Source organism: Variovorax sp. GW821-FHT06D12 (genome assembly GCF_059419205.1).
In genome coordinates this window covers 393,176-507,122 of the sequence record NZ_JBWKRI010000004.1, presented here as the reverse complement: position 1 = coordinate 507,122, position 113,947 = coordinate 393,176, and the positions used below count along the sequence as shown (strand labels likewise).

The 113,947-nt window shown below is 69.5% G+C and carries 93 protein-coding genes (2 of these 93 cut by a window edge); 36 read left to right on the top strand and 57 right to left on the bottom strand.

Going from position 1 to position 113,947, the window contains the following annotated elements; translation table 11 throughout:
* The 7 genes from AC07SQ_RS15955 to trpE all read right to left on the bottom strand — a co-directional run.
* Positions 1-101: the 5' portion of a uracil-DNA glycosylase gene (locus AC07SQ_RS15955; protein WP_495273446.1), read on the bottom strand. It extends 622 nt beyond the left edge of the window; the window shows 101 of its 723 coding nt (coding positions 1-101); it begins with the start codon at positions 99-101; its stop codon lies beyond the left edge, outside the window.
* The gene (gene trpC, locus AC07SQ_RS15950) at positions 98-898 is read right to left on the bottom strand and encodes an indole-3-glycerol phosphate synthase TrpC (RefSeq protein WP_495273445.1); all 801 of its coding nucleotides are present in this window, start codon (positions 896-898) and stop codon (positions 98-100) included. The genes AC07SQ_RS15955 and trpC overlap by 4 nt, the downstream gene beginning before the upstream one ends.
* Positions 899-935: 37 nt before the next feature.
* Complete coding sequence (gene trpD / locus AC07SQ_RS15945; protein ID WP_487848675.1) at positions 936-1,958, bottom strand: anthranilate phosphoribosyltransferase; 1,023 nt, start codon at positions 1,956-1,958, stop codon at positions 936-938.
* A gap of 197 nt (positions 1,959-2,155) precedes the next feature.
* On the bottom strand, positions 2,156-3,214 hold the full coding sequence (gene ltaE, locus AC07SQ_RS15940; protein WP_495273444.1) for a low-specificity L-threonine aldolase: 1,059 nt from the start codon (positions 3,212-3,214) through the stop codon (positions 2,156-2,158).
* A gap of 6 nt (positions 3,215-3,220) precedes the next feature.
* Positions 3,221-3,805, bottom strand: a complete 585-nt coding sequence (locus tag AC07SQ_RS15935) for an aminodeoxychorismate/anthranilate synthase component II (RefSeq protein WP_489062753.1) — start codon at positions 3,803-3,805, stop codon at positions 3,221-3,223.
* A complete protein-coding gene (locus AC07SQ_RS15930) occupies positions 3,802-4,194 on the bottom strand; it encodes a GxxExxY protein (RefSeq protein ID WP_070063895.1) in 393 nt (130 codons plus the stop codon). Before AC07SQ_RS15930 ends, AC07SQ_RS15935 begins: the two co-directional genes overlap by 4 nt.
* On the bottom strand, positions 4,191-5,693 hold the full coding sequence (gene trpE, locus AC07SQ_RS15925) for an anthranilate synthase component I (protein WP_070063894.1): 1,503 nt from the start codon (positions 5,691-5,693) through the stop codon (positions 4,191-4,193). The genes AC07SQ_RS15930 and trpE overlap by 4 nt, the downstream gene beginning before the upstream one ends.
* 334 nt (positions 5,694-6,027) lie before the next feature.
* On the opposite strand from trpE, the gene AC07SQ_RS15920 reads away from it, so the two are divergent.
* Positions 6,028-6,633 carry a chalcone isomerase family protein gene (locus tag AC07SQ_RS15920; protein ID WP_495273443.1) on the top strand — a complete coding sequence of 202 codons (606 nt, stop codon included), beginning with the start codon at positions 6,028-6,030 and terminating at the stop codon, positions 6,631-6,633.
* Between the two features lie 16 nt (positions 6,634-6,649).
* Here the strand turns inward: AC07SQ_RS15920 and AC07SQ_RS15915 are convergent, their stop codons facing one another.
* A complete protein-coding gene (locus AC07SQ_RS15915) occupies positions 6,650-7,327 on the bottom strand; it encodes a phosphoglycolate phosphatase (RefSeq protein WP_495262772.1) in 678 nt (225 codons plus the stop codon).
* A 79-nt stretch (positions 7,328-7,406) separates the two neighbouring features.
* Between AC07SQ_RS15915 and AC07SQ_RS15910 the strand changes: the two genes are divergently transcribed.
* The gene (locus tag AC07SQ_RS15910) at positions 7,407-8,639 is read left to right on the top strand and encodes an NUDIX hydrolase (RefSeq protein WP_495273442.1); all 1,233 of its coding nucleotides are present in this window, start codon (positions 7,407-7,409) and stop codon (positions 8,637-8,639) included.
* Positions 8,640-8,645: 6 nt separating this feature from the next.
* Here AC07SQ_RS15910 and AC07SQ_RS15905 read toward each other — a convergent pair whose 3' ends face one another.
* Positions 8,646-9,350 (bottom strand): response regulator transcription factor, encoded by a 705-nt coding sequence (locus AC07SQ_RS15905; protein ID WP_070063891.1) that lies wholly within the window; start codon positions 9,348-9,350, stop codon positions 8,646-8,648.
* Between the two features lie 253 nt (positions 9,351-9,603).
* On the opposite strand from AC07SQ_RS15905, the gene AC07SQ_RS15900 reads away from it, so the two are divergent.
* On the top strand, positions 9,604-10,929 hold the full coding sequence (locus AC07SQ_RS15900) for a DotU family type IV/VI secretion system protein (RefSeq protein WP_070063890.1): 1,326 nt from the start codon (positions 9,604-9,606) through the stop codon (positions 10,927-10,929).
* A 17-nt stretch (positions 10,930-10,946) separates the two neighbouring features.
* The gene (locus AC07SQ_RS15895) at positions 10,947-12,062 is read left to right on the top strand and encodes a type VI secretion system protein (protein ID WP_447740721.1); all 1,116 of its coding nucleotides are present in this window, start codon (positions 10,947-10,949) and stop codon (positions 12,060-12,062) included.
* Between the two features lie 19 nt (positions 12,063-12,081).
* Here AC07SQ_RS15895 and tssJ read toward each other — a convergent pair whose 3' ends face one another.
* Complete coding sequence (tssJ, locus tag AC07SQ_RS15890) at positions 12,082-12,597, bottom strand: type VI secretion system lipoprotein TssJ (RefSeq protein WP_495273441.1); 516 nt, start codon at positions 12,595-12,597, stop codon at positions 12,082-12,084.
* Between the two features lie 71 nt (positions 12,598-12,668).
* Between tssJ and tssA the strand changes: the two genes are divergently transcribed.
* From tssA to AC07SQ_RS15865, 5 genes are all read left to right on the top strand, one after another.
* Positions 12,669-13,700 carry a type VI secretion system protein TssA gene (tssA, locus tag AC07SQ_RS15885; RefSeq protein WP_495273440.1) on the top strand — a complete coding sequence of 344 codons (1,032 nt, stop codon included), beginning with the start codon at positions 12,669-12,671 and terminating at the stop codon, positions 13,698-13,700.
* Between the two features lie 49 nt (positions 13,701-13,749).
* Positions 13,750-14,262: a type VI secretion system contractile sheath small subunit gene (gene tssB, locus AC07SQ_RS15880; RefSeq protein ID WP_062482197.1), complete on the top strand. Its 513-nt coding sequence runs from the start codon at positions 13,750-13,752 to the stop codon at positions 14,260-14,262.
* 57 nt (positions 14,263-14,319) lie between these two features.
* Positions 14,320-15,813: a type VI secretion system contractile sheath large subunit gene (tssC, locus tag AC07SQ_RS15875; protein WP_062482199.1), complete on the top strand. Its 1,494-nt coding sequence runs from the start codon at positions 14,320-14,322 to the stop codon at positions 15,811-15,813.
* 152 nt (positions 15,814-15,965) lie between these two features.
* Positions 15,966-16,445, top strand: coding sequence for an Hcp family type VI secretion system effector (locus AC07SQ_RS15870; RefSeq protein WP_095743412.1), 480 nt, complete (start codon positions 15,966-15,968; stop codon positions 16,443-16,445).
* Positions 16,446-16,533: 88 nt separating this feature from the next.
* Positions 16,534-17,034: a peptidoglycan-binding domain-containing protein gene (locus tag AC07SQ_RS15865; RefSeq protein ID WP_495273439.1), complete on the top strand. Its 501-nt coding sequence runs from the start codon at positions 16,534-16,536 to the stop codon at positions 17,032-17,034.
* A gap of 72 nt (positions 17,035-17,106) precedes the next feature.
* Here the strand turns inward: AC07SQ_RS15865 and AC07SQ_RS15860 are convergent, their stop codons facing one another.
* From AC07SQ_RS15860 to phnD (AC07SQ_RS15735), 26 genes are all read right to left on the bottom strand, one after another.
* Positions 17,107-17,901: a PP2C family protein-serine/threonine phosphatase gene (locus AC07SQ_RS15860; protein ID WP_070063885.1), complete on the bottom strand. Its 795-nt coding sequence runs from the start codon at positions 17,899-17,901 to the stop codon at positions 17,107-17,109.
* 43 nt (positions 17,902-17,944) lie between these two features.
* On the bottom strand, positions 17,945-19,627 hold the full coding sequence (gene tagH, locus AC07SQ_RS15855; protein ID WP_495273438.1) for a type VI secretion system-associated FHA domain protein TagH: 1,683 nt from the start codon (positions 19,625-19,627) through the stop codon (positions 17,945-17,947).
* Positions 19,628-19,781: 154 nt separating this feature from the next.
* Complete coding sequence (locus AC07SQ_RS15850; RefSeq protein ID WP_056584565.1) at positions 19,782-20,177, bottom strand: DUF4150 domain-containing protein; 396 nt, start codon at positions 20,175-20,177, stop codon at positions 19,782-19,784.
* Positions 20,178-20,186: 9 nt separating this feature from the next.
* Positions 20,187-20,876 (bottom strand): DUF3540 domain-containing protein, encoded by a 690-nt coding sequence (locus AC07SQ_RS15845; RefSeq protein WP_180838813.1) that lies wholly within the window; start codon positions 20,874-20,876, stop codon positions 20,187-20,189.
* A gap of 44 nt (positions 20,877-20,920) precedes the next feature.
* Complete coding sequence (locus AC07SQ_RS15840) at positions 20,921-21,976, bottom strand: pentapeptide repeat-containing protein (protein ID WP_495273437.1); 1,056 nt, start codon at positions 21,974-21,976, stop codon at positions 20,921-20,923.
* A gap of 13 nt (positions 21,977-21,989) precedes the next feature.
* On the bottom strand, positions 21,990-24,587 hold the full coding sequence (locus AC07SQ_RS15835; RefSeq protein ID WP_495273436.1) for a DUF2169 family type VI secretion system accessory protein: 2,598 nt from the start codon (positions 24,585-24,587) through the stop codon (positions 21,990-21,992).
* A gap of 29 nt (positions 24,588-24,616) precedes the next feature.
* Positions 24,617-27,439 carry a type VI secretion system Vgr family protein gene (locus AC07SQ_RS15830; RefSeq protein WP_492700353.1) on the bottom strand — a complete coding sequence of 941 codons (2,823 nt, stop codon included), beginning with the start codon at positions 27,437-27,439 and terminating at the stop codon, positions 24,617-24,619.
* A gap of 40 nt (positions 27,440-27,479) precedes the next feature.
* A complete protein-coding gene (gene tssH, locus AC07SQ_RS15825) occupies positions 27,480-30,173 on the bottom strand; it encodes a type VI secretion system ATPase TssH (protein ID WP_495273435.1) in 2,694 nt (897 codons plus the stop codon).
* A 39-nt stretch (positions 30,174-30,212) separates the two neighbouring features.
* Positions 30,213-31,256, bottom strand: coding sequence for a type VI secretion system baseplate subunit TssG (gene tssG / locus AC07SQ_RS15820; protein ID WP_495273434.1), 1,044 nt, complete (start codon positions 31,254-31,256; stop codon positions 30,213-30,215).
* An 8-nt stretch (positions 31,257-31,264) separates the two neighbouring features.
* Entirely contained in the window at positions 31,265-33,157 is a 1,893-nt protein-coding gene (tssF, locus tag AC07SQ_RS15815) for a type VI secretion system baseplate subunit TssF (protein WP_495273433.1), read from the bottom strand.
* A 6-nt stretch (positions 33,158-33,163) separates the two neighbouring features.
* Positions 33,164-33,679: a type VI secretion system baseplate subunit TssE gene (gene tssE / locus AC07SQ_RS15810; RefSeq protein WP_062481207.1), complete on the bottom strand. Its 516-nt coding sequence runs from the start codon at positions 33,677-33,679 to the stop codon at positions 33,164-33,166.
* A complete protein-coding gene (locus AC07SQ_RS15805) occupies positions 33,672-34,511 on the bottom strand; it encodes a type VI secretion system accessory protein TagJ (protein WP_495273432.1) in 840 nt (279 codons plus the stop codon). The genes tssE and AC07SQ_RS15805 overlap by 8 nt, the downstream gene beginning before the upstream one ends.
* 28 nt (positions 34,512-34,539) lie before the next feature.
* On the bottom strand, positions 34,540-35,097 hold the full coding sequence (locus tag AC07SQ_RS15800) for a type VI secretion system tube protein Hcp (protein ID WP_056584544.1): 558 nt from the start codon (positions 35,095-35,097) through the stop codon (positions 34,540-34,542).
* Positions 35,098-35,151: 54 nt separating this feature from the next.
* Positions 35,152-37,170 (bottom strand): caspase family protein, encoded by a 2,019-nt coding sequence (locus AC07SQ_RS15795; RefSeq protein WP_495273431.1) that lies wholly within the window; start codon positions 37,168-37,170, stop codon positions 35,152-35,154.
* Positions 37,167-38,303: a hypothetical protein gene (locus AC07SQ_RS15790; RefSeq protein WP_495273430.1), complete on the bottom strand. Its 1,137-nt coding sequence runs from the start codon at positions 38,301-38,303 to the stop codon at positions 37,167-37,169. Before AC07SQ_RS15790 ends, AC07SQ_RS15795 begins: the two co-directional genes overlap by 4 nt.
* A 27-nt stretch (positions 38,304-38,330) precedes the next feature.
* Positions 38,331-39,080, bottom strand: coding sequence for a hypothetical protein (locus AC07SQ_RS15785; protein ID WP_495273429.1), 750 nt, complete (start codon positions 39,078-39,080; stop codon positions 38,331-38,333).
* A 29-nt stretch (positions 39,081-39,109) separates the two neighbouring features.
* Complete coding sequence (mltA, locus tag AC07SQ_RS15780; protein ID WP_495262758.1) at positions 39,110-40,693, bottom strand: murein transglycosylase A; 1,584 nt, start codon at positions 40,691-40,693, stop codon at positions 39,110-39,112.
* 61 nt (positions 40,694-40,754) lie between these two features.
* A complete protein-coding gene (locus AC07SQ_RS15775) occupies positions 40,755-42,677 on the bottom strand; it encodes a protein kinase domain-containing protein (protein ID WP_495273428.1) in 1,923 nt (640 codons plus the stop codon).
* A gap of 715 nt (positions 42,678-43,392) precedes the next feature.
* On the bottom strand, positions 43,393-44,028 hold the full coding sequence (gene tagF / locus AC07SQ_RS15770) for a type VI secretion system-associated protein TagF (protein ID WP_495273159.1): 636 nt from the start codon (positions 44,026-44,028) through the stop codon (positions 43,393-43,395).
* A complete protein-coding gene (gene tssM / locus AC07SQ_RS15765) occupies positions 44,025-47,630 on the bottom strand; it encodes a type VI secretion system membrane subunit TssM (RefSeq protein ID WP_495273158.1) in 3,606 nt (1,201 codons plus the stop codon). The genes tagF and tssM overlap by 4 nt, the downstream gene beginning before the upstream one ends.
* Positions 47,627-48,976 (bottom strand): DotU family type VI secretion system protein, encoded by a 1,350-nt coding sequence (locus AC07SQ_RS15760; protein ID WP_495273157.1) that lies wholly within the window; start codon positions 48,974-48,976, stop codon positions 47,627-47,629. Before AC07SQ_RS15760 ends, tssM begins: the two co-directional genes overlap by 4 nt.
* Positions 48,977-49,100: 124 nt before the next feature.
* Entirely contained in the window at positions 49,101-50,432 is a 1,332-nt protein-coding gene (tssK, locus tag AC07SQ_RS15755; RefSeq protein ID WP_495273156.1) for a type VI secretion system baseplate subunit TssK, read from the bottom strand.
* A 184-nt stretch (positions 50,433-50,616) separates the two neighbouring features.
* The gene (locus AC07SQ_RS15750) at positions 50,617-51,009 is read right to left on the bottom strand and encodes a DUF2628 domain-containing protein (RefSeq protein ID WP_495266041.1); all 393 of its coding nucleotides are present in this window, start codon (positions 51,007-51,009) and stop codon (positions 50,617-50,619) included.
* Between the two features lie 71 nt (positions 51,010-51,080).
* Positions 51,081-51,458 carry a DUF2628 domain-containing protein gene (locus tag AC07SQ_RS15745; protein ID WP_495273155.1) on the bottom strand — a complete coding sequence of 126 codons (378 nt, stop codon included), beginning with the start codon at positions 51,456-51,458 and terminating at the stop codon, positions 51,081-51,083.
* Between the two features lie 263 nt (positions 51,459-51,721).
* A complete protein-coding gene (phnD, locus tag AC07SQ_RS15740; RefSeq protein WP_495273154.1) occupies positions 51,722-52,759 on the bottom strand; it encodes a phosphate/phosphite/phosphonate ABC transporter substrate-binding protein in 1,038 nt (345 codons plus the stop codon).
* Positions 52,756-53,805 (bottom strand): phosphate/phosphite/phosphonate ABC transporter substrate-binding protein, encoded by a 1,050-nt coding sequence (gene phnD / locus AC07SQ_RS15735; RefSeq protein ID WP_495273153.1) that lies wholly within the window; start codon positions 53,803-53,805, stop codon positions 52,756-52,758. The genes phnD (AC07SQ_RS15740) and phnD (AC07SQ_RS15735) overlap by 4 nt, the downstream gene beginning before the upstream one ends.
* 164 nt (positions 53,806-53,969) lie before the next feature.
* On the opposite strand from phnD (AC07SQ_RS15735), the gene AC07SQ_RS15730 reads away from it, so the two are divergent.
* The 4 genes from AC07SQ_RS15730 to AC07SQ_RS15715 all read left to right on the top strand — a co-directional run bounded on the left by AC07SQ_RS15730 (position 53,970) and on the right by AC07SQ_RS15715 (position 59,885).
* Positions 53,970-55,877: an ATP-binding response regulator gene (locus AC07SQ_RS15730; protein WP_495273152.1), complete on the top strand. Its 1,908-nt coding sequence runs from the start codon at positions 53,970-53,972 to the stop codon at positions 55,875-55,877.
* A 226-nt stretch (positions 55,878-56,103) separates the two neighbouring features.
* Positions 56,104-57,114, top strand: coding sequence for an ABC transporter substrate binding protein (locus AC07SQ_RS15725; RefSeq protein WP_495273151.1), 1,011 nt, complete (start codon positions 56,104-56,106; stop codon positions 57,112-57,114).
* The gene (locus AC07SQ_RS15720; protein ID WP_495273150.1) at positions 57,111-59,099 is read left to right on the top strand and encodes a hybrid sensor histidine kinase/response regulator; all 1,989 of its coding nucleotides are present in this window, start codon (positions 57,111-57,113) and stop codon (positions 59,097-59,099) included. The genes AC07SQ_RS15725 and AC07SQ_RS15720 overlap by 4 nt, the downstream gene beginning before the upstream one ends.
* 6 nt (positions 59,100-59,105) lie before the next feature.
* Complete coding sequence (locus AC07SQ_RS15715; protein WP_495273149.1) at positions 59,106-59,885, top strand: hypothetical protein; 780 nt, start codon at positions 59,106-59,108, stop codon at positions 59,883-59,885.
* On the opposite strand, the gene AC07SQ_RS15710 is transcribed toward AC07SQ_RS15715, so the two are convergent.
* Positions 59,843-61,585 carry a glycosyltransferase family 2 protein gene (locus AC07SQ_RS15710; RefSeq protein ID WP_495273162.1) on the bottom strand — a complete coding sequence of 581 codons (1,743 nt, stop codon included), beginning with the start codon at positions 61,583-61,585 and terminating at the stop codon, positions 59,843-59,845. The genes AC07SQ_RS15715 and AC07SQ_RS15710 overlap by 43 nt on opposite strands.
* A 47-nt stretch (positions 61,586-61,632) precedes the next feature.
* On the opposite strand from AC07SQ_RS15710, the gene AC07SQ_RS15705 reads away from it, so the two are divergent.
* Positions 61,633-62,499 carry a glycosyltransferase family 25 protein gene (locus AC07SQ_RS15705; protein WP_495273148.1) on the top strand — a complete coding sequence of 289 codons (867 nt, stop codon included), beginning with the start codon at positions 61,633-61,635 and terminating at the stop codon, positions 62,497-62,499.
* 13 nt (positions 62,500-62,512) lie between these two features.
* On the opposite strand, the gene AC07SQ_RS15700 is transcribed toward AC07SQ_RS15705, so the two are convergent.
* Genes AC07SQ_RS15700 through AC07SQ_RS15690 form a run of 3 tightly spaced genes read right to left on the bottom strand, consistent with a single transcriptional unit; the run spans position 62,513 to position 71,867 of the window.
* Positions 62,513-67,993, bottom strand: a complete 5,481-nt coding sequence (locus tag AC07SQ_RS15700) for a two-partner secretion domain-containing protein (protein ID WP_495273147.1) — start codon at positions 67,991-67,993, stop codon at positions 62,513-62,515.
* A 2-nt stretch (positions 67,994-67,995) separates the two neighbouring features.
* The gene (locus AC07SQ_RS15695) at positions 67,996-69,714 is read right to left on the bottom strand and encodes a ShlB/FhaC/HecB family hemolysin secretion/activation protein (protein ID WP_307697125.1); all 1,719 of its coding nucleotides are present in this window, start codon (positions 69,712-69,714) and stop codon (positions 67,996-67,998) included.
* Positions 69,715-69,755: 41 nt separating this feature from the next.
* Entirely contained in the window at positions 69,756-71,867 is a 2,112-nt protein-coding gene (locus AC07SQ_RS15690) for a CHAT domain-containing protein (RefSeq protein WP_235926900.1), read from the bottom strand.
* Positions 71,868-72,248: 381 nt separating this feature from the next.
* Here AC07SQ_RS15690 and AC07SQ_RS15685 point away from each other — a divergent pair, with 381 nt between their 5' ends.
* From AC07SQ_RS15685 to AC07SQ_RS15670, 4 genes are read left to right on the top strand one after another with little or no spacing between them, the layout of a single operon-like run.
* Entirely contained in the window at positions 72,249-74,807 is a 2,559-nt protein-coding gene (locus AC07SQ_RS15685; protein WP_495273146.1) for a type VI secretion system Vgr family protein, read from the top strand.
* Between the two features lie 11 nt (positions 74,808-74,818).
* On the top strand, positions 74,819-75,760 hold the full coding sequence (locus tag AC07SQ_RS15680) for a DUF4123 domain-containing protein (protein WP_495273145.1): 942 nt from the start codon (positions 74,819-74,821) through the stop codon (positions 75,758-75,760).
* A 58-nt stretch (positions 75,761-75,818) separates the two neighbouring features.
* The gene (locus AC07SQ_RS15675; protein ID WP_495273144.1) at positions 75,819-78,593 is read left to right on the top strand and encodes a T6SS effector BTH_I2691 family protein; all 2,775 of its coding nucleotides are present in this window, start codon (positions 75,819-75,821) and stop codon (positions 78,591-78,593) included.
* A complete protein-coding gene (locus tag AC07SQ_RS15670) occupies positions 78,590-79,315 on the top strand; it encodes a putative type VI secretion system effector (protein WP_495273143.1) in 726 nt (241 codons plus the stop codon). Before AC07SQ_RS15675 ends, AC07SQ_RS15670 begins: the two co-directional genes overlap by 4 nt.
* A 572-nt stretch (positions 79,316-79,887) precedes the next feature.
* On the opposite strand, the gene AC07SQ_RS15665 is transcribed toward AC07SQ_RS15670, so the two are convergent.
* The 3 genes from AC07SQ_RS15665 to AC07SQ_RS15655 all read right to left on the bottom strand — a co-directional run bounded on the left by AC07SQ_RS15665 (position 79,888) and on the right by AC07SQ_RS15655 (position 83,415).
* Positions 79,888-82,077: a catalase gene (locus AC07SQ_RS15665; RefSeq protein ID WP_495273142.1), complete on the bottom strand. Its 2,190-nt coding sequence runs from the start codon at positions 82,075-82,077 to the stop codon at positions 79,888-79,890.
* Between the two features lie 29 nt (positions 82,078-82,106).
* Complete coding sequence (locus AC07SQ_RS15660; RefSeq protein WP_167394958.1) at positions 82,107-82,265, bottom strand: hypothetical protein; 159 nt, start codon at positions 82,263-82,265, stop codon at positions 82,107-82,109.
* 157 nt (positions 82,266-82,422) lie between these two features.
* A complete protein-coding gene (locus tag AC07SQ_RS15655; protein ID WP_495273141.1) occupies positions 82,423-83,415 on the bottom strand; it encodes a succinylglutamate desuccinylase/aspartoacylase family protein in 993 nt (330 codons plus the stop codon).
* A gap of 163 nt (positions 83,416-83,578) precedes the next feature.
* Here AC07SQ_RS15655 and AC07SQ_RS15650 point away from each other — a divergent pair, with 163 nt between their 5' ends.
* Entirely contained in the window at positions 83,579-83,812 is a 234-nt protein-coding gene (locus tag AC07SQ_RS15650) for a hypothetical protein (RefSeq protein WP_159273654.1), read from the top strand.
* Here AC07SQ_RS15650 and rpe read toward each other — a convergent pair.
* Complete coding sequence (rpe, locus tag AC07SQ_RS15645) at positions 83,802-84,497, bottom strand: ribulose-phosphate 3-epimerase (RefSeq protein WP_062480999.1); 696 nt, start codon at positions 84,495-84,497, stop codon at positions 83,802-83,804. The genes AC07SQ_RS15650 and rpe overlap by 11 nt on opposite strands.
* 60 nt (positions 84,498-84,557) lie before the next feature.
* Between rpe and apaG the strand changes: the two genes are divergently transcribed.
* From apaG to AC07SQ_RS15625, 4 genes are all read left to right on the top strand, one after another.
* The gene (gene apaG / locus AC07SQ_RS15640; protein ID WP_062481013.1) at positions 84,558-84,953 is read left to right on the top strand and encodes a Co2+/Mg2+ efflux facilitator ApaG/CorD; all 396 of its coding nucleotides are present in this window, start codon (positions 84,558-84,560) and stop codon (positions 84,951-84,953) included.
* A gap of 122 nt (positions 84,954-85,075) precedes the next feature.
* Positions 85,076-87,049 (top strand): transporter-like protein TlpB, encoded by a 1,974-nt coding sequence (gene tlpB, locus AC07SQ_RS15635; RefSeq protein ID WP_062481011.1) that lies wholly within the window; start codon positions 85,076-85,078, stop codon positions 87,047-87,049.
* Positions 87,046-88,317 carry a cation:proton antiporter gene (locus tag AC07SQ_RS15630; RefSeq protein WP_062480997.1) on the top strand — a complete coding sequence of 424 codons (1,272 nt, stop codon included), beginning with the start codon at positions 87,046-87,048 and terminating at the stop codon, positions 88,315-88,317. Before tlpB ends, AC07SQ_RS15630 begins: the two co-directional genes overlap by 4 nt.
* Positions 88,314-89,534, top strand: coding sequence for a YbdK family carboxylate-amine ligase (locus AC07SQ_RS15625; RefSeq protein WP_062480995.1), 1,221 nt, complete (start codon positions 88,314-88,316; stop codon positions 89,532-89,534). Before AC07SQ_RS15630 ends, AC07SQ_RS15625 begins: the two co-directional genes overlap by 4 nt.
* Positions 89,535-89,540: 6 nt before the next feature.
* Here AC07SQ_RS15625 and AC07SQ_RS15620 read toward each other — a convergent pair whose 3' ends face one another.
* Positions 89,541-90,518 carry a GlxA family transcriptional regulator gene (locus AC07SQ_RS15620; protein ID WP_447740616.1) on the bottom strand — a complete coding sequence of 326 codons (978 nt, stop codon included), beginning with the start codon at positions 90,516-90,518 and terminating at the stop codon, positions 89,541-89,543.
* Positions 90,519-90,621: 103 nt separating this feature from the next.
* Here AC07SQ_RS15620 and AC07SQ_RS15615 point away from each other — a divergent pair, with 103 nt between their 5' ends.
* Positions 90,622-91,251: an isochorismatase family protein gene (locus AC07SQ_RS15615; protein WP_495273140.1), complete on the top strand. Its 630-nt coding sequence runs from the start codon at positions 90,622-90,624 to the stop codon at positions 91,249-91,251.
* 13 nt (positions 91,252-91,264) lie between these two features.
* On the opposite strand, the gene AC07SQ_RS15610 is transcribed toward AC07SQ_RS15615, so the two are convergent.
* Both AC07SQ_RS15610 and AC07SQ_RS15605 read right to left on the bottom strand, forming a co-directional pair.
* Positions 91,265-92,050 (bottom strand): SGNH/GDSL hydrolase family protein, encoded by a 786-nt coding sequence (locus AC07SQ_RS15610; RefSeq protein ID WP_159278728.1) that lies wholly within the window; start codon positions 92,048-92,050, stop codon positions 91,265-91,267.
* A gap of 82 nt (positions 92,051-92,132) precedes the next feature.
* The gene (locus AC07SQ_RS15605; protein WP_495273139.1) at positions 92,133-93,272 is read right to left on the bottom strand and encodes a helix-turn-helix transcriptional regulator; all 1,140 of its coding nucleotides are present in this window, start codon (positions 93,270-93,272) and stop codon (positions 92,133-92,135) included.
* A 136-nt stretch (positions 93,273-93,408) separates the two neighbouring features.
* On the opposite strand from AC07SQ_RS15605, the gene thiL reads away from it, so the two are divergent.
* Positions 93,409-94,365: a thiamine-phosphate kinase gene (gene thiL, locus AC07SQ_RS15600; protein WP_495273138.1), complete on the top strand. Its 957-nt coding sequence runs from the start codon at positions 93,409-93,411 to the stop codon at positions 94,363-94,365.
* 7 nt (positions 94,366-94,372) lie between these two features.
* Here thiL and AC07SQ_RS15595 read toward each other — a convergent pair whose 3' ends face one another.
* Positions 94,373-95,098 (bottom strand): DUF3053 domain-containing protein, encoded by a 726-nt coding sequence (locus AC07SQ_RS15595; RefSeq protein WP_495273137.1) that lies wholly within the window; start codon positions 95,096-95,098, stop codon positions 94,373-94,375.
* A 62-nt stretch (positions 95,099-95,160) separates the two neighbouring features.
* Entirely contained in the window at positions 95,161-96,060 is a 900-nt protein-coding gene (locus AC07SQ_RS15590; protein WP_095743373.1) for a LysR family transcriptional regulator, read from the bottom strand.
* Positions 96,061-96,159: 99 nt separating this feature from the next.
* On the opposite strand from AC07SQ_RS15590, the gene AC07SQ_RS15585 reads away from it, so the two are divergent.
* Both AC07SQ_RS15585 and AC07SQ_RS15580 read left to right on the top strand, forming a co-directional pair.
* Positions 96,160-97,176, top strand: a complete 1,017-nt coding sequence (locus tag AC07SQ_RS15585; RefSeq protein ID WP_495273136.1) for a Bug family tripartite tricarboxylate transporter substrate binding protein — start codon at positions 96,160-96,162, stop codon at positions 97,174-97,176.
* A gap of 19 nt (positions 97,177-97,195) precedes the next feature.
* Positions 97,196-98,908 (top strand): FAD-dependent oxidoreductase, encoded by a 1,713-nt coding sequence (locus tag AC07SQ_RS15580; protein WP_495273135.1) that lies wholly within the window; start codon positions 97,196-97,198, stop codon positions 98,906-98,908.
* On the opposite strand, the gene AC07SQ_RS15575 is transcribed toward AC07SQ_RS15580, so the two are convergent.
* Positions 98,905-100,371, bottom strand: a complete 1,467-nt coding sequence (locus AC07SQ_RS15575; protein WP_495273134.1) for an MFS transporter — start codon at positions 100,369-100,371, stop codon at positions 98,905-98,907. The two genes, AC07SQ_RS15580 and AC07SQ_RS15575, sit on opposite strands and share 4 nt — an antisense overlap.
* A 162-nt stretch (positions 100,372-100,533) precedes the next feature.
* On the opposite strand from AC07SQ_RS15575, the gene AC07SQ_RS15570 reads away from it, so the two are divergent.
* Both AC07SQ_RS15570 and AC07SQ_RS15565 read left to right on the top strand, forming a co-directional pair.
* Positions 100,534-101,091, top strand: a complete 558-nt coding sequence (locus AC07SQ_RS15570) for a phosphatidylglycerophosphatase A family protein (RefSeq protein ID WP_235926901.1) — start codon at positions 100,534-100,536, stop codon at positions 101,089-101,091.
* A complete protein-coding gene (locus tag AC07SQ_RS15565; RefSeq protein WP_495273133.1) occupies positions 101,085-101,612 on the top strand; it encodes a CinA family protein in 528 nt (175 codons plus the stop codon). Before AC07SQ_RS15570 ends, AC07SQ_RS15565 begins: the two co-directional genes overlap by 7 nt.
* Positions 101,613-101,627: 15 nt before the next feature.
* On the opposite strand, the gene AC07SQ_RS15560 is transcribed toward AC07SQ_RS15565, so the two are convergent.
* Positions 101,628-102,821, bottom strand: a complete 1,194-nt coding sequence (locus AC07SQ_RS15560; RefSeq protein WP_495273132.1) for an Acg family FMN-binding oxidoreductase — start codon at positions 102,819-102,821, stop codon at positions 101,628-101,630.
* Between the two features lie 122 nt (positions 102,822-102,943).
* Positions 102,944-103,708 carry a helix-turn-helix transcriptional regulator gene (locus tag AC07SQ_RS15555; RefSeq protein WP_354347972.1) on the bottom strand — a complete coding sequence of 255 codons (765 nt, stop codon included), beginning with the start codon at positions 103,706-103,708 and terminating at the stop codon, positions 102,944-102,946.
* 194 nt (positions 103,709-103,902) lie between these two features.
* Between AC07SQ_RS15555 and AC07SQ_RS15550 the strand changes: the two genes are divergently transcribed.
* On the top strand, positions 103,903-104,400 hold the full coding sequence (locus AC07SQ_RS15550) for a nuclear transport factor 2 family protein (protein ID WP_139702163.1): 498 nt from the start codon (positions 103,903-103,905) through the stop codon (positions 104,398-104,400).
* Complete coding sequence (locus AC07SQ_RS15545) at positions 104,397-104,720, top strand: GNAT family N-acetyltransferase (RefSeq protein ID WP_070063748.1); 324 nt, start codon at positions 104,397-104,399, stop codon at positions 104,718-104,720. The genes AC07SQ_RS15550 and AC07SQ_RS15545 overlap by 4 nt, the downstream gene beginning before the upstream one ends.
* Here AC07SQ_RS15545 and AC07SQ_RS15540 read toward each other — a convergent pair.
* A complete protein-coding gene (locus tag AC07SQ_RS15540; RefSeq protein ID WP_495273131.1) occupies positions 104,710-105,897 on the bottom strand; it encodes an MFS transporter in 1,188 nt (395 codons plus the stop codon). The two genes, AC07SQ_RS15545 and AC07SQ_RS15540, sit on opposite strands and share 11 nt — an antisense overlap.
* Before the next feature lie 369 nt (positions 105,898-106,266).
* Entirely contained in the window at positions 106,267-107,061 is a 795-nt protein-coding gene (locus tag AC07SQ_RS15535) for a UPF0149 family protein (RefSeq protein WP_062480299.1), read from the bottom strand.
* Positions 107,062-107,130: 69 nt separating this feature from the next.
* Here AC07SQ_RS15535 and AC07SQ_RS15530 point away from each other — a divergent pair, with 69 nt between their 5' ends.
* Both AC07SQ_RS15530 and AC07SQ_RS15525 read left to right on the top strand, forming a co-directional pair.
* On the top strand, positions 107,131-108,831 hold the full coding sequence (locus AC07SQ_RS15530) for an FMN-binding glutamate synthase family protein (RefSeq protein ID WP_492686728.1): 1,701 nt from the start codon (positions 107,131-107,133) through the stop codon (positions 108,829-108,831).
* Positions 108,828-109,733, top strand: coding sequence for a BUD32 family EKC/KEOPS complex subunit (locus AC07SQ_RS15525; RefSeq protein ID WP_070063745.1), 906 nt, complete (start codon positions 108,828-108,830; stop codon positions 109,731-109,733). The genes AC07SQ_RS15530 and AC07SQ_RS15525 overlap by 4 nt, the downstream gene beginning before the upstream one ends.
* Before the next feature lie 16 nt (positions 109,734-109,749).
* Here the strand turns inward: AC07SQ_RS15525 and AC07SQ_RS15520 are convergent, their stop codons facing one another.
* Positions 109,750-110,175, bottom strand: coding sequence for a PIN domain-containing protein (locus AC07SQ_RS15520; RefSeq protein ID WP_139702167.1), 426 nt, complete (start codon positions 110,173-110,175; stop codon positions 109,750-109,752).
* Positions 110,176-110,234: 59 nt separating this feature from the next.
* Positions 110,235-111,146, bottom strand: coding sequence for a LysR family transcriptional regulator (locus tag AC07SQ_RS15515; protein ID WP_159273639.1), 912 nt, complete (start codon positions 111,144-111,146; stop codon positions 110,235-110,237).
* Positions 111,147-111,267: 121 nt separating this feature from the next.
* On the opposite strand from AC07SQ_RS15515, the gene AC07SQ_RS15510 reads away from it, so the two are divergent.
* Together AC07SQ_RS15510 and AC07SQ_RS15505 are read left to right on the top strand one after the other, a co-directional pair.
* Entirely contained in the window at positions 111,268-112,200 is a 933-nt protein-coding gene (locus tag AC07SQ_RS15510) for a DMT family transporter (RefSeq protein ID WP_495273130.1), read from the top strand.
* A 14-nt stretch (positions 112,201-112,214) separates the two neighbouring features.
* Entirely contained in the window at positions 112,215-112,529 is a 315-nt protein-coding gene (locus AC07SQ_RS15505; RefSeq protein WP_492683442.1) for a DMT family transporter, read from the top strand.
* 1 nt (position 112,530) lies between these two features.
* Here the strand turns inward: AC07SQ_RS15505 and AC07SQ_RS15500 are convergent, their stop codons facing one another.
* A complete protein-coding gene (locus AC07SQ_RS15500; protein WP_307697028.1) occupies positions 112,531-113,784 on the bottom strand; it encodes a THUMP domain-containing class I SAM-dependent RNA methyltransferase in 1,254 nt (417 codons plus the stop codon).
* Positions 113,785-113,865: 81 nt separating this feature from the next.
* Here AC07SQ_RS15500 and AC07SQ_RS15495 point away from each other — a divergent pair, with 81 nt between their 5' ends.
* A protein-coding gene (locus AC07SQ_RS15495; protein WP_495273129.1) for a sensor histidine kinase crosses the window boundary here: on the top strand, positions 113,866-113,947 show its beginning. Its footprint extends 1,745 nt past the window's final position; 82 of the gene's 1,827 nt are visible here — the first part of the coding sequence; it begins with the start codon at positions 113,866-113,868; its stop codon lies off the right edge, out of view.

Below are 113,947 nucleotides of genomic sequence, written 5' to 3'. Positions count from 1 at the left end.
CCGACCGCGCCGGCAAAGAAATCGTCGACCAGCGGCTGCCAGCCCGGCGCCACCGGCCAGTCGGCAGGATCGCTGCTCGACAGCTGGTCCGGCCGCGTCATTTGAACAATGCGGCGAGCGCCTCGCCGGGTTCCTTGGCGCGCATGAAGGCTTCGCCGACGAGGAAGGCGTTGACGCCCGCGCCGCGCAGCGTGGCGACGTCCTCGCGCGTGGCGATGCCCGACTCGGTCACCGGCAGGCGATCCGCCGGCAGCCTGGGCAGCAGATCGATGGTGGCCTGGATCGACACCTCGAAGTTGCGCAGGTTGCGGTTGTTGACGCCGATGAGCGGCGTCTTGAGCTTCAGTGCGCGATCGAGTTCGCCCGCGTCGTGCACCTCGACCAGCACCGCCATGCCCAGCCCGCGCGCGATGGCTTCGTAGTCCTTCATCTGCGCGTCGTCGAGGCAGGCGGCGATCAGCAGGATGGCGTCGGCGCCCATCGCGCGCGACTCGTACACCTGGTAGGCGTCGACGATGAAGTCCTTGCGCAGCACCGGCAGGTCGCACGAGGCGCGCGCCTGCTTCAGGTAGTCGACGCCGCCCTGGAAGAACTGCTTGTCGGTCAGCACCGAGAGGCAGGCCGCGCTCACCACGCCGTCGCCCTCGGCATAGCTTTGCGCGATGTCGGCCGGAATGAAGTCTTCGCGCAGCACGCCCTTGCTCGGACTGGCCTTCTTGACTTCGGCGATCACCGCCGCCTGGCCGGCCGCGATCTTGGCGCGCAAGGCGGCCTCGAAGTCGCGCGTGAGCACACGGCTTTCGGCGTCGAAGCGCACGACCTCGAGCGGGGCGCGCTTCAGCGCGGCGGCGACTTCCTGGCGTTTGACGGCGACGATCTTGTCGAGAATGTCTGACATGGCTTGCTCTGCTTTCGGTGGCACGACGGCCTGATTCTCAGAAGGAGGTGGAGGCCTTGACCAGCTCAGTGAGCTTGGCCTTCGCCGCACCGGATGCGATGGCCTGGCGCGAACGCTCCACGCCCGCCGGCACCGAGTCGACCACGTTGGCCGCATACAGCGCCGCGCCCGCGTTGAGCAGCACGATGTCCAGCGCCGGGCCGGCCTGGTTGTCCAGCACGCCGATCAGCATGGCCTTCGACTGCTCGGGCGTCTCGACGCGCAGCGAACGGTTGCTCGCCATCTGGAAGCCGAAGTCTTCCGGGTGCAGTTCGTACTCGCGGATCTCGCCGTCCTTGAGCTCGCCGATCATGGTGGCCGCGCCCAGCGAGATCTCGTCCATGCCGTCGCGGCCGTAGACCACCACCGCATGCTCGGCACCGAGGCGCTGCAGCGCGCGCACCTGGATGCCCACGAGGTCGGGGTGGAACACGCCCATCAGGATGTTCGGCGCACCGGCCGGGTTGGTCAGCGGGCCGAGGATGTTGAAGATCGTCTTGATGCCGAGCTCCTTGCGCACCGGCGCCACGTTCTTCATCGCCGGATGGTGGTTCGGCGCGAACATGAAGCCGATGCCGACCTGCGCGATGCACTGCGCGATCTGCTCGGGCTTGAGGTTGATGTTGACGCCCAGCGACTCCAGCACGTCGGCACTGCCCGACTTGCTCGACACGCTGCGCCCGCCATGCTTGCTCACCTTGGCGCCGGCCGCGGCCGCGACGAACATCGAGCAGGTCGAGATGTTGAAGGTGTGCGAGCCGTCGCCGCCGGTGCCGACGATGTCCACGAGGTTCGTGGTGTCGGCCACGGGCACCTTGGTCGACACCTCGCGCATCACCTGCGCGGCGGCGGTGATTTCGCCGATGGTTTCCTTCTTCACGCGCAGGCCGGTGATCAGCGCGGCCATCATCACGGGCGAACACTCGCCGCTCATGATGAGCCGCACGATGTGCAGCATCTCGTCGTGGAAGACTTCGCGGTGTTCGATGGTGCGCTGCAGCGCTTCCTGGGGGGTGATCATGAAGGGTCTCCTCGGTGTGTGCGTGTAGCCAGGCTTCAGAAGGTGTGAATGAATCCGGCGTGGCCGAGCAGCCCGCCCAGGCGCGCCCCCTCAAGGCGCAAAGCGCAGCCATAGCTCGGGCTATGGCGAGCATTTGCAACGCCGAGGGGGCGTGTCTGGGCGGGATGAGCGGACATGGCGGGTTCGTTCACACCTTCTCAAGCCTTGAAGAAGCCGCGGATCGCCGCGACGGCGCGGTCGACGCCCGCGGCATCGACATCCAGGTGCGTCACGAAGCGCAGGCGGTACAGCCCGGTCGCGAGGATGCCCTGCTGGTTGAGGCTGGCGAGCAGTTCCGCGGAACGCGCCTGCGCCGCCCCCGTGAGATCAACGAACACGATGTTCGTTTCCGGCGCCTCGACCTTCAGGCCTTCGATGCCCTCGAGCCCCTGTGCCAGGCGCTGCGCCAGCGCATGATCGTCGGCCAGGCGGTCGATGTGGTGGTCGAGCGCATGTGAGGCCGCGGCCGCCAGCAGGCCGGCCTGCCGCATGCCGCCGCCCGCCATCTTGCGGATGCGGTGGGCGCGCGCGATGAACTCGCGCGAACCGACCAGCGTCGAACCGATGGGTGCGCCCAGGCCCTTGCTGAAGCACACCGACACGCTGTCGAAGCACTGCGCGATACGGCGGGCTTCGGCGCGGATGTCGGTTCGCTTGTTCAGCGCAGCCTGTGCGGTGGCGGCATTGAAAAGCCGCGCGCCATCGAGGTGCCGCTGCAGCCCCTTGCTTTTCGCCAGGTCGGTCGCGGCCTGCACGTACTCGAAGGGCAGCAGCTTGCCGCCCAGCGTGTTTTCCAGCGCCAGCAGCTTCGTGCGCGCAAAGTGCGCGTCATCGGGCTTGATGGCCGCCTCGATCTGCGCGAGCGGCAGCGTGCCGTCGGGCGCGTGGTCCAGCGGCTGCGGCTGCACGCTGCCGAACACCGCGGCGCCGCCGCCTTCCCAGCGGTAGGCGTGCGCCTGCTGGCCGACGATGTACTCGTCGCCGCGGCCGCAGTGCGACAGGATCGCGCACAGGTTGCTCTGCGTGCCGGTGGGCACGAACAGCGCCGCCTCGAAGCCCAGCAGCGCGGCGATCTTCTCCTGCAGCGCATTGACGCTCGGGTCGGTGCCGAAGACGTCGTCGCCCAGCGGCGCAGCCGCCATGGCCTCGCGCATCGCGGGCGTGGGCTGCGTGACGGTGTCGCTGCGCAGGTCGACGATGGGAGTGCGTTCGGTCATGGTGGGTCAGTCCAGAAAGTTCTTGAGCATGGCGTGACCGTGCTCGGTGAGGATCGATTCAGGATGGAACTGCACGCCTTCGATGCGCACGTCGTGCGCAAAGCCGGTGTGCCGCACACCCATGATCTCGCCGTCGTCGGTCCAGGCGGTGACAGCCAGCTCTTTCGGGCAGCTCTCGCGCTCGATCGAGAGCGAGTGGTAGCGGTTGACGATGAACTTCTGCGGCAGCCCCGCGAACACGCCCTCTTGCGTGGTCGTGATCTCGCTGGTCTTGCCGTGCATGAGCTGCTGCGCGCGCACGATCTTGCCGCCGAAGGCCGCGCCGATGGCCTGGTGGCCCAGGCACACGCCCAGGATGGGCAGCTTGCCCGCGAAGGCCTCGATGGCCGCCACCGACACGCCTGCCTCGGCCGGCGAACACGGACCCGGCGACACCACCAGCCGCGTCACGCCCGAAGCGATCAGCGCGCCAATCTGCTCGAGGGTGATCTCGTCGTTGCGGTGCACCTGCACGTCCGCCCCTAGCTCGCCGAAGTACTGGACGATGTTGTAGGTGAACGAATCGTAGTTGTCGATCATCAGCAGTTTCATGGCTTGCTCACAATCCGGTGCACGCCCTTGACAACGGGGAACACGTTGAAGTTGATCAGGAGGCCCAGCTTGAGGCCCGACAGGCGCAGTGCGGCGAGCACCTGCGCGCGGTGCAGGTCGGTCAGCACGTCGACGGCGCGCAGCTCGACGATGACCGACTGCTCGATCACGAAGCCCGCGCGGTACACCTCGCCCAGCGACCGGCCCTTGTAGCTGGCCGACAGCGCCACGTCGCGCGCGAAGCCGATCTCGCGTTCGGCGAGTTCGATGGCCAGTGCCGCGGCGTAGGCGCCCTCGTCGAGCCCCGTGCCGAGCACGCGCTGCACTTCGACGGCGGCGCCGATGATCTCGTGCGAGAAGTCGTTCTGGATGTCCGGTGCGTTGCTCATTCCAGGCCTTCCTCGACCAGTTCGGCGGCACGCAGGAGTGCGCGCGCCTTGGCTTCTGTTTCCTTCCACTCCAGCTCGGGCACCGAGTCGGCCACCACGCCGGCCGCGGCCTGCACGTGCAGCATCTGGTCCTTCACGATGCCGGTGCGGATCGCGATGGCCACGTCCATGTCTCCGGCGTAGCTGATATAGCCGCAGGCGCCGCCGTACAGGCCGCGCTTGGTGGGCTCCAGCTGGTCGATGAGCTCCATCGCATGCACCTTGGGCGCGCCGGTCAGCGTGCCGGCGGGGAACGTGGCCTTGAGCACGTCGATGGCGGTCATGCCGTCCTTCAGCGTGCCTTCGACGTTGCTCACGATGTGCATCACGTGGCTGTAGCGCTCCACCGCGAAGGCTTCGGTCACCTTCACGGTGCCGGTCTTGGCGATGCGGCCGATGTCGTTGCGCGCCAGGTCGATCAGCATCACGTGCTCGGCGCGCTCCTTCGGGTCGTTGATGAGCTCCACCTCGGCCGCCTTGTCGAGCTCGAGCGACGCGCCGCGCGGGCGCGTGCCGGCCAGCGGGCGGATGGTGATCTTCTGCTCGCCGTCGCCCGTGTTCTCCTGGCGCACCAGGATCTCGGGCGAGGCGCCCACCACGTGGAAGTCGCCCAGGTTGTAGTAGTACATGTAGGGCGACGGGTTCAACGAACGCAGCGCGCGGTACAGCGACAGCGGCGATTCGGTGTAGCGCTTGCTGATGCGCTGGCCCACCTGCACCTGCATGAAGTCGCCGGCGGCGATCATCTCCTTGGCGCGCTCCACGGCCGCGAGGTAGTCGGCCTTGGCGAAGCTGCGCTCGGGCGGATGCGCCTGCGTGGGCTTCACGACGGGCGCGCTCACCGAGTACTTGAGCTTGTCCTTCAGCTCGCGCAGGCGGCGCTTGCCCACGGCGTAGGCCTCGGGCTGCTTCGGGTCGGCGTAGACGATGAGGTAGAGCTTGCCCGACAGGTTGTCGATGACCGCGAGTTCTTCGCACTGCAGCAGCAGGATGTCGGGGCAGCCCAGCGCATCGGGCGGGCAGCTCTTTTCGAGCTTGCGCTCGATGTGGCGCACGGTGTCGTAGCCAAAGTAGCCGGCCAGGCCGCCACAGAAACGCGGCAGGCCGGGCCGCAGCGCGACCTTGAAGCGCTTCTGGTAGTCGGCCACGAAGTCCAGCGGATTGCCCTTGGCGGTCTCGACGACCTGGCCGTCGGTCACGACTTCGGTGACGGCCTCGTCGCCGAAGCCCGAGGCGCGCAGCAAGGTGCGCGCCGGCAGGCCGATGAAGCTGTAGCGCCCGAAGCGCTCGCCGCCCACCACCGATTCGAGCAGGAAGCTGTGCTTGCCGCCGCCCTGCGAATGGGCGAGCTTGAGGTACAGGGAAAGCGGGGTTTCGAGGTCGGCAAAGGCCTCGGCCATCAGCGGGATGCGGTTGTAGCCCTGGGCGCTGAGGCTCTTGAATTCAAGTTCGGTGATCACGGATCGTTCTCCAGTTGCCTGCCGACGCTCCTTTGGCCGGTGGCAAGGTCATTCACGAGAGTGGCCCGGTGCCGGCATGCGTGCCGGCTCGGAACCGCGGGCGCACGGCGTGCGCCGCGCAATCAAACAGTCAGCGATGTATGGCGACGCCAGGGCCAGGCTCCCCGGCTGCCTTCACCTGTTTGAATGATGTGATGAACGAACATGGAGCGCCGAGTTTAGCCCACGAAAACCAGGCCTTGTGCAACCGCAGGCTTCAGGGTTCCCCCGGAGCCTCTCGGATAAAACGAAAAGATACATTCGCACGACCGTTCGCAAATTCAAGGAGACTCACTTGCTCGCACCCCTGCTCCCGGCCGTGTTCTCCCGCCTCGCGGCGCTCGCTGTCCTCTCGGCCGCGCTCTGCGGCAGTGCCTTCGCGGCGCAGGTCGAGGTGGCGGGCGTCAGGCTCGACGACCAGATGGACCTGCGCGGCGCCCCGCTGGTGCTCAATGGCGCGGGCATCCGCTACAAGACCATCATCAAGGTCTACACAGCCGGGCTGTACCTGGGCAAGAAGGCCTCGACCACCGAAGAGGCACTGGCCGTGCCGGGGCCCAAGCGCGTGGCGATCACGATGCTGCGCGACATCGACGCCAACGAGCTCGGCAAGCTCTTCGTGAAGGGCGTGGAAGACAACTCGCCCAAGAGCGAAATGGTCAATCTGATCCCCGGCCTGCTGCGCATGGGCCAGATGTTCGCGGACCAGAAGCAGCTCAAGGCCGGCGACACCTTCACCATCGACTGGGTGCCCGGCACGGGCACGCTGATCACGGTGCGCGGCGTGCCCCAGCCCGACCCGGTGAAGGAAGTGGCGTTCTTCAATGCGCTGATGCGCATCTGGCTCGGCCCGAACCCGGCCGACTGGAAGCTGAAGGACGCGCTGCTCGGAAAGCAGTAAGTAGCCGGGCGGCCCGTCAGGCCGCCGCGAGGTCGGCCAGCGATTCCACGAACCCGTCCGCATCCACGCCGCGCACCGGCTCGCCGTGGTTGTAGCCGTAGGTCACGAGCACCACGGGGCAGCCGGCGGCGCGCGCGGCACGCGCGTCGTTGCTTGAGTCGCCCACCATCAGCGTGCGCGCGGGCACCGTGCCCAGCGCCTCGCAGGTCTTCAACAGCGGCAGCGGGTCGGGCTTCTTGCGCTCGAAGGCGTCGCCGCCGAACACCTGTTCGAAGAAGCCGTCGAGCCCCTTCGCGGCCAGCAGCGGCTTGGCGAAGGAGGTCGGCTTGTTCGTCAGGCAGGCCAGCCGCAGTCCGCGCGCGCGCAGCGCCTTCAGGCCCTCGACCACGCCAGGGTAGGTAGCCGAATACCGGCCGTTGATCTCGAGGTAGTGGTGCTGGTAGCGCTCCCACGCACGATCGAACAGCGCCGCCGGGGCCGGCGCGCCCACGTGCGCCAGCGCCGACAGGATCAGGTGCTCCGACCCCTTGCCCACCATGCGCTCGATGGCGGCGGGCGCCACCGGCGGCAGGTCGAGGTCGCGCAGCATGCGGTTCAGGGCCTCGGCAAAGTCGCCGAGCGTGTCGACCATGGTGCCGTCGAGGTCGACGATGGCGGCGTCGAAGCGGGAGAGATCGGTGCGAAGAGTGTCCAAGACAGGCGGCTCCCGGGGAGCGAAGTGGGTGGTGGATGCGCGAGGCACGCATTGTCCCCCGGCCGCAAAATAGGCGCCCATGACCCCCACGACGCCCCCGCCCTCCGCCCCTCGCCCCATCCGCACCGCCGCCACGCTCGTCGTCCTGCGCGACGGCCCCGAAGGCCTCGAGGTGCTGATGCTGCGGCGGGCCGAGAAGGCCAACGACCAGAACAGCGGCGCCAGCGTCTTTCCAGGCGGCATGGTCGATGCGCACGACCGCCTGCTGCACCCGCTGTGCGCGGGCCTGGACGACGCCGCCGCGAGCGCGCGGCTGGGCCTGCCCGAAGGCGGGCTCGACTTCCACGCGGCGGCGATCCGCGAATGCTTCGAAGAGGCCGGGCTGCTGCTCGCGAACGATGCGCAGGGCCGGCCGGTCGAGCTGCTCGCGCTCACGTCGGGCGAGCTCGACGCGATGCGCGCCGCCGCCGAACGCAGCACCGACGCCCTGCTCGCCCTGTGCGCCGAGCGCGGCTGGTGCCTTGCCGTCGACCGCATCGCGTACTTCAGCCACTGGCTGACCCCGCCCGGCATGCCGCGCCGCTTCGACACGCGCTTCTTCGCGGCCGCGATGCCCGCCGGCCAGGACGTGCGCCCCGACGGCCGCGAGACCGTCGAGCACCTGTGGCTGAAGCCCGCCGACGCGGTCAGCCCCGAACGCGGCCTCAAGCTGCTGAACGTGACGCGGCGCGTGCTCGAGCACCTGACCACCTTCGCCCGCGTCGACGACTTCATGGCCCATGCGCGCGCGCTGCGCCGCATCCCGCTGACCATGCCGCGCCTGGCCGACGGCCCCAAGGGCCGACGCCCGGTGAACATGGAAGAGCCCGCCTACGACGAGATCGGGCACCTCGATCCCGACGGCCAGGGCGGCGGTCGCTATGCGCTCGAAGCGGGCCTGGTCACGCCGCTGTCCGCGCGCGTGGTGCGCGTCGTGCACGACAGCGGCCTCAACAGCTTTCTCATCGGCGGCACCGAAGGCTGGGCGCTGATCAACCGTGCGCCCGGCGACGCGGCGCACGAGGCCGCGCTGCGGGCAGCGGCGCCCGGGCCGGTGCGGTGGGTGCTGTTGGCTGACGCTGCGCCGCAATCCCTGGACCTCGGCGGCGCCACGCTCCAGGTGCTGGGCGCACAGCGCTTCCTGCTGGCCGAGGAGCGCATGCTGTTCACGGACGACACGACGACCACCGCCGTCGAGACGGATCACCGCGTCGAATGGATCGTGCCCGCGCGCGGCTTCATGCGCCGCCCGGCCTCGGCCGTCTCCGACTGAGCCGCGTCAGGCCTGCTGCGCTTCCGTCAGCGCCTGCGCCGCCACCACCGCCTCGGTGCGGTTGCGCACGTTGAGCGCCCGGAAGATGGCGGCCAGGTGGATCTTCACCGTGCCCTCGCTGATGCCCAGGCTGCGCCCGATCAGCTTATTCGGCTTGCCTTGCGACAGCAGCTGCAGCACCTCGACCTGCCGCTCGGTGAGCACGCTGCGCAGGTGTTCGAGGGTCTGGGTGCCGCCACCGCCGTTGCCGCCACCGCGCGCAAAAGGTTCGCCCGCCGCGGCAGACGATGGCGACACGCCGGCCACGATGCCCGGCGGCAGCGCCGTGAGCATCATCGGCGGCACGTACACGCCGCCCGCCAGCACCAGGCGCACCGCCGACAGCATGACGTCGGGCGAGTAGGCCTTGGGAATGAAGCCGAGCACGCCGCGTTCGAGCGCGCTGCGCATGATGGACGGGTCTTCGTAGCCCGACAGCACGATCACGGGCACGGCCGGGTGTCGTCGCCGGATCTCGTCGATGTGGGCCTGCCCGTCCGCACCGGGCATGTTGAGGTCGATCAGGGCCAGGTCGAGATCGTCGGTCGCGCCGGCAAGCAGTTCGTCGACGCTCAGCGCCAGGACGAACTCGATGCCAGCTCCCAGCTCCGACAACTTGGCTTTGACCGCCTCGATGACGAGCCGGTGGTCGTCGGCGATCAGAATTTTCATGGCATACCCCAGTGTCCCAACGTCAATGTGCATTGGATTCTTCTGCGACTGCGAAGATAACGGCGATTGCCCCGTCCAGCAAGGCCGCCGCGCCCCACCAACGGCATAGACCCCAAGCGGTATGGCGGCCCCGTGGGCCCGTTGAAAAAATGAACGCCCACTCCAACGACCGGGGACATGGGCATGTGCGATCGCTGCAGACGCCGGTGCAAGGCATGCTTCGCAATGCACGCTTGAGAAGCGGGCATCCCTCATGGCCCGCCTGCTCGACTGCTTCTCGCCCTTCATTGCCTTCGGTCTCGGCCTGGACGCATCGATCGCGGCCGGCCACCCCACCCTCACCCACGGCGACGCCCAGCGCGAGGCCCTGCGCCTGCTGGACATCGCACGCGCCGACGCCGACGTGGCCGGCGCCACCGCCACGCAGATCGAGTCGGCCGCCTTTGCCATGGTCGCGTGGCTCGACGAGATCCTGGCGCGCCACCCCGACGCCGTGGACGGCGCGGCGCCGCTGCAGGTGCAGCTGTTCAACTCCAACAACGCGCACAGCGAGTTCTTCCACCACCTCTCGGCCCTCGGCGCGCAGGACCACGCGGTGCGCGAGGTCTACTGGCACGCGCTGGCGCACGGCTTCAAGGGCCAGTACTACTTCGAGTCGGGCGACGAGGGCGAGCTCGGCAAGCTGAAGGACCTGCACGGCCGGCAGCTGCAACCGCCGCCGCTCGAGCTCGGCAGCCTCGCGCAGGACCACATCACGCCCCAGCCCTACGGCGTGCCCGATCCGCGCGGCCCGGCCGACATGCGCCGGCGCGACCGCACCGTGCTGCGCACCGGCACCGCGCTCGCCGTGCTCGTGCCCGCGCTTTTCCTGCTGTGGCACTGGCTGGCGGGGCCGCCGGCCGCCGGCACGGCGCTCACGCAGCGCATCGACCGGCAGCTCGCCAGCTACGCCTGCGCCGACCTCGAAGCCTCGATCGACCCCGACGGCCGCCCGCGCGTGACCGGCTTCGTCTCGCAGCGCGACGACCTGCTGAAAGTGGCGGAAGACGTCGCCGCCATTCCCGGCGTGCGCGCGCCGCAGTTCGACATCGGGCTGCGCGTGTGGCCGCACTGCGAGGTGTTCGCCATCCTCAAGCCCTCGCAGGCGCGCAACCGCCAGAAGAACCACGGGCTGAGCGTGAGCGCGCCGTCCGCGCGCGACGGCCGGCTGCGCGAAGGCGACGCGGTGCGCGTGCAGGTGGTGGCGCCGCGCCACGAGAGCTACATCTGGGTCGACTACTACACCGCCGATGGCTCCGTGATGCACCTGAACACCGGGCCGGCCCCGACACGGCTGCGCGCGGGCGAGTCGCTGGAACTCGGGTCCGACATCCCCTCGAGCTGGCTCGTGAGTCCGCCCTTCGGCAACGTGCTGATCACCGTGCTGTCGGCGCCGATGCCGTTCAGCGAAACCTCCGACCGCCCGCCGTACGAGATGGCCTCGGCCTACCTGCTTCGCCTGCGCGAGGCGCTGGCGGCCAGCAGGAACAGCGAGCGGCTGATCGCCGACTTCATCTCCCTCGAAACCGTGGCGCGCTGACCTCGCCCTTCCCCACCATGTTCGACACGCTGTCACCCGTGCACCTCTTCTGGCCGCTGCTCGCGGTCTGCCTCGCCGGCCTGGCGCTGCTGTACGCCGCCGTGCGCGACGCCGGCCGGGGCGCGCGGCGACGAGGACTGCTGCGGCGCGTCGACGCCCTCGGCGCGCCCGCCGACCACGCCGCCGTCGACGCGCTGAAGGAGGCCATGGCGCAGGCGCGCACCTCGCTGCGGCAGGCGCCGCGCACGCGCGCGACGGCGCCGTGGTTCCTCTTCATCGGCGGTCCGGCCACCGGGCTGCCGGGGCTGCTCTCGGCCGCCCGTGCCGAGTGCGTGGCGCCGCCGCCGCACGAGGCACCCGGCACGCCCTGGTGGCGCTGGTGGACCACCGGCGCGCTGACGGCCATCGAGCTGCATCCCGACGCCATCGGCGACCAGGCCGGCACGGCGCCCGCGCGCGGGCTCTGGCTGCAGTCGCTGCTGGCGCTTGCCGAGCGGCGCGAACGCCTGCCGCTGCACGGCGTGGTGGTGTGCGTGGCGGCCGGCGACCTGCTGCACGGCGACCCCGCCCTGCGCAAGCGCGCCACCGCGAACATGCGCCGCCTGCTCGACGAGGCCAGCGACACGCTGCGCCTGCAGCTGCCGGTCTACCTCGTCGTGACGGGCCTCGAACGCCTGAAGGGCTATGCCACGCTGCGCGCCGCACTGCCGCCCGAGGTGCTCGCGCAAGCGCTCGGCCACCGTGTGGAGCACCCGTTCGCGGCGCACGCAGCGCGCGCCGCCGACCGGCTCGATGCGCTGTTCGATCCGCTCGTGGCGCAGCTGCACGGCCTGCGCATGGCCCTGCTGCGCGAGCAGCCGGGCCCCGCGGGGCGGCTCGCGCTGCATGGCTTCGTGGAGAGCGTGCGCACCTTGCAGCCGGCCTTGCGGCAGGTGGCGCAGGGGCTGTTCGAGGGGCACGGCAAAGGGGTGCGCGCGCCGCGCTGGCGCGGGCTGTACCTCACGGCGACGGCGTCGGAGAACGGCACGGGCGCCGCGTTCGTGAGCGACCTGTTCGGCCGCTTCCTGCCGGCGGACCAGCCGCTGGTGCGGCCGGGGCGCTTTGCGCCCACGGTGCCGGCGGAACTGCGCTGAAGCCGCAGTGCAGCTGGCGTTACTTGGCGGCGTCCACCCGGATCTGCCGCGCGCCAAAGGTCACGTTGAGCACCTGCGCCTGGCCCGGCACGACCGCACGCACCTCGCGCCAGCGCGCGCGGTCGAGGTCGCGGAACGCGGCCATCACGCCGATGGCCTTGGCATCGGCCGGCAGGGTGAGGTCGAGCTTTTTGCTCTCGCCAGGGCGCAGCAGCATTTCTTCGCGCTGCACCAGTTCGGCGCCGAGCGTGGCCTGGTCTTTCTCGAACAGCGAGAAGAAGTCGGCGCCTTCGAAGGGCCCCGGTGTCTTGAGCGCGTAGACGCGCACCGTGAGCGGCGAGGCGCGCCCGCGCGCATCGGGGTTGGCATCGGCGCCGGCCGTGAGCGTGATCGACACCGGCGTGACCACCGGTTTGCTCGCGCAGCCCGCCATCAGAAGACCCGCTGCAGCAAGGCCAAGGGCTGCGATACGGCGTCGCGATGCGACAGCAAGGAGGCCCTCATAGGACGAATGGTGTGTACCCAGCGTGCGCATGCTATTCCCTTCGTTGCATTGACCGGTCCTGACGCATCTTTGATTATCACCAGCGAACTCGAACAGGCAACATGCTGACTCCCCAACTCGTCGACGCACTGCTCACGCCCATCGGCGAGGCCTCGCCTTGCGGGGACGACCTGGAGTACGACGCGGACTTCATGGCCCTCACGACTGCGGCGCAAGGCAAGGCCGAGCAGCAGTTCGGCGACACCGTGATCCCCGCCGTCGAACCCGACTGGCGCGACGTGGCCGAACGCGCCGATGCGCAGCTGCGCCGCAGCAAGGACGTGCGCGCCGCCGTGCTGCTGCTGCGCGCCGCGACGCGCCTGCAGGGCGTGGCCGGCTTCACGGCGGGCCTGCAATTGCTCACCTCGCTGCTCGACACCTTCTGGGACGGCATACATCCAAAGCTGGATGCGGACGACGACAACGACCCCACCATGCGCCTGAACGCGCTCGCGCCATTGAGCGACGACAGCATGGTGCCGCGCGACCTGTACGACGCCGCGGTGGGCAACGCGCCCGGCGTGGGCCCGATCCGCGTGCGCGACATCGCCATCGCGCACGGCGTGCTCAATGCCGTCGGCGGCGAGGCCTCGTATTCGCCCGCGCAGGTGCATGGCGGGCTCGAGGCCCTGCACGCCGCGCACCCCGAACAACTGCAGGCGGCCATCGGCCTTCCCGCGCTGCTCGATCGCCTGCAGAAGCTGCTGGGCGAGCGCACCGGCCGCACCGATGCGGTGGACCTGGGCACGCTGCGCACCGTGTCGCGCGCGGTCGCCAAGGCCTGCACGGCGGCAGCCGGCGCACCGGAAGCATCTACCGACGAGGGTGCAACCGCCGACAGCGACGCCCCCTCCGGCAATGCAGCCCGCCCGGCCGCGCCGCGCGGCGAGATCCAGAACCGCCAGGACGCGGTGCAGATGCTCGACCGCGTCATCCGCTACCTCGAACAGGCCGAGCCCGGCAACCCCGCGCCGCTCCTGATCGAACGCGCCAAGAAGCTCATCGGCGTGAGCTTCCTGGACATCATGGCCAACCTCGCGCCCAACGCGATGGACACCATCGAGACCGTGACGGGCAAACGCCAGTCCGAATGACCGCCGCCGTTTCCACCCGTCCCCTTTCATTCCCGCAAGGAGCATCGCCATGGCCAAGAGCAGTCAGAAATTCATCGCACGCAACCGCGCGCCCCGGGTCCAGATCGAATACGACGTGGAGCTCTACGGCGCCGAGAAAAAGATCCAGCTGCCCTTCGTGATGGGCGTGCTGGCCGACCTGTCGGGCAAGCCCGCCGACCCGCTCGCGCCCGTGGTCGACCGCAAGTTCCTCGAGTTCGACGTCGACAACTTCGACGCCCGCATGAAGGCCATGAAGCCGCGCGCCGCCTTCGCGGTGGAGAACTCGCTCACCGGCGAGGGCGACCTGAAGGTCGAGCTCACCTTCGACAGCATGGACGACTTCTCGCCCGCCGCCGTGGCCCGCAAGGTGGGCGCGCTGAACAAGCTGCTCGAAGCGCGCACGCAGCTGTCGAACCTCGTGACCTACATGGACGGCAAGGGCGGTGCCGAAGACCTGCTGGCCAAGGTGCTCGAAGACCCGGCCCTGCTGCAGACGCTGGCCGCCAGCAAGAAGCCCGGGGACGGCGAAGCCGCCGCCTGAGCCTCACCCAGCCCCGATTCCTGACAGACACACACCGGTACACGAGGAGAAACCATCATGGCCGACGCACTCGAGCAGAGCGCACTGAAAGACGTTGCGTACGCGGGAAGCGACTTTTCGTCGCTGCTGCAGAAAGAATTCAAACCGCGCAGCGACGAAGCCAAGAGCGCCGTCGAAGCCGCCGTGCTCACGCTGGCGCAGCAGGCGCTGAGCAACAGCACCGTCATCGGCAAGGACGTGACCAAGTCGATCCAGGCCATGATCGCCGCGATCGACGCCAAGCTCACCGACCAGGTGAACAAGATCATCCACCACCCCGACTACCAGAAGCTCGAGAGTGCGTGGCGCGGCCTGCACTACATGGTGAACAACACCGAGACCGACGAGAACCTGAAGATCCGGGTGATGGACATCTCCAAGCAGGAGCTGGCCAAGAACCTCAAGAAGTTCAAGGGCGCGGCCTGGGACCAGAGCCCGATGTTCAAGAAGATCTACGAGGAGGAGTACGGCCAGTTCGGCGGCGAGCCCTTTGGCGCGCTGGTGGGCGACTACCACTTCGACCAGAGCCCGCCCGACGTCGAGATGCTCGGCGAGATGGCCAAGATCGCCGCCTCGGCCCACGCGCCCTTCATCACGGGCGCGAGCCCCAACCTCATGCAGATGGAGTCGTGGCAGGAGCTGGCCAACCCGCGCGACCTGACCAAGATCTTCTCCACGCCCGAGTACGCCGGCTGGCGCTCGCTGCGCGAGTCGGACGACTCCAAGTACCTGGGCATGTGCATGCCGCGCTTCCTGGCGCGCACGCCCTACGGCGCCAACACCAACCCGGTGGAAGAGTTCGACTTCGAGGAGGACACCGCCGGCGCCGACCACAGCAAGTACGCCTGGGCCAACGCCGCCTATGCGATGGCGACCAACATCAACCGCTCGTACAAGCTGTACGGCTGGGGTTCGCGCATCCGCGGCATCGAGTCGGGCGGCGCGGTGGAAAACCTGCCGCTGCACACCTTCCCCAGCGACGACGGCGGCGTGGACCAGAAGTGCCCCACCGAGATCGCCATCAGCGATCGGCGCGAAGCCGAGCTCTCGAAGGCCGGCCTGCTGTCGATGATCCACCGCAAGAACTCCGACTTCGCCGCCTTCATCGGCGCCCAGTCGCTGAACAAGCCGGCCGAGTACGACGACCCCGACGCCACGGCCAACGCCAACCTGGCGGCGCGCCTGCCCTACCTCTTTGCCTGCAACCGCTTTGCGCACTACCTGAAGTGCATCGTGCGCGACAAGGTCGGCAGCTTCAAGGAGCGCGAGGACATGCAGCGCTGGCTCAACAAATGGATCATGAACTACGTGGACGGCGACCCCGCCAACTCGTCGGAAACCACCAAGGCCCAGAAGCCGCTGGCCGCCGCCGAGGTGATCGTGGAGGAAGTCGAGGGCAACCCGGGCTACTACACGTCCAAGTTCTTCCTGCGCCCGCACTACCAGCTCGAAGGCCTCACGGTCTCGCTGCGGCTGGTGTCGAAGCTGCCGACGGCCAAGGGCGCCGGTTGAAAAAAATCTGCGGATTTTTCTTGAATTCCCGGTTCCGTTTCGTTCTATGAGTAGCTGCCGGGCATCGGAACTTTTCTCCCACCGCCGGCAGCCATTTTTTTCGTTTCGATCATCAACCGCCCGAATGCAATCGGGTTCCAAGGAGTAGGAACATGTCATCTGACTTTCACATCAAGCTCGACGGCGTCAAGGGCGAGTCTTCTCACAAGGACCACAAGGACGAGATCGAGATTTCGTCGTGGTCCTGGAACGTGAGCAACGCATCGGGCGCGGGATCGGGCGGCGGTTCGGGCAAGGGCAAGGCCTCACCGGGTGAATTCAACTTCACGCACGTCTACGACAAGGCATCGCCCGTGCTCGCCAAGAACTGCGTGAGCGGCAAGCACTTCAAGGACATGGTCATGACCTGCCGCAAGTCGGGCGAAGGCCAGCAGGAGTACCTGAAGGTCACGCTCAAGGAAGTCTTCATCTCCAGCGTGGGCCCCGGCGGCGCACAGGGCGGCGACGTGCACGAGCAGGTGTCCTGCAGCTTCAAGGACATCGAGTTCGCCTACAAGGGCCAGGACGACAAGGGCGCCGGCGGCGGCGAGGTGAAGTTCGGCTGGAACGTGGCCACCACCGAAACCCGCTGACGGGCGACGGACTCGTCAGCCCAGTCCGCCCCTGGCACCCCACGGTGCCGGGGCCGGTCCCTGCCCGTGTCCTCACCGGAGCAATGCCATGGCATTCAGCACCACACTCATCGGTACCAGCGGCAAGCTGCACACGACCTACAACTCCGATTGGTCGGTCGGACGGATCGGCTCCAACACGCGTGAAGACGTGATGCTGGTGCAGGCCCTGTTCAAGATCTTCTACTACGAGCTGCTCGGCTTCAACCACGACTTCGACCCGCCCCCCGGCGCGACCGAGGTGATCGTGGTGGACGGCTACTACGGGCCGGTCACGCAGAAGCACATCACGCACTTCCAGGAACAGGCGATCGCACGCGGGCGCAAGGTCCTGCCGGACGGCATCTTCGATCCGTTCCGCGAGCCCGGTGCGCCCAGCACGATCAGCAAGACGCGCTACGCGCTCGACCTGCTGAACAACGGCTGTGCCAACAGCTGCGAAGAGCAGAACATCGACAACTACAGCAACCTGCCGAACCGGGAAGACATGCCCGCGTTGCTGCGCAGCGCGCTGAAGAAAGTCAAGAAGAAGGCCAGCAAGTACAGCTGAACCATCTCAGCGGCCCCAGGGCAAAACGCCCATCCATCGGATGGGCGTTTTGCTTGAAAGATGGCGCCACGCTCAGGGGTCTGTCGACGCGACGTTCTCGGGCAGCAGCCGCGTCAGATCGTCGTCGGCGTCCTCGATCACCCACAGCGTGAGCGCCGTGTAGTTGTCGTGGCCCGGCTTGGCGTTGGCCTTGATCTGCGCGTCGAGCAGTTCGGTCCACTGGCTGGGCGTGCGCGACGCGTGCAGCGTGTCGACCAGGCACTCGTCGCCCAGCGGCTCCCACACGCCGTCGCTGCACAGCAGCAGCACGTCGCCGGGCAAGAGGCGCATGCGGTCGGACACCGCGATGTCCGGCGCCTCCTCGATCGAGCCCAGCGCCGACAGCAGCATGTTGCGCTGCGGATGCAGGCGCGCGCCCTCCTCGTCGAGCATGCCGCCCGCGACCATCTGCTGCACCAGGCTGTGGTCGGTGGTGCGCGCCACGATGGCGCCGCCGCGAAACAGGTAGGCGCGGCTGTCGCCGCTGTGCACCCACGCCAGCACCTCGCGCTCCAGGTCGATCACCGCGAACACCACCGTGGAGCGCATGCCGGCGAGCTTGCCGCCTTCGGCCTGACGCGCCACCACGTCCAGGTTGGCGCGCTCGATCAGCGCGCGCAGCGCGGCCTCGTCCAGCGAGGGCGCCCCCGAGAAGCCGCCGAGCACGCTGGCGCGCACCGTGGCCGCCGCCACGTCGCCGCCGCCGTGGCCACCCGCGCCGTCGGCCACCAGGCAGGCGACGTAGCGCTCGTCGTGCCAGTGGCCGTGCACGTCCTCGTTGTAGGTGCGCCCGCCCTGCCGGGAGAGCGTGACGATTTCGATTTCCAAGCGGGGTGCCTCGCGAGTGCTGGGGGTTGTTCTGGTTGTCTTCTCAGGTGTCGGACTTCAGGCGCGCCATCTGCTCTTCGTAGGCCGCGAGGAAGGCCTTGCCGAAGAGGCTGTGGAAGTCGTCCTCGGCCTCGCTCGCGATGCCGCCGTACAGCGCCACGAACTGGTCCCAGAGCTTGGCCTTGCGGTTGGCGGCAAAGAGCGCGTCGAGCGCGGTCTTTGCGCTGATCTTCTTCTCGAGCTCGGCCGGCTCGAAGCGCCCGATGACATGGGCCAGCGCCGCGCGCATGCCCACCATCACGCCGAACTGGTGCGCGCGCAGGTCGTCGAAGGCGTCGCGCATCGCGGCCTCGGGCGGCATGAAGCCGCGCACGCCGGGCCCCAGCAGGTGCGCCAGCGCGACCTCGACCGTGGGCGAGAACTTCAGCGGGTTGTTGGCTTGCGACGCGATCATCGTGACCTCGGCGCGCACCTCGCGCTTGAACTCCTGGCGCGTGAGCAGCAGCTGCAGCGTGCCTTCGGTGGACGTACGCAGCATCGCGCCGATGCGCTCCATGAGGCCGGGCGTGAGCATCTCGGGCGGCTGGTGCGTGCTGGCCAGGCCGCGCAGGAAGGCGACGAGCAGCTCGTCGTCGGAGGCGGCGCGCGGGGGCGAGGCTGCTGCGGTGGCTGCCGGCGGCGCGACGTACACGGGCGGCGGCGGTGGCGGAGGGGGCGGCGGCTCGGCCACGCGGCCGGCGTTCTCGGGCCCGCTGATGCGGATCGGCTGGCCGGTCACGTCGTCGAACTTCGCGAGCGGGGCCACGGGTGCTGGCGCGGGCGCAGGGGGCGGCGGCGGCAGTGGCGGCGTGATGGCCTTCGGCGGCTCGAAGCCGAACTGGTCGATCGGCAGATGATCGGAGCGCGGCACCGGCGTGGCGGGCGCCGCGCGCTGCAGTGCGGCCAGCGGGTCGGCGTCCGACGCGGTGTTGGGCTGCAGCAGCGGATCGGCCAGCGGCGACAGCGCAAGCGGATCGCCGCCGATGCCGCCGGCGCCCGGCGAACCGCCGAACAGGTCGTCGATGCTCGCGGCCTTGCCGTGCGCGGGCGGCGCGCCCAGGTCGGAAAAATCGTCGAGCGCGCCAAGCCCTGCAGAAGGTGCGGCCGACGGCGTGGGGCCCAGCAGGTTCGCGAACGGGTCGACCTGGTCGGCCTGCGCATTGCGCGAGCCACTGGCCATGGGGTCGGGAAAGAGCAGCGACTCGGCGGGCGCGGCGGCGGCGCGGGCCGCAGCAGGCGCCGGCGCGGGAGCGGCCGGCGACCCCAGTCCCGCAAGCAGGTCGGCGAACGGATCGTCGCTGCTGGCGGCAGGCGCGGCGGCCGGCGCCGACATCACGGTGTTGGGGATGACCGGCGCGCGTGGCGCCGCCGCAGCCGCCATCACGCGCACCGAGAGTTCGAAGCTGCCGATGACGAGCCGCGCGCCGTCCGTCAGCGCCGCTTCCTTGCCCGCGCCCAGCGACACGCCATTGCATTGCATCGCGTTGCTGCCGCGATCGACGATGAAGTACTGCCCGTCGCGGCACAGCACCTGTGCGTGCACGCGCGAGACGGTGCGGTCGGGGTCGTCGAGCACCAGCGTGTTGGTGTCGGCACGCCCGATCGTGCCCCCGCTGGGACCGAAATCGGCGGCAATGGCCGGCCCTGCCGGGGCGCCTTGCCGTGTGATGACAGCGATATGGATCATGAGTCGGCCCCCGGGGCGGTTACGCCCGAACACGGCCCGCGCGTGCGCGGGCGAAGTCCAAAGGAGTATTCATTCCGGGGGGCGGGTTGGCAATCTCGCCGGAAGAGGTATGCCGTAGCGGCGCGGTGATGCCAAGGTGCGCACGGCATGCACCTCAGGGCGCCAGCAGGAGCACCAGCGTCTGGCTCGGCACCGTGCGCACGCCGGGGCAGTTGGTGCTGTTCTGCAGCGAGGTGCTGGTCAGGCGCGTGGCGGGCATGCTGTTCAGCAGCACCGTGAAGGCGCCTGTCAGATGGCGGCTGGGCCCCATGACCGTGCCGGACGCCACCCCCAGCAACACGCCCGGGTTGTCGCCGTTGGTCATGGGAATGACCGTGCCGAGGTTGTGGGCCGGCGTGCACATGAACAGGATCGTTGGGCAGTTCGGAATGGCCATCGGCCCCATCGCGATGTTCGGATAGGGCACCGGGATCGGCGAGGGCGCGGCGGGCGTGATGCAGACATCGGGAAACCCCATGTCCGTTCCCATCATCTGGCAGTTGGCGAACATGGTGCTGCCTCAGCCAAAGTGGATTTGCGCGCCGCGCGTCTTCACCAGCTTGGCGCCGTTGATCAGCGCATGCTCGCCGCGCAGGTGCAGCAGCTCGGTTGCATCGCATTCGATGTGGGCCGCATTCACGCGGTCCAGCCCCTTGGTCGTGCGCAGGTAGTGCTGGCTGAAGTGGTTGACGCGGTCCACCACCGTGCTCAGCAGGCTGCCCACGAGCTTGACCGTGCCGGCGATCATGCGCACCCGTTCGCCGATGAACTCGGTCGAATCGAGCGACACGGTGGCGGTGGCGGCGCGCACGCCCAGGCGGTGCGACGCCAGGTGCAGTTGATCGGCCTCGAGCGCGAGCTGTCCGCCCTCCACCACGAGCCGCGTGTCGCCGCTGCACCGGAGCACGCGCTCCTGCGTGCCGGCGCAGCGCTCCAGCACCGAGAGCACCCAGATGTCGCCCGGTGCCGTGCCGAAGCACAGCACGGTGTCGCCGGCCGCCGGCACCAGCAGGCAGCCCGCGGCCGTTCGCACGGCCGCGACCTGCGCGCCCTGCCGGACACACAGCGTGCCGTTGCGTCCCGCCTCCAGCAGCGCGGTCCAGCAACGCTCGGGGGGTCCCGCGGGCGGCGCCGGGTCGGCGTCGATCGGCCTGGCGCTGCGCGGCGCGGCGGTGGCGCGGCGGACGGGGTGGTGGGCGGTGGTTTTCATGGCAGGGCTTCCAATGGAAAGAAGGGGCATCGGCCGGTGGCGCCTCAGGCCGACAGGGGGCGCCAGTCTTCGGCCTGGGCCAACTCGGGATCGGTTTCGATCGCACGGGTGCGATCCTCGATCTGCGCCTCGTCGGTCAGGGCCCGGTGCAGGCAGGTGCGCGCGAGGGTCGCACCGCGCAGGTCGGCCTGGTGCAAGTGCGCGTGGCGCAGGTCGGCGTACGTGAGGTCCGCCCCGTTGAAGCGCGCCCGGTCCAGCACGGCGCCGGCGAAATGGGCCTGGTGCAGGCGTGCGCCACTGAAGTTCGCCTGCGGCAGCCTGGCGCCGGTGAACAGTGCCTGCGTCAGCACGGCACTGGAGAAATCGACACCGGCCCCTTCGGCCTCGCAGAACAGGGCCAGGGGCGCGTCGATGCGGTCGAAGCGCGCCTCATCGAGCGTGGCGCCCTGAAAGTTGCACTGGCGCAGCGGCGCCCCGCTGAACTGGGCACCGCGCAGGTCGGCGTTCGCGAACTGGCAGCTCTCGAGCGCGACGCCGTCGAACGACACGCCGGCCAGCTGCGTGGTGGAGAACGCCACGCGCAGCAGGTGGGCGCCGCGCCACGCCACATGGCGCAGATCGCAGCCGGCCACGGTCACGTGTGTCCAGCGCGTCGATTCGGCCCCCAGGTCGATCAGGCTGCTCTCGGTCAGCACGCAGGCGTCCAGCAGCGCACCGCACAACATCGCGTGATCGAGGCGGGTCTTGGTGCAGGCGAGCATGCTCAGGTCGGCATCCGACAGGTTCGCATGCGGCGCCTGGCATTCGCTGAACACGGCCGCGTGCAGGCCGGCTCCGTGCAGGTCGACGTGGTCCATCAGGCACTGGTTGAAAACGGCGCGCTGCAGCCGCGCCCCGCCCAGCAGCGCGCCGCGCAGGTCGCACTGGTTGAACACGACCTCGCGCAGGTCGGCCCCGCGCAGATCGGCCTTGGCGAAGTTCACCCGGTCGAACAGCCCCCCCGCCAGCTGTGCATTCGAGAAATGACCGCCCGACAGGTCGAGCCCGGCAATCGACTCGCCGAGCAGCACGGCCAGGGTCAGCGTGGTGGTGTTCATCATGGCGCCGTCCTCCTCATGCGCCTGCGGCCTGCTGCTCGGGCGTGAGCCGCGGCCATGTGCGCGCGCGCTGCAGCAGGGCCCCATCGAAGCGTACGTCGCCGTCGAGCCGGGCGCGCGACAGGTCGGCAGCGAACAGGTTGCTGTTGCGCAAGTCGCAGCCGCGCAGGTCGGCGTGCTGCAGGATCGCCTCGCTGAAGTTCACGCCCGCCAGCCTGGCGCCCCGCAGCACGGTCCGGCGCAGCAACGCGCCCTTGGCCGAAGCCAGCCGCCAGTCGCTGTCGGGCAGCCGGGCCTCGCACAGGTTGGCGCCGTCGAGCACGCTGCCGAGCAGCCGCGCGCGCGACATGTCCGCAGCGCCGAAGTTGGCACCCTGCATCCGCGCCCCGGAAAAATCCGCGTCGGCCAGGTCGCAGTGCTGGGCGAACACCATGCCCATGCCGCGTGCACCGCCGAAGCGGGCCCCCGTCAGCTTGCAGGTGATCAGGTTGGCCTGGGCCAGGTGGGCTTCGCGGAAGTCGGCCTCCGTGAGGTCGCATTCGACGAACTGGCAGCCCGCGAGATCGGCCTCGGCGAGCGAGAGACCCGGCAGCGACAGCCGGTAGAAAAGCTGCTCGGGCGCCTGCAGCCCGTGCGCATCGGTGCCGTCCCAGCGCGTGCCGATCAGCATGGCGCCCTTCATCTTGGCGCGTCGCAGCGAGAGGCCCCCCAGGTCGGCATGCGACAGCTGCGTCGCGCTGAAATCGGCCTCGTCGAACACTGCGCCTTGCCAGCGCGTGCAACCCAGGTTGGCGCCCTGAAGGATGGCCCGGATGCCGATCGCGCCGTCGAGGTTCGCATGCGCCAGCACCGCCGCCGTGAAGTTCGCGCCCGACACGTTGGCTTTTCCGAAGTCCACGCTCTCGAGCCACGCGCCGGCGAAGTTGACATCGCGCAGGTCCAGCCCCGAGAAGTCGGCGCCGGTGAAGTCCATGCCGCCGAAGAACCGCAGTCCGCCGGCCAGTGCCTGCTTCATGCCGTCCTTCAGTGTCTGGGCCTGCGCCGCCTGCATCGCGGGTGCGGGCTGCTGCGCGTGTGCGCCCTGCAGATAGCCAAGCCGCTCCATCGCTTCCTGCTGCAGCAACTGGCCATGCACGGCCGCGAGGTCGAACGCACCGGTCGCGCCGGCGTTCGCGCCCTGGAGCTGCGCCAGCGCCACGTCTGCATTGAAGAGCGGCGGCCCCCGATGCTCGATGGGCTTCATGGCCGGGTTCGCCTTGCGCGCCGCCACCGCCTGCTCGAGGGCATCGAGCGCATCGTCGACGGCCGCCAGCTTCTGCGCTTCGGCCTCCTGCAGCTTCTGCTTCAGGTGGGCCACGCGCTGCGCCGGCGCTGGGGGCGCTTCGCGCGACGGCATGACGATGCCCATGGCATCCGGGTCGCGGCCGCTGGCGCGCACCTCTTCCCGCGCGAGGGCCACGTCGATCTCGGCGCGGCGGTACTGCGCCTGCGCCTGCAGGCCCTGGCTCGCGAAGGCCTCTGCGGCTCGCTCGGCCTCGGGGTCCACCGCGTCCAGCCCCTCGGGCAGCAGGTCGCTGTCGTCCAGGCATTCGACCCCGCCCCATCGCGGGTCGGCGCGTCGCGCCAGCGCATCGAGGTAGTGGGTGTCGGGCCGCGACGCATCGACGCGCTCGACGGCGCCGAGCAGCCCGTGCACGTCGGAGCCGTCGTCGGTGGCCACCTCGGCCAGCCCCTGGAACAGCAGCAGCGCCCGCTCGGCATGCGGAAAGAACCAGACCGTCGTCAGGCGCAGCGGCACTTCGCGCAGGCGCGGCTCGGCGGCGCCGACGGCTCGGTAGTCGGCGAACACGCGCGCACGCAGGCCGGGCAGCCGGCCTTCGAGCCGCGGCTTCTGCGGATGCATGTGATCGAACTGGAAAGGCTCGTCGCCGCGCAACGGGGCGTCGAACCACTGGTCCTCGGGGGCGAGATTGAAATAGCGCCAGTCCAGGTCGGGCGCGAAGCCCGGCGCATGCGCCTTGAGGTAGTCCGCGTCGTAGGTGCCGCGAAAACGCGCGCGCTCCGGATGCATCGGCCCCCGCAGGCCGAAGCCGGCGGGCGCCACGGGCTGTGCCGGATCGCGCAGGGGCTGATCGGGCCGCTCGATGTTGGGCAGCCGATGGAACCCGCCTTCGGGCACCGCGCCGATGCCCTCGGGGTTGGCCGGCACCGCGGCGCCCCCGTAGGCATGCGTGGCGTGGATGGGCATCGCGTCGAACGGCAGCGGCGCACTGGCCTTCGTGCCCTCCCAGTGGCGATCGCCGAAGACGAGCAGGGTCTTGCTGCGGCTGCCCAGCCGCGCGCGCACCGCGCAGGCGCTCGGGCTTTCAGCGGGAGGAAAGGCTTGGCCGTGCACGAGGAACTCGGGCGTGAGCTTGGCCACGCCCTCGTCGACCAGCGGCACCGCCATCTCGCGTCCGATGAAGTTCCAGGCCGACTGCTCGCCCCACAGCGTGCCGCCCTCGGCCTGCTCGAACGGCACGTGCAGCATGGCCGTCACGCACAGGCCGAAGCGCTTGCGGTACTCGATCGGCCGGGTGCTCAGGCAGACAGCCTGGGGTTTGACGACTTGCATGATGATTCGCGCGCTGGCCTTCTTCCCGATCAGCCGTTGGGATGGGTGGGGTTGCCGGCGTCATCGCGGCCGAGCAGCTCGCCGGCGCCGCGTTCGCTGCCCACGGCGTCGACGCCGGGGATCATGCCCAGCAGTGCCAGCACCGCGCCGCCGGTGCCCACCGTCGCGACCGTGAGGGCGCCGTCGTTGAGATTGGTGCTCACCAGATTGCGCATGCGCTCCAGCCGTCCGCGCATGCCGGGGATGCGGTCGATGTCGCTGCTCGAGAGAATTTCGTTCATCAACTTCCTCGCGTCGGCGTACTGGGAACCCAGGGACGCCGCGCCGCTGATCATGGAAACGGCACCGTACGCAAGGCTCGCGACTGCCCCCACCGTCCCGGCGGTGGCCATGGCGCCCGTCGCGGCGGTGCCCGCCCCGGCCCCGGCGCCCGGCATGATCGAATGCAGCGGGGCCTGCCGCACCGAGGTGCCGTCCCGCTCGATCTTGAGGCCGGCCACCGATTCCATGCTGATGGCCAAGGTGTTGTCGACCTTCAACCCGAGGAAGTTCGACATCGCGATGCCCAGCGCGTTGTCCATGCTCAGCCCCATGAAGGTCGAGCGGGCGACGCCGAGATTGAAGTCGGTGTTGTTGCCGATGTAGCCGCTGGTGTTGGGGCCGAGCACCGTGGTGTTCGAGCCCACCGACACGGTGTTAATGTTGCCGATGGCCACCATGTTGAGCTCGGTGTTGCTCACCAGCGTGTACTTCTGGAACGCCGCGGCATACGGTGCGGCATTGGCATCGATCTTCATCGAGTTGCCGCCGGTCACCTTGAACTCCATGTGCCCGGCCTCGAAAAGCATGGTCGGGGCCTTGTACTTCACCCCGCCCTTCACCGTGACGGTCTGCGTGCCCGTGACCGTGCGCGTCTCGTTGCCGCCCGTGATGTCGGTGCGGTTGCCGTCGGACTGGATCTTGTGATGGCCCTTCACCAGCAACGCATGGTCGATGTCGACATTCGTGGTCTGGTAGCCCACCACATGGTTGTCCTGGTTCTTGCCGACCGTGAGCTTCTGGAACTTCTGGATGATCGTGGTGTCGTTGTTCTCCACGGTCGTCTTGCGGTCCCGCACGACCGTGGAGGTCTGGTCGCGCTTCACGGTCACGGTCTGGTCGCGGTCCACCGTGGTGGAGTCGTCCAGCTCCACGCTGCGGCTCATGTTCTTCTCGGCGTGGATGTTGATGTTCTCCTCGCCCTTCTTGTCCTCGAACATGATCTCGTTGTAGTTGTTCACGCCGCCGCCCGGCGTGGACCGGGTCCGGAAGCCGCTCTGCGTGGGCGACTTGTACGGAATGGGCTGGTCGTCGTTGTAGACGCGGCCCACGATCACCGGGCGGTCGGGGTCGCCGTTGAGGAAGTCGACGATCACCTCCTGGCCGATGCGCGGCGCGAAGTAGCCGCCCCAGCCCTTGCCGCCCCAGGGCTGCGACACGCGCACCCAGCAGGTCGACTTCTCGTTGCTCTCGTCGTAGCGGTCCCAGTGAAAGTGCACCTTCACGCGGCCGTGGTCGTCCACGTGCAACTCGTCGCCCTTGGGGCCGACCACGATCGCGGTCTGCGGGCCGGGCATGGTCACGCGCGGCGTGAGGCGCGGCGCGCGGAAGGGCCGGTCGACCGGCATCACGGTGAGCAGGAACAGGCTGCTGCCGGTCTGCGCGGCGGCCAGCGCGGGCGTGGCGGCGATCAGCTCTTCCAGCACCGGCAGGGTGTCGGCGTTCACGGCATCGTCGCGCAGCACCTCGGCCAGCGCGCGCTGCACGGGCTGGGCCGGCGCGCTGGCGCTCACGCCCTCGTAGCCGCGGTGGCTGGCGATGAAGGTGCAGGCGGCGATCACGTAGTCGCCGTTGCGCGTGCCGTCGGGGTCGTCCTCGAACTTGAAGCTGCGCCCGGCCGCCACGTCGGGCCACGGCGTGAGCGCCCAGTGGCGGTCGCGGCGCGCATTGAGTTCGTCGCCGCGCAGCTTGGCGCGCGTCTCGGCGTCGTCGCCGCTGAAGTAGCCGCCGGGGAACTCGAACATCTCGAACTCGGCGAGCTCGTGCTGGTCGGAGCTGTCGATGTCGGCACCCAGCTTCTTCTTGATGGCCTTGAAGTCGCTGTCGCGCGACGAATGCTTGCCGGTGTCGAACTGCCGCGCGCTGACCCAGCGCGAGATCTCGTTGAAGCGCGGCTCGGCCGCGTGGACGGCCATGTGGCGCAGCGTGTCGGTCGCGGGCAGCTTGTCGTGCGCCAGGTCGCTGGCGTCCGACAGGTGCATGGTGCCGGGCGCGTCGTGCGCGTCGAACCAGTAGTAGATGCCCTCGTCCTCCAGCAGGCGCGAGAGGAACTGGTAGTCGCTCTCCTGGTGCTGCACGCAGTAGCGGCGCGGGTTGTGCGTGCCGATGACGTTGGTGGCCTTGGTCTTCTTGAAGCGCTTGATCGGGCTGTCCTCGAACACCGCGTCGAGCACCTCGAGCACCTTCTTTTCCTGGTGGATGCGCGAGTTGGCGCGCTTGGTGAGCAGCCAGAACCACGAGCGCAGCGCGATGCGGTACTCGTAGTGCCGTCCGATGTGGCCCGCGCGCACGAAGCGCACCGCGTGGCCCTGGCAATGCCGCTCGTGCGCGCCGCCGTCGGCGTCCTTGAACTCGATGACCACGTCGAAGGCGTGGCCCAGGATGTCCTTGGCGGCGAGGTCCTTGTTCTTGGACAGCACGGTGAGCTCGTAGGCCGCGGGGCGCGCCAGCGCCTCGTGCCCGACGATGCGCCAGAACATCAGGTCGTCCTTGGCGGGCGAATCGCTCTCGATGCGGAACTCGTGGTCGGCCATCTTGGGTCTCTCGGAAGTGGGGCGTCGCGCAGCGGGGGGCTCAGTCGAACGCGTAGGTGAAGTCGGCGTCCTTCACGTCGAGCGCCACGCGGCGGATCTCGCCACCCGAGGCCAGGCGTTGCAGGTACTCGACCGAAATGGTGGGCAGCACGGTGTTGGTGAGGATCGCGTCGATCACGCGCCCGCCCGACTCCGGGTCCTGGCAGCGCGCGACCACCTGCTCGATCACCGCCTCGGTGTATTCGAAGGGCACGCCGTGGTTGGTTTCCACGCGCTTCTTGATGCGGCCCAGCTGCAGCCGCACGATCTTCTTCATCATCTCGGGCGACAGCGGGTAGTAGGGAATGGTGACGATGCGGCCCAAGAGCGCGGGCGGGAACACCTTCATGAGCGGCGCCTTGAGCGCATCGGCCAGCGCGTTCGAATCGGGCAGCAACTCGGGGTCGCGGCACATGCTCATCACGAGCTCGCTGCCGGCGTTGGTGGTCAGCAGGATGATCGTGTTCTTGAAATCGATCATGCGGCCCTCGCCGTCTTCCATCCAGCCCTTGTCGAAGACCTGGAAGAAGATCTCGTGCACGTCGGGGTGGGCCTTCTCCACTTCGTCGAGCAGCACCACGCTGTAGGGACGGCGGCGCACGGCCTCGGTCAGGATGCCGCCCTCGCCGTAGCCCACGTAGCCGGGCGGCGCGCCCTTGAGCGTGGAGACGGTGTGCGCCTCCTGGAACTCGCTCATGTTGATGGTGATGATGTTCTGCTCACCGCCGTACAGCGCCTCGGCCAGCGCCAGCGCGGTCTCGGTCTTGCCCACGCCCGAGGTGCCGCAGAGCATGAAGACACCGATGGGTTTCTGCGGGTTGTCCAGCCGCGCGCGCGAGGTCTGGATGCGGCGCGCGATCATCTCCAGGCCGTGCTTCTGGCCGATGACGCGCTGGTTGAGCGTGTCGGCGAGCTTGAGCACCGCCTCCACTTCGTTCTTCACCATGCGGCCGACGGGAATGCCGGTCCAGTCGGCGACGACGGAGGCCACGGCCTGCTCGTCGACCGACGGCAGGATGAGCGGCGACTCGCCCTGCACCGCGTGGATCTTCGCCTGCAGTTCGTGCAGCTCGGCCAGCAGCGTGGCGCGGTCGGGGGCGGCCTCGGCGGCGGCTTCACCGGCCGCCGGTTCATCGACCGGCTTGTTGCCCGCGCGCAGCTTGCTGCGCAACTCGAGCAGGCGATCGACCAGCCCCTTCTCTTCCTGCCAGCGCGCATTCAACGCTTCGAGCTGCACCTTCGATTCGGCCAACAGCGTGGCCACCAACGCGGCGCGCTTGGTCACGTCGATGCCGATGGCTTCTTCGCGGCCGATGATCTCCTGCTCGACCGTGAGGCCTTCGATGCGGCGCATGCAGTCTTCCACCTCGGGCGGCGTCGCGTGCTGCGACACGGCCACGCGTGCGCAGGCGGTGTCGAGCAGGCTCACGGCCTTGTCGGGCAGCTGGCGCGCGGGAATGTAGCGGTGCGAGAGCTTCACGGCCGCTTCGATGGCCTCGTCGAGCAGCTGCACGCGGTGGTGCTTCTCGAGCACGCTGGCCACGCCGCGCAGCATGAGGATCGCCTTGGTCTCGTCGGGCTCGGGCACCTGCACGACCTGGAAGCGCCGCGTGAGCGCCGGGTCTTTCTCGATGTACTTCTTGTACTCGGCCCAGGTGGTGGCGCCGATGGTGCGCAGGTTGCCGCGCGCCAGCGCCGGCTTGAGCAGGTTGGCCGCATCGCCGGTACCGGCCGCACCGCCCGCACCGACCAGGGTGTGGATCTCGTCGATGAACAGGATGATCGGCGTGGGCGAACTCTGCACCTCGTCGATCACCTGGCGCAGGCGCTGCTCGAACTCGCCCTTCATGCTCGCACCGGCCTGCAAGAGGCCGATGTCGAGCGTGAGCAGCTTCACGTCCTTCAGCTGCGGCGGCACATCGCCGCGCGCCAGGCGCTGCGCGAAGCCTTCCACCACCGCGGTCTTGCCCACACCCGCCTCACCCGTCAGCAGCGGGTTGTTCTGGCGGCGGCGCATGAGGATGTCGACGATCTGGCGGATTTCCTCGTCCCGCCCGGTCACCGGATCCATCTCTCCCTTCTTGGCTTTCTCCGTGAGGTCGACAGCAAATTTCTTGAGGGCATCGCCCTTGCCCATGGCGGCCGGCGCCATGGCGCCCGAGTCTTCGCCGGGTGCACCGCTGCCCATGCCGGTGCCGTCCTGGGCGCGCATCTGCGCTTCGGGCGAGGCGTCGCAAATCTTGGGGAAGTTGTCGGCCAGGTCTTCGACCTTGATCTTCTCGAACTGCTTCGACAAGCCGAACAGCGGGTTGCGCAGGCTCTGCGTCTTCAGCATGCCCACCAGGATGTAGCCGGTGCGCACCTGCGCTTCGCCGAACTGCAGGGTGGCGTAGGTCCAGGCGCGTTCGATGGCGTTCTCGATGTGCGGCGAGAAGTCGCTGATGGCGGTGGCGCCGCGCGGCAGGCGGTCGAGCGCGGCCGTCATGTCTTTGGCGATCACCGACACGTCGAGGCTGTAGTGCTGGATCACGCGGTGCAGGTCGGAGTCCTGCGCCTGCAGCAGCTGGGCGAACCAGTGCTCCAGCTCCACATACGGATTGCCGCGCATCTTGCAGAAGACGGTGGCGCCCTCGATGGCCTTGTAGGCCAGCGAGTTGAGTTTGCCGAAGAGGGCGGTGCGGCTGATTTCACTCATGGAGGACTCCGTATCTCTTCTGAACGAATGAAGATGGGTTTATTGAAAAGAGGCGGACTGCTTCGGCAGGCGCGCCCTCGACGGCTGGCTGGCAATGCGCACGTCGGCCGCATCGCGCGTGCGCGGGCGTTCGCCGAGCCACGAGACCCAGCCCAGGCGCGGGCCGTTGCCCCGGGCCTGGCCCAGGCGCGTGGGCGGCACCTGTACTTTCTCGAGCACCAGCTGGGCGTCCCATTCGAGGGTGTCGCCGAGCAGCTGCTGCATCCAGCGCTGCAGCACGGGCTGCGCGTCGCCGGTGGGAAGGAACATGCGGTACTGGTCGATCGTGAGCGGCCCCAGGTGCAGCCGCACGCGGTGCTGGCGGTCCCACGCGCGCGTGCCGAGCATCGCGCCCATGCCCATCGCGCGCGAACTCTCGCCCTGCCCCAGCCGCGTGACCTCGTCCGTGGGCACGCGCATCCAGTGGCCGACCCAGCGCTCCAGCTTCACCGGCACGCCGAAATAACTGCACAGCACCGACTCCACGCTTTCCGCGTTGTGCACGCGGCGCGCGAGCCAGCCCGAGAAGTGCAGGCGCGCGTCGTCGTGGATCTCGTCGCGGTCGATGCGCCCCGGCGTGCCGATGCCGACCAGCGCGCCGACCTGCAGGCGGAAGCGGTCTTCGCCGGGCCGGTCGAGCGCCACGGCCGGGCGCGACTGCGCCCACGCGCGGTAGAAGTGCAGCGAGAAGCGGTGCGAGAAGGTGTCGAGAAAGGCCAGCCAGGTCGGGTCGCCGTGGTTCAGGCTGCGCTCGCGGATGAAGTCGCTCAGGTGCACCGGCAGCGGGCCGTTCGGGCCGATGTAGCCGAAGAAGTGCTGGCGCAGGCGCGGCGGCGAATGCGCGGTGGCCGGCTCGAAGCGGCTGAAGCTGGCGGGCGCGAACGACAGCGAGGGCTCCTGCCCCACGCGCACCGGTTCGGCGCTGGGCAGCAAGGCGCGGCCCCAGCGCGGCGTGGTCTTCGCGACGGACTCGATACGCCGCATCACGGCGAAGTAGTCGAAGTCCCACGGCTGCGCCGACCACCCGCGCAGCGCCTGGTCCACCCGCGTGCTTACAGAATCTGGCGTGTCCCGCACAGCGGCCTCCAGCGCATGGCTTCGCCCTTGCCCGCGATGCGCAGCACGGTCTCGACGAAGTGGTTCACCTCGACATGGCGCGCGAGAAACTGCGCCAGCACGGCGCCGAACAGGAAGGCGCTGTGGCCGTGGAAGGCGTCCTTGTCGACCTCCAGCGTCACCTCGAGCCCGCGCCCGAAGGCGATCGGGCCCGCGAGCGGCAGGCGCCGCGCCACGGGTTTGCTCTTGACCGACAGCAGGCCGCGCACCTGGCCCTGGCGCATCTCGTCGGCATGCACGGCGTAGAGCATGAGCGTCTCGCGCAGCGCGGCGGCGCCCTGCTCCGGCGTGCTGTCGGACAGCGACAGGTAATTGAGCGCCAGGTGGTCGATGACGCGCCAGCCCAGCCCCTGACTCACGACCGGCGACACCGGCCGCGACGGCCCGCGCACCATGCGCACGCGCTGCACGGGAAAGGAGTCGACGCAGTCGAAGTCGTTGTCGCGCCCCAGCGGCATCAAGAGCGGCAGGTCGCGGTTGGTGCACAGCGCGGTCACGGCGAGCTGGCGCAGCGTGGCGGCGTACGGCGCCTGCTGCGGGTCGACGATCTGCATGTAGACCTCGGAGCCGATGTGGCTGCTGCGGTGGCCTTCGGTGCGCTGGCGCACCGAGAGCATGCGCGGCTCGCGCGTGGTCGTGAAGTAGGCCGGGTGGCTGTTGCGGCTGCCGTGGAAGGCCGAGTAGAACGGCCGGAACGGCTGCTCGGCCACCGCGGCGTCGGCCCCCGGTGCGCCGTGACCGATGACCTCGGTGACGGTGTGCACCTCGAAGTCCTGCGGGCGCGTGCGGTCGGGCACCAGGTGGAACTGGCTCACGCCTTCGGTCACCGGCACGCGGTCGAGCCGCTTGGTGAACAGGTTGACGGCGGGCACGCAGTGCAGCTGCACGTTGTCGACGCTCACCAGCTTCTCGAGCGCCGCATCGCCGCGCGAAAACAGCAGCACGATCTCCAGCTCGGTCACCGGCATCGTCGCGAGCAGCGCCTGCAGCCCGCCGATGCGCACGAACTGGAAGCGCTGCGGGAACGCGAAGTACTCCTGCAGAAGCCGGAAGCCCGAGAAGCCCGTGGCCGTGACCGGCAGCAGCGCCTCGTCGTCCCCGAAGCCGACCGCGCCGATGGCGCTGCCCGGCAGGCTGCGCATGGCGCCTTGCAAGGCACCACTGGCCGTGAGCGGTCGCACCCACACGCCGATGGGCTGGCCCAGCGCGCATTCGTGCAGCTGCCAGGCCACGTCTTCCGCGCCGCCGAAGTGCAGCACCAGCTCGTCGAGCGCGATCTGGCTGAAGTCCAGCCCCGCCGTGGCGCGCAGTGCGATGCGCAGGCCGCCGCGGATGGCGCGCGACTGCGGGTGGGTGTTCAGCGGCAGGTCAGGCGCGTAGGTGAAGTACTGGGCGCGCTGCACCTCGATCGGCCAGATGCGCAGCGCGGCGGCGGTGCGGAACTCGCAGTGCGTGTTCTGCCCCACGGCCTGGCGCGCGCGCAGGCCGGCGCCGCGCGGCAACGTGGGGCCGGCCGCGAGGTTGGCGTCTTCCGGGTCGGGCACGAACGACACCACCGTCATCGCCGGCGTGGGCGCCAGGAAGTGCGGGTAGACGATGTCGAGCAGGTGGCCCGTGAAGCGCGGGTATTCGGCATCGAGCTTCAGGCCCACGCGCGCCGAGAGAAAGGCCGTGGCCTCGATCAGCCGCTCCACGTACGGGTCGGCGACTTCCTGGCCCTCGATGCCCAGCCGGTGCGCGATCTTCGGGAACGCACGGGCGAACTCCGAGGCGCTTTCGCGGAAGTAGCGCAGCTCCTGCTCGTACAGGCTCAGCAGCCGAGGGTCCATGTGGACTTACCTTGGGTTTTGCGCCATGTCCACGATCTCTATGCGGCCCTCTTCCAGATCGACGCGGCTTCGCATGAGGAACTCGAGCGGCACGGGCTGCGCCCACAGCATGCCGCGGATCTGCAGGCCGATGCTGTTGTGGGACTCCAGGGCCGGGCCTTCCATGACGAGTTCGACTTCGAGTGTGCGGGACAAAATGCGCGGCTCGAACTGCAGGATTGCGTTCTTCAAAGCCTGTTCCATGCTGACACGCTGCACCGACGAGGTGAACTGGCCAGACAGCATAGGCAATCCGTAGTTGATGACGGAGCGCGCGGCATTCGGGTGCTGCTTGTCGTCCATCGACAGGCCGTGCCCCGTGGCATTGAAGAGCCAGCCGAGGTCGCGCAGCACGGCCTGGCGCAGCGCCTGCTTGGTGAGCGTGCGCTTGTCGTCGCCCTCGCGCTTCTCGTCGGGCGCGTGGTCGACGAGGCGGTCGAGCAGCGAAGGCTGCAGCCGCTCCTGCGCGGTGAGTTCAGCCACCGCCGCTGCTTTCGCCGCCTTCGGCCGCATCGGCGGCGGCGGGCGTGAAGAGGATCTCGCGCACGTCCATCAGCGCGTACTCGCCCGCGTCGCTGCCGAGCACGCGCTGGCCGTAGCCGGCCCAGACCTCGGGGCGCAGCTCGCGCCACTCGGTCTTGCGCGCCAGGCGCAGCTCGCCGTCCTCCTGCGCCTCGGTGCCTTCGTAGCGCGTGGGTATGAGCGCCAGCGTTTCGCCGCCGTTCTCGAACTGCAGGTGCGCGGGCATCCAGACGCAGTCGCGCAGGTCTTCGGGCGGCTCGATCTTGATGTGTGCCAGGCGCGCGTAGGGAATCCAGTAGTACTTGCCGTTGACGAAGGCCTCGAGCACCGGGCCCAGGCGCATGTCGGCGTCGGCCAGCCATTCGAAGGGTGCGCCGTCGATGGTGCCGGCGATGGCGGGCGCGCCGTCGAAGGCGCGCTGGCGCAGGTCTTCGGCCAGCCCGCTCTCGCCGCGGCCTTGCCGCAGCAGCGATTCGATGAGCAGTGCCAGCCATTCATCGGGCTGGCCGAAGATCATCGGCGTGCGCGTGCCGGCGAACACGTCGGCGCGCAGGCCTTCGCAGCGCACGGCCTCGCCGTACACCTGCTTCATGGGCACGGCGAGCGCGTCGAGCTCGGCCGCAACGGTGAGCTGGTTGAGCGCGCGCTCCCACTGCCCGAGCACGCACAAGAGCTGCGCCATGAAGACGCGGTGCTTGGAGTCGGAGGGCTTGGCGCGCACGTCGTCGCTCAGGGCCTTGAGGGCGGCCACCGGGTCGGCGGCCTTGAGGAAGTCTGCGGCGGTCGTCGTCATGGCGGTGTGCTCCTGGGGGCGTTCGGATTCAGGTCCGGGTGAACTGGCATTCGCGCACCGCGCCGCGCGCGCCGCTGGTCTTCTGCGGGGCCGACTTGATCTTCACCGTGCGGTAGCTGATGGAGACCAGCTCCGAGGGCACGCCCCAGTGGCCGCCGGAGTTGAGCACCAGCCGGCAGATGCGCGCGTTCTCCAGCGAGATCTCGAAGGTCGCCTGCGCCTCGGGCGACTGCGGATCGCCGCCGGCCTTGTAGGCGCTGATGACGACCTTCAGGTCTTTTTCCTGCGCGCGCAGCAGGCTGGCGAGCGTGGCCGTGGCCGCGTCGCTGCGGCGCGCGACGACCAGGTTGTGGGGCACGACCTGGTTCTGCGCGGACGACTCGGGCACCTGCACCGACCAGTAGTAGCCGCCGATGTTCAGGCGCGCCTTGCCGTCGTCGAAGACGCGTTCGAGTTCGCCTTCGACGGGCGAGCCCTTGCTCTCGATCATCATGACCAGGTCGGTCTCGGCCGAGCCGGTGCCGATCAGTTCGTAGAACTGCCGTGCGTCTTCGGGGCTCCAGGAGCCGTCTTCGAGAAATGCCATGTCAACCTCCGGATTCGGACAAAGAAAACTGGACCGGGACCACGCGCAACCGCTTCATGGCCGTGCACCACCGTCTGCCGTGCCAGCGCTCCTGCGCAGCAAGGCCGCGAACACCTGGCGCTCGCCGCCGGCGGCCGGCGGCTGGCCGCCACGCACGCGCACTTCCGACACATCGGCCTGCGCCGCGGTGGCCACGCCGAACAGGCGCGGCGCGCTGTGGGGCGCGGCCGGCACCGCCATGACGAGCAGGCGCGCCTCGCCGGCCGCATCGAGCCAGGGCAGGTCGAAACGCTTGACCGCCGGCTGCTCGGGCGTGCCGCGCTTGAAGCGGTTGGTTTCGCCGGCCCCGTCGGGGTACACCGCCTGCAGCGCGCCGCGCGCGTCGATGCCGGTGATGACGAGGTCGAGCGAACGGCCGCTGGTGTTGCGCACGTTCAGGCGCACGCGCTCGCCGGTCCGCAGCGCAGGCAGCACGCTCGCGGCCTCGGCGACCGGCACGCTACGCAGCAGCCGGTCGGCGCTCCAGACTTCGAGCGCCGCATCGAAACCGTCGAGCTGGCCGCCCCTGGCATGGGCCTGCAGCTGGGCCAGCCACTTGAGCTGCGCCATCGCCTGCAGGCGGCGGCGCAGCGCGCCCACGTCGGGCACCACGACGGTCGAGGCGGCGGCGCCGAACACGGGCGCGAGCGCTTCGAGGCGATGGCCGGCGGGGCCGAGGTCGGTCCAGCGCACGTCGGCGCTCGCGGGGTCGTCGGCCAGGCGGATCGCGGCCGGGTAGTCGAGGCTCAGGCCGGCAGGCAGCGGCTTGTCGGCGCGCACGCGCAAGGCTGTCGCGGCCGGCTCGGCAATGGGCGTGACGCTCCAGAACGCGCTGCCCGGCAGGTCTTTCAAGGCGGCCGGCACGGCGAGCCAGGCGCCGCCGAGCTTGATCTGCGCGATGGCGGCCGGCGCGCGGCGCACGGTGCCGTCGTCGAGCGTGGCGAGCACGCGCACCTCCTGCTGCGGCGCCAGGCCGTCGAGCAGGCCGGCCTTGACGGCCAGGCTGTCGCCGCTGCGCTGCGCGCCCCACACCGGGCGCGTGGACGCGGGCGCGCCGCTGTTGGCGAACAGCGGCGCATCGAGGTTGCCCTCGGCCACGGGCGACGGCAGCTCGCGGGTGGGAAAGCGCTGCGCGAGTTCGTCGATGACCGGCGGGTACAGCGCGAGCACGCCATCGAACAGGTCGCGCCAGGTGGCGGGCTTGCGCGCCAGCGACTCGACCACGGCCCAGGTCAGGAGGCCCTGCGGCCGGGCGCTGCGCGCCTTGCGCGGCAGGCGCAGCTCGGGCGTGATCTGGTGGCTCTCGGACGCGAACAGCGCCACGTAGCGGGCGCGCGGTACGGCGTCGGTCGCAGCCGGCGCAGACAGGGACCGCGCGGGCGACGCACCGCCCGCAAGCTGCGTCGTGCGCAGGCCGCGCCAGCGCACCTCGTCGTCGGCCGGGCCCTCGGCGGTCGCGGGCGCATCGCCCGTGCCGCGTGTCATGGAGTTGGCGGAGCAGGTGTCGAACACCGAGGCGACGAACACGTTCTTCGCCAGGAAGGCCTGGATCCAGGCGTCGAAGTCGACGTCGCGCAGGTCGCCGCTCAACGCGGCATCGGCGCCGAGCGTGCCGCGCACGTCGCGCGCGAGAAAGTTCTCGGACAGGCCGTCGGGCTCCTGGTAGCGCTTGGCCACGTCGCGCAGGCGCGTGCCGTGGCCGGAGAAGTACAGCAGCACGAAGTCGCCGCTGGCCGACTGCGCGAGCAGCCGCGCCAGGGCCTCGTGGATGGCCTGCGATTCGGGCAGCGCAGCGCCGGGCACGCCGTCGGCGAGCACGGCGATGTCGGGCGCGGTGAAGCCCTGCTTCAGCAAGGCGTCGCGCATGAGCATCACGTCGTTGCGCGGCGCCTGCAGCCACAGGGCCTGCGGCTGGTTGACGAGTTCGGAGACGCCGACGAGCAGCGCGCGCTGCGCGGCCTGCGCGGCGACACCGCCCGCGCCCCACACCACCAGCGCGAGCAGGAACCGCAGGCTGCACGCGCGCCAGTTCATGGCGGCTCCGAAGCCGGCCCGGCCGACGCAACCAACGGCGACGTCGCGAGCACCGACAAAGCACCGACCGGATCGGCCACGCGCAGGCGCCAGACGCCATTGGGCCCCGGCCCGCCGACCACTTCGGCCGACATCGTGCGCAGCAGGCGATCGGCCTCGTCGATGCGAACGCCGTCCTTCCAGCGCACGATCAGGTTGGCCTGCGCCGCGACCGGTGCCGTGGGCACCGAGCGGAAGCGCACGTCGTCGTCTTCGGCGGTGCCGCGCCCGCCGATGAGCCCCACGTTCTGGATCACCGCGAACAGCGCCACCGCCGCGAAGGCCGGGCGCGCCCAGCCTTCGGCGCCGAACCAGCGGCGGATGCTGCCCCACCAGCCGTCCTCGGGCCGCGGCAGCGGCCGGGCGGGCGATGGCGGCGGCGCGGCTGCCGGCGCCTCGTCCTGCGGCTGCGCCAGCGCACGGCCCAGTTGCAGGCCGGCATCGCGGTACAGCGCCTGGTAGTCGGTGCGCGGGTCCTGCGGGCCCAGCGGCGTGCCCGAGAGCACCGAGAACGCGCCGGCCACGCCGCGCAGCGCGATGCGCCCGGGCTCGGGCGCGATGTCGGGCGCCGCGTGCGCGGCCCATTCGTCGTGCACCGCGCGGATCGCCGCGAGCCGCGTGGCCGACACCTCGCCGAGCACGCGCGCGGCCAGCTGCGGGCTGGGCTCGAGCGTGAGCACGTTCCAGGCCTGGACCACGCCGAACATGGGCTCGAAGGGCTCGTCGTCGGGTTCCAGCAGCACGTCGAAGGGGCCGGCCCAGTCGGGCTCGCCGGCAGCCATCCAGCCTTGCCAGAGGTCGCCGTGGATGCAGCGGTCGAGCAGCACGCCGAGCAGGCGCCCGTCGTGCACCACGCTCACGAGGCGGCCCGGCGCCCAGCGCGCGGTGAAGGCGCGCCGGGCGACAGCCTCGCGGCGCCGGGCCAATTCGGTCAAAGGGAGCAGCAGGTCCGACACCACCGGCGTGCCCGCGCCCGCGCCGCTGCCGTGCGGCATCGCGACGGGTGCGGCGTCCGGCGCGGCATCGCCGGGCGGCGCGCCGGTTTCGAACGCATGGCGGATCACGCTGAGCGGGGGCCAGAGGTCGGTGGTCATGGCGTCTGTTCCTGAATGGCTATGTCTTCAGACATAAGACGCTTCAGCCCCGAGGATTTTGAAAACCTGCAGGATCGCCGCCATGTTGTCGGCCTCGATGGCGATGCCCAGGGTCTGGCCGATCCAACTGCCGATGCGGGTCTGCACATAGCCGGCGCCCAGCCCTTCGCGCTTGTGCACGAGGCCCAGCCGGCCGGCGCGGTAGTGGTACGAGGCGATGGCGTGGCGCGAAGCCACGCCCGACAACCCGCCCTCGGCCTCCTGCCCGAAGCCCTCGCACAGCAGGATGCGCTCGGGTTCGGGCAGCCCGGCGATGAAGGCGCGCGCCGCCAGCTGCACGGCCTGCGCGCTGAGGCCGTGCTCGGCCAGGCAGCCGTCGAGGTCTTCGCCCGGCCCGAGTTCGTCTTCGAGCTGGGCCTCGGTGATCTGGTCGCCGATGGAGACCTTGCGGCGAAACGAACTGGCGCGCGTGCAGTCGATGAGGTAGCGGCGGAAGTACGCGCACAGCGCGAAGGCGGTGGACGGTGCGCTGTGGCCGGCGCGCTCTTCCGACTCGTCGGGGTCGGCATCGAGCCGCAGCACCTTCACGTAGATGAACTGCGCCACCAGCTCCTGCCGCCCCTCGCCCAGCACCTGCAGCTCGGGCGGATTGCAGGCCACGAGCGCATCGCCCACGATGCGGTACATGGTGCCCATGTCGTCCGAGGACAGCGTCTGCCGGCGCCGCCAGAGGCGGACGAGTTCAGAGCTCTCGGCGGACGAAAGGGTTTCCTGCATGAAGGGCCAAGGGGTCGAAAGAAAAGAGGTCAGTCGTCGACGCAGACGCCTTCCGTGGGCACGAGGCACTGCGGAAGATTGGCACCGACCGGGCCGCCGCGCGTGCGGATCGCACCCGACACCGCCGCCTGCGCCACGGCGAGGCCGCGCGGCAGAAGAATCCACAGCTGGCCGCGTTCCTTCATGCGGCGCGCGTTGGTGGCGGCCTGCTGGCCGTTGCCGAAGAAGTAGTCGGCCCGCACCGCGCCGCGGATGGCGCCGCCGGTGTCCTGCGCAATGGTCAGGCGCTGCATGGGTGCGCCGCTGCCGGGCGTGCGCGTCGACACGAACACCGGGTAGCCCAGCGGCGTGCTGCGGGGATCGACCGCGATCGAGCGGCCGGCCGACAGCGGCACGCCGAAGGCGCCCACCGGGCCGCCCGCGGGCGAGGTCGATTCCTTGAAGAACACGTAGCTCGGGTCCTTGATGCCGGAGCCGGTCACCGCGCCGGCCGTGCGACGGCCCGGCACCACCACCGCGCCGCTGGCCGTGGGCCGCGCCAGCGTGAAGCCGCGCGTGCGGATCACGCTGTTGTCGATGGCGCCCGTGTCTTCGTCGTCGCCGTCGTCCAGCGTCAGCTCGAGCGAGCCGCCGCGCACCTTCACGGCGCTGCGCGGCTTGCCGTTGGCGGCCTGCGCGATGGTCGGGCGGAAGGGCTGGCCGTTCTGCTCGGCGTAGGCCACGCGCACGACTTCGCCGCTGGGCAGCTTGATGCGGCCCGAGCCCTGGATCTGCATCTCGTACAGCGCCGTGGCGCTGCTCACGAAGGCCAGCACCTTGGCGTTGGGCGCGCCCTTGGTCTCGATCTCTTCGCGCGTGTAGTACGGCAGCAGGCGCTTGCCGTCGATGCGCAGGCGCACCTTGCGGTCGAGCGTGTCGCGGGTGATGGCCGACAGGTCGAGCGCGTACAGGCCCGGCGCGCCCATGTCGCGCGTGCTCAGGCCGCTTTGCACGATCACGTTGCGACCTTCGACCTTCGCGGCCACCGTGCCGCTGCCGGCCGGGAGTTTGCGCGCATCGACGAACAGCATGTCCTCGGGCTGGCCGTAGACCGGGTAGATGAACGGCGCGACGTAGGTGCGGCTGCCGGCGATCTCGGGCTCGAAGTAGCCGGTGACCACGCCGTCGGGCTTGCGGTCGTCGTCGCGGATCTGGTACGCCGAGAACTCGCTCTCGAAGAAGCCGCGAATGGCCTGCGTGCTCTTGCCGTCGACCTTCAGCGCGCGTTCGCACACCTCTTTCCACTCGGCGCCGCGGCCGTTGAGCACCTTGCAGCTGCCCAGGAAGGCCGGCCAGCTTTCCGAGAAGTCGTCGCGCGCCCAGCCCGGCACGGCGTCGAAGCCGACCGAGGTGTAGGTGGCGAGCTGGGTCGAGAAGGTGCGCGCCTGCCCGGCGACGCTGCCGCCGGTGGGGCGGGCCGGTGCGGTCGCAGGGTCGGTTGTGGTGGGCGCAGTGGCGGCCGAACCCGTGGCGGTCGGCGGCGTGTTGGCGCAAGCGGCCAGCAGCACCAGCGCGACCACGGCGGCCGTTCGGCAAAGGGGAAGCGCGAAGTGCGGCGACGGTGACGTGTGCATGAAAGTCTCCTGGTCGTGGTCGTGGAAAGGGGGCCGAAAGCGGCCGACGCTCTACAGACGATTACTTCTCGACGATTTTGAAATTCGCGACGCCATAGACGTCGTTGCACGGCGGGGCGCCCGGCGCGCAGACCGGTTTGCCCAACAGCGGCGACGGCCCGGTGCCGCGCGTGGCTTCGAGTGCCGCGAGCACCGGCAGCGGGAACTGCGGGAACACGCCTTCGTTCTGCACGCCCGAGGCGCCGAAGTCGCGCTCGTGCTCGCTCACGAGCACCGCGAACTGGTTGGTGCCGGCCGGCCCGCCGGCGTCCATCGGCCAGGAGGCGCGCGGCAGCGCCAGCGCGGCGTTGGCGGTGATCTTGTTGTACTTGTCGAGCAGGTTCGGGAACAGCAGGAACATCTCGCCGCCGCTGGACAGCAGGAACACATAGACGAAACCGTCGCGCTTGCTGCGCACCTCGAAGGCCAGCTTGTCCTTGCCGATGGCGACCTCGGCCTTCTTCGGCGTGGCCGTGACTTCGAAGCCCGGGGCGGCGCCGGCCGCTAGCGATTGCAGGGATTCGGCGGGGGTGCGCGGCTTGGGCGGTGGCGGAGGTGGCGGCGGTGGGGGGGCCTCGGCGACCTGGGTGGGGGTGTCGGGTGGGGGCGCGGGCGTGGCGGTTTGCGCCGTCTTGCCGGCATCGCCTTCGCTGCCCGAGCGGCCGAGGAACCACCAGCCGCCACCCGCTGCGGCGACCAGCACGGCGGCGGCGACGGCGCCGAGGACGGCCTTGTTGCTGCCGCTGCTGCCCTTGCTGTTGTTGTTCGCGGCAGGTGCCTTGGCGGCGATGGGCTTCGGCATGTGGGCCGTGCCGATCACGGTCGGTGCATCGGCACCCGACTGACTGCTGCTTCGTGCGCCCGACGGCGGCACGGTGCGCGGCGTGGGCGCGATGCTGTGGCCGACCTCGAGGCCCAGGGCCGCGCGCAGCTCGGCCATCGATTGCGGCCGCGCCTCGGGCCGCACGCCCAGGCCCGCGTCGATCGCTGCGAGCAGCCGGTCGCTGTAGCGCTGGCGCAGGATGTCGTTGCCCGCGAGCGGCACGTAGCTGTCGGACAGCAGCCGTGCCACCGAGGGCGGCGGTGCGCGGCCGCACACGGCGACGTGCATCACGGCGGCGAGCGCGTAGACGTCGGTCCATGCGCCCTGCGACATGTCGGGCATCTCGGCGTACTGCTCGATGGGCGCGTAGCCGGGCTTGAGGATGACGGTGATCGCCTGCGTCTTGTCGGTGATCACGCGGCGCGCGGCGCCGAAGTCGAGCACGACGGGGCGGCCGGAGCCTTCGAGCAGGATGATGTTGTCGGGGGCGATGTCGCGGTGGTAGCAGTGGGCGTTGTGCATCACGGCGAGGGCTTGCGTGACGCCGTCCATGATGCGGGTGAGCCAGGCTTCGTCGACGCCTGCGGGGATCGCTACGAGTGCCTCTCGCAAGGTGTCGCCCTTGTAGAAGGGCATGACCATGTAGGTGGTGCCCTTTTCTTGCCAGAAGCGGTAGACCTTGAGTAGCGAGGGGTGGTCGAACTGGGCGAGGAGGCGGGCTTCGTTGATGAAGCTGCGCATGCCCAGGTCGAAGGTTTCTCTGTGTCTTTCTGACAGGGGGACTACGGTGCCGTCTTGCTGTCTTGTCGATAGCGATGTCGGCAGGTATTCCTTGATGGCTACTACGCGCTCCAGCGTGTGGTCCCAGGCTTCGTAGACGACGCCGAAGCCGCCTTGGCCGACTACTCGGGTGACTTCGAATTCGGCGAGGCGGCTGCCTACGGGGAGGAGGCCTGCGTCGTGGGTTGCGGTTGCTGGGCTGGTGACGGGGACGCCCGAAGCCGTGGTGAAACCACCGCCGGTGATGACTGTGGCGCCTGTGTCAGCTTCGCTGGTGGATGGCGCGGGCCGTGAGACGACTCGGGTGCGGTCGTCTTCCGGGGGAAGGGCGTTGTCGGTCATTGACCTGCTCCTGCTAGGTGAACGCCGTTTTGGGTTTGCTTCCCGAGGCCGGGTCTCGGCCCGGCGGCCGACCTACTTTTCTTTGCTTCGCCAAAGAAACGTAGGCAAAAGAAAGGCGACCCTGCTGTCTGCGTCCCTCCGCTTCGCTGCGGGCAACCTGCGGTGCTCACGTTTCGCGGGGTCTCGCCCAAACTCGCTTCGCTCAAACAAGGGCGAGCCCTGATCCGCGAAACGCTGCGCTCCTCGGCGCATACAGAAGGGCTTTGGATACCAGCGGGCCATCGCTTCGCTCGGCCAGTGGGCTGCAGCAGGCGCTTCGCGCCTGCTGCAGCTGGGATTGGTAGGTGCGTTGGCGTTGGTGTTCGTGTTGCCGTTGGCAAAGAACGGCGCGCAGGCGAAGCCGCGCGCATGGCCATTGGATTCGGCTGTTGGTACTGCAGGGCCGAGCAACGCGACGGCCCGAAGCTCCCCTCCCCTCTGGCTGCGCCGAGGAGCGCAGCGTTTCGCGGATCAGGGCTCGCAGCTGTTTGAGCGAAGCGAGTTCTGCGAGACCCCGCGAAACGCGAGCACCGCAGGTTGCCCCGTAGCGAAGCGCAGGGGTCGCAGACAGTGGGGTCGCCTTTTCTTTGCTTACTTTCTTTTGGCGAAGCAAAAGAAAGTAAGTCCGCCGCCGGGCGGAACTCCCGGCCTCGGAAAGGAAAAGAAAGCACCGCCCTCATTCCCCACCCCCAAGAAACAAAGCCTCAAACTGCAAATCCCGAGGAAGCCCAGTAGCCAACATCCGAACCCCGCCTTCCAAACCAGGCGTCTCCATCCAAAGCGAGGTTCCAGCCAAAGGCAGCTCGAGCGATCGGCCCTCAACAGCGGCCTCATCGGCAGCAGAAGTCACAAACAACTGACTCAGCACCGCATCAAACCGCAGCGCATCCAAATCATCCTCAAGCCCTTCAAGCACAGCCTGCGTTCCCACCGCCCACCACCGAAGCGCAGCAACAAGCGCCTCTCCATGCAGCGCACCAGGTACGCCTTCATCCAATTCAACGGCGAGAGTGAACGGAAAGTACCGCCCCACCCCATCCACCGAAGGCATCAACACCCCCATCCATCCTCGTTCCCCCACCACCTGCGCCCCCAGCGCAAAGCACCACACAGGCGCCTCCAGGTAGTGAGAAGTCCAATCCGCATGCCGATCCCGCAGCCGTGCCAGCCCGCGTTGCAACCACGGGTCCCACACCGAGCGAAACGCCTCCGGCAACCGCCGATGCGCAAAGTCCCCCATCCCCGGCAGCTTGCCAAACCACCCCGGCAACTCAGAGGAGACGAAGAGAGAAGAAGAAGAGGCCAGACTCACAACCCCTCCGGACAAGAAAACTCCCGCAACTCCTTCAACCGAATCGGATGCTGCACGCTGTTCGTAGTCACCTCGAACCGCGTCTTCCGCGCCCCCACCTGGAAGGTAATGAAGAACTTCTCCGGCGCATCCCCAGCTTCGAGTTGCCCATCGTCCAACGTACGAAACAAAGCCCAAGGCCCATCCATCGCCGACCCCGAACTCCCCGTCGTCGACGGCGGACTCACCTGAACGCGCACCTGGTTGCTCCCCTTCGGCCCCGGCCACTGCACCGCCATCGGCACCACCGGCCCGTGCGCGTACTTCACCAGCTGCCCGTCCACGTCGAGGATGAACTGCGTGATGCCCGCGTCCATCTCCACCGGCTTGAAGTCCAGCCGCATCGACGGCCCGCGACCGCCGCCGCGGAAGAAGATGTCCTTGATGCGCGCCGCACGTTCGAACTGCGCCAGCGCCTGCGTGGTGATCGCGCCGCGCTCGGCCACAGGCTTGTAGCGCCACGGCCGGGTGCTGGTGTCGACCAGCGCGGCCAGGCGCTTCTGGAAGAAGTCGTCCATCAAGCCGCCAGCACCGAACATCTGGCCGAAGTCTTCGGGCAGCACGTCGCGCTTGCTGCTTTGCACGAACGGGTAGCGGCCCGCGATGGCGCGGTTGCAGAACTCGGTCACGGGGCGCAGGTCCTGGCTCAGGTTGCCGCGCTCGGCCACCTGCGCCTGCGCGGCGCCGGTCTGGCTCAGGTTCTCGATCATGCTGCGCACCGGCTCGGGCAGGCGGCCCGCGTCCGACTTGAGCTTGCCGGCCACGTCGCCGGGCGGCGGCGAGGTGCGGCCCTTCACGGCCGTGTCGACGGCGTTGAGGTACACGTACACCTCGTTGAAGAGCTTGAGCGCATCGTCGATCGGCGCGGGCTGGTTCGGGCCGCCCGCGGTGACCAGGCGGCGCAGCGACTCGAAACGGTCGTCCACGATGCTCTCGATGCGCTTGCCCGGCGCCACCTGCTTGCCGGGGTCGCTGCCGAACAGGTCTTCCAGGCCCTTGCGCGTGTTGCGCACGGTCTCGGTGGCCTTGCTGACCACGTCCTTGTTGGCATCGGCCGCGGGAATCAGCGTGGTCTGCTTGACCACCGCGCGCAGGAAGTTCGCGAGCGGCGAATCGACGCCCGAGAGAATCCGCGCGGTCTCGATGTTCTTCTCCAGGCCGCTGACGCGGATCAGCCGCACGTCGGCCAGCAGCGCCTCCCACTGCTTGACGTACTCCTCGAGGTACAGGCGGCGCACGCGGTCGGTCAGCGCGCCGAGCGCCGCGGCGTCGCGCAGGCGCTCGCTGGCGTTGCGGTCCTGCCCGAGCACCCACGGGTCTTCGGCGGCGAGCAAACCGGTGAGCACCACGACCTCGTTCTGGAAGCGCTTGTGGTACCCGTCGTAGGTGAACATGCCCGGCACGCCCTCGCTCAGCGGCTTGCCGCTGATGCGCTCGAACACCAGCGGGCCCGACGGGCCGGTGGCCTGCGCCACGCTGAAGCCCGGGATGTCCTTGGTGGCACGCTGGCGCTTGAGGCGGCTGAACACGCGCTGCTCCAGCGGGTAGCTCGCGAGCACTGCGCGCACGCTGCGCACCAGGTTTTCGTCCATCTTCAGCGGCGAGCGCGGCGGGCCCTGGGCAATGAGCACATCGAGCTGGTCCTCGAGCGCCTTGCGCTGGTCTTCGGGAATGCCGCGGTCGAGGTTGCGCGCCCAGTCGAGCGTGATCCACGCCTTCAGCGCCTCGGGGTCGAAGCGCTCGGGCTGGTAGAGCATCAGATAGCTCTTGAGGGCTTCATAAGTGAACTCGAGGTTGTCCTTCTGCGCGGTGCGCAGCTGGTCCTCGATGCGCTTGGCGATCTGCGGCAGGAAGGCGTCGTTGAGCGCGCGCTGGTGGGTGAGCATGGCGGCGGCGTCGAGCTTGTCGCCCTGGTACAGGCCCAGCGTCATCGACAGCGGCTCGTCGCCCTGGCGGTTGTCGGGCGTCTTCCAGATGTCGCGCAGGCCCTGCAGCACGGGCGCGACCTCGACCAGGTTCTGCACGCGCGTCGGCAGTGCGGCCAAGGTTTTCTGCGCGGGCTCGACGCGGGCCTCGACCGACTTCAGGTAGTTGTTGTTCTGCCAGGTGCTGTAGCCCCAGGCCGCGAGCAGGCCGACGGTGACCAGCGTCATCGCGGCCACGCCCGCCAGGCGCAGCGTGTTGCGGCGGCGCTCCAGCTTCACGTCGGCGCCCGCGAGGCGCTGCTCGGGGAACACCACCTCGCGCAGCAGCGCGGTGAGGAAGTAGCTGCGCCCGCTCGACTTCTGCGGCGCGAGCATGGCGCGCTCGATGCCGAAGCTGCGCGCCAGGCTGCCCATCACGCGATCGATCGGGCTGCCCTCTTGCGTGCCGCTGGTGAAGTACACGCCGCGCACCCACGGCGGCTGCGCAAAGCGCGAGCCGGTGAACACCTGTTCGAGCAGATCGGAGAGCAGCGGGCCGACCGAACCGAACTGCGCCGGAAAACCGAAGATCGCCGCGCGGCGCGTGCCGTCGGTCTCGCGCTGCATGCGCGCGATGAGGCCGTCGTTGACGCGGTTGTGCAGCAAGGCGAACTCGCGCTGGAAGGCGGCCGACAGGCCCTTCTCTTCCAGCTGCACGTTCTCATCCGCCGGCAGCGTGAAGCCGAAGACCTGCGCGCGCTGTTCCTTGCCGAGGTCGTCGAAGTAATCGGTGAAGCCGTAGAGCAGGTCGCTCTTCGTCACAAGCACGTACACCGGCAGGCGCGTGGTGAGCTTGCTGTCGAGTTCGAGCAGCCGCGCGCGGATCGAGGCCGCGAGCTGGGTGCGCGCCTCGGGGCCCTGGCTCAGCAGGTCGCCCACGCTCACGGTGAGGAACACGCCATTCAGCGGTCGGCGCGGGCGCGCCTTCTTAAGCAGGCCCAGGAAGCCTTCCCAGGCGCTCTTGTCTTCCGACTGGTGGCTGTCCTGCGTGGTGTAGCGCCCGGCCGTGTCGATGAGCACGGCCTCGTCGGTGAACCACCAGTCGCAGTTGCGCGTGCCGCCCACGCCGCGGATCGCGCCGGGGCCGAACTTCTCGGCCAGCGGGAACGAGAGGCCCGAGTTGACGAGCGCCGTGGTCTTGCCTGCGCCCGGTGCGCCGATGAAGACGTACCACGGCAGGTCGTACAGGTAGCTGCCGCCCGAGATCGACAGCCAGTCGCGCCAGCCCGGCTTCTTGCCGGCGGCATGCAGGCGCATCTGCTTGAGCGTGGCGACGGCTTCGCTGAAGCGCGTGTCGAGGATCTTCTGTTCGCCGTCGACCGGCGCGCCGGTCTTGGTGGCGGCCGGCGCCTTCATGAGGCCGTCGGTCAGGTGCTGGCTTGCGCGGCGCGCGCGCCAGCGGCGGTACAGCGCGCGCAGCACCACGACGAGCACGATGACGCCGATGACGATGGCCCGCGTCATCTCGCCTTCGAGCGGCGCGAGCGAGCCGATCTTCACCAACGGGCCGATCCACCAGATCAGCAGCGCGACGACGATCAGCGCGAGCAGCGTCAGCAGCAGCGGGCTGAACAGGAAGCCGAAGATTTTCTTGATCATTTCGTCGCTCCTGGAACGGGAGCAGCCGGTGCAGCAGCAAGGCGCTCGGGTTCGGTCAGCAGCACGATGTCGACGCGGCGGTTGCGCGCGCGGTTGGCCGGCGTGTCGTTGGCCACCACGGGCTCGGCGTCGGCCTTGCCGTCGGAGCGCATGCGCGCGGGCTCGACCAGCGTGGAGAGCGCGCCCTTCACCGCATCGGCGCGCGCGGCCGAGAGGTGCCAGTTCGACGGGTAGCGCAGCGAGCGGATCGGCTGGTTGTCGGAGTGGCCGGTGATGAGCACCTCGCCCTTCACCTCGGCCAGCGCCTGGCCGATGCGACGCAGCACCGGCAACGAGGCCGCCATCGGCTCGGCGCTGCCCGAGCCGAAGAACGAATCACCGCGCAGCCGCACCACGCTGCGGTCGGCCTCGTCGGTCACGGTGACCAGGCCCTGCTTGATCTCGGGCTCAAGAAAACGCGCGAGCCGCGGCGACTTGGCCGGCGCGGCGGGCGGTGCGATCTGGATGTTGGGCACGCGCAGGCTCGACACGGCCGCGTAGGTGGTGTCCGAGCGGTGGTTGAGCGTGAGCCGCAGGCCGAACCACGCCAGCGCCAGCAGCAGCGCGAAGCCGGCCGCGAACACCCACAGCGGCAGCGACTCGCGCAGCCGCACCGTGCCCGCGCCCTGCCCGCGCCAGTGCGGCGACAGCTCGGGTTCGACGGCCGGACGGTCCTTCGCAATGAGATCGGCCAGGCGCTGGCGCACCGAGTCGAGCTGCGCACGGCCGTTGTCGACCACGCGATAGCGGCCCTCGAAGCCGAGCGCGAGCACGCTGTAGATCAGCTCCAGCAGCTGGCGGTGCGTGGGCACATCTTGTGCGAGCTTGGCCAGCAGCTGGAACACCTTTTCGCCGCCCCAGGTCTCGTTGTGGAACTGCACCAGCAGGCTCTGCTTGTTCCAGCCGGCCTGCACGCCCCAGGGCGTGTTGGCCACGGCTTCGTCGAGCGCGGTGCACAACACATAACGCGCGGCCAGCACCGATTCGTTGCCCACGCCCGCACGGCGTGCCGCGGCATCGAACTGGTTCACCGCATCGGCGGTGGACGCGCGCAGCGCCGGCACGTTGGGCGGCTGCGCGAGGTTGCGCAGCTTGCCGATCAGCACCAGCAGCTTGCCCGCGGCCGAGACCAACGGATTGAGCAGGCCGATCTCGCCCACCTCGGCCACGGGCGTCGGATCGGCGCCGCCGAAGAACGGCGCGGGCGCAGCAGCAGCCGGCGGCGCGCCGCCCGGCGTGCGCGGCTTGGGCTTGATGACCGTGCGCTCGGACTCGAAGGCGGCAAAGGGGTCGGGAGGGGTACTCATGAGAACTCCACGCAGGTGACGTCCCTTCGGGAGACGCCGCGGAACCGGCTTTGCCGGGCCGCAGGTGTCGCCCCCGGCGAGGGGGTTGGCGAAGCGACACGAAGTGCGCGAAGCCTGGGGGTGGTCATGATCTGATGGCCCAGAACGCCAAGTCGAGGCCGGGGAAATCGCCCGCGATGTGCATCGCGATGCCGCCCGATTGCTCCAGCTGGCGCCACAGGTCGCTGTTGCGCGTTTCGAGTTCGAAGTAGTTGGCGCCCGTGTGGAAGGGAATCTGGCGCGGCGCCACCGGCATCGGCGTCAGCGTGACGCCCGGCAACGCGAGGTTCACGAGATCGCGGATGCGCTCGACCGGGCCGATCTTCACCTGCGTGGGGAAGCGCGCGCGCAATGCCTCGCTCGGCATGTTCGCGTTCACCGCGAGCACGAAGGTCGCCTTGCGCTGCAGCTCCACGTCGGTCACCACCGCCACGCGCACGCCGTGCTTGCGGTCGTGCAGGTCGATGCGGATGGCCGACTGCTCGAACACCATCGACAGGCTGCGGCGCAGGTCGTCCATCACCGGGCGGAAACTCAGCGCCAGGTCGTCATGGATGTAGGGCCCGAAGCGCGTCACGCGGCGCGTGTCGCGGAAGCTCGCAAGGTCGCCGGCCAGCCCGAGCGCGTGTTCGAAGAAATGCTGCGGGTGCAGCATCGCGCTCTTGGCCAGGTGCGCAAAGATGGCTTCGTTGCGGTTCACCGCCTGCAGCAGCATGAAGTCGGCGATCTCGGCCACGCCGCCGGTGCCGCCTTGCGTCATGCGCCCGGCCAGCGCCTCGCCGCGCTGGCGCAGCAGGCCCAGCAGCTCGTCGAGCCAGGCGCGGATCACCGCGTGGCCGGCCACGTCGAGCAGCGGCGGCAGCATCGCGCGATCGAGCTGCACCTGGTTGTCGACCCGGCGCTCGACCACGCGGGCCACGCCCAGGGTCGCCCAGGCATCGGTCGCTTCGCTGGCGCGCATCAGGCGCGTGTGAAGCTGGCCCAGCTGCAGCATCGCGGTGCGCTCGCCGGCCGTGTTGGAGTCGGGCACATCCGACTCCAACACGCGGTGGCGCACCAGCTCTTCGTATTCTTCAGCGTCGGCCTCGCGCGCCCCGGCGCGGCGCAGCGGCAGCGCCAGCACCACGGCCTCGTCGCGCATGGACGCAGGAATGTCGATGGGCTCGGGCAGCGGATCGACCGCCGGCATGTCGAACACCGTGCCATCGCCGAAGATGCCCACCGCCCGCACCAGCGCCAGCTTGCCCAGCGTGAGTGCCGCCGCGTCGATCTCGACCTCGGCGAATCCCCAGGCGTAGGGCGTGGTGGTGCGCAACAGCACATGCCGCGCATGATCGGCATGGCGCTCGCTCTGCTGCAGGTGCTGAGGCTGCAACAGCATCCCCTCGCTCCAGACCACTTTGGTTCGCCAACTCATCCGCACTCCGTCAACGGCAAGGGTGCCGGGAAGTAAGAAGAAACACGAAGTTTCCGGCGCGGGGGGCGGGAGGCAAATCCGCCTTAAGGCCTAGCTAATGGCCTAGGTGGCGGGTGCGAGGTACGGCGAAGGGAGTAGATGGAAATTCGGCGAACGCCAACCGGTTGGCCTTCCCGCAGTCTGGTCAGCCGCGAAGCTCGCGGGCCAAAGGCATTCCGGCTCCGAGACCGCGCTCGTGGATCGACAGCGCAATCTCCGCATTCGAGGCCGCAACGGTATCGACGCATGCGTATCCCTCGCTGGCCTGCCGGTCCGCGCGCAGCAGATTGCCGACGCACCCGAGGGTGACGGCGTTCAGAACACCGAAGAGGACGATCAACCCGCCCCCTGCGCTGTCTCCCATCCCACGTGCCACGATGCCGGCCAGAACGCCAGCCACGAGAACCCCGAGCGCCAACGACCACAGGCCATGACGCAACGCCCATATCCAGCCCAGGAAGAAGGCTGGCCAACTCCAGCCTTTCTTGATCACTCGCATGTCGCCGCTAGGGTGCTTGAATATCTTGTAGTTCTTCATTCTTTTCCAAGCGATGAGGCTCTACGCTGACGCTCACCATGCGTGGGATTTGTCATGCCGCAAGCCGGTTCTCAGCGCGTCCCGGGCTTCATTGCCGCTGCCGCATGCCCCTGAATCAGCGCCATCTCTACGTTGGCGGCTTGCACCACCGCAATCTCCTCATAGCCCCTGCGAATCTGTTGTCCCACGCGCAAGGCGTTCCCGCCCATGCCGAACCCCACTGACACGATGACAGAAAGCACGTTGAGCAACCCGTCCGTGGCTGCCGTTCCTATGCTGTCTTCTCCGAGGATGATGAGCATCGCCAAGCCCATAAGGCCCAGCCCCACCCACCACATGCGATGGAAAAGGGCCCAGAACGCCCCGAAGAAAAACCCCGGCCAGCTCCAACCGTCCTTGATGGCCTGCACACTGCCGAGGGGGTCCTTGAATATCTTGTAGGTCTTCATTGCGTGACTGCCTTCCCGATAGAGATCGTTGTTGTCGGATGTGGGCTCTCGCCCCGTCCTCTCTCCGACGCGCAACGCACACCGCGCAAAGCCGTTCGCAAGAACGCCTTCGACGACAACAGCCTTCACCCGGAAAGAGGTCGCGCAGTGTGGAAGCCACCACGCGTTTGCATTGACAACAATGGTCGCCCGCCGCGACGTGTCTTCAGATACCCGCGCAAAGCGAGTGATTTGTCATGGGCGCGGCCTGCGCGGGCCGTGCCTCAGCGCGAAGCGCTCGACGCCTTCAGCGCCTCCACCTGCGCCGCATACGCCTTCTCGATGCGCTGCAGCCGCTGCTCCCGCGCCGCATCGTTGACCCACGCCGCCGACAACGCGCGCTGGCGCCCCAGCTGGTATTCCAGCTTGGCTTCCGGCAGCAGCGCGCTGTCGTCCGCCGCGACGTAGCCGTACGCCGCGCGCAGGTTCTTCAGCACCTCGCGCTCGGCGTCGGCACGCGGGCCCTTGCCCTTGCCGTAGCCGACGAGGAAGGCCTGCAGCTTCGCCTGGAACTCGGGCGGGTAGTCGCGGCGCACCACCATCGGTGCGCCGGGCGGTGGTTCGGACTCCCAGATCACCTGCAGCCGTGCGGCCTCGACCGGGAACTGCTGGCGGAAGCGCTCGAAGTCGGTGGTGTTGTTGGTGGCCACGTCGGCGTCGCCGTTGGCCACGGCCAGCGCGGTGGCCTGGTGGGTGCCGACGAACTCGCTGCGAAAGCGGGTTTCCATCTCGATCTGGTTGGGCAGAAAGAGCTGGCTCTGCGGCACGATGAAGCCGGTGACCGAGCGGCTGTCGCCGCGCGCGAGCCGCCAGCGTTCGGGCTGGGCCAGCAGGCCCTCGAGCGTGTTGAGCGGCCCGGTCTTGCGCGCGAGCAGCACGGCGCGGTGCTCGGGCATGCCGTCGCGCCGCGCGATCTGCGCCACCACTTTCATGCGCCGCTGCATGACGGCGTCGAGCGCCATCTTGGCCGAGAGAAAGGCCATGTCGATCTCGTCGCGGCCGATGGCGCGGTCGAGCTCTTCGTACGACGGCACCGAGTACGCGCTGACGGGCAGGCCCAGCGCGCGGCTCATGTCGGCCATGAGCGGCGTCCACAAGGCACGCGACTCGACGGTGCCGCCCAGCGGCAGCACGCCGAAGCGCACTTCCTTGATCACCGGCACGCCCTTGACGGCGGGCGTCGGCGCGGGCTGCGCGCCCGCCGGCCATGGCGCCATCAGCGACGACGACAGGGCCAGCGCAAGCAGGGTCCGGCGGTTCAAGGGCTCACGTCCTTCAACACGGCGAGCTGCTCGGCGTAGCCGCTCTCCAGGCGCTGCAGCCGCGCCTGGCGCGCCGCGTCGTTGACCCACTGCGCGGTCTTCGCGTTCTGCATGGCGAGCTGGTAGGCCAGCTTGGCGGCGGGCAGCAGCGAGCTGTTGTCGGCGGCCACGAAGCCGGCCAGGTCGTGCAGCGACTTGAGCACCACGCGCTCGGCGTCGCCGCGCGCTCCCTTGCCGCGGCCGTAGGCGACCAGGAAGGCCTGCACGCGCAGGCGCAGCTCGGGCGGGTATTCGCGGCGCACGACGATCTGCGCGTGCGGGATCAGCTCCGACTCCCACAGCACCTGCAGCCGCTGCGCCTCGGCCGGAAAGCGCAGCTTGAAGCGCTCGAAATCGGCCGAGTTGTTGGTCGCCACGTCGGCCTCGTTGTTGGCCACGGCCAGCGCGTTGGCCTGGTGCGTGCCGACCACCTCGCTCAGGAAGCGCGTCTCCATGACGATGTGGTTCGGCAGAAAGAACTGCAGCTGCGGCACGATGAAGCCCGACACCGACTGCCGCTCGCCGCGCGCCAGGCGCCAGCGCTCGGGCTGGTCGACGAGGTTTTTCAGCGTGTTGAAGGGCGGCGCCTTGCGCGTGAGCAGCAGCCCGCGGTAGCCGGGCAGGCCGTCGTGCCGCACGACCTGGGCCACGACCTTCATGCGCTTCTGGCTCACGGCATCGAGCGCCATCTTTCCCGACAGGAACGCCATGTCGACTTCGCCGCGCTGGATGGCCTGCTCCAGCGCTTCGTACGAATTGACCGAGAGCACGCTCACCGGCCGCTGGATGGCGCGGCTGAGTTCGGCCAGCAGCGGGTCCCAGTCGCTGCGCGACTCGAAGGCACCGCCCAGCGGCAGGATGCCGAAGCGCACCGGCGCGTCCGCGGCGGGCGCCGCAGCCTGCGCCGCCGCCAGCAGCGGCAGCAGCAAGAGCCCCATGGCCAGCGCCAGGGCCGCACGGCGGCCGGTGCCGGGAAAACTGCCGAAACGACGCAAGAAGGCGTGCATGGAAGGAGCGGAAGACACAGGGCCCGCGGCGAGCCGGCGGGGTCTAACATGGGCGACGCGGACGCCATTACATCCCAAATGCGAGTCTTTCTCGTGATGTTTTTCCGGTCTTCCCTGTTCGGGGCCGTGGCCCTAAGCTCGCGCCCCATGCGTTCAAGGCCTTCATGAACTGGAACTTCCGCCTCCTGCGCGGGCTGGCCCGCCTCACCTTCGCCCAGCAGCTGATCCTGCTGGCGCTGGTGCCGGCCACGGCGGCCACGCTGGTGGCCATCGCGGTGCTCACGCGCCAGCACCTGGGCAACCTCACCGAGCTGATGCGCGCCAACGCGCAGACGGTGGCGCTGCAGGTGGCCACGGTGGCGCAGGCGCCGCTGGCACGCATGGACCGCCGCGCGCTGGCGCGCACCGCGCAGACCGGCACCTACCAGCCGCACGTGCAGCAGGTGCAGATCTGGACGGAAGACGGCGAGATCGTCGCCAACTCCGAAACCGTCGACCGCCGGCGCGGCGAAGGCCTGCAGGTGGTGGTGCCGATCGTCAGCGACGACGGCCGGCACAACGGCAAGGTGATGGTCGAGATCGGGCTGGACGCGGTGCAGAGCGCGCGCCGCTCGGTCTGGCTCAACGTGGCGCTGGTGCTGGCCATGAGCCTGCTGGGCGTGGGGCTGGCGGGCTGGTGGGCGGCGCGCCGCATCAGCGAGCCGATCCGCGCGCTGGGCGAGGCGGTCGACCGGCTCGGCGCGGGCGAGGCCGCCAGCGTGGCGATCGAAGGCACCTCCGAGGTGCGCCACCTGCAGCACGGCTTCAACCAGGCGGCGCGCGCGCTCGCCGAAAGCCACCGGCTGCTGCAAAGCCGCATCAACGAGGCCACGGCCGAGCTGGCGCGCAAGAACCAGCTGCTCGAAGTGGCCAGCCAGGCCAAGACGCGGCTGCTGGCCGCCGCCAGCCACGACCTGCGCCAGCCGCTGCATGCGCTCACGCTGTTCTCCGACGGGCTGGCCAACGGCGAGACCGACCCGGTGAAGCTGCAGCGCATCGGCCACATCCGCGAATGCGTGGATTCGCTCGACCGGCTGTTCTCGGAGCTGCTGAACCTGTCGCAGCTCGACGCCGGCGTGCTGCAGCCGCAGTGGGCCGACTTTCCACTCGACCGGCTGTTCGACGAGATCAGCCGCAACTTCCGCCCCGTGGCCGAGCAGCAGGGCCTGCGGCTGGTGGTGCGCAAGACCGAGCTGTGGGTGCGCTGCGACTACGTGATGCTCTCGCGCATCCTCAACAACCTGGTGTCGAACTCGCTGCGCCACACGGTCGAGGGCGGCGTGCTGATCGGCGCGCGCGCCCGCGGCAAGGGCGTGCGCATCGACGTGGTCGACACCGGCGTGGGCATTGCCGCGCACCACCAGGCGCGGGTGTTCGAGGAGTTCTACCAGGTCGAGCCGACCAGCCGCAGCAACGCGCCCGGCGGGGCGCGCGGCATGGGACTGGGGCTGGCCACGGTGCAGCGGCTGGCCGAGCTGCTGAACACGCGCGTCGAGCTCAGCTCGCGCCTGAACAAGGGCACCTGCGTGCGCGTGCAGGTGCGCGCGGCGCCGGTCGCTTTGCCGGCGCCGGTGGCGCAGGCACCCGCGGCGGCCACCGCCGACGACGACAACCACGGCGAGAGCCTGGCGGACCTGCGCATCCTGGTCATCGACGACGAGCGCACGATCCTCGAAGGCCTGAGCGTGGTGCTGTCCAACTGGGGCGCCACGGTGCTGGCCGCGCAGACGCGCGCCGAGGCGCTGGCGCTGGCCGACCACTGGGACACGCCGCCCGACGTGGTGGTGAGCGACCTGCTGCTGCAGGGCGGCGACAACGGCCTCGACGTGATCGCCGCGCTCGAGCGCCACCCCAACGGCATCGGCGCCGGCACCGCGCGCCTGCTGGTCACCGGCGAGACCAAGCCCGACCGGCTGCGCGAAGTGGCCGCCGCCGGCATCGCCGTGCTCTACAAGCCGGTGTCGCCGCGTGTGCTGCGCCAGGCGATCCAGGCGCAGCGCGCGGCCGCGCTGATGGTGGCCGCGGGCCTCTGACACGGTACCTTCCCGGTAGGCGCCGGGTAGTCCGTCGGACATAGACCAAGCAGCCGCCGCGGTGTGATCTTCCTCACACGCGCAGGCCCTCGCGCATGCGGGCATAAGCCCTCCGCCTTATCGCGGGAAACAGGGCGCGTCCTTACATTGGACCATTGCCTCTCGCTGCACAAAGCAGTCCATGTCCGTCGCTGTGAACCCTCCCATTCCGCTTTTCTCCGGAAGAGTGCACCGTGCTGTCCACGCGCTGCTGGCCTTCGGCCTCGTGCTGTCCCTGGCCGCCGCGCCGCGCGTGGCATCGGCGGCCACGCTGACGGTGCTCGTCGGCGACGACCAGGCCGCATCGGCCGAGTTCGTGCAGCAGCTGCGCACCGGCCAACCGGCCTCCGGCAAGTTCGAACTCGTGCGCATCGGACCGGGCGCCCCGGCCGCGGAGCCGGCCAGCGCCGACACCGAGCCCGCCGCCAACACCGGCGTGCGCACGCGCAGCCTGCGCACCGCGAGCGACGCGGGCCTCACTGTGGCGGTGGGCACCGCCGCCGCGCGCGCCGCCCTCGAACGGCCCGGCGCCGAGCCGCTGGTGCTCGCGATGCTGAGCCGTCTCGACTACGAGACCCTGAAGGCCGCCAGCCCCACTGCCCTGCGGCGCGGCGACCGGCGCGTGGGCGTGCTGCTGCGCGACCCGGCCATGGCCGACCAGCTCGCGCTGGTGAACGCCGTGCTGCCGCAGAAGCGCCGCCTGGGCGTCATCGCCACGCCCGAATCCGAACCGCTGGTGCGCGAACTGCAGCGCGCCGCGCAGAACGCCAACCCGGCCTGGGACCTGCAGGTCGAGATCGCGCCCGACGCGCGTTCGCTGGCCGCCGCGCTGCGCGCCCTCGTGCCGCGCAGCGACGCCCTCATGGTGCTGCCCGACCTCATCGGCGACAGCCAGGCCGCCACGCTCTCGGTGCTGCATGCCGGCGCCGGCGCGGGCCTGCCGGTGTTCGGCGCCAGCGAGGGCCTGGTGCGCTCGGGTGGCCTGGCGGCGGCGGTCTCCACGCCCGGCCAGCTGGCCCAGCAGGCGCGCCAGCTCGGCCAGAAGGTGACCAGCGCAGGCAGCACCGGCAACAACAGCCCGCTGGTGGAGGCGGCCACGCCGGCCACCGTGCGGATCAACGCGACCGTGGCACGCGGGCTCGGCCTGCGTCCGCCGGAGGAACGGGAGCTCACCGAACGACTCGCAGCCCCGCGATGAGCACCACGCCGGTCCCCCCGAGCCCGCTGGTCCACCCGACGGCGGCGGGAGCGGTCGCGGCGACGGAAGCGCCATCGCCCCCTCCCCCACCGGCCGCCACGTCGCTGGTGGTGCGCGGCAACCTGCAGCGCGACCTGTTCCGTCTGGGCGTCGTGCCCTGCGCGGCGGTGGCGCTGGCGCTCACCGGCTGGTTCACGCACAACCGGCTGCAGACGCTCGAAGCCGCCTTCGATGCCGAAGGCCAAGCCGTGGCGAAGCAAGTGGCGGCGATGTCCGACCTGAGCCTCTACGCAGGCGACCTTCCCGCGCTGCAGAACGTGGCTTCGGCGGCGCTGCGCGGCGGGCAGGTGACGCGCGTGGAGATCAGCAACAGCGCGGGCGTGTACGTCACGGCCGGGCCCAAGAACGAATCGCTCGCGCAGCTGCGCATGTTCAGCGCGCCGGTCACCTTGCGGGAGGCCTCGCGCGCCAGCGCCTTCGCGCCGGCGGGCTCCACCACAGCGGGCGACACGCCCATCGGGCTGGTGCAGACCTTCCGCGACACCACCGCCTACACGCACGAGCGCAGCCGCTCGCTCATCGCCGGCATTGGCATCGCGCTGGTCGCGCTGCTGGCGGCCTGGGCCTCGGTGCGCCACATGGCGCGCACGGTGGCGCGGCCGCTGCGGCGCGTGTCGCGCACGGTGGCGGCACTGGAGGCCGGCCACTTCGAGGTGCGCTGCGACGTGGTCGAAGGCGGCACGCGCGGCACGCACGAGCTGGCCGTGCTCGCACACGACATCGACCGCCTCGCCGAGCGCCTGCAATACAACCGCCAGGTGAGCGAGGAGCGCGTGCGCGAAGCCACCGCCGTCGCGCTGCAGCGCATGGCCGAGGCCGAGCAGGCCGCCCTGTCGCGCGCGCGCTTCCTGGCCGCCGCGAGCCACGACCTGCGCCAGCCGCTGCATGCGATGGGTCTCTTTATCGACGGCCTGCTGCCCAGCGCCACCGAGGCGCAGCGCCCGGCCGTGCTGCGGCTGCAGGAGAGCACCGGCTTCATGGGCGTGCTGCTGGACGATCTGCTGGAAATTTCGCGGCTCGACGCGCAGGTGCTCACGCCCGCCATCGCGCGCGTCTCGCTGGCCTCGCTGTTCGACCAGCTCGATGCGCAGCACGCGCCCGCCGCCAGCGCGGCGCAGGTGCGGCTGCACTGGCGCGACCGCGGCCTGGCGGTGCGCAGCGACGCGGCGATGGTGCAGCGCATCGTCGGCAACCTGGTGGCCAACGCGTTGCGCCACGCACCCGAGGGCGGCACCGTGCTGGTGGCCGCGCGGCGCAGCCGGGCCGGCGTGCGCATCGAGGTGCGCGACAACGGCGTGGGCATCGCGCCCATCCACCAGGGCCGCATCTTCGAAGAGTTCTACCAGGTGGCCAACACCGAGCGCGACCGGCGCCGCGGCTTCGGCCTGGGCCTGGCGATCTGCGCGCGCATCGCCACCCTGCTGGGCACCCGCATCACCGTGCGCTCGGCGCTGCAGGCCGGCAGCACCTTCGCCTTCACGCTGCCGCCCGCGCGCAAGGCCGACGTCGCGCCGCCCGAGCCCGCCCCGGTCGCGCCCGCGCCGCTGGCGGGCCTGCGCTGCCTCGTGGTCGATGACGACCCCGCCATCCTCGACGGCACGCACGCGCTGCTCACGCAATGGGGGTGCGAGGTCGAATGCGTCACGACCGGCGCCGAGGCCCTCGCGCGGCTGGGCACCGGCGACATCGTCTACGACGCCGTGCTGTGCGACCTGCAGCTGGCCGGCGACGCCGACGGCGTGGAAGTGATCGATGCCGCCCGCCGCCTGCAGCCCGGCGCGCTCGCCGTGCTGGTGTCGGGCGCCACCGGGCCCGAGGTGCTGCAGCGGCTGCGCCACGGCGGCGTGACGCTGTTGACCAAACCGGTGGCGCCGGCCAAGCTGCGCGCACTGCTCACCACGCGGCGCCACGCGCCCGGCGCCTGACCCTGCATGTCCACCGCCATCGACCTGAAAGACGTCCGCCCCTTCGTCGCCACGCCCTGCCACGGCGGCGCGGTCGGCACCGAGTGCGCGCGCAGCCTGCTCGGCCTGGTGAACCTCGCCTGGACCCACGGCTTTGCGATGCAGACGCGCTTTCTCGACGGCGACAGCCTCGTCACGCGCGCGCGCAACCGGCTGGCCGCCGAGTTCCTGGCCGACACGCGCTGGACGCACCTGTTCTGGATCGATGCCGACATCGGCTTCGAGCCCGAGGCCGCGCTGCGGCTGCTGGGCGCGGGCCGCGACGTGGTGGCCGGCGTGTACCCGCACAAGAGCGACGGCTGGCCCGAAGGCGGCCTGCGCGCGCCGCTGCCGGCCGGCACCACGCGCGCCGACTTCGAGGCGCTGCATGCGGCGTTTCCGGTCAACGTGAACGACGCGGGCGCGCGCTTGGACGCCGACGGTTTTCTCGAAGTGCTGGACGCGCCCACCGGCTTCATGCTGATCGCGCGCCGCGTGCTCGAGCAGATGGCGCAGGCGCTGCCCGAGCTGCGCTACACGCCCGACCGCATGGACGACCCGATCGCCGCGGCGCGGCCGCACTACCGCTTCTTCGACGTGTTCGCCGAACCGAACAACGGGCGCTACCTCAGCGAGGACTACGGCTTCTGCCGGCGCTGGCAATCGATCGGCGGGCGCGTGCACGTCGACACGCGCTCGCGGCTGTCGCACCAGGGCCTGCGCACCTACCGCGGCGACTTCGCGAGGACGCTGGGGCTGAGCGGCTGAGCCGCTTGCAGGTCGGGCGGCAAGGTGTTGCGGTCGTAGTCGCGGTCGGGCTCGATGCGCATCAGCTGCAGCCCCGGCCCTTCTTCCGCGAGGTAGTCGTACCCGATGGCCTGGAACTGCCGCGCCGGATCGAGCCGCGTGTAGAGGTCGCGCCGCGCCACGCGGTCCGCGTGCCGAATGCTTTTGAGGTGATAGAGCCGGTAGCGGCTGTAGAACATCAGGCCGTGGCGCTGCGCATCGTCGGGCAGCCAAGGGCCGTGCAGTTCCGAACTCGATTCAAACAAGATCCGCTGCGGCAACCGGAGCAGCCGTGCGCGCGACTTGCGGCCCCACGGGCCGTCGCTGCGCCAGGCGTCGGGCGAGTTCCAAAGCTCGCAGGACACGAGCGACAGGCTGGCGAGCTGGTGGTCCGGCAGCGAATCGACGGTCGCGTGCAGGTGGCGCAGGAACAGCGCTTCGTAGCGCTCGTCGGCATCGCACACCAGCACCCAGCCCGCGCCGTGGCGGCTCGCCGCTTCGAGCAGGCGGCGCTTGTTCTCGTTCTCGCGCCAGACGTGCGTGCCGTCATCGCGCGGCGGGTTCGACAGCAGTTCCAGCAACATGGGTTCGCGCCGCAGGATGTCGGCGGTGCCGTCGGTCGAACCGTCGTCGAGCGCGACGATGCCGTCCACGTGGCCGCGCAGGTGGTCGAGGCAGCCGGGGAGATAGCGCGCTTCGTTGCGCAGCTGCAGCACGCAGACGATGCGCAGCCGCGACGTGAGACGCGGTGCGCTCGGCGGGGGCGCGCACCGCGGGCAATGAAAGGCGCTGGGCTCGTGGTGCAGCAGGCGCGCGCAGACCTCGCACTGGCGGCGCGAGCCCATCGGCACCACCGGTGCGGCGGCGAGCCAGGCCGGCGCTTCGGCGGGCCATGCGCGGGCACCGTCGTCGCGCGCGATGCGGTCGAAGTCGCGGCCCCATCCGGCATCGCCCGCGCGCGCCTCGTGCGGTGTGCACTTGATCCAGTCGACGTCGCGGTCGAACTGTTCGCCGCCCGTGCGCGTTTCGTCCGACAGGTGCAGCAGGTGCGCGCCCGGGCAGGCCAGCAGCTGCCAGCCCGCCATCTCCAGGCGCACGCGCAGGTTGTCGTCGTCGCCGCCCCATTCTTCGAACGATTCGTCGTAGCCATGCACGGCATCGAAGGCTTCGCGCGCGCAGCACAGTGAGCCGTAGAAGGTCTGCAGCAGCAGCTCGGGCGGCACCTGGCGCGCGAAGACGGTGTCGAGCGTGTCCGTGAGTTCGTCGAAGCGCGCGAAGCCGACGCGGCCGACCGCCACGCCGCGCGCGTCGCCCATCGCGGCGTGCAGCAACAGGGCCGGCGCATCGCCGGCGTAGGCGGACTCGGGCGAATGGACGAGCACGAAGCGCCCAGCGCTGCCGCGCACGCCGGCGTTGATGGCCTTGCAGGGCGGGCGCCATGCATGCGCCACGTCGTTGACGAGCACCCTCCAGCGGATCTGCGGAAAACGTGCGACCAGCGCCAGCACGCCGGCTTCCTCGCCGGATTCGTCGAGCGCGAGCACGACCTCGATGCCGGGCCGCGCCCAATACCCCGCATTCATCGGCAGCACGCGCTCGAACTCGGCGAGCTTGCGGTAGAAAGGCAGCACGACGCTGAGCCACGGACGGTTCGTGTCAGCCTCTCGACCGTCCGACGTCATGATGTTCACTGCATCGCTCCTTCAGCGATGACGCACCGGAGATGCCCATGCAAGGCTGCTACATCAACCTCGAGCGAAGCACCGAGCGCCGCACCGCGATGGACGCGCAGCTGCTGCGGCTCGGGCTGACGGATGTCCGGCGGCACGCAGCCATCGATGCGCAGACGCTCGCGCCAGGCAACACGGCGATCACGCCCGGCGAGCGCGCCTGTTTCCTCTCGCACACCGAAGCCCTCACCCGTGCGAACCCCGGCGAAGCGCTGCTGGTGCTCGAAGACGACGCGCAGCTCAGCGAGGCCCTGCCGGCCGTGCTGCGCAGCGGCGTGCTCGCGCAACTGGAAGCGGAAGGCTGCGACATCGCGTTCCTCGAATGCCAGCCCGTGAGCTCGACGCAGCACCTGCTCGCGCTGTGGAACAGCCTGCAGCAGCGCCTGCCGCCACGGGACAGCGGTGCGCCGCGTCACGCGCTGTCGGGCATCGATTTCCTCGACGCACGCACGCTCTACAACTGGGGCGCGGTCGCCTACGTCGTCACGCCGAAGGGCCTGCGCGTGCTGCCCGCGCTGCTGCAGGAAGCGCTCGCGCACGGACCATCGCAACCCTACGACCTGACGCTGGGCAGCTTCCTGCGCGATGGCCGCCTGCAAGGCGTGGTGCTCTCGCCCTTCCTCGCCACGCCGGCATGGGGCAGCCATGCCGACAGCACCCTCGGCAGCCCCGCGGAATCGGCCGCGCACGACGTGCTCGGCGGTGCGCTGCGGCGCCTGTTCTTCGCCGGACCGCTCGACGGCCTCGAGGCCCATGCCGCGCCGTGGCGCCACGCCCCGCTCACCGACGACCCGCAGCTGCGGCTGCTCGCGGACCTGATGGCGCAGCTCTTCGTGCTCACGGCCCGCGATCACGCGCCGCGCTGACACGCGTGCGGTCTCAAAAGTCCGAACAGCCGTTGCGCCGCTCGGTGTTCACGCAGCTCAGCAGGTTGGGCCGCGAGCGCACGCGCGACCATTCGCGCGCCAGCACGTCGGCACCCTGCTGCGCGCGGTCGCCGTCCAGCGGGCCGGTGGCCAGGCAGATCGGCGCCTGGCCGATGTTCCGGTCGTACAGGTACGAGGTCAGCGGCTCGCGCACCACGTCCACCGAAGGCAAGAGCGGCAGGCCACTCACGCGCAGCTGGCCCGGCACCACGCGCACCGCATAGCCCTCGGCCGAGGTGAAGCTGCCGTTGATCGGGTACAGGCCCGTCGGGCTGCCCGGCAGCGCCGGCGAAAACATCGAGCCGCTGAAGCCCGCCCCGGTGTCGCCCAGGATCAGCCCCGTGATGCTGTAGATGAAGAACGGGTTGGGCGCGCCCACGGTGCGCGACGCGTCGGCGATCACGATGGTCGCGGTTGGCTGCTGCGCGTAGATGAAGTGGTTGTCGCCCGGCGTCACGGTCACGGTGCACAGGCCCAGGTAGGCGCAGTGATAGAAGTTCGGCAGCGGGCCCGAGCCGGCCAGGCCGCCGCGCGTTTCGCCCACCCAGGTGTCGGCCCACACGCGCCACAGCGCGCCCGAGATGCCATGGCCGCCCGGGTTCTGGAAGCGCGCCGCGGCCACGAGGTCGGTGCCGCTGGTGCTGCTGACCGGTGCGCCGAGCGTGAGGTCGCCGCTCAGCGTGCGCACGAACACGGTGTTGGCGGCCATCGAATCGGCCGACGTGACCTGCGGCAGGTTGCCCGCCGCATCGAAGCCCGTGACCGACACCGGCCCGATGGTGACCGCGTTCGCATCCACGTAGGCAAAGCCGCCCGCCGCGCCACCGCCCACCGTGGCCACGTCGTTGCCCGGGTTGCGCAGATCGACGCTGCCGTTGCGCGAGCGCGCGAGCAGCGCACCCGCCGTGATCGTGCCCGCGCCCGACTGGCTCACGTTGCCGCCCGACAGCAGCCCCAGCGTCGCGGCCGAGACAGGCGCATTGAGCGCGATGCCGCCGCCACCGCCTTCGTTCTGCAGGGTGAGCGCGCCCGAGGTGGTGAGCGCGCCGGCCACGGTGATGGCGCCCGCGTGCGTGGTGCTGCCCGCGACGATGGTCGGCGCCGACAGCTGCGCGAACTCCGCGCCCGACACCGAGAAGCCGTTGACCGTCGGCCCGCCCAGCACGATGGGCGTGGCCGTGTCGTCCGACGCGACCATGTTGACATCGACCCCGCCCGGGCGCAGGTCGATGGTGCCGGCCGCGACCACCGGCGCCTCGATCACGATCGAATCGCCGCTGCCGTCGTTGCTGGCGCGCAGCAGCACGTTGCCGCTGCTGCGGATGCCGGGCAGCGCGCCCGGCGCGGTCGGCGAGCCGCCGGCCTGCAGCACGACGCCGCGCCCGCCGTTCTGCGAACGGCCCGTGACCTCGATGTGGCCGCCGCCCGTGGTGACGAGCTGCGCACCGTTTTCCAGCCGCACGCCGCTGTCTTCGGTCACGCCCGGCGCCGAGGGGTCGTTGTTGAAGTTGTAGCCGCGCACCACGATGTTGCCGCTGCCGGTGGTGATGCTGCTGCCGCCGTTGATCAGCACGCCGTGCGCCGCCGCGAAAGTGGACGAGGCCTGGCGCCGCGCCACGCCCTGCACCGTGACGTTGCCGCTGGTGGTGCTGATGGTGCTCGGCCCGAGCTGGCCGCTGGTGATGACCACGCCGCTGTCCCAGGTGGTCGAGGTGCCGCGGATGTCGACGTTGCCGGTGGCGCTGGCGATGCGCGCGCCCTGCAGCAGCACGTCGCCGCCTTCGATGCGCACGTTGCCGCCCGCGCCCGCGTTGCTCTGGCCGACGCGCGTGTCGACCTGCACGTCCTGCGTGAGGATCACGGTGCCGGTGGGTGCACCGGGCTGGCCGCTGAGCAGCGACACGTTGCCGCCGTCGGTGATGACCTGCCCGCCGTTCAACCGGATGAAGCCGCTGCCGGGCGTGCCCGTTCCCAGTGCGTTCATCGTCACGCTGCCGCCCTGCGTGAGGATGTTGCCCCCGAAGTCGATGAAGCCGCTGTTGCCCGAGGGCGTGCCGTCGGGGTTGACGCCCGCGTTCATCACCACGTTCAGGTCGTCGCCGCCGGTCGCGCGGATGGTGGTGCCCGGCGTGCGCGTCTGGATGCCGCTGGCGGCGTCCAGCTGCAGCGTGAGCGGGCCCTTGGAGCCGGTGTAGTTGATGTCGACGTCGGCATCGAGCGTGATGACGCCGCCACCGCCCGTGCCGGTGCCCGTCGTGATCTTCACGCTGGTGCCGCCGTTGAGCGCGGTGTTGATGTCGCCGTCCTGGATGGTCGAGTTGGCGACCGCGTCGTAGGGGTTGGTCGGCAGCGTGCCCGCGGCCGTGCCGTGGGCGATGGTGAGGTCGAAGGGGTCGATGAACCACTGCCCCGCCGCGCCCACCGGTGCCGACGCGTCGACGCGCGCGCCGCGCAGGTCGAAGCGCCCGGCCGAGGTCTCGATGCGCCCGCCGTCGCCGCCGGCCGCGCCGCCGCGCGCCGAGAGCTGGCCGTGCGCGCGCAGCGACTCGGTCGCCACCACCTGGATGCTGCCGCCGTTGCCCGCGCCCGTGCCCGCGTTGGCTTCCAGGCGCGTGTTGCCGCCGACGGCGATGGCGTTGGTGGCCGCGATGTCGATGCTGCCGCCGCCGGTCGCGCCGCTGGCGTCCAGGCGCGCCACCGCGGGCGAGCCGTCGGAGTTCGTGGCGCCGTCGATCAGCACGTTGCGCCCCTGCACCGAGATGCTGCCGCCCTTGCCGCTGTCGCTGGCCACCGAGGCCAGCGTGCCGACGCTGGTGCCCACGCCGGAGATGAAGGTGACCATGCGCATCGAGATGTCGGTGCCCTGGGCGTCGATGGCGATGGTGCCGCCGTCGGTGCGCAGCGCCGTCGGATGGTCGGCGTCGGCCGTGACGGCCACGCCGTAGGTCGGCGTGGTGGACGGCGTGATGATGATGTCGGGGCTGCCGAGCGTGGCGCTGAAGCCTTCGCTGCCTGCGTGGCCGATCACGTCGATGCGCCGGCCCGCGCCGGCCGAGACCGCGCCGCGGATGGCCACGCCGTTGCCGCCACCGGCCGACATGTTCCCCGCCGCGAAGCCCGTGTCGGTGCGCAGGCCGTCGAGGTTCGCGCCCTGGCCTTCGATGCGCACGTCGCGCTCGCCGGCGACGGTGGCGTCGTCGATGACGACCGCCGTGCTGGCGCCCACCGCGGCGCCGCCGATGTTGGAAGTCCAGGTCGGGCCCTGGCCCTTGATGCCGATGTCGCCCACCGACTTCAGCACCGCGCCGCTGCCGATGGCCACGCCGCTGCGCCCGTAGCCCGCGAGGCCGTCGAGCTGCAGGCCGCCGGCGCCGGCTTCGACCGTGCCGCCCGTGATCGACACGCCGTTGCTGCCGCGGAAGATGAAGTCGCTGTTGTTCTGGTCGTCGATCCAGGTGCGGCCCTGGCCGCGCATCGCGATGCGGCCTTCGCCGCGGGTGGTGACCTGGCTGCCGGCGAGCGTCACGCCGTCGCGCCACACGAAATCGCCGGTGTCGCCGCCGAGCGGGACGATGCCGCCGATGGCGCGGCCGTTCTGCGCGTCGCCCTGGCCGAAGAAGCGCACGTCGCCGCCGTTGGCCGCGATGGTCGCGCCGGTCAGCACGATGGCGCCGGCATAGTCGGTCTCCGCAGAAGGGTTGCCGCTGCTGTTGTTGATGTTCTTCGCGTTGGTGGCGACACGGCCGGTCGCGTCGGCGTTGAAGTCGACGTGCAGCGCGCCTTGCTGCGATGTGATGGCCGAGCCCTCGTTCATCACGATGCTGCCGGCCGAGTCGACGCGCAGCCGCGCCGTGCCGCCCTCGCTCTTGACGACCTGCACACCGGGCGCAAAGGTCACGCCCGCGCCGAGACCGGTGCGCCCGCTCGCCAGCGTCACGTCGGTGCCGCGGCCCAGCGTGTCGCCGATGCTGCCGGCGCTCACGGAGCCGCCGGTGAAGGCCGGCAATTTGCTGTCATACGCCGGCACGTTGCCGGCCTCGACGATGCCGAGGTCGGACTGCTTCGCGTTCACCGTCCAGCTGCCGTTGGCGCCGCCCTGCGCGCCACCGCCTGCGTCCACACGCACGGCCTGTACACGCACCGCATCGGCTTCGTTGGAGATCGCACCGCCCTTGCCGGCACCCGCGCCGCGCGCGGTCATCTCACCGTAGGCCTGCAGCCGCGACTCGCGCTCGGGCGCCGGATCGGCCTCGCCGACCAGGGCCTGGCCCTGGGCACTGGCCGTGGTGATCGTGCCGCCCGCGCCGCCCGTGGTGGCGTCGGCGCGCAGCACCGAGGTAGACGACAGCGCCACGTCGTAGCCGTGCACCGACACGCTGCCGCCGCCGGCCTGGCCGCTGGCGTCGATCACCGCGCGCTGGTCGCCACCGCCGGTGCCTTCGATACGCACCTGCCCCGCCGCGATGCGGATGGTGCCGCCGTGCTGCCCCGCGCCCATGCCGGTGGCGTCGAGCGTGCCGCCGTTCATCTCGATGCGGTTGTTGCTGCCGGCGCCGAGCACGATCTCGCCGTTGACGTTCTCCAGCGTGCGCGCGCGCACCGTGCCCGACTGGTTCACCACCAGCTCGCCCGCCGTGGTGGAACTGCCGATGAGCATCACGCGCCCGCCGTCGGCCTGCAAGGTGGCGCCCGCGGCGTTCACCACCTTGGCGCTGGTGGCGGCCATGGCATCGGCCGCGACCACGAGGTTGGTGAGCCCGTCGTTGCCCAGGTCGAAGCTGATCCTGCGGCCCGAGGCCAGCGCTACGGTGCTGCGGTCGGCGACGATGCGGCCGGTGTTGGTCACCTCGGCGCCCATCAGCACCACGGGGCCGCCCACGGCGGTGAGCACACCGGCGTTGCTCACGACCGTGCTCTTGTTGTCGTCGCGCAGGAAATCGAGCTTGGTGCTGGCAGCAGTGAGGAAGTCGTTGTCGGTGGTGTTCAGTGCCAGCGTGGAGGCCACGAGGCCGCCCACGTTGACCGTCGCGCCCTGGCTGAACACCACGCCGTTCGGGTTCACGAGGAACACGCGCCCGTTGGCCGTGAGCTGGCCGGCGATGGTCGAGAGCTCGTTGCCCGTCACGCGGTTGAGCAGGATGCTGGACACGCCCATCGACTGGTTGATGTTGACCGCGTCCTTGGCACCGATCGAGAAGCTGTTCCAGTTGATGATCGCGCGCAGCGACGACTGCGAGATGCCCAGTGCCTGCCCGCCCGCACTGGAGGCCGACGTGGTGGTGCCCACGGTCACGCCGCCCTGCGTGGTGTAGCCGTTCGGCCCGAAGCTCGGCAGGATGGTTTGTGCCAGCGCCGGGGCCAGGCCCATGCAGGCAATCGAAAGCGCCAGCGGACGCAGCGGATGCCGGGGTTGGAAGGTGGTGCGGGGCTTCATGGTCAGAACGCCTTCTGCAGCTGCACGTACAGCCGCGGGTTGCGCCCGCCGCCGTCGGTCTGCGCGGGCGGTGTGCCGGCGCGCCAGGCGAGCGTGGCGTTGATCGAGAAGTTGCCCGGGCGCGACCAGCTCAGGCCGATGCCGTAGCCGCGCAGGCTGTGGGTGTTCTCGCCGTCGAAGGGCGAGGGATGGCGCGCGATGCGTCCGCGCGCCGCGTCGTAGAACAGGTAGGGCGTGATCTCGTCGGTGGCGGCCCAGCGGTATTCGAAGGTGCCGATCAGGCCCTGGTCCACCAGCAGTTCGCCCGAGGGGTAGGCGCGCACCGCGCGCGCGCCGCCGAGCGCGAGTTTTTCCGAGGCGTCGAGGTTCTTGCTGGCCCACTGCCCGCCGACCGAGAAGTACAGCGAGTGGCGCGGCACGATGGCCTGCAGCCGCGACACCTGGAAGCTCAGCTTGGTGAAGCCGCCTTCGGTGTGGCGCCCGCCGAACTGCTGGTCGGACTGGAAGCTCTGCGCGTCGCGGATCGACAGGTCGCCGTGGTACAGCGTGCCCGAGCTGGCCCAGTAGCCACCGCCCAGCACCTCGTCGCGCCGCTCCCAGGCCCAGCCGATGCCGAAGCCCTGCACGCGTTTCTTGGCCGTGAAGTCGACGCCGCGCAGCTCGTCGGTGAGGTCCTTGACGTCGGCCGTGAGGCGCAGGAACAGGTTCTGCTGGCGCTGGCGGATCAGCGGGTAGTTGAGCGACACGTCGAGCACGTCGGCACGGCCGCGCGCGTCGAGGTCGACGAACTTGCCGCCCAGGTCGTAGCTCACGCGCGAGATGCCGATGCCCGCGCGCAGGCCGCTGGTGCCCAGCGGTGCCTCGTAGGCCACGCGGCCGTACTGCAGCGCGTTGCTGTTGGACAGCAGCAGGCGCGCATCGAGGTTGTCGCCGATGCCGAAGGGGCTGAGCCAGCGCGCCGTGCCGCCCACGCGGTAGCGCCCCGCCTCCTTGGTGCCGTGGTTGTCGGCCTCGGCCGAGAACGCCCAGCGCGCGCCGGCCTCGACCTCGACCGACAGGTCGGTGGTGCCGGCCTGCGCGCCTTCCTGCAGGCTGGACGACACCTTGAGGCCGGGCTGGTCCGACAGCAGCAGCATCGCGCGCTCGTAGGCCGGCGCGTTCACCGCCTCGCCCGGCTGCAGCGCCGCCAGGAAGCCGCGCACGCGCGCCTCGCTGATCGGCGCCTCGGGCGCGACCAGCACGTCGACCTTGCCGAGCCGGCCTTCGATGATGCTGATCTCGACGATGCCGTCACGCACGGTCTGCACCGGCACCACCGCCTGCGCGAGGAAGTAGCCGCGCTCCTTGTAGCGCGTGGTGATGGCCTGCGCGAGGCCCTCGAGGTCGCCGAGCGTGACGTCGCGGCCGATGTAGGGCGCGGTGATGGTCTGCAGCTCTTCGTTGCTCAGCGCCTTCACGCCGTTCAGGCGCAAGTCGGTGAGCTTGAAGCTGCCCGCGGCGGCGCGCTGTGGCGGCGCGGGCAGGGTTTGCGGCGCGACGGCGCCGGTGGCCTGCGCCACGGGGCGGTCGCAACTGCCACACGGGTCCTTGGTGGGCAGCAAGGTGGTGGCTTCCTGCGCATGGGCGCGGGGCATGGCGACCCACAGCGTGGCGCCGACGAGTGCAGTCGCCGCGATGGCGATCGGCGTCGGCCGAGGACGAAGGCGGATCGCAGGGGCCATGGCAGTGCTTCTTTGCAGGAGGGAGCGTGGCGAAGACATGGTCAGCTCCCCACCGTGAGGCGCCAGTTGCCGATGAGGTTGAACGGCGCCCAGAAGAAGGGGTGGGACATCTTGGGGTCCTTCAGCACGGCCAATTGCCCGGCCTGCATCGCCTTCTGGATGTCGCGCCCTTTGGCGAGCTCGCCATAGAGCGTGCCCATGAGCACGGCGGTGGCGTCGTCCGACACGGGCCACAGCGAGGCGATGAGGCTGGAGCTGCCGGCCGAGAGGAACGAGCGCGTGAAGCCCAGCACCTCGTCGCCCTGCGCGATGCGCCCCAGGCCCGACTCGCAGGCCGAGAGCGTGACCAGCGCCGTGCCGTCCATCGGCAGCGCCAGGATCTCGTGCGCCTCGAGAAAGTTCTGCTTGCCGCCTTCGTTGGCCAGCAGGATGCGCGAGTACAGCGGATCGACCTCGTCGGCCTCCGCGTGCGCCGCCACGTGCATCAGCGGCGAGCGCGAGGCCACGTCACGGAACTGCGTCTTGGTGGCGGCCGCGCCCATGTACACCGTGTTGCGCGGGAAGAGCTGCGCGAGCTGCTTCACCTCGGTCTCGGCGCCCGGCAGGTCGTACTTGTCCTCGATGCGCGGATTGCCGAAGGCCGTGAGCGACGCGTTCACGCGCGGCGTGCGCTGCGCCAGCTGCACCGCGATGCTGATCGACGGCGCCACCGACACCGGGTGCGTCTCGATGAGGTAGCGCCCATCCAGGCGCAGCGCCTGGAACGGCAGGTAGTGCAGCGGCCCGTGCGGCACCACCACCACACGCTGGCCCGGTGCCAGACCCAACGGGCCGAGCAGCGCGGCACCGAGCTTGTCGGCGTTCGTGATGGCCGCGCGGCGACCGCGCACGATCGAGTTGCGAAAGGTCTCGACGAGTTCGGTGAGTTCGTCGCGCTTCACCGCGATGCGCTTTTCGACGATGCTGTCCGGCCCGACGACCCAGACCATCAGGCGGTCGGGCAGCGCGTGGTACTGCACCACACGCTCGTCGGCCGCCAGCGTGCGCTGCAGCGCCGCCACGCCGACCGTGCCGGCCGACGACTCGCTGAGCTTGGCGCGGCCGCGCACCGCATCGAGCAGCGCGCGCGAGCGGCTGTGCTCGCTGACCTCGAAGGCGCGCTGCGGATCGCCCGCTTCGCTGTACACCGCCACGCCACGTTCGAACACCGACTGCAGGTCGGAGAACAGGCCCATCTTCACTTCTTCGCTTCGAAAGCGCGCGCGCACCTGGTCGACGTCGGCCAGCGCGCGGCCCGCGGCCTCGGCGGCGGCCTGCTTCTGGCCCAGCGCGAGTTCGCTGCGCGCCACGCCGTCCCAGGCCCAGAGCCGGTAGTAGGCGGTGTCGGTGCCGACCTGGCGCGTGGTGAGCGCGCGGTACTTGTCGCGTGCCTCGGCCGGCTTGTTCTCGGCCAGCAGCAGGCGGGCGCGTGTGCGTTCGAGCTGCGCGGCCAGCGGCGCTTCGCGCGGCTCGGCCATGTCGCCGAGCACCTGGCGTGCGCGTGCCGCGTCACCCGATTCGATGAGCGCGTTGACCAGCGAGGCCTGCACCAGCGGCGCATAGCGCGGCGAGCTGTTGGCCAGTGCCTCGTCGTAGCTGAGCACCGCGCCGGCGAAGTCGCCGCGCCGCGTGCGCACGTCGCCGATCACCTTCTGCACCGGGCCGACCACCAGCTTGGGGTCGCGCGCGGGGTGGCGCAGCGCTTCGCGTGCGAACTCCTCGGCCTTCTCGAGCTGGCCCGAGTAGCTGTAGACGATCGCCAGGTCGCGGTTGGCCACGGCGCGCAGGTTCGGGTCGCTGGTGGCGTTGGCCAGGTGCAGCGCCTTGCTCGCGGCGCGCACGCTCTGGCGGAACTCGCCCGCCTCGGCCAGCGCGACCGCCTGGCTGCAGTACTGATAGCCCGAGAGCTTGACCGCGTCCTGCCCATAGAGCACCGCGCCTTCGCTGGTCAGGGCAAGCAGCGTGTCGGTGTCGGCCAGCCGCGCCTGCGCCATGCGGTCGGCCGCGGCCTCGGCATTCGGGCCGCCCGCCGCAGCGGCGGGAGTTGCAGGTGGTGGCGCGGGACGTTGTGCCAGCGCCGAAGGACCGCCGGGGCCCAGAAGCAGCACACCCACCAGGCCGACCGCACCGGCAAGACCGGCACGGCGACGCGCCGGATGCGCACATCCCCATCTCGAAAACCACGCCATTGAACCCCCTCGACCCATGCACTCGCTGCCGCGAACGCTCGACGCCGCGGGAGTGCGCGCCGTTCAGGCCTCGTGGGAAAGTCTAGGAGCGGGTGTTCACCTCGCCTATTCGCAATACGGTCTAGCGCAAATGGACTAGCGAGCGTGCCTCCCTGGGAGAAAGCTCAAATGCCAAGTCCGTCACCTATTGCGCATCCGCGTCGATTTCGCAAAACGGGGCGATGGTTTGGATGACCATTGTTATCAGTGTGATCGCGAGGCGACTCGCAAACTGCGCGACCTGTTTTCCTCCCAAGGAAGTCGCCGATGCCGCGCACGCTGTCTGTCTCTTCTGCTGCGATCCCTGTTGTTCTTGGTCAGGCTGCACTGGAGCCCGTGCGACTGTCGGGGCATGAGGGCTTGAATGGTCTCTTTGCATACGACCTGTTCCTCAAGACCCCTGACGCCCTGAATCTGGGTGCGAGCGAGGCAGCCGATTTTGATCTCGACAGCTTCATCGGCCGCGAGATCTCCTGCAACATTCAGCTCGACGGCGCGGGTCAATTCATTGCCGGCGCTGTCGGTGCCTCGGTCGATCACGTCGGGGCTGGTGCGCGCCAGATCAACGCCCTTATCACCGACGCGGCCCTGTGGGGCGAAGAAGGCCGCCATGTGCAATACAAGCTCACGCTGCGCCCGTGGCTGCACCTTGCCACCCTGTCCGTCGATTGCAAGATCTACCAGGACAAGACTGTTGTCCAGATCCTGGATGAACTCCTTGCCGACTACGACTTCCCCGTCGACAAACGCCTGATCGAAGCCTACCCGCCACGCGATTTCCAGACCCAGTACAACGAGAGCGACTTCGACTTCTTCAGCCGCCTGTGCCAGGAGTGGGGCATCAGCTACTTCTTCGAGCACAGCGCTGACAAGCACCGCCTTGTGCTCATCGACAACATGGGCGCCTACAAGAAGAACGACAGCGCCGCGTACCAAGAGGTCGAATACCACGCATCGGGCTGGAAGGTCGATGCCGAGTACATCCACAGCTTCGTGCCTCACCACCAGCTCACGAGTGGGCGGTATGCGAGCCGAGACTACGACTACACGCGCCCGAAGGCCGACCTGAGCATCGGGCGCAGCGAGCCGCGTGCGACCGGGCAGGCGGACGGGGAGGTGTATCAATGGCACGAGGGCAGCGCGGGCGGAAGCCACTACGTGCAGCCTCGTGCCGGCCCGGCTGGCACGAACGACCCGCAAGGTGAAGGACGCCAGCTGGCACTCCTGCGCATGCAGGCCCTGCGCACCCATGGATCGAGGGCTCGGGCCAGCGGCAATCTGCGCGGCATGGTGCCCGGCTGCTCCTTTCAATTGGTCAAGCACCCGCGCCAGAAGGCCAATGCCGAGTACCTGATCCTGGAGACCCGCTTCCTGGTCGAAGACGTCGCGCAGGACAGCCAGGTCCCGGATGCCATACCTGGCCGGAAGCAGCACTGGAAGGTGGAGGTTGACTTCACGGCGCACCCGATGGCCGAGCCGCTGCGCCCTGTGCTCACCCAAGCCAAGCCCTTCACGCGTGGCCCGCAGTCCGCGTTGGTGGTCGGTCCCACCGGCCAGAACATCTGGACCGATGAGTTGGGTCGCATCAAGGTGCAGTTTCCGTGGGATCGCATCGGAAACAAGGACCAACACAGCACCTGCTGGATCCGCGTCAGCTCGCCGTGGGCGGGCAATCAACTGGGCGGCATCCAGCTTCCGCGCATCGGTCAGGAGGTCATCGTTGACTTCCTGGGCGGCGATCCCGATTTGCCGATCTGTACCGGGCGGGCTTACAACCAGGCAAACCTGCCGCCGTGGGCCTTGCCCGGTCAGCAGGCCCTCTCAGGATTCAGGAGCCGGGAGTTGACCGAGGAGGGCGGCAACAGCGCAGCCGGGCGCAGCAACCACCTGGCCCTGGACGACACGGCTGGGAAGATCCAGGCGCAGCTCAAGAGCGATCATCAGCATAGCCAACTGAGCCTTGGGTTCATCACCCGCATCGAAGACAACGCCGGACGCAAGGACCCGAGGGGAGAGGGTTTTGAACTGCGCACCGACGGCCACGGCGTCCTGCGGGCACAGGATGGCTTGCTCATCACCACCGAGCCGCGCGGCAACGCCGCTGAACACGCCAAGGACCTTGGGGAGACCCTGGCCCGACTCACTACCGGGCGCGATCAGCACGAGAGCCTGTCCGAATCGGCTCAGCAAGCCCAGGCGCACGTCAAGGGCGATCAGGATGAGGTCACCAAGGCCCTCAAGGCACAGAACGACGCCATCAAAGGCTCGGGCTCGGTGGGCAACGGCAACTTCCCGGAGTTGGCCGAGCCGCATCTGGTGCTTGCCAGCCCGGCTGGCATCCAGACCAGCACGGCGCAATCCACGCACATCGCCAGCTTCGAGCACAACGCGCTCACCAGTGGTGGGCACACCAGCATCGCAGCTGCAAAGAGTTTCCTGGTGAGTGTCAAGGAGGCGATCCGGCTTTATGCCTACGACTCGGTCATCAAGCTGGTGGCGGCCAAGAACAACATCGACGTCGTTGCGTTGGAGAAGAACATCAACGTCCTGGCCAAGCTCGATATCAAGCTGAGCGCCAACACGATCAGCATCATGGCCAAGGAGCAGCTGGAACTGGGCGGCGGAGGCAGCTACAGCGTCTACACCAGTGCAGGCGTCACGCACAAGACGCCCGGTACATGGGTTGAGCACGCGAGCGTGCACTCGTATCAAGGGCCAGCCTCCAAGAAAGCCGAAGGTCAGCTTCCGACTTCAACGTATCAAGGCTGCGACCCCTCCGTCAGATTCGCCGCCGCCAATCAGCGCGGCGCCGTAGCGCTCGACTGAGGCTGCTTTCAATGTCTGATACCTCGACGCAAGACGCCTCCATCCGGTCGGCGCACGAGCTGCTGCAAGACCTTTCGACCAAGAGCGCTGACTCCCAGTGCTTCTTGTTGCTCGACCCGACGCTGCGTCCCGTGGACACCGACGAAACGCCTTGGGAGCGCTATGCGGAAGGTCCGCACCATCCAGTGCCCATCGCGCATCCCAATGTCGATCCGGTGCACTACCCAGTACTCACTGGGCTCGACCCCAATGTCAACGCCGACGCGTTGCTCCTGGCCCACAGCGTACGAGATGCGTACATCGAGCTGCCCCCCCATGTGCTCCAACAAGGCGACGGGCGTCGCATCGGTGGCTGGCTGGCCAGCAATGCATCGCCGGACGACGTGGCCTTGCACCTCGGGAGGATCATGGTTCAGCACCACCCGTCGGGCCGCGACATGTGGCTTCGCCTGCAAGACCCGGCGGTGCTCTGGCACGTGTGGCGATGGCTGCATCTCGCGCAGCGGACAGCGTTGCTTGGCCCTATCGAGTGCTTCTATCTGCTGAACCCGGCGGGAGAGCTTCAGCGTCTGGCCACCAACGAGCAAGCAATCAGCTCAGACCTTGATCTGAGCACCGAACAGTGGGCGGCCATCGATTGCATCGAGTCCTTGAATCTGGCTTTGCGTGAATGGGGCGAAGTGCGTCATCCGAATCAACTTCGCCCCGCTTGCAACACCGCACTCGCGGCCATTCAGCGGGGCAAGAGATTGGGGTTCGACGATGCCGCCGACCTGGCGTCCTACGGTCTCTGTGCGCTCGCCGTGCATCCCCGTTTCGACTTTCATTCGCTGCTGACCACCCGACTCCGCATGCGCAAGCCGGGGGACTACTTCGGCGACGTGGTGGCCGACCTCCAACCAGGGGACTGGCGGCGCATCGCCAGGGAAGCGCCTGCGCCCGAGGCCTCCTGAAGTCGGTTGCCCAAGCAATGCCCGTCGAAAACACAGAGAAAGAGAGAGGTTCCGCGATATGTCCGTTGCCCCTGGTTCATGCAATCAATGCAAGATGACCGGCTTGCCCATCTTGCCAGTGCGCTACACGGTGGTGCCTGAGAAAGTGAATCCCGGTCTGCCTTCATGGGCAAACGGGGATCGCGTCAAGTCGGTCGATGTCGGAACAGATTTCAAGTATGCGATGCGCACCGTACGCACCGGCTTCATCTACCTGTTCTACGAAAAGCACGCACGCGGAAAAAAATACTGGGAGTGCTACAGCGTCTGCCAGGATGGCAGCCTGACGCTGCAACCGTCCACGCTGGCCGCCAAGCCTTATCTGGGCCCCCGGCTGCTGTGCGCAAACCACTCCCATGTCGCCGTAGGCGTGCATTACCTCGTCATCGAGAAGCCCGAAAAATGCGGCCCCACCTGGATCGCCTTCAGTCAGGACAAATGGAGCGAGGAGACCGTCGACGAATACACCCGCAACACCAAGCTGCGCAATGCGCGGATGCAGACGATCCATCCGGCCCAGATGATCGAGGGAGCCAAGCATGGCCATGGGGCCATCGCGGCGGCAGATGCTCTGGAGAAGGTGCTCGAATACGCCCCGGCCATGAACACCCACGTGCTGCCGCATGCGGGAGACTGGAACGTAGCCAAAGGTCTGCATGACATCAGCACCGGCGAGGACGGCGGCTACCAAGCCTACCAGCTGGTGCAGATGAGCACGCGCTACCCGTGGGCCTTCCGCTTCGATGAGAAGACACACGTCAGCTTGGCCGAGACAACGGTCAACCACATGCAGGGCCGCGCCCGAGCCGCGAGCGGCAAGCCCGGCATGCCGCATGTCCTTGCGCTGTGGGATGCCATTGGCATCGCGCACGAGCTCAATGGGTTTCGAAATGACGCGGCGGGGTGGATCAAGAAATATGGGGATGAGCGAGAGCTGCAAATCTCCGCACTCAACACCTATGACGGTCTTCAGAAAGCACTGGAGCAACAGGCGACCGACTTCTCCGAGCAGCGAATTGCACAAGTTCGCAGTTTGCCTCCCACCAGCGCTCGCGAAGACCGTGCCCGCGCCTTGCTCCATGCCAACCCCAACGACGCGTGGGCGCGCAAGGAACTGGCCGAAGCCCTGGCGGAACGCCAGCAACAGGTTGCCACGAGCGACTTGGGAGCCCAGGATTTCAAGAAATCGCATATTGCGGCGGCCTGGCCCAAGTACAGGCCCCGGCTCGACACCCGCGCACTCGACCTCTTCAAAGGCAAGCTCGACGCATTCCAGATCGAGGCCGCTGCAGTGGTCGAGCGGCGCACCCAACCCCTCATCCATTGGCTGGAAGCCAGGCTTTTTCTCGACACGCTGAACGACTATCACGGCCAGAACGTGGAAGACGGTTTCCTGTTCGAGGAGGCCATCGCCGAATCGATCTTCGGCATCGGATCCTGCAAGGTGGGCAAGAAGAAAATCGAGGAATGGGTCAAGGAAGCCAAGTCCAGCATGGAGACGAACCTGTTGTGGCGGGTCGTGGCTTTGAATCAGGACATAGCCCGCACCGATCTCGATGCCACGCTGGCTGAAGCCGAGCGACACAAGTCCCAACAGACTCAGGCAAACGCACTGGTGGTCACAGGCTACATGGCCAAAAGCCTTAAGGCCTTTGCCGATACTTATAAGAAAGCGCAGGGCGTCTTAGACGGGAACACCAAGGCTGCCTCGGAAGCAGGCTCTTTCGCTTTTGGCGCAAGAATCAAATCGCTGAACATGCGCAGCACCGACAAGTTTGCAATCACCGTAGGCGATGCGGTTTTCAGCCACTTTCGCATCGACAAACTTGCCGACTATGCGAGCGAAAAGATCATCCAGCACATCTTCGGCATCCGAGCCTTCGTGAATCCCGCGGACTCGGCCAATCTGATCATGGCGCAGGCCCAGGGAGATGAACTGAAGCGCGCTGAAACTCTGAAACGCTTGCGGATCGGACGCACCTTCATGGCGGCAGATACGCCTGCCATCCGGACCGCGCAGTCCGAGAACATGGAGGCTGCGTGGCAAAAGTTCAAAGCCGACACAAGTACGCCAGGGAAAGCCGCGGCAGTGGCCAGTGCAAACAAGGACGCGAGGCTGGCGCTGGTGGTGGGCCTGATCGAGGGTGTGAACTTCGCAAAGCTCATCGCGGACTGCAAGGCTAAGAACGATGCCAAGAGCTGGTTGAGTTTGCTGGCTTCAGGTATGTCGATCACCAGTGCATTGTTTGATATTGCTACCGTGGCAGCCAAGAACATGGCGGGAATGGGAGCGGCCTCTTGGACCTATCAGGGGTTGAAGCTATGGGGTGGGCTGTTGAGTGGAGGGGCGACGTTCATTGGCGGGGGAATCGATTTGTACGAGGCCTCTAACAACAGGGAAAAGGGGTATTACTTGTTGTCGAATATGTATTTATTCAAGGGAGGCACTGGATTGATTGCAGGCGCCTTGTCCCTATCGGTCACCTTCACCTATTCGGCACCGCTGGTTAAACGCCTGATTACCCGCGCCGGCGGCGGCACAACGGTGAAAGCAGTTGGCACCCGCAGTGCAGCCTTCATCGGACTTCGCATTTTGGGCATGGCCATCGGCTGGAAATTCACCATGGTGCTTTTCGGCATGCAAATCATCATCTGGTGGATCACTCCTGATGCGTTGGAGGAATGGATCGACCATTCGGCTTTCGGGAGAAAGCGAAGTACAGGTGGGTACAGAACAGCAGAGGAGCAAGACAGAAAACTTCGTGAGAGCTTGATTGAGATGGGTCTGCAATGAACGCAGCAATGCAATCACGGCTCGTGAAGCTGACGGGCGTTATCAGCAACTACAAAGTGACTCGTGCTGAGGCCTGCTTCGTCTTTACCGACAGTGACCAAAACGCGATGGGTGTGACCGCCATTGCGGCGGCCGTTGTTGGCTTAAGCGGTCCTGCAATCGCAACTGCGAGCAGTGCGATGAGCACCACAGAAGACGCAGATTACGTCGAATTCGATCTATCCGAGCAACCCGTAAAGGGCTGGGTATGGCGCAGCCCGTTTGAACAAGGCGACGAAGTAGAGGTCATTGCCGAGTGGAAAGGCGATCACTACGAAGCCGCGGGAATTGCGCGCCCATCAGACCGCATCATCGCGCTCTACCCGCACTGCTCTCGAGGGCGTACCAAGCATGTGAAGAATGCCCTCAAGTGGTGGCTCATCTGCTCGACATTTTTTGGAATCTTCATACTGCTACTCGCCTATCCAGTGGTCGGATTTCGCGACTATCTACGCGCACTGAGCGAGGGAATAGGCTATGGCATTGCCATTTCATATTTCGTCATCGGCATTTTGACGTTCGATTTGGCACGCAAATGGATGCCGTTCGCTCGATTGGCCGAAAGAATTTTCACGACGCTCGGCTGGCTCAATCCGAGCAGCATTGACTTGATCAGATCAACGAAAATTCAACGCAAAAGCAATGATTCCGGTGAGTTGGGCACGTTCTTTTTTCACTACTGATCCGCGCGGTTGATGGGCCATCGGGTGCGGTAGCTTCGGGGATTGGGTAGTGCCGGATTTTGTGTCGCTCAACAAAGAGAAGGAAGCTGGTGACTGCCACCGGATGGCCACACTCATCTTGATAGGTGGGGTGTTTCAACCAACGAGCGCGCTACATGGGAACTGGAGTTGATTCCCGACAAAACGACGATCCTGAGCTCCCGCCATTTGCTGGAGACCAGCAACCTGGCCAAGGTCATCTTCAGGCAAGTCAACGCCCATCTGGCTAACGAAGGACAGCTTCGCAAGAAGGGCCCACCGAGGACGCCACGATCATCGCAGTGTCCAGTTCGACCAAGGACGACAGCGGCGCGCAAAAAGCGAAGCGGTAAGTGCAATGGCATGGTTCTGACAGGCCCAGCGACATGACGAAGATGTCGCGGATAGAGCCAAGGTCAGAGGCAGATGCCCAATACAAGGCTCGCGAACACAGGAGGCGAACGCGCACCTCCTGCCATCCAACCAATTTACGATTCGATCAGACGGTCCTAAGCCCCCTGATACCCAACACATCAGGGCCGCGCCGAGAATCCTTACGCCGGCACCACATCGATATTGGCGCGATCCCAATGCCGGTGCTTCGCGATCGCCGCAATGAAGTCGTGCGCGATCTGCGTCGCCGCCGTGGCGTCGCCCAGGTTCGTGACAGGCGTTTCGGCCACCACCACGCCGGCCGGTGCCTCGCCCTCGGGCGTGACGCCGAGCGTCGACAGCAGCTGCACACCCTCGCCCACCGCGCAGATCGCCTTGCAATGTTTGTAGGCCTCGAGCACAAAGTGCACGGCATCGCCCTGCGCCGCGAGCGCGGCGGCGCCCTCGGCGCCTGCAGGCACGAGCACGGCGTCGAACAGCACCGAGGCGGTGTTCGTGAAGGTCATGTCGACGTCGATCTGGCGCTTCGACGCACTGGCCACGGTGCCGAGCTTCGGGCCCACCACCTTGCACAGCACGCCCACCTGTTCGAGCGCGTCGCGGATGGGCTTCAGCGAGGCCGAGTCGACGCCGTCGGCCACGAGGATCGCGACCTTGCGCGTGCGCACCACACCGTCGGCGCTGCCGTCGCTCATGCGCAGCGCGGGCGATTCGTCGATGGGCAGTTCGATGCGGTGTTCGCGAAAGCCCGAGTACCCCGCCGCCGCTTTCGCGTCGGGCTCGCCGATGCCCAGCGGCTCGGCCACGCGGCGCGCGAGCTTTTCATCCACGTGCGCGAGGTTGTCGACCATGCGCTGGCGGATCGCGGGCACTTCGAGCTTCGAGAGTTCGAAGCGGAAGGCCGCGACGATGTGCTCCTTCTCGGCCATGCTCTGGCTGTTGAAGAACAGGCGCGCCTGCGTGAAGTGGTCGTCGAACGACGGGCTGCGGCGCCGCACCTTCGGCGACTCGATCTCTTCGGGGAACGACTGGAAGCCGTGGCTGCCGCCGTCCACGCGGAACTCGGTGCCGCTGCCCAGCGTGTTGGGCTCGTAGGCGACCTGGCCGCGCGCGATGGTCTGGCGGTGCATGCCGTCGCGCTGCATGTTGTGGAACGGGCACACGGCCTTGTTGATCGGCAGCTCGTGGAAGTTGGCGCCGCCCAGGCGCGAGATCTGCGTGTCGGTGTAGCTGAACAGGCGCCCCTGCAGCAGCGGGTCGTTGCTGAAGTCGATGCCGGGCACGACGTGGCCCGGGTGGAAGGCCACCTGCTCGGTCTCGGCGAAGAAGTTGTCGGGGTTGCGGTTGAGCACCAGCTTGCCGATGCGCTGCACGGGCACCATCTCTTCGGGGATCAGCTTGGTCGGGTCGAGCAGGTCGAAGCCCAGCGACTCGGCCTTGTCGGGCGCGATGAGCTGCACGCCGAGTTCCCACTCGGGAAAGTGGCCCTGCTCGATGGCCTCCCAGAGGTCGCGGCGGTGGAAGTCGGGGTCCTTGCCGGCGATCTTCTGTGCCTCGTCCCACACGAGGCCGTGCACGCCGAGCTTGGGCTTCCAGTGGAACTTCACGAAGTGGCTCTCGCCGCGCGCATTGACGAAGCGGAAGGTGTGGACGCCGAAGCCTTCCATCATGCGAAGGCTGCGCGGAATGGCGCGGTCGCTCATGGCCCACATCAGCATGTGGGTGCTCTCGGGCATGAGCGAGACGAAGTCCCAGAAGGTGTCGTGCGCACTCGCGGCCTGCGGCATCTCGTGGTGCGGCTCGGGCTTCACGGCGTGGATGAGGTCGGGGAACTTCATCGCGTCCTGGATGAAGAACACGGGGATGTTGTTGCCCACGAGGTCGTAGTTGCCCTCGCGCGTGTAGAACTTGACGGCGAAGCCGCGCACGTCGCGCACGGTGTCGGCCGAGCCGCGCGAGCCGGCCACGGTGGAAAAGCGCACGAACACGGGCGTCTTCGCATCGGGGTCCTGCAGGAAGTCGGCGCAGGTGTACTGCGACATCGACTGGTAGACCTGGAAGTAGCCGTGCGCCGCCGAGCCGCGCGCATGCACGGCGCGCTCGGGAATGCGCTCGTGGTCGAAGTGCGTGATCTTCTCGCGCAGGATGAAGTCTTCGAGCAGCGTCGGCCCGCGCACGCCCGCCTTGAGCGAGTTGTGGTTGTCGGGAACCTGCAGGCCCTGGTTGGTCGTCAGGTGCGTGGGGTGCTCGGTGGTGAAACCTTCGAGCTGCAGCTGCTTGGCGTTGGCGCCGTCACCGGTCTTGGCGGTGCTGGCGCGGCGGCCTGCGGCGGCCTTGTTCTGGGGGGACATCGGGGTTCTGGGCATCGATGCGGGTCGGCTCAGCCGGCCTCGTTGCTGTTGCCGCTGCCGATGAAGATGTCGAGCACGTTCACCACGGCGATCAGGCCGATGCAGGCGGTCACGGCAGCCACCGCCCAGATCAGGATGTCGTCGCCCCAGGTGCCCATGAGCGAATCGAACAGTGCCGAGATTTCCATGATGTTTTTCCCTCCGAGAGAAGCGGGGCCGCGCGCCGGAAAATCCGCAAAGGGGAAGCTTAGGTGGGGCCCGGTGCGCGGGCCGTAGTGGCCGCCCCTCCCCGTCTGTGGGAGAAGGTGGGCGTCCCCGGTAGGAGGGCGCCGACAGGCGCGAGCCTCAGGCGCCCGGGTCGAGCACGCGCTCGCTGGGCCGCGCGAAGTAGAACCACTCGGCGCCCGGCAGCGCCATCGCGTTCGGGAACACGATGAAGCCGTCGTCGGGCGCGCTGACCAGCGTGCCGTCGTGCCGCATGCCCACGGGTTCGCCGCGCTGCACGGGGTCGAAGGTGGCCCAGTCGCGCACGAAGCTGTCGTCCTCGTGCAGGCGGTCGGTCACGCTCGCCAGGCGCAGCAACTGGGGCGGCTGCGGAGGCGCGGCCGACAGGCCCGGCGGCAGCGCCGCCATGCCCAGCAGCGCGAGCATGCGGCGGATGGCCGCCCACGCCACCTCGGGCGCCTGCGGGTCCTGGTGCTGACCGCATTCGAGCGTGACGCCGTAGCCGCCGCAGCTGCGGATGTACTCGTTGGTGCCGCGGCCGAAGTCGATGGCGGCCTCGTCGACGGCGGCGCCGCGCTGCGCGAGGCCGGCGGCGTAGATGTCGAGCCAGCCCTCGACGACGATGGGCGTGCCGATGTGCAGCGCGAGCCGGCCTTCTTCCTGCGCGCGCGCAAAGGGTTCGAGGCTGCCGCTGTTGTCGCGCGGGCCGATCATGGCGAAGGCCTCGCCCTCGCTCTGGAAGGAATGCAGGTCGAGCAGCACGTCGTGGCGCGCGATGACGGGGGCCAGCCGGTTGGTGATGCGGGCCTCGTAGTCGGCCGGCGTCTCGCTCGGCCGGAACAGGCGGTTGAGGTTGCGCTGGCCCTCGCGCTGCAGGCGCCGCCGTGCGAGCGGGTTGGCCACGGGCACGAGCGTGAGTTCGCCGCGCAGCAGGCGCAAGTCGCCGGCATCGAACTCGGCCAGCACGCGCGCGATGCCCTCGGTGCCGCAGGTCTCGTCGCCGTGCACCCCGCCGATCACGAGCAGGCGCGGGCCCGGGTTCAGCGACGCGAACGCATGCAGGCGCAGGCTGTCGGTGGCGGTCGCGGCGTCGTCGAAAAGCGGGGTGGACATGCGGGCGATTATGCGGAGGCGACTGTGGCCACGCAAAAGGCAAGACCCTGTGGCTTGGCGGGCGCGCAGCGCAAACCTACAGCCGCGCCCTGGCCTGTCCTACCGCCCCGTGGCGGGGCGCCGCGCAAGCTGGCGCCAGACCCGAACTTTGAAGGAGCACACGATGGCCCAGCAGCCGCGCAAGGACAAGAAGGACACCACCCGCGTCGCACAGGACGGCGAATCGGCGCCGCGCCTGCCGCACGAGCGCGACCAGTCGTCGGACAGCCAGGTGATGCAGGACGGCCAGCCGCCCGAGAAGGGCCGGCGTGGCTACGAGGACGTGGAACGCGGCGTGGTCGACACCGACCGCGGGCTCACGCCCGAGCGCACCGCCGACGGCAAGGTCAGGCCTTGACGGTGGCCAGCTGCTGGCGCATGTCGCCGATCACCGCGCCATAGTCCTTGGCGTTGAAGATCGCGCTGCCCGCCACGAAGGTGTCGGCGCCGGCCGAGGCCACGCGGGCGATGTTGTCGGCCTTGATGCCGCCGTCCACCTCGAGGCGGATGTCGCGCCCGCTCTGCTCGATGCGCTTGCGCGCCTGCTCGATCTTGCGCAGCGCCGAGTCGATGAAGCTCTGGCCGCCGAAGCCGGGGTTCACGCTCATGATGAGGATCAGGTCGATGTCGTCGATGGCCCAGTCCAGCGCCTCGAGGCCGGCGCCGGGGTTGAACACCAGGCCGGGCTTGCAGCCCGCGGCCTTGATGGCCTGGATGCTGCGGTGCACATGGGTCGATGCGTCGGGGTGGAAGCTGATGTAGTCAGCGCCCGCTTGCGCAAAAGACGCGGCCAGCGCGTCGACCGGCTGGATCATCAGGTGCACGTCGATGGGCACGGGCGTGCCGTCGGCGGTCTTGGCGTAGGGCTTGAGGGCCTGGCAGATCATGGGGCCGAAGGTCAGGTTCGGCACGTAATGGTTGTCCATCACGTCGAAGTGGATCCAGTCGGCGCCGGCCGCGATCACGTCGGTCAGTTCCTGGCCGAGGTGCGCGAAGTCGGCGGAAAGAATGGAGGGCGCAATGCGGAACGGGGTGCTGCTCATAACCCTGGATTCTCGCAGCCGACGGAAGTCCGAGGAAAGGCCTCCGTTACCATGCGCCCCATGTCACACAGCCCCTTCAGCGTACAGGTCGAACCGCGTTACCTGGCCGACCAGTCCTCGCCCAAGGACAACGTCTACACCTTCTCCTACACGATCACCGTCACCAATGTGGGCACGGTGGGCGCGCAATTGATCGCGCGCCACTGGCTCATCAACGACGCCTCGGGCCATGCGCAGGAGGTCAAGGGCCTCGGCGTGATCGGCCAGCAGCCGCTGCTGGCGCCCGGCGAATCGTTCCGCTACACCAGCGGCTGCCGCCTGCAGGCGGCCAGCGGCACGATGCACGGCAGCTTCTTCGTGGTGACCGAAGAAGGCGAGCGTTTCGACGTGCCCGTTCCCATGTTCGTGCTCGAAGCCGACATTGGCGGCGCCCCGGTCTCCCGGGTGCTGCACTAGGTACTCCCCCAGGCTTCGCGCACTTCGTGTCGCTTCTCCTTCCCCCTCGCCGGGGGCAACACCAGCGGCCCGGCTGAGCCGGTTCCGCGGTGTTCCCCGCACTGATCCGTTACGAATTCATCATGGCTGCTGCATCTCGCGACTTGCAGGGGCTGCTTGCCGGCCTCGACCCCACGGCCGATGTGGCGCAGCGCCACATCTGGCTCATCAACCTCTTCGACTGGCTGCGCGGCGACCGTGCCTCGCCGCAGGCCGCCATCGGCCGCGTGCAGTTGCTGCTCGACGCCGTCGAGGCACGCCCCGAGCTGTGCGACCGGCTGCGCGCCTGGTGGCGCGCGTTCACGCAGTCGGTCGACCTCACGGCGCTGCTGGCCGACTACGGTTTTGCGCCGCGCACCGCCTTCCTGAGCGAGTTCGGCGAACGCATGCGCCGCAAGATACTGCCGGGCACGCCCGAGACCACCGACGCCTCGGACCTGTTCCGGCTGGTGCTGCCCGGCGTGTTCGACGCCGGCTGGATCGCGCTGCTCGACGACACCCAGCTCGCGCGCATCGGCGCGCTGCTGGCCGACGCCGCGCCCATGCCCGACGGCTCGGCGCGCTGGCGCCACACGGTGATGGACGCCGTCACCTACTGCTGCAGCCAGGTGGTGGCCACGGGCTTTTCGCCCGAGCTGCGGCTGCGCATCAGCCCCGAAGCGGGCGAGGCGCGCCCTTTCCACGCCCTCATGGCCGACCTGGACGCGCTGCGCGAGCAGATGTTCGCCCTGCCGCGCGACGAAGAATCCCTGCAGGCCGCCTTCGTGGCCTTCCGCGACCGGCTCGATGCCTGCCGCTCCAGCGCCTCGTCGGTCTACACGCACCTGGAAGACAACGGCATCTCGGTCGGCCTGGTGTTCCGGCTGCGCCAGCTGCGCGAGCGCGTGCTGCGCATCCGCGAGCTGCTCGACTGCCTGATGTCGCCCGTGCCGGGGCCGAGCATGGCGCGGCTGGTCGGCAAGCTGGTGCTGGCGGGCGGCGAGCGCAACAGCATCCGCGCGCTGATCGCCTCCAACTCGTCGATGCTCGCGGCCAAGGTGACCGAGCGCAGCGCCGAGACGGGCGAGCACTACATCACCCGCGACCGCCGCAGCTACCTGCAGATGGTGAAGAAGGCCGCCGGCGGCGGCGCCTTCACGGCGCTGACGGTGCTGGCCAAGTTCGGCATCTACGCGCTGGCCCTGTCGGCCTTCTGGAGCGGGCTGGCCGCGGGCCTCATGTATGCGGCCAGCTTCGTGGCGATCCAGCTGCTGCACCTCACGCTGGCCACCAAGCAGCCGGCCATGACCGCGCCCGCCATGGCGGCGCGGCTGCGCGACATCAAGTCGGACGACGCCGTGGACCAGTTCGTCGACGAGGTGGCCAACCTCGTGCGCTCGCAGGTGGCGGCCGTGCTGGGCAACGTGCTCCTGGTGGTGCCGGCGGTGGGCCTGCTGGTGCTGGGCTGGCAGGCCGCGCTGGGCCGGCCGCTGCTGGACGCGGCGCATGCGGCCTCCACGCTGCATTCGCTGTCGCTGCTCGGACCGACCGTGCTTTTCGCGGCAATCACCGGCATCCTGCTGTTTTCGTCCAGCATCATCGCCGGATGGACAGAAAACGCCTTTGTCCTGCATCGCCTGGACTCCGCCATGCGTTACAACCCTCGCATCGGCGCCTTTCTCGGTGCCGCCCGGGCCCGTCGCTGGGCCGCCTTCATGCGCACACACATCTCAGGCTTCGCCTCCAACATCTCGCTGGGACTCATGCTCGGACTGCTGCCCGCGTTCGCGGGCTTCTTCGGGCTCGGGCTGGATGTGCGCCATGTCACGCTGTCGGCCGGCCAGATCGCGGCCGCGGCGGCATCCATCGGGCTGCCGGCACTGCACCAGCCGGCCCTGTGGTGGGCGGTTGCGGCGATCCCGGTGATCGGCGCGCTCAATGTGAGCGTGAGTTTCTACTTCGCTTTCCGGCTGGCGCTGCGCGCGCACAGCGTGAGCCTCGGTGACCGCGCCCGCATCCGCAGCGCGATCTGGGCCCGCTGGCGCAGCCGGCCGGTGAGCTTCTTCCTGCCTACATGAACCTGACCGCACTCCTCGCCGAACTCCAGGGCTTCTGGGCCGAATGGGCGCGCCCCTCGGCCGGCCTGCCCACCGTGCTCTGGGCCCTGCTGGTGGCCGCCGCCGCGGCCTCCGGCCACCTGGTGCAGCGCTACCTGGGAATGCCGAAGGTCATCGGCTATTCGGTGGTGGGCGCGGTGGTGGGCTTTGCCGGCTTCGAGGGCGCGATCTGGCCGCTGCGCGGCATCAGCCTGTTCCTGCTGGAGCTGGGCGCGGCCGTGGTGCTGTTTGAAGCGGGCGGGCGGCTGCCGCTGCGCTGGTTCCGCCACAACCCGATGGTGCTGGTGCAGAGCCTGCTGGAGGCGGGGCTGACCTACTTCGGCGTGTACTGGATTCTGATTCTTCTGGGCCTGCCCGAGCCGGTGGCCAACCCCATCGCGCTGATGGCGATCGTCGCCTCGCCCGCCGTGCTCAGCCGCGTGATCATGGACACCCGCGCTGCCGGCCCGGTGACCGAACGCGCCATGACGCTGGCCACGCTCAACACCTTCTACGCCCTCACGCTGGGCTACGCGCAGGCCGGCCTGATCGAGCGCGCGCCGCAGTCGCTGATGCTCAAGCTCTACCCGGTGGCGGTGGTGCTGGGCATGTCGTTCGTGGTCGGCGCCATCATGGCGCTGGCGCTGCGCTCGGCGCTGCGCGTGATGAGCCCGAACAGCGAGAACACCTCGATCCTGCTGCTGGCGATCATCGCGGCGGGCGCGGCGCTCACGGCCCACATCGGCGGCTCGGCGCCGCTGGCGGCGCTGATCGGCGGCGTGCTGCTCAAGACGCTCAACCCCAAGCCCTGGGCCTGGCAGCGCCAGCTCGGCACCGCCTCGTCGCTGCTGACCATGCTGATGTTCGTGCTGGTGTCGATGGTGGCGGCGCAGGCCGACTGGACGCTGCCCGTGGCCAGCGTGGTGCTGGCCGTGATCGGCGTGCGCCTGGTCACCAAGATCTCGGGCGTGGCCATTGCCAACCCGGGCAGCGGCGCCAGCTGGAAGCAGGCCTTCTGGGTCGGCTGCGCGATGACGCCGCTGTCGTCCATCGCCCTGCTGATCGCCTCCAATTTCGCCTCGGCCTCGCCGCTTCTGGGCACCATGATCACGCAGGTCGCCCTGCCCTCGATTTTGCTGATGGAAGTGATGGGCGCCGTGCTCGCCACCGTGGCGATCCACGCCGTGGGCGAGAGTTCGGTCCCCTGGACGCCACAGGCCTTCAGCACCACGGAAGACACGCAGCGATGAGCAGCAACAGCAACCCCACCTCCGTCCTCCCGATCGACCCGGACAGCGACGACGTCCGCTCTGCGCCGCTGCCCGCCGATCCGGCCAGCCGCGCCGTCAAGCTCGAGCCCTTCAACAAGTCGGAGGCGCTGTCGCTGGGCGTGGAGCTCGAGCTGCAGCTCGTGAACACGCACGACTACGACCTCGCGCCGTATGCCGAAGACATGCTGCGCCTGATGGCGCAGACGCCGCTGCCCGGCAGCGTGGTGCCCGAGATGACCTCGAGCATGATCGAGATCTCGACCGACATCTGCCACTCGGCGCAGGACGTGATCACGCAGCTGTCGCCGATCCGCGAGGCGCTGATCAAGAACGCCGACAAGCTCAACATCGCCGTGGTCGGCGGCGGCACGCATGCGTTCCAGCAATGGCACGAACGGCGCATCTACGACAAGCCGCGCTTTCGCGAGCTGTCGGAGCTGTACGGCTACCTGAGCAAGCAGTTCACCATCTTCGGCCAGCACGTGCACATCGGCTGCCCCGACGCCGACTCGGCGCTGCTCATGCTGCACCGCATGTCGCGCTACATCCCGCACTTCATCGCGCTGTCGGCCTCGTCGCCCTTCGTGCAGGGGCAGGACACGCAGTTCGACTCGGCGCGCCTGAATTCCGTGTTCGCGTTCCCGCTCTCGGGCCGCGCGCCCTTCACCACGAGCTGGAAGGAATTCGAGGCCTACTTCGAGCGCATGACCCGCACCGGCGTCGTGCGCAGCATGAAAGACTTTTATTGGGACATCCGTCCCAAGCCCGAGTTCGGCACCATCGAGATCCGCGTGTTCGACACGCCGCTCACCATCGAGCGCGCCGCCGCGCTCGCGGGCTACGTGCAGTCGCTGGCCGCGTGGTTCCTGCAGGAGCAGCCCTTCGAGCCGAGCGAGGACGATTACCTCGTCTACACCTACAACCGTTTCCAGGCCTGCCGCTTCGGCCTGGACGCGGTGTACGTCGACCCGGCCAGCGGCCAGCACATGCCGCTGCGCGATCACATCCTGATGACCATGACCCAGCTCGAATGGCACAGCGAGGCGCTCAACGCCACGCAGGCGCTGGGCGAGCTGCGCACCAGCGTCGAGGCCAACCGCAACGACGCACGCTGGCTGCGCGAGAAGCAGGGCAAGGAGCGGCTGCTGGCGGAAGTGGTGCGCCAGGCTTCGCTGCGCTTTCGCGGCGCGGCCTGACGTTGTTCAGGCGGCCACGGCCTCCTGGGAGAACTGCCGGCGGTACACCGTCGGCGACACCTTGAACGCCGTGGCGAAGTGCTTGCGCAGCAGCACCGCCGAGCCGAAGCCCGCATCGGCCGCCACGCGCTCCACGGAGCGGTCGGTCGTTTCGAGCAGCCGCTGCGCCAGCGCCAGCCGCTGGTTCTGCAGCCACTGGCCGACCGTCGTGCCCGTCGATTCGCGAAAGCGCCGCGTGAAGGTGCGCCGGCTCATGAGCGCGCGGCGCGCGAGTTCGTCGAGTTCATGCGGCGTCTGCAGATGCCGCCCCAGCCATTCGAGCAACGGCGTGAGCCGGTCGCGTTCCGCCGCCGCCGGCACGGGCTGCTGGATGTACTGCGCCTGACCGCCCTGCCGGTGCGGCGCAACGACCATGCGCCGCGCGGCGCGGTTGGCGGTGTCGGCGCCGTAGCGCACGCGCAGCAGATGCAGGCAGCAGTCGATGCCGGCGGCCGTGCCCGCCGACGTGAGCACGTTGCCGTCGTCCACGTACAGCACCTCGGGCTGCAGCACGACCTGCGGGTATTGCTTGGCGAACGCCGCGGCCAGGTGCCAGTGCGTGGTGGCGGGCCGGCCGTCGAGCAGGCCCGCCTCGGCCAGCACGAAAGCACCCAGGCACAGCCCGACCACGGTGGCGCCGCGTCGGTGCGCCGCCTGCAGCGCGCGGATGAGCGCGGGCGGTGCGGGCCGGCCGTCGTCGCGCCAGGACGGCACCACCACGATCTGCGCGCGGCGGATCGCCTCCAGGCCGTGCGGCACCACGAGCGTGAAGCCCGCGTTGGTGGCCAGCGGCCCGGGCTCGGGCGCGCAGACCTGCACGCGAAAACGCGGCGCGCCGGTGTCGGTGCGGTCTTCGCCGAACACCATGCAGGGCACGGAAAGGTGGAAGGGGCTGATGCCGTCGAAGGCCACGACAGCGATGGTTTCAACGGCAGATGAGCGCATGGCCCGATCTTATCGATGAATGGCTTTCGGGCCACTGTCGCAAAACCCGCGGTGCGCGAAGAATCGAGCCATTCCAGACACACAACCACCGAAGGAGATACCCATGAGCCAGTCCGCACCGCGCCGCGCCCTCGTCGTCATCGACGTGCAGAACGAATACTTCGAAGGCGGCGGCCTGCCCATCGAATACCCGCCGGTCGAGAGTTCGCTGCCGAAGATCGCGCAGGCCATGGACGCGGCCCGCGCGGCCGGCGTGCCGGTGGTGGTGGTGCAGCATCACGCGCCGAAGGGCGCGCCGGTGTTCCAGGCCGACAAGTTCCACGGCCAGCTGCACCCCGAGATCGCCCAGCGCCCGCGCGACCACCTCGTCACCAAGGCCTTCCCGAGCGTCTTCACCGGCACCGACTTCGCCGACTGGCTCGCGCGCCACGAGATCGACACGCTGAGCGTGACCGGCTACATGACGCAGAACTGCGACGCCTCCACCGTGTTCGAAGCCATGCACCGCGGGCTGAACGTGGAGTTCCTGTCGGACGCCACCGGCGCACTGCCCTACGAGAACGCAGCCGGCCGCGTGAGCGCCGAGGAAATCCACCGCGTCTTCAGCGTCGTGTTCCACAGCAACTTCGCCGCCGTGGCGACGACCGACGCGTGGATTGCTGCACTGACGAGCGGTACAGCGATCGAGAAGGACAACGTGGTCATGTCCAACCGCCGCGCGCGCGGCGTCTGAACTTCACAAGAGTTCAGGCCAGGTTCAGCGGCTGCAGCACGGGCTGCCAGCGCTGAACCGCGATCTTCTTGAAGCCGCGGCCGTTGGGATGCAGCTCGTTGGCCCAGTCGGTCGGGCCCAGCGTGCCCCGGCTGTCCACCACGTGCAGGTGCTGCGGGTCGCCCGCGGCGATGTTCTGCAGCATGCCGTGGAAGCCGTCGATCAGGTGGTCGACGCAGGGCTTGAACAACTCGGGCGCCACGCCCGCGTCGACCAGCGCCGGACGCAGCCAGCCTTCGCGCCCGAACAGCGCCTTGCCCGTGGGCGGCGCGTAGTCGTAGCTGTGCATGACGATGTGGCAGTCGACGCTCGTTCGGGTGTAGATGAGGCCGATGAGCGCACGGTACTGCTCGTCCATGTCGACAAGGAACTGGTCGAAGCCGCCCTTGCCGTTGCGAAAGCACTGCGCGGCCTGGGTCTCGCCCGCGCAATCGGACTTGAGCAGCGGGCGCAGGTCGTTGAAGCCCGCGAAGTCGTTGCCGCCGCCGCTGATGAACACCGCCGACAGCGTCGGGCCGTACAGGCGCAGCGACTCGCGCACGGCGTTGCGGTACTTGCCCTCCACATAGTCCTGGGCTTCCGCGCCGTTCATGCCCTTGGCCAGGATCACGTGGCCGCGCGCGCCGACCACGTCGCCCAGGAAGTTCAGCAGGCTGCCGCCCGGCAGCGGGTACCAGAACCACGAATCGCCGAAGGCGAGGATGGTCGCGGTGCCGTGCGGGCCCATCTGCATCTTGGTCTCGTCCCAGTAGACAGCCATGGCGAACTCCTCGTGTAGAGGGCGCCATGGTTCTCGCAACCGCCGCGCGGCGCCATCCCCCGTTCGCAGTAGAACCTGCTGCTCAGTCCCGCAGCGACTGCACCAGCAGCACCAGTTCCGCCTGCCGGTGGCAGTCGGTCTTGCGCATCACGTTGCGCAGGTGGCTGCGCGCCGTGTGTTCGGAGCAGTGCTGCGCGGCGGCGAAGTCCTTCACGGTCTTGCCGCTCGCCAGCAGCAGCGCGAGCCGCGCCTCGGTCGGGCTCAGGCCGAGCAGGCTTTCCAGCTGCCGCGGCTCCACGGGCGCCGCCTCGGCCGGATGGGCGAAGACCACGAGCGCGCGGTGGCGCTGGCGCAGCACGGCCAGCGGGTGCGAGGGTTTGAGCGGCAGCACCGTGATGCGGACCACGCTGCCGGCCACGGGCAGGTGCAGTACGCCGGCCCGCGCGCCGCCGGCCGGGGCGCAGGCCTCGCGCACCCGCTGCTCGAAGGCCGATTGCAGCGCGGACGACGCGAGCCGCAATCGCCCCTGCGCGCTGTCGAACAGGCCGCGGCGGCCCGCGCACGCCGCCGCGCGGGTGTTCAGGTGGTCGATGCGGCAGGCCTCGTCGACCACGGCGATGCCCTGCGGCAGCGCGTCGAGCGCCGACAGCCCGGTGGCCGCGTGCTCGCCCAGCTGCGCCATGCGGGCGCGCAGTTCGCTGGCGCGCACGAGGTGCGGCGACAGGCGCCGGCAGAAGGCCTCGCTCTCGGGACCGTAGGGCGCCTCGGCCCGGGGGCGGATGAAGCCGAGCACTTCGCGCGTGTCGTCGTCGGTGCGCAGCCCCATGGCCAGCGTGTGGCGCAGGCCGAGCGGCGCCAGCCAGTCGACGTAGATCGCGCTGCGCGACAGCGTGCGCGCGCCGAAGTAGGTGTGGTCGGTCACCGGCGTGCCCAGCGGGGCGTTCACCGGCATCTGCATGCGGATGTCGTCGCGCGCCAGGTGCTGCTCGTACTCGCGCACCTTGTCGGGCGGGCTCTCCAGGTTGGCGAGCCCCGCGCCCACCACCGAGCAGTCGGCGCGGCGCACCGTGAGCGTGTGAAAGCAGGCGGCGCCGAGCACCTCGCGCATGGCATCGAGCGCGTCGTACCAGTCGCCGGGACAGGTGATCCCGTCGTACAGCAAGGCAACGATCCGGTCGGTGTCGGCCTCGGCGGACACGCCTCCCTGCACGATGGCTGTCATGGCGGCCTCCTCCTGTTTGGACTTTCGGTGTATCCGCTTGCATGACGGTATTACAAAATGCTTCCAGTGTCAGCCCCTCTTTCCCGTGGGCGCCGCGGCGAGCGGCCCCGCGCCAGGTCGTTATGCTCTCGCACCCATGGGTGAATTCGACCTGATCACACGCTATTTCAAACGTCCCGCCACGCGCTCGCCGCTGGGCGTGGGCGACGACTGCGCCTTGCTCGCGCCGGCCGCGGGCATGCAGCTCGCCGTGTCCTCCGACATGCTGGTGGAGGGGCGGCACTTTCTCTCGACCGTGGAGCCGGCCCGGCTCGGCCACAAGGCGCTGGCCGTGAACCTCAGCGACCTGGCCGCCTGCGGCGCGAAGCCGCTGGCCTTCACGCTGGCGCTGGCATTGCCCGGCGTGGACGAGCCCTGGCTCGAAGGTTTTTCGCGCGGCCTGTTCGCGCTGGCCGACACCCACGGCTGCGAGCTGGTGGGCGGCGACACCACGCGCGGCCCGCTCAACATCTGCATCACCGTGTTCGGCGAAGTGCCGGCCGGCGCCGCGCTGCTGCGCTCGGGCGCGCGCGCGGGCGACGACCTGTGGGTGAGCGGCTCGCTGGGCGATGCGCGGCTGGCGCTCGAGGTGTTCCGCGGCACGCTGAGCCTGCCCGCCGAGGCCTTCGCACAGGCCCGCGCGCGCATGGAACAGCCCACGCCGCGCGTGGCACTGGGCCAGGCGCTGCGCGGCATCGCCACCTCGGCGGTGGACGTGAGCGACGGCCTGATCGGCGACCTGAGCCACATCCTCGCGGCCAGCGGCGTGGGCGCCACGCTCGATGCCGACGCCACCACCGCGCTGATCGCGGTCGACACGGCCGGCCTGCCCACCGAGGCGCTGCGCACCTGCGCGCTCTCGGGCGGTGACGACTACGAGCTGGTGTTCACTGCGCCGGCCTCGGCCCGCGATGCAGTCCTGCAGGCCGGCGTGAACAGCGCCACGCGCGTGACGCGCATCGGCCGCATCGAGGCGGACGCGGGGCTGCGCATCGTCGATGCGAGCGGCGCGCCGGTGTCACAGCGCTTCGGCTCGTTCGACCACTTCGTCTAGGGCCTGTTCAAGCGCCGCGCAGCATCGCGCGCATCTTGTCCTGCGCGGTGTTGATGGCGGCCGACTGGCGGCCCAGCTGCTGCACCATCTTGTCGAGCTCGGCCCTCACCGCGGGGTCGGTCACAGTGAGCGAAGCGCCGGAGACCTGCAGCTTCGACTTGTTCTTCTCCATGAAATCGCCGATGGCCAGCGCGCTGTCGAACACGGCGTCGAGCGCAGGGAACACCTCCTTGAAGGTGGCGGCGGGCGTCGTCACCGTCTTCTCGTAGGCCTTGCCATAGACCTGCTTCAGGTCGTCGGGCTGCTTGAGTTGCGCGCGCGCCGCGTCGGCCTTGGCCAGCTGCTGGTCGAGCGCGGAGCGCAAGCCGCCCAGGCCCTCCTTGGCGGCCTTGAGATCGTCACGGCGTGCCGGCAGATCGACGAACGAGCGCAGCGCGCCCTTGTTCATGACCTGCGTCATCGGCTGGCTCACCGACTTGTTCATGCCTTCGTTGAAATCGGTGATCACCGCGTAGTGCTGCGCGTAGTCGCCGAACGATGCTTTTTCTTCGGCGGTGGGCGTGGGCACGCGCAAGCCGGGCTTGTCGAGCACGCGGGTCTGCAGGTAGGCGATGAAGGCGCTGCGCTGCTCGGCCTCCTTGTTGCCGCAGGCCACGAGCAGCATCGACAGCATCAGGCCGAATGCCAGGACCAGCCATGCGGAAGAGAAACGGGACCGTGTGGTGGTTGTCATGGGGCACCTGCTTTCGCGCGAAGAAAAAGACCGGCCAGCATACGACCGGCCCGCCCCCACGGCTACTGCAGGCTCTGCTTCAGCGCCTCGATGAACGCCCGCGCCGCCGCCGACAGCGAATGGCCGCGCTTGGTGACGATCGAGATGTCGCGCACCACGCGCGGCGCGCTGAGCACCTTCACCACGAGCACCGGGTTCTTCTCGGCGCGCGCAAAGGCCGACGGCATGATCGACGCGCCCATGCCGGCCGCCGTCATCCACAGCGCGGTGGACAGGAAGGACACCTCGTTCACCACATCGAGCGTCACGCCCGCCTCGGCCGCCGTGCCGTCGATCAGCGGACGCACGCCGTAGCCGGGGCGCACGGTGATGACGGGGTGGCGGCCCAGGTCCGACCAGCGCACCACGCGTGCCTTGGCCAGCGGGTGGTCGGTGCGGCACACCACGGCGAGGTGGTCGCGCATGAGGCGCTGCACCTCGACCTCGGGACCGGGCCGCTCGGGCGTGCCGATGCCGAAGTCGACGTGCTCGCCGAGGATGCGCGACAGGAACTGGTCGGGCGCGCAGTCGTTCACCAGCACGCGAACTTTCGGGTGCTGCTCGCCGAAGGCGCGCAGCGCATCGGGCAATAAAAACCCTGCCAGCGTGGGCGTGATGGCCAGCGTCACGCGACCGCGCTCCAGCGTGGCGAGTTCGCGGAAATCGGCCGAGAGCGAATCGACGTCGCGCAGCACGCGCTCGACGGTGGAAATCATCTGTTCGGCTGCGGCCGTGGGCTTGAGCGCGCGCGTGGTGCGGTCGAACAGGCGCGTGCCCAGGCCCTCTTCGAGTTGGCGGATCAGCATGCTCACGGCCGACTGCGTGACGAACAGCCGCGTGGCCGCGGCGCCGAGCTTGCGCAGCTGGTAGACCGCGAGGAACGCACGCAGCTGGCGGATCGTAGGACTGAAGTTCGTATTCATCAGAAAATTTGAAAAATCATTCGGAATTTCTTGATTTACGAATGAATGCTGCCATCGTTCAATCTCCGATCAAAGCACCGAATTCAAGGAGAGGCCCGAATGACAGCACCCATCGCCCGCGGCATGCACGCATTTCGTGGGCGACGCAGGCAACTGCTGTGGGCCGTGGCCGGTGCGCTGGTGGCCGGCTCTGCCCTCGCGCAAGCCCCGGCGGGCGATTTCCCCACCAAGCCGATCCGCATGGTCGTGACCTTCCCGCCCGGCGGCAGCGCCGACGGCGTGGTGCGCATGCTGGTGCCGCGCCTGAACGAGAAGCTGGGCCAGCAGGTGGTGGTCGACAACCGCCCCGGCGCCGGCGGCAACGTGGGGCTGACGCTGGTGGCCAAGGCGCCGGGCGACGGCTACACGCTGGGCGTGGGCGCGGCGGGTGCGCTGGCGGCCAACGTGAGCCTGTACCCGCAGATGCCCTTCGATCCGCAGAAAGACCTCAAGCCCGTGGGCATGCTGGCGGCCATTCCCTTCGTGCTGGTGGGCCACCCGTCGGTGGCCGCGAAGACGCAGCGCGAACTCGTCGCGCTGGCCAAGGCGAAGCCGGGCACGCTGTCGATCGGCCACGGCGGCAACGGCACGGCCATGCACCTGTCGGCGGCGCTGTTCAACCAGATGGCGGGCACGCGGCTGGTCGAGGTGCCCTACCGCGGCTCGGGCCCGGCGGCGCTCGACGTGCTGGGCGGGCAGATTCCGCTGGCGGTGGTCGACCTGCCCTCGTCGCTGCAACAGATCCGCGCCGGCAAGCTGATCGCCTTCGCCGTGACCAGCCCGCAGCGCCTGCCGATGCTGCCCGAGGTGCCGACGGTGGCCGAGGCCGGCCTGCCGGGCTACGACTCGACCGGCTGGTTCGGCGTGGTCGCGCCGGCCGGCACGCCCGCGCCGGTGGTGGCGCGGCTCAATGCCGAGCTCAACGCCGCGCTCGGCGACGAGCAGGTGAAGACCGCCATGCGCGCGCTCGGCGTGGAGCCGGCGCCGGGCTCGGTCGAATCCTTCGACAGCTACATCCGCGCCGAGACGAAGAAGTGGGCCCAGGTGATCCAGGACGCCCACATCAAGCTCGATTGAACGACAAGCCGATAGAGACATGACGAAGACCGCCGACACCTCGATGCAAGCCGACGTGCTGATCGTCGGCGCCGGCCCCGTGGGCCTCACGCTGGCGATGGACCTGGCCTCGCGCGGCGTGACCGTGATCCTGTGCGAGACGCGCCGCTTCGCCGAGCCGCCGAACGTGAAGTGCAACCACGTGGCCTCGCGCACCATGGAGCAGTTCCGCCGCCTGGGCGTGGCGCAGCAACTGCGCGATGCCGGGCTGCCGGCCGACCACCCGAACGACGTGGTGTTTCGCACCACGGTGACGGGCACCGAGCTCACGCGCATTCCCATTCCGTGCCGGCGCGACCGCTACACCGAGACCGAGGGCCCCGACGCATGGTGGCCCACGCCCGAGCCGCCGCACCGCATCAACCAGATCTACCTCGAGCCGATTCTGCTGAAGCACACGGCCGCGCTGCCGGGCGTGTCGCTGCTCAACCGCACGCGCTTCGAGCGCTTCACGCAGGACGCCGACGGCGTGAGCGCCATCGCCACCGACATGGACAGCGGCGCCACACGCAGCATCCGCTGCCGCTACATGGTCGGTTGCGACGGCGGCAGCTCGCCGGTGCGCAAGCAGATCGGCGCCAAGCTCGAAGGCACGGCCGTGATCCAGCGCGTGCAGTCGACCTTCATCCGCGCGCCGCAGCTGCGCGACATGATTCCGGGCAAGCCCGCGTGGTCGTACTACGCGATGAACCCACGCCGCTGCGGCACGATGTTCGCCATCGACGGCCACGAGACCTGGCTGGTGCACAACCACCTGAACGCCGAAGAGCCCGAATTCGACTCGGTCGACCGCGACACCTCGATCCGAGAGATCCTGGGCGTGGGCCCCGACTTCCATTACGACATCATCAGCAAGGAAGACTGGATCGGCCGGCGCCTCGTGGCCACGCGCTTTCGCGACGGCCGCGTGTTCCTCGCGGGCGACGCCGCGCACCTGTGGGTGCCCTACGCGGGCTACGGCATGAACGCCGGCATCGCCGACGCGCTCAACCTCTCGTGGCTGCTGGGCGCCTGCGTGCAGGGCTGGGCCGACGAGGCCATCCTCGACGCCTACGAGGCCGAGCGGCTGCCGATCACCGAGCAGGTGTCGCAGTTCGCGATGGACCATGCGCAGAAGATGATCCGCGCGCGCCGCGCCGTGCCGCCCGACATCGAGGCGCCCGGCCCGGCGGGCGACGCGCAGCGCGCCGAGATCGGCCGCGAGGCCTACGCGCTCAACGTGCAGCAGTTCTGCTGCGGCGGGCTCAACTTCGGCTACTTCTACACCGGCTCGCCGATCATCGTGCCCGACGGCGAGCACCGCGCGCCGCCGTACTCGATGGGCGAGTTCACGCCCTCCACCGTGCCCGGCTGCCGCGCGCCGCACTTCTGGCTGGCCGACGGGCGCTCGCTGTACGACGCCTTCGGCCCGGGCTACACGCTGCTGCGCTTCGACCGCAGCGTGGACGTGCGGCCGCTGGAGCGCGCGGCCGCCGCGTACCGCATGCCGCTCACGGTGCTCGACATCGAGACCGCGAGCCTGCCCAAGGCCTATGCGCACCGCCTCGTGATGTGCCGCGCCGACCAGCACATCGCGTGGCGCGGCGCACACCTGCCGGCGGATGTGTACGACCTCGTCGCCACCTTGCGCGGCGAAACGCGCCGCGAACGTGGCCGCCGGCGCGCGCTGGCCTGGGAAGGCGTGCTCGCTTAACGCTGGCGCCGCACCACCGCGCGCCACGCCAGCCAGGCGGCGATGGCAGGCGCCAGCGCGAAGACCGTGAACAGCCAGATCGCGGCCGATCGCGCACCGTCGACGCCGCCGGGCACCGTGAGCCCCGCCGCATTCGCCACCAGCCCGGCCACGGCCGCGCCGACGGCCATGCCGTACAGCTGCACGGTGGTGATCGAGGCGGAGGCCAGCCCCTCTTCGCCGCGCGGCGCCAACGCCATCACGCGCGTCAGCAGGTGCGGCCAGCCGATGCCCACGCCGAAGCCGACCGCGGCCAGCGCCACAGCCACGAGCGCGGTCTCGACATTGGCGTCAAGCGCACCCGGCGTCGGCAGCAGCCACGCGAGCGCCAGCAGGCCTGCGGTGCAGACCACCGGCCCGGCGCGCAGCATGCGGTCGGCGCCTGCGCCAGTGCGGCCCGACGAGGTCAGCGAGCCGATGCTCCAGCCGCCCGCCATCGCCGCCGTGAGGTAGCCCGCCATGAGCGGCGAGTGGCCGTGCAGCAGCTGCAGGAAGTAAGGCACGAAGATCTCGGTGGTGGTGCCGATCAGCAGCAGCGCCACGCTCGCGTAGATGGCACCCAGCGGCGTGCCAAGCGCATAGGCGCCGGTCGGCAGCAGGCGCACGGCGCCGGCGCGGCGGTCGATGCGGGTGGCGGCGAAGCCGATGGCCAGGCCCAGCGCCACGCCCACGGCCTGCCCCGCCAGGCCGGGCCAGAAGCCGCTGGCGGCGATCACCAAGACCGACAGCGCCAGCAGCGCGATCTGCGGCGCCGGCACGCGCGGCATCTGCGCCGGGCGGTCATGCCGGATGCCGGCCGCGGGCCGCAGTTGCACCGTCACCAGCAGGGCCTGCGCCGCCGCCACCGGCAGCAGCGCCCAGAAGGCCCAGCGCCAGTGGCCGGCCTGCGCGAACAGCCCGCCCACGGCCGGCCCGCACAGCGTGGCCACGCCCCACATGCCCGACACCAGCGCCACCGCGCGCGGCCACAGCCGGGGTTCGAACACGCGCTGGATCAGCCCGTAGCTCAGCGCCGCCAGCAGGCCGCCGCCCAGGCCCTGCACCGTGCGCCCTGTGAGCAGCCACGGCATGGCCGGCGCCAGCGCGCAGCCGACCGAGCCGGCGGTGAACACGGCCAGCGCCGTGAGGCAGGCGCCGCGCGGCCCGCGCGCGGCCAAGAGCCGCACCGACAGCGTGGCGCCGAGGATCGAGCCGACCACGAACAAGGTCGTGCTCCAGGCGTACCAGTCGAGCCCGCCGATCTCGCGCACCACCGAGGGCAGCACGGTGGTCACGATGTGGACGTTGACCGCGTGCAGCGCGACGCCGCCGGTCAGCGCCAGCGCGCGCCAGCCGTTGCGCCCGCTGAACAGCTCGCGCCAGGCGGCGGTGGGCGGCGGCGCGCCAACGGCGGCGGCATCGAGGGAAGAGGAGGAGGACGACATGAGAACGAAGGGGAACGCCAAAGGAGCCTGGATACTAGGCGGCGCCCCTCAATTAAACAAGCTATTGCTTTGATAAATAGAAACTTCGGCGCGCTGCCGTCGCACAGGATGCGCGACACTTCGAAACCGATGCACGCCGTTTCTTCTTCCCCTTCTTCCTCGATGGATTCCTCTTCCGCCACCACCGGCGCCCTGCCCCGTCCCCCGATGCGTCGCCCCACCCTGCGTTTCCTGCTCTCGCACCCCGCGCACTTCATCGCGCTGGGCTTCGGCTCGGGGCTGTCGCCCTTCGCGCCGGGCACCGTGGGCACGCTGTGGGCCTGGGCCGCGTTCGTGGTGATGCAGCTGTGGTTCACGCCCGCGACCATCGGCTGGATCATTCTGGCCGGCCTGCCGATCGGCTGGTGGGCCTGCACGGTCGCTGCGCGCAACATGAACGTGTCCGACCCCGGCGCCATCGTGTGGGACGAGGTGGTCGCCTTCTGGCTCGTGCTCTGGCTGGTGACGCCGGCCGGCCTGTGGGCGCAGGTCGTGGCCTTTGCGCTGTTCCGTTATTTCGACGCCGCCAAGCCTGGCCCCGTGGGCTGGGCCGACGCCGCCTTCAAGCCGCACGACCCCGCGCGGGTGCAGTGGTGGCGCGCCGGCTTCGGCATTCTTCTGGACGACCTGGTGGCGGCCTTCTGCACGCTGCTGGTCATTGCGCTGTGGCGCGCATGGTGAACCCGATGCAACCTTCCGCTTCCCCCGCCTTGGCCGAACAGGACGTCCCCGCGCTCGTCGCGACGCTGGCCGAACGACTGCAGGCCCGGGGCTGGATGATGGCCACCGCCGAAAGCTGCACCGGTGGCCTGATCGCCGGCGCCTGCACCGACCTGGCGGGCTCCAGCATGTGGTTCGAGCGCGGCTTCGTCACCTACTCGAACGCCGCCAAGACCGAGATGCTGGGCGTGGACGCCGCGCTCATCGAGGCCCACGGCGCCGTGAGCGAGCCCGTGGCGCGCGCGATGGCCGAAGGCGCCATTGCCCGCGGCGCCCCGGCGCGCGCGGCCGTGGCCGTGACCGGCGTGGCCGGCCCCGCGGGTGGCTCGCCCGACAAGCCGGTGGGCACCGTGTGGTTCGGCTGGTCGGTCGACGGGCAGGTGCGCACCGAGCGCCGCCGCTTCGATGGCGACCGCGCCACGGTGCGCGCGGCCACGGTGCACTACGCGCTGCAGACGCTGATCCAGCTGCTGCCGCGCTGATCGCACGCGGGCTGTTCAGGCCTGCATGAAATCGCCGACCGGCCGGCGCGGCGCGGGCGGCACCGGCGCCGTCGGAAAGCCCAGGCGGCACATCATCTGCACGGTCGGGCTGCGCGCATGGCGCGACGGCGCGGCGCCGATCAGCATGTCGTGCACCGCCGCGTGGTGCGGCGCCATCTCCGCAAACTCCTCGAGCGGCTGGCTCATCGGCTGCATGCCCAGGCCCAGGTCGGTGGCGCGCAGCTGCTGGCGCACGTAGGCCCGGCCCGCGGCGATCTGCTCGCTGCGGCTGTTGCCGCCGGTGCTGATCCAGACGAAGCCCATCGCCGTGTGGGCCTGGTCCTCGAACATCCGCAGCGTCTGCCGGAACGACAGGCTGTCTTCGGCGGCCGGCACCTCGCGGTCGAAGCGCCCCAGCGCGACCGCCATGCGCAGCGCCGGGTCGTTGAGCGAGAAGCCGTCGCGGTGCGCCAGGATTTCCTGCGGCCCGATGCGCAGCAGGCGCAGGTTCTCGCGCGCGGTGTGGGGCGTGACCAGCTCCACGCGCGCCGCCGCCGCGCACAGCTTGCGCAGCGGCAGCACGCGGGCCATGTCGACCGTGCCGGCCGATTGCACGCCCCCGCTTGAAGCCGAAGCCACGGCCGCGGTGAGCCCCTGCAGCATGTCGGCCGACACCCTGCGCCCGGTGTCGAAGCGCTGCTTGGGCGTGCGCCGCCGCAGCACCTGCGCGAACAGCGGATCGGGCGTGCCGCCGCGCGACAGCGTGAGACGCGCCACCGGCAGGTCGGGCCACTGCTGCGGCGCATCGCCCACCAGCTCGCCCTGCGGCCACAGCTGCACGCGCGCCTGCACGCCCTGCTGGGCCAGCGCCATCACCAGCAGCTCGATGAACGCGCCGTGGCCGATCATGAGCTGGCGGCCGAAGGGGTCGGTGGCGGGCTGCACGCGGGCGCGGTCGGCGTGCAGCACGATGGCGTCGGGCTCGCGCAGGTCGACCCGCCACGGCTGGCCGTTGTAGGCCGTGGGCGCGGTGACGGCATAGGCGACAGCGCGCTTGCGCACGTCGGTCTCGTCGCCCGGGCCGTTCCAGATCTCGAAGGCGGCGGCCGGCACGTCGGCGTGGAGCCACCAGGTGGCCAGGGCCGTCGCGCCCGCCGCCACCGCGAGGCCGCCGCCCAGCAGGCGCACGAAATTTCTGCGTTCTCTCATGGGCTCGATCGGTTGAAGCATCGGGCGCGTGACACACGGCCTGCCCGTGGCCGATTGCAGCACCGCGGCGCGCGGCGCTACGCAGCCCCCTGTCGTTTCCGACAGGGGCAGGTCGGGCCGGCTCAGGGCGTGAGCAGGCCCAGCGCCAGGGCCCGCGCGCAGGTGGCGGTACGGCCCTGCGTGTCGAGCTTGCGGGCGGCGCCCACGAGGTGGAAGTACACGGTGCGCTCGCTGATGTGCAGGATCTCGGAGATCTCCCAGGTCGACTTGCCGACGGCCACCCAGTGCAGCACCTCGCGCTGGCGCGCGCTCAGGAGCGGCACCTTGGCGTCGCCCTGCAGCCGGCGCACGGTCGAATGCAGGCAGGAGGCGAAGTAGTTCATCGGCGCCAAGGTGGCGCGCAGTTCGCGCAGGTCGGCGGTGGCGTCGGTGGTCAGGGTCATGAAGGCCCAGTCGATGCCGGGCGTCCACAGCGGCACGGTCAGCCCCGCCTTCAGCCCGTGCTCGCCGGCGCTGCGCAGCAGGCCGCGGGCGCGCTGCCCGATGTCGGCGCGCGTGTGGCTCACCTGACCGAGCCAGCTCCATGCGGTGGCCGGCATGCCGGCGCGCACATGCTGCACGCGGGCGTCGGCCTGCTCGCCGGCGCTGCTGCGCAGCGACTCGTAGCGGGTGCGGGCCCACGCCGGGGGCAGGTCGTGGAAGAACACCAGCGCGTCCTGCGCGGGCGCGTCGGCACGGGGCGCGGGCACCGGGCGCTTGAGCACGTAGGCGCCGTGGTTGAAGCCCATCGCCCGCATCGCGCGGCGGTTGACCTGCGCGACCTCCTCGAGCGTGCGGGCGGCCATGACGGCCTCGACGAACTGCCAGTCGTTGATCACCTCGGCCATGGATGCGTCCCCTCGGGTTGTGTACGGCGGGCGCAGCGACTGTGGTTCTGGTTTTTCTGCGCCACCGCCAGGGCGCCGGCCCTGCAAGGGCCGGCATCGGGGCGCATGTTAATGCGGGACACCCGGAATCACCCATGCGCTTCCTTGCGCGCCGCATCCCGGCGATGATCCGGCACCACCCATCCCGAGGCCCCATGACCGCAGCCACCCACGCCCCGACCATCGAGCGCTTCTACAGCGCGTTCTCGCAACTCGACGCCGCCACCATGGCCGCCTGCTACGCGCCCGACGCGGTGTTCGACGACGAGGCCTTTTCGTTGCGCGGCCGGCGCGAGATCGGCGGCATGTGGCGCATGCTCTGCGAGGCCACCAAGGCCAAGGGCGCCGACGTGTGGCGCCTGAGCTGGCGCGACGTGCAGGCCGACGGCCGCACGGGCAGCGCGCACTGGGACGCGCACTACCGCTTCAGCGCCACCGGCCGCCTGGTCGACAACAGCATCGACGCGCGCTTCACCTTCACGCCCGACGGCCTGATCGCCACGCACCGCGACAGCTTTCCGTTCTGGACCTGGTCGCGGCAGGCGCTGGGCACGCCGGGCCTGCTGCTGGGCTGGACGCCGATGCTGCGCAACAAGGTGCGCGCCACCGCCGCCGCCAACCTCGCCACTTTTCTTGCACGCCAACCTTCATGACCACTTCTTCCTCGACCGCCCTCACCTTCACGAACAACGAAGCGCAGCACCGCTACGAAGCCGCGCTCGACGGCAAGCTCGCGGCCTACGCCGAGTACAACCTGCTGACCGACGCGATCATGTTCACGCACACCGAGGTGCTGCCCGAGCATGAAGGCAAGGGCGTGGGCTCGGGCATTGCGAGGCACGTGCTCGACGAGGCGCGCGCCGCCGGGCGGCATGTGATTCCGGTGTGCCAGTTCATCGCGGGCTACATCCGCAAGCACCGCGAGTACGCCGACCTCGTGCGGCCGGACATCCAGCGCGCCTTCAAGATCTGACGGAGGTCGCCTTCGGCGCGGGCAGCCACGCGAAGGCCGCGATGCCGATCACCAGCAACGCGGCAATGACCGCCAGCACGGCGGTCAGCGGATCGCCGCCGTGCGCCGCCGCCACCGAGGCCGCCACGCCCGTGCCCCACTGCATGAACGCGACGCCCAGGAACATCGCCATGGTGAAGACGGCCATCGCGCGGCCCGTGAGCGCGGCCGGGTAGGCCACGCGCACGTCGGCGTACTGCCAGACGATGAAGCCCGAGAGCACGCCGATGAGCACCATGCCCGCGATGTCCAGCCACGCGGAATGCACCACGGCGATGAGCGCGAACAGGCCGGCGTAGAAAAGGCCGCAGGCCACGATCCAGCGGCGGCGCGCGGCGCCGTCGCGATCGAAGCGGCCGAACAGCGGCGAGCCGAACAGCGCGATCACCGACACCGCGAGCGCGACGTTGCCGCTTTGCACCAGCGAGTAGCCGTGGCGCTCCATCATCAGCGGGCCCAGCCACAGCCCGCGCAGCGAAATGAAGGCCGCATAGGTCACCGCGCCCAGCACCATGATGCCGAGCGTGTGCGGCATCGCGAACAGCGCGCCGAACTGGCGCACGGCTTCGGGAATCGACTCCTTCTTCTGCGGCACGGCCGACGCGGGCTCGTGCACCCAGCGCCAGATCGCGAGCCAGGCCAACGCAGACGCCAGTGCAAGCACCAGGAAGCCCGCGCGCCACGAATACGCCTGCACCAGCCACGCGAGCGGCGTGCCGGTGGCCAGCATGCCCAGGCCGCCGATGGCCAGCACCAGGCCCGACACGGTGGCGAAACGCGCCGCCGGAAAGTGCCGCGCGATGAACACGGTGCACACCAGGAAGGCCGGCGCACAGCCGACGCCGATCAGCGCCTGCCCGGCCACCAGCACGAGGTAGTTCTGCGACACGGCCGACAGCAGCGCACCCGCGATCGCGACCGGGAAGGCCACGAGCACGGTGCGGCGCACGCCGTGCAGGTCGATGCCGATGCCCATGAAGAGCTGCATCGCGCCGAACGCGAAGTGGAAGGCACCCGAGAAGATGCCGAGGGCCTGGGCGGAGAGATGAAAGTCCGACTGCAGCGGGCTTGCCATGATGGCGCCGACGGTACGGAAGGCCTGGCTGAGCGCAACCCCTGCGCAGAGGGCGAGGACCATGACCCAGGCGGCTCGGGGTGTCAGGGGCTGTGCTGCAGGCGCGGGGCTCATGGGGGCGTCAGTGTTCTTGTTGTGATTCAGGGCGCGTGCACAGGCCACCGGGTACTTCCCTCCGCGAATGTCCCCCGGCCTGCGGCCTCCTCCTTAATTTCGCTGCGGGAAGCACCCAGTGTCCTGCGCACGATGGGCGCGGTCGTTGTGTGCCCGATCAACAGCTGCACTGCCCAACGCTCACGCCGATGGGGTGCCTTGCGCAGCGAAATCAAGGAGGAGGCCGAAGGCCGGGGGACATTCGCGGAGCAAGGTACCCCGTCGGCGGGAGCGCGCCCCGAATGGCAAGCCGTCCGTGACGCCTGGGACTCAACCCAGTCACTCACCGTGGCACTTCTTGTACTTCTTGCCGCTGCCGCAAGGGCAGGGATCGTTGCGACCGGGCGTGGCTTCCTTGCGGATCGTCTCGACCTTCGGGCCCAGGCTCTTCCAGAGCTGGCGCAGGTCGTACACCGCCCAGATCGCGGCGCCGAAGTCGTCCAGGCGCTGCTGGCTCACGCTGGGCGGGCCGTTCTCGTCGTACATCGACAGCGTGGGCTTGGCGGTGTCGTCCTCGGTCAGCGCGACGATGTTGTCGAGCGCGTCGTCGAGCATCTGCGCGGCTTCCTTGTCGCGGGGCGCAGCCCAGTCTTCGGGCCAGTTCTCGACCGCGTACATGAAGCCCAGCGCCCAGACCTGGGCGAACGAAGGGATCTCTTCGGCGGCCATCTCGGCACGCTCTTCCTCGGGCAGCGAGGCGATGGCGCCTCGGGTGTCGAGCACTTCGGGCTGCCAGCTGCGCTCGTCCTCGAGCGATTCGACCGGAGCGTCGAGGCCTTCCTCGATCTCGCGCCAGCGGCGCTTCCAGTTCCAGACGAACTCCATGTGCTGGGCCGGCACGAAGTGGTCGCCCAGCAGCACGGGCCAGTATTCGGTGGGGTCGATGGGGCGGCGCGTGCAGATCAGCGCGGCCATGAAGCCTTCGCAGAACTCCCACTGGGGAATTTCCTCGTCGTGCTCGCGCATGGCGTCGAGCGCGCTGTCGAGGGCGTCGAAATCGTCGGGGCCCAGGGCTTGCGAGGAGGCGGCCAGGGCGGTGTCAGGGGTATCGGGGGTGTCGGGTGTGGTCGTCATGGCAGCAGTCATGGCAGGTTGGGGGCAGCCCTCTATGATGCAGCAGGCTCCAGCCGACATCTGATGACTATGCCCACGATTATTCCGTTTCCCGCACGCTACAGCGCGTTCGCCCTGTGTGTGCTGGGTCTGGTCGCCTGCCTGGCGCTGGTTCTGGCCTCGCCGCACCTGTGGCTCGCGTGGATCGGCGTGGCCGCTTTCGCGGTGCTCACCGGCACCGGCGTGCACGACCTGCGCCAGGCGCGCCACGCCATCCTGCGCAACTACCCGGTCATCGGGCACCTGCGCTTTCTGCTCGAATTCATCCGCCCCGAGATCCGCCAGTATTTCATCGAGAGCGACGCCGAGGCCGCGCCGTTCTCGCGCGCCCAGCGCTCGCTGGTGTACCAGCGCGCCAAGGGCGAGCCCGACAACCGGCCCTTCGGCACGCAGCTGAACGTGTCGGCCGCGGGCTACGAGTGGATCAACCACTCGATGCAGCCCACCAAGCTGGCCGGGCACGATTTCCGCATCGTGATCGGCGGCACGCCGCAGCCGGCCGATGCGAACCTGGCGCAGGTCTGCACGCAGCCGTACAGCGCGAGCGTGTTCAATATTTCGGCGATGAGCTTCGGCGCCTTGTCGGCCAACGCCATCCTCGCGCTCAACCAGGGCGCGCAGATGGGCGGCTTTGCACACGACACCGGCGAGGGTTCGATCTCGCAGCACCACCGCGTGCACGGAGGCGACCTGATCTGGGAAATCGGCTCGGGCTACTTCGGCTGCCGCAACGACGACGGCACCTTCAATGCCGAGCGCTTCACCGCCAACGCGCGCGACCCGCAGGTGAAGATGATCGAGATCAAGCTCAGCCAGGGCGCCAAGCCGGGCCACGGCGGCGTGCTGCCGGCGGCCAAGGTCACGCCCGAGATCGCGGCGGCGCGCGGCGTGCCGGTGGGCGTGGACTGCGTCTCGCCCTCGTCGCACAGCGCGTTCTCCACGCCGACCGAGATGATGCATTTCGTCGCGAAGCTGCGCGAGTTGTCGGGCGGCAAGCCGACCGGCTTCAAGTTCTGCCTGGGCCACCCGTGGGAATGGTTCGGCATCGTCAAGGCGATGCAGGCCACCGGCATCACGCCCGATTTCATCGTGGTCGACGGTGCCGAGGGCGGCACCGGCGCGGCACCGGTCGAGTTCAGCGACCACGTCGGCGCGCCGCTGCAGGAGGGCCTGCTGCTGGTGCACAACACGCTCATCGGCGTGAACCTGCGCCACCGCATCAAGATCGGCTGCGCCGCCAAGGTGATCACCGCCTTCGACGTGGCGCGCATGATGGCGCTGGGCGCCGACTGGTGCAACGCGGCGCGCGGTTTCATGATGGCGCTGGGCTGCATCCAGGCGCAGAGCTGCCACACCGGCCACTGCCCCACCGGCGTGACCACGCAGGACCCGGTGCGCCAGCAGGCGCTGGTGGTGCCGACCAAGGCCGACCGCGTGCGCAACTTCCACCGCAGCACGCTGCATGCGCTGCAGGAGCTGGTGCAGGCTGCGGGCCTCGACCACCCGCAGCAGATCACCGCGCACCACATCGTGCGCCGCATCTCCGACACCGAGGTGCGCCTGCTGAGCAACCTGGTGATGCAGGTGCAGCCCGGCGCGCTGCTCGGGCCGCTGGACAACCAGCACACCGTTTTCCGCACCTACTGGCCGCTGGCCAGTGCACAGAGTTTCCAGCCCGTGACGCAGGGCCCGCACGGGCTGCTGGCGCCGGGCTTCGCCATGGCCGCATGAATCCACTGAGACGAGGAGGCGCCGCGACGCGCCTGTACAGCCAACGGGGCGCCGCGTCGGCGCCCGCGCCGCTCGACGACGCCCCGGGCTCGGCGCCCGGCGACTACGCCGAGTTCCTGCGCGTCACCCTGCCCAGGCAGGCCAAGAACGTGGCCAGCCACCGCTTCGGCAGCGAGCGCGTCTGGCTCAAGAAGGCCGGTCCGCGCCACGGCAAATGGGGCTACCGCGTGATGGCGCTGGCCGCGCGGCTGGCCGGCCTCGACGTGATCAAGCCCGTGCCCAACCCGGGCGGCGAGGCCGCCATCGCCACCGAGGCCCGGCGCCTGAAGCAACTGGCCGCCGCGGGCCTGCGCGTGCCGATCGTGCTGGCGCAGCAGGCCGACGGGCTGCTGATTTCCGACCTTGGCGAAAGCGGCCGTGCCACCGTGGTGCTGCAGGAGCGCATCGACCAGGCCGCCGCCGCCGGCCCCGCCGCCCTGCTCGCCGTGTGGCGCGAGGGCCTGGCCGCCATCGCCGCCGTGCACCTGTGCGGCCAGCACCTGAGCCAGGCCTTCGACCGCAACCTCGTGCAGTGCCCCGACGGCGTGATCGGCTACATCGATTTCGAGGACGACCCCTCCGAGGTCATGACCCTGGCCGAATGCCAGGCCCGCGACTGGCTGAGCTACCTGCACTCCACGGCCATGATGCTCGAGGCCGCCGCGCCGCAGGCCGCGGGGCAGCATTGGCACGCGGCGCTGGCGGAAGTGGACGAAGAAGTGCGCGAGCGCATCGCGAACGCGGCGCGGCGCATGAAGTGGGCGCAGAAGCTGCCGGCCAGCCGGCGCTGGGGGCGGGATACGCAGCGCGTGCGGGCCGTCGCGCGCTTGCTGGGGCAGTGGTACGAGCTGAACAAGGCCTGAGACGGACCGGCGTGGCCTACGCCAGCGCCGACCGCACCGCCACCCCGCGCAGCGCCAGCCGCTTCTTCATCGACAGCACCGCCTTGTCCTTGCTGAACAGCTGCGCCCCGTGCGCCACGGACAGGTCGATGAACACCTGGTCGTCCGGATCGCTGCACACGCAGGGCGCGCGCGCCGGCACCTCGGTCACCAGCTGCACGCGCGCATCGAAATCCGCGAGCACCACGGGAATCGTCAGCTCGCGCTGCGCCATGCGCCGGGCGATCAGCGGGTAGCCCAGCACGCGTTCCAGTTCGCTGCGCATCGCGGGCGTGGCCAGCCAGCGCAGCGCGCCGCGCGCGAGGTCGTCGACCAGCGGCGCCCAGGCCGGGTCTTCGAAGACCAGCAGATCGAGGGCGATGTTGGTGTCGATGACGACGAGGTCGGAGGCAGGCAAGGTCATGGGGGGCGTGAAAACGGTCGAGCGCCGATGTTGCACCATGCGGGCGCCACGACCGCTGGCTAGCGCGCCGCCGGCCGTCCCGCAGGCATGGCCAGCACCTTCGCGTCGGCGACGAGCCGGGCGTAGGCAAAGTCGGTGAAGGCCTTGATCCGCGCCACCTCCTTCAGGTCAGGATGCGTCAGCACCCAGACCTGCGTGTCGAGCGCTTCTCTCGGCGGCTCGACCTGCACCAGCTCGTCTTCCGCGTCGGCCAGCATGCACAGGAGCATGCCCAGGCCCAGGCCGCGCTTCACCAGCTGCGTCATGCCCACGAGGCTGTCGACGCGCGCCGCGATCCGCGCCGGCGGCACCTGTTCGCGCAGCCACTTGGCTTGCAGCAGGTGCGACAGGCCTTCGTCGGGCGCGACCCAGTCGTGCGCAGCCAGCGGGGTCGTCGCCGGGTGCTTCGCAAGGTACGCCTTCGACGCGTACACCGCCGTCTGCAGGCGCCCCGCGCGGCGCCCGACCAGGTGGTCCGGCGGGGCGTTGGTCGGGCGGATCGCCACATCGGCCTCGCGCTTGGTCAGGCTCAGGAAGAGGTTGTTCATCACCACCTGCAGCTCGATGCCCGGGTGCAGCGCCCGGAAGTCCGCCAGGATCGGCCCGAGCAGCCCGGCCATGAAGGTGTCGGTGCTGGTGATGCGGATGACGCCGGTCAGCCGCAGGTCGAGCCCCATGAGGTGGCGCTGCGCGGCGTCGATCTGCTCGCCCACGCCCTGCAGGCGCTCGCGCAGCGCCTCGCCGGCCAGCGTCATCGCGTAGCCGGCGGGCAGGCGGTCGAACAGGCGCACCGCCATGCGTGCCTCGAGCGCGCCCAGGCGCCGCAGCACGGTGGAGTGGTTCACGCCCAGCTGGCGCGCGGCGCCGGAGAGCGAGCCGGCCTGGCCGACGGCCAGGAACACGCGAAAGTCGTCCCAGTCTGTGTCCTGCATTTATGCATACCCCGGATGCGATTTTTTCGAATGGCTTTGCAAACGTGCCGATCCTACATTCGTCCGCAAGGGGGCGCGATTCGCCTGCCCCGCATCCACACCACACGGAGGTCGAACCACCATGGACGCGTTTTTCATTCCCGCCTCGCTCGTCGCCGGGGGCCTGCTCGCGGTGCAGGCCGGCGCCAACGCCCAGCTCTCCAAGGCCACGGGCAGCCCTTTCACCGCCACGACCTTGCAGCTGTCGGTCGGCACGCTGGCGCTGCTGGCGGTGGCGCTCGCCACGGGCACGCTGACGGCGCTGGCCGGCCTGCCGGGCGTGCCGTGGTGGCATGTGATCGGCGGCACGGCCAGCGCCTTCTATGTGGTCTCGACCATCCTGCTGTTTCCGCGCCTGGGCGCGGTGGTGGCGGTCGGCCTGTTCATCGCGGGGCAGATGCTGGCCTCGTTCGCGCTCGACACCTTCGGCCTGCTCGGCGTGGCACCCAAGGCGCTGACAACGGCCATGGCCGGTGGCACGCTGGCGGTGCTGCTCGGGGCCGGGGCCATCGTCGCCGGGCAGGCCGGCAGCCTGCGCCAGGCGCTGGCGGGCAAGGCCGGCTGGATCGTGCTGGCGCTGCTGGCCGGCGCGGTGCTGCCGGTGCAGGGCGTGGTCAACGGCCTGCTGCGACAGGACCTGGGCGCGCCCTTCGCGGTGGGCGCGGTGAGCTTCTTCGTGGCGACGCTGGCAATGGCCCTGGCGCTGCTGCTGGTCACGCTGTTCCGGCGTGCGCCTGCGGCCACGGCACCGCAAGGCACCGCGCTGCGCGGCATGCCGTGGTGGGGCTGGCTCGGCGGCTTTGCGGGGGCGGCCTATGTGACGACGGTGTTCACGGCGATCCCGGCCATCGGCGCCGCGGCCGCGGTCGGGCTGACGGTGGCGGGGCAGCAGGTGGCGTCGGTGTTCGTCGACCGCTACGGCTGGTTCCGGCTGCCGCAGCGCCCGGTGTCGGGGCTGCGCATGGCGGGCGTGGCCGTGCTGCTGCTCGGCGTGGCCATCATCAAGCTGCTGTGAAAGGAGCGAACCCCATGGCCTGGCTTCTTCTGCTTGCCGCCGGACTGGTGGAGATCGTGATGGCCCTCGCGCTGAAGGCCGCAGCGGGCTGGGAGCGCCCCGGCGCCGGCGCGCTGGGCCTGGGCGCCGCGCTGGCGAGCATCGTGCTGCTCACCGCCGCGATGAAGACGCTGCCGGTCGGGACGGCCTACGCGATCTGGACCGGCATCGGCGCCATCGGCGTCACGCTGATCGGCATCTTCTTTTTCCAGGAGAGCGCGGCGCCGCTGCGGCTGGTGTGCATCGCGCTGATCTTCCTGGGCATTGCAGGCCTGAAGCTGCAGAGCTAGTTCAGGCGGGCGCGTCTTGCGGCGCTGCCCGGTTCGAGCCCCGCACCATGTCGAAACGGAACAGCCGGCATTCGATCGGGCCGTTCCACATCGGCACGCGGCGCGACTCCTTCAGGCGCATCTGCTTGGGCAGCTTCAGGTCGGGCGTGAGCACCCAGGCGGTCCAGCCCGCGTAGTTCTTCTTCCAGTGGGTGGCGAGCTGCGGAAAGAAGTCGCCGCCGTCGCCGCCTTCGCCATCGCCCGGGGTCTGGGCGGCCTCGCGGGCGCCGAAGCGCGCCACGCCGCCGACCTCGATGCGCTCGCCGTACGGCGGGTTGAGCATGATCACGCCGCCCTCGGCCGGCGGCATGCGCTGCAGGGCGTCGCCGCCGCGGAACTCGATGGCGCCCGCCACGCCCGCGCGTTCGGCGTTGCGCTCGGCGAAGTCGACCATGCGGTGCGACACGTCGGAGCCGAAGACGGCGATGGCGCTCGCATGCTGCGCGTTGGCGGCTTCATTCTTGATCGCCGCCCAGACGTGCGCCTGGAACGGCAGCAGCTTCTCGAAGCCGAAGCGCCGCAGCGAGCCCGCCGCGATGCCGCTGGCGATCTGCGCGGCCTCGATGGCGATGGTGCCGCTGCCGCAGCAGGGGTCGTACAGCGGGGCCTTCGCGACCTCGCCGGTCTCGGGGTTCCACCAGCCGCTGGCGGCCAGCATGGCGGCGGCCAGGGTTTCCTTCAGCGGGGCATCGCCCTTGTCCTGGCGCCAGCCGCGCTTGAACAGCGGCTCGCCCGAGGTGTCGATGTACAGCGTGCAGCTGTCGGTGGTCAGGTGCGCAAAGATGCGGCAGTCGGGCCACTGGGTCTCGATGCTCGGGCGCACGCCGTTGGCCTTGGCGCGGAAGCGGTCGGCCACGGCGTCCTTGATGCGCAGGGTGGCGAAGTTCAGGCTCTGCAGCGGGCTGTGCTGGGCCGTGGTCTCGATCTTGAAAGTCTGCTTGGGCGTGAACCAGATCTCCCAGGCCACGCCGTTGGCGATGGCGTACAGGTCGTTCTCGTTGCGGTAGGGCCCATGGGCCAGTTCGACCAGCACGCGCTGCGCGAGCCGGCTGTGCAGGTTGAGCTTGAGGCCGTCGCGCCAGTCGGCGCGCACGCGCACGCCGCCGCGCAGGGTGAGCAGGTCCTGCCCGGCACGGCCGGTCAGGGCATGCACCTCCTGGGCAAGGAATTCCTCGACGCCGGCGGCGCAAGGCAGGAAAAATGAGAGATCGTTCACGGAAAGTCGGCCATCGGGAAGCCCGCTAAGGGCCCCCATTGTCGCCGGGGCTGGGGCCTTCTCTATATAGTCGATTTGCCCATGACGCCCACCCCCGCCTCCGCGGCCCCCCCGGCAGACGCCCGCGACGGCGACCACCGCTTCGCGATCCAGTGCGAAGTGC

Coding starts and splice junctions, on each gene's coding strand:
- AC07SQ_RS15555 (WP_354347972.1), bottom strand. CDS start 103,708: ATGGCCGAGGTGATCAACGACTGGCAGTTCGTCGAGGCCGTCATGGCC.
- AC07SQ_RS15870 (WP_095743412.1), top strand. CDS start 15,966: ATGTCATCTGACTTTCACATCAAGCTCGACGGCGTCAAGGGCGAGTCT.
- AC07SQ_RS15805 (WP_495273432.1), bottom strand. CDS start 34,511: ATGACGACGACCGCCGCAGACTTCCTCAAGGCCGCCGACCCGGTGGCC.
- AC07SQ_RS15580 (WP_495273135.1), top strand. CDS start 97,196: ATGACGAAGACCGCCGACACCTCGATGCAAGCCGACGTGCTGATCGTC.
- AC07SQ_RS15515 (WP_159273639.1), bottom strand. CDS start 111,146: ATGCAGGACACAGACTGGGACGACTTTCGCGTGTTCCTGGCCGTCGGC.
- AC07SQ_RS15550 (WP_139702163.1), top strand. CDS start 103,903: ATGACCGCAGCCACCCACGCCCCGACCATCGAGCGCTTCTACAGCGCG.
- AC07SQ_RS15615 (WP_495273140.1), top strand. CDS start 90,622: ATGAGCCAGTCCGCACCGCGCCGCGCCCTCGTCGTCATCGACGTGCAG.
- AC07SQ_RS15530 (WP_492686728.1), top strand. CDS start 107,131: ATGCCCACGATTATTCCGTTTCCCGCACGCTACAGCGCGTTCGCCCTG.
- AC07SQ_RS15610 (WP_159278728.1), bottom strand. CDS start 92,050: ATGGCTGTCTACTGGGACGAGACCAAGATGCAGATGGGCCCGCACGGC.
- AC07SQ_RS15830 (WP_492700353.1), bottom strand. CDS start 27,439: ATGGCCGACCACGAGTTCCGCATCGAGAGCGATTCGCCCGCCAAGGAC.
- mltA (WP_495262758.1), bottom strand. CDS start 40,693: ATGCACACGTCACCGTCGCCGCACTTCGCGCTTCCCCTTTGCCGAACG.
- AC07SQ_RS15670 (WP_495273143.1), top strand. CDS start 78,590: ATGAACGCAGCAATGCAATCACGGCTCGTGAAGCTGACGGGCGTTATC.
- AC07SQ_RS15560 (WP_495273132.1), bottom strand. CDS start 102,821: ATGAGAGAACGCAGAAATTTCGTGCGCCTGCTGGGCGGCGGCCTCGCG.
- AC07SQ_RS15800 (WP_056584544.1), bottom strand. CDS start 35,097: ATGGCATTTCTCGAAGACGGCTCCTGGAGCCCCGAAGACGCACGGCAG.
- trpC (WP_495273445.1), bottom strand. CDS start 898: ATGTCAGACATTCTCGACAAGATCGTCGCCGTCAAACGCCAGGAAGTC.
- AC07SQ_RS15605 (WP_495273139.1), bottom strand. CDS start 93,272: ATGACAGCCATCGTGCAGGGAGGCGTGTCCGCCGAGGCCGACACCGAC.
- AC07SQ_RS15630 (WP_062480997.1), top strand. CDS start 87,046: ATGAACCTGACCGCACTCCTCGCCGAACTCCAGGGCTTCTGGGCCGAA.
- AC07SQ_RS15730 (WP_495273152.1), top strand. CDS start 53,970: ATGAACTGGAACTTCCGCCTCCTGCGCGGGCTGGCCCGCCTCACCTTC.
- AC07SQ_RS15625 (WP_062480995.1), top strand. CDS start 88,314: ATGAGCAGCAACAGCAACCCCACCTCCGTCCTCCCGATCGACCCGGAC.
- AC07SQ_RS15720 (WP_495273150.1), top strand. CDS start 57,111: ATGAGCACCACGCCGGTCCCCCCGAGCCCGCTGGTCCACCCGACGGCG.
- AC07SQ_RS15705 (WP_495273148.1), top strand. CDS start 61,633: ATGCAAGGCTGCTACATCAACCTCGAGCGAAGCACCGAGCGCCGCACC.
- AC07SQ_RS15660 (WP_167394958.1), bottom strand. CDS start 82,265: ATGGAAATCTCGGCACTGTTCGATTCGCTCATGGGCACCTGGGGCGAC.
- AC07SQ_RS15565 (WP_495273133.1), top strand. CDS start 101,085: ATGGTGAACCCGATGCAACCTTCCGCTTCCCCCGCCTTGGCCGAACAG.
- AC07SQ_RS15650 (WP_159273654.1), top strand. CDS start 83,579: ATGGCCCAGCAGCCGCGCAAGGACAAGAAGGACACCACCCGCGTCGCA.
- AC07SQ_RS15710 (WP_495273162.1), bottom strand. CDS start 61,585: ATGACGTCGGACGGTCGAGAGGCTGACACGAACCGTCCGTGGCTCAGC.
- AC07SQ_RS15575 (WP_495273134.1), bottom strand. CDS start 100,371: ATGTCGTCCTCCTCCTCTTCCCTCGATGCCGCCGCCGTTGGCGCGCCG.
- tssH (WP_495273435.1), bottom strand. CDS start 30,173: ATGAGTGAAATCAGCCGCACCGCCCTCTTCGGCAAACTCAACTCGCTG.
- tssB (WP_062482197.1), top strand. CDS start 13,750: ATGGCCAAGAGCAGTCAGAAATTCATCGCACGCAACCGCGCGCCCCGG.
- AC07SQ_RS15910 (WP_495273442.1), top strand. CDS start 7,407: ATGACCCCCACGACGCCCCCGCCCTCCGCCCCTCGCCCCATCCGCACC.
- AC07SQ_RS15745 (WP_495273155.1), bottom strand. CDS start 51,458: ATGAAGACCTACAAGATATTCAAGGACCCCCTCGGCAGTGTGCAGGCC.
- tssF (WP_495273433.1), bottom strand. CDS start 33,157: ATGGACCCTCGGCTGCTGAGCCTGTACGAGCAGGAGCTGCGCTACTTC.
- rpe (WP_062480999.1), bottom strand. CDS start 84,497: ATGAGCAGCACCCCGTTCCGCATTGCGCCCTCCATTCTTTCCGCCGAC.
- apaG (WP_062481013.1), top strand. CDS start 84,558: ATGTCACACAGCCCCTTCAGCGTACAGGTCGAACCGCGTTACCTGGCC.
- AC07SQ_RS15525 (WP_070063745.1), top strand. CDS start 108,828: ATGAATCCACTGAGACGAGGAGGCGCCGCGACGCGCCTGTACAGCCAA.
- AC07SQ_RS15845 (WP_180838813.1), bottom strand. CDS start 20,876: ATGAAAACCACCGCCCACCACCCCGTCCGCCGCGCCACCGCCGCGCCG.
- tssA (WP_495273440.1), top strand. CDS start 12,669: ATGCTGACTCCCCAACTCGTCGACGCACTGCTCACGCCCATCGGCGAG.
- phnD (WP_495273153.1), bottom strand. CDS start 53,805: ATGCACGCCTTCTTGCGTCGTTTCGGCAGTTTTCCCGGCACCGGCCGC.
- ltaE (WP_495273444.1), bottom strand. CDS start 3,214: ATGACCGAACGCACTCCCATCGTCGACCTGCGCAGCGACACCGTCACG.
- AC07SQ_RS15540 (WP_495273131.1), bottom strand. CDS start 105,897: ATGGTCCTCGCCCTCTGCGCAGGGGTTGCGCTCAGCCAGGCCTTCCGT.
- AC07SQ_RS15840 (WP_495273437.1), bottom strand. CDS start 21,976: ATGATGAACACCACCACGCTGACCCTGGCCGTGCTGCTCGGCGAGTCG.
- AC07SQ_RS15865 (WP_495273439.1), top strand. CDS start 16,534: ATGGCATTCAGCACCACACTCATCGGTACCAGCGGCAAGCTGCACACG.
- AC07SQ_RS15665 (WP_495273142.1), bottom strand. CDS start 82,077: ATGTCCCCCCAGAACAAGGCCGCCGCAGGCCGCCGCGCCAGCACCGCC.
- AC07SQ_RS15590 (WP_095743373.1), bottom strand. CDS start 96,060: ATGAATACGAACTTCAGTCCTACGATCCGCCAGCTGCGTGCGTTCCTC.
- AC07SQ_RS15895 (WP_447740721.1), top strand. CDS start 10,947: ATGTTCGACACGCTGTCACCCGTGCACCTCTTCTGGCCGCTGCTCGCG.
- AC07SQ_RS15535 (WP_062480299.1), bottom strand. CDS start 107,061: ATGACGACCACACCCGACACCCCCGATACCCCTGACACCGCCCTGGCC.
- tagH (WP_495273438.1), bottom strand. CDS start 19,627: ATGATCCATATCGCTGTCATCACACGGCAAGGCGCCCCGGCAGGGCCG.
- AC07SQ_RS15545 (WP_070063748.1), top strand. CDS start 104,397: ATGACCACTTCTTCCTCGACCGCCCTCACCTTCACGAACAACGAAGCG.
- AC07SQ_RS15935 (WP_489062753.1), bottom strand. CDS start 3,805: ATGAAACTGCTGATGATCGACAACTACGATTCGTTCACCTACAACATC.
- AC07SQ_RS15510 (WP_495273130.1), top strand. CDS start 111,268: ATGGACGCGTTTTTCATTCCCGCCTCGCTCGTCGCCGGGGGCCTGCTC.
- AC07SQ_RS15570 (WP_235926901.1), top strand. CDS start 100,534: ATGGATTCCTCTTCCGCCACCACCGGCGCCCTGCCCCGTCCCCCGATG.
- AC07SQ_RS15905 (WP_070063891.1), bottom strand. CDS start 9,350: ATGAAAATTCTGATCGCCGACGACCACCGGCTCGTCATCGAGGCGGTC.
- AC07SQ_RS15520 (WP_139702167.1), bottom strand. CDS start 110,175: ATGACCTTGCCTGCCTCCGACCTCGTCGTCATCGACACCAACATCGCC.
- tssK (WP_495273156.1), bottom strand. CDS start 50,432: ATGAGTTGGCGAACCAAAGTGGTCTGGAGCGAGGGGATGCTGTTGCAG.
- AC07SQ_RS15775 (WP_495273428.1), bottom strand. CDS start 42,677: ATGACCGACAACGCCCTTCCCCCGGAAGACGACCGCACCCGAGTCGTC.
- AC07SQ_RS15695 (WP_307697125.1), bottom strand. CDS start 69,714: ATGGCCCCTGCGATCCGCCTTCGTCCTCGGCCGACGCCGATCGCCATC.
- AC07SQ_RS15785 (WP_495273429.1), bottom strand. CDS start 39,080: ATGCAGGAAACCCTTTCGTCCGCCGAGAGCTCTGAACTCGTCCGCCTC.
- AC07SQ_RS15655 (WP_495273141.1), bottom strand. CDS start 83,415: ATGTCCACCCCGCTTTTCGACGACGCCGCGACCGCCACCGACAGCCTG.
- AC07SQ_RS15595 (WP_495273137.1), bottom strand. CDS start 95,098: ATGACAACCACCACACGGTCCCGTTTCTCTTCCGCATGGCTGGTCCTG.
- AC07SQ_RS15685 (WP_495273146.1), top strand. CDS start 72,249: ATGCCGCGCACGCTGTCTGTCTCTTCTGCTGCGATCCCTGTTGTTCTT.
- AC07SQ_RS15700 (WP_495273147.1), bottom strand. CDS start 67,993: ATGAAGCCCCGCACCACCTTCCAACCCCGGCATCCGCTGCGTCCGCTG.
- AC07SQ_RS15620 (WP_447740616.1), bottom strand. CDS start 90,518: ATGCGCTCATCTGCCGTTGAAACCATCGCTGTCGTGGCCTTCGACGGC.
- tssJ (WP_495273441.1), bottom strand. CDS start 12,597: ATGCGCACGCTGGGTACACACCATTCGTCCTATGAGGGCCTCCTTGCT.
- AC07SQ_RS15675 (WP_495273144.1), top strand. CDS start 75,819: ATGTCCGTTGCCCCTGGTTCATGCAATCAATGCAAGATGACCGGCTTG.
- AC07SQ_RS15760 (WP_495273157.1), bottom strand. CDS start 48,976: ATGAGTACCCCTCCCGACCCCTTTGCCGCCTTCGAGTCCGAGCGCACG.
- AC07SQ_RS15930 (WP_070063895.1), bottom strand. CDS start 4,194: ATGAGCAACGCACCGGACATCCAGAACGACTTCTCGCACGAGATCATC.
- AC07SQ_RS15900 (WP_070063890.1), top strand. CDS start 9,604: ATGGCCCGCCTGCTCGACTGCTTCTCGCCCTTCATTGCCTTCGGTCTC.
- tlpB (WP_062481011.1), top strand. CDS start 85,076: ATGGCTGCTGCATCTCGCGACTTGCAGGGGCTGCTTGCCGGCCTCGAC.
- AC07SQ_RS15795 (WP_495273431.1), bottom strand. CDS start 37,170: ATGAACTGGCGCGCGTGCAGCCTGCGGTTCCTGCTCGCGCTGGTGGTG.
- tssM (WP_495273158.1), bottom strand. CDS start 47,630: ATGATCAAGAAAATCTTCGGCTTCCTGTTCAGCCCGCTGCTGCTGACG.
- thiL (WP_495273138.1), top strand. CDS start 93,409: ATGGGTGAATTCGACCTGATCACACGCTATTTCAAACGTCCCGCCACG.
- AC07SQ_RS15680 (WP_495273145.1), top strand. CDS start 74,819: ATGTCTGATACCTCGACGCAAGACGCCTCCATCCGGTCGGCGCACGAG.
- trpD (WP_487848675.1), bottom strand. CDS start 1,958: ATGATCACCCCCCAGGAAGCGCTGCAGCGCACCATCGAACACCGCGAA.
- tssC (WP_062482199.1), top strand. CDS start 14,320: ATGGCCGACGCACTCGAGCAGAGCGCACTGAAAGACGTTGCGTACGCG.
- AC07SQ_RS15715 (WP_495273149.1), top strand. CDS start 59,106: ATGTCCACCGCCATCGACCTGAAAGACGTCCGCCCCTTCGTCGCCACG.
- AC07SQ_RS15835 (WP_495273436.1), bottom strand. CDS start 24,587: ATGCAAGTCGTCAAACCCCAGGCTGTCTGCCTGAGCACCCGGCCGATC.
- AC07SQ_RS15750 (WP_495266041.1), bottom strand. CDS start 51,009: ATGAAGAACTACAAGATATTCAAGCACCCTAGCGGCGACATGCGAGTG.
- AC07SQ_RS15505 (WP_492683442.1), top strand. CDS start 112,215: ATGGCCTGGCTTCTTCTGCTTGCCGCCGGACTGGTGGAGATCGTGATG.
- AC07SQ_RS15790 (WP_495273430.1), bottom strand. CDS start 38,303: ATGACCACCGACCTCTGGCCCCCGCTCAGCGTGATCCGCCATGCGTTC.
- AC07SQ_RS15850 (WP_056584565.1), bottom strand. CDS start 20,177: ATGTTCGCCAACTGCCAGATGATGGGAACGGACATGGGGTTTCCCGAT.
- AC07SQ_RS15585 (WP_495273136.1), top strand. CDS start 96,160: ATGACAGCACCCATCGCCCGCGGCATGCACGCATTTCGTGGGCGACGC.